Origin of the sequence: Streptomyces coacervatus, from assembly GCF_029223485.1 — a bacterium.
Classification (GTDB): Bacteria; Actinomycetota; Actinomycetes; order Streptomycetales; family Streptomycetaceae; genus Streptomyces; species Streptomyces coacervatus.
On record NZ_JARHTP010000016.1, the window covers coordinates 170,737 to 278,724 of the forward strand.

Genomic DNA, 107,988 nt, shown 5'->3' on the forward strand with positions numbered 1-107,988 from the left:
CCGCACGACGAGCAGGTGCTCGGTTTCACCCGGCTGGGCAAGGACATCACGCTCACCGAGGCCCGTACGCAGTCGGACTCGGCGTGTGCCAAGGACGTGCCGCCGCGGGACTACGGCTTCGACCCGTCGGTGTACACGGCCGGTTCCTGGACCAGCGCGGGCCCGTGGAAGTCGGGCACGCATTTCGTCGTCTGCACCGTCCGGGAGCAGAACGGGGGCACCATGGAGGGGGACGAATCCTGAGGAGGGTGTTGCGATGCCCGGTTCCACGGACGGTTCTACCAAGGCAATGGGGGCGATCACGGTCGGCGGACTCGTCGTGGTGACCGCCTACACGGTGGCCCTCGGCTCCAACGGCTGGCTGTGGTTCGGCTGGGTCGTGCTGGGTCTGCTCACCCTGGGGATGGTCGCCTCACGCAGCACATGACACTTCCGGGGAAAGTGACACATCGACGGCTCCTGCCGCTCATTCCTCGGTCAGCCGCCCGGCCGAGTGCACCCCAGGCTGGTACTTCGGCAACCGGGCGGTGATCTTCATGCCCGCTCCTACGGCGGTCTCGATGACGAGCCCGTAGTCGTCGCCGTAGACCTGGCGCAGCCGGTCGTCGACGTTGGACAGCCCGATGCCGCCCGAGGGGCTGACCTCGCCGGCGAGGATGCGGCGCAGCAGGTCGGGGTCCATTCCGGCGCCGTCGTCCTCGATGACGACCAGGGCCTCGGCGCCGGCGTCCTGTGCGGTGATGCTGATGTGGCTCTTGCCGGCTGGTGCGGTCTTCCCTTCCAGGCCGTGCTTGACCGCGTTCTCGACGAGCGGCTGCAGGCACAGGAAGGGCAGAGCAACCGGGAGCACCTCGGGGGCGATCTGCAGGGTGACGGACAGACGGTCGCCGAACCGTGCCCGCACCAGCGCCAAGTAGTGGTCGATGGCGTGGAGTTCGTCGGCGAGGGTGGTGAAGTCGCCGTGTCTGCGGAACGAGTAGCGGGTGAAGTCGGCGAATTCGAGGAGCAGTTCGCGGGCGCGTTCGGGGTCGGTGCGGACGAAACTCGCTATCACCGCGAGTGAGTTGAAGATGAAGTGCGGCGAGATCTGGGCCCTGAGGGCCTTGATCTCCGCCTCGATCAGGCGGGTGCGGGACTGGTCGAGATCGGCCAGCTCCAACTGGACGCTCACCCAGCGGGCGACCTCCCCGGCGGCCCGGACGAGGACGGCGGACTCGCGGGGCGCGCAGGCGACCAGCGCGCCGTGCACGCGGTCGTCGACGGTGAGCGGGGCGACGACGGCCCAGCGCACCTGGCAGTCCGGGTCGGGGCACTTGAGGCGGAAGGCCTCGCCACGGCCGGTCTCCAGCGGTCCGGCGAGGCGCTCCATGATCTCGCCGCGGTGATGGCCGCCCACGCCGTCCCAGACCAGCACCTCTTTCTGGTCCGTCAGGCACAGTGCGTCCGTGCCGAGGAGGGTGCGCAGCCTGCGGGCGGACTTACGGGCGGTCTCCTCCGTCAGCCCGGCCCGCAGCGGGGGCGCGGCGAGGGAGGCAGTGTGCAGCGTCTGGAAGGTGGCGTGCTCGACGGGCGTACCGAGGCCGCCGAGACTCTCCGGGCGCGCCGTACGCCGCCCGAGCCAGAACCCGGCGGCCAGCAGCGGGAGTACGGCCACGCACAGGCCGGCGAGAAATCCACTCATGCCTTCACCTCCGCCCGTAGGGCCTGTGTCGGAACTCCGGTGCAATGGCGCCCCATAAGGGGCGCGGGGCTGTATCGATATGCGGCTCCGCCGCGTGGGCGCGACCAGCCCCCAGAAGCCCGCAGGTTCATCACAGCGCCCGCAACGGAGTGCTCAGTTCCTCCGGCAGATGGAATCTGGCCAAGATCGCCTCGGTCCCGCCCGGCACCCGCCCCGGGGTGGCCAACGACACCAGCACCATGGTGAGGAAACCGAGCGGCACCGACCAGAGCGCCGGCCAGGCCAGTAAAGCGTGCAGTGGGCCCGTGCCCGGGAAGCCCGCCATCGTCGCGGCCACCGACACGAACGCCGAACCACCGCCGATCAGCATCCCGGCGGCCGCACCCGGCGGGGTCAGCCGCCGCCACCAGATGCCCAGGACCAGCAGCGGGCAGAAGGACGAGGCGGACACGGCGAAAGCCAGCCCGACGGCGTCGGCGACCGGCAGCCCGCCGACGATGACGCTGGCGGCGAGCGGTACGGCCATGGAGAGCACCGTGCCGAGCCTGAAGTGCCTTACGCCGCGCGTCGGGAGGACGTCCTGGGTGAGCACCCCGGCGACGGCCATGGTCAGCCCGGAGGCCGTGGACAGGAACGCGGCGAAGGCGCCGCCCGCCACCAGCGCGCCCAGCAGGTCGCCGCCGACGCCGCCGATCATGCGGTCGGGCAGCAGCAGGACGGCGGCGTCCGCGTTGCCGGTGAGGGTGAGTTCGGGGGTGTAGAGCCTGCCGAGGGCGCCGTAGAGGGGCGGCAGGAGGTAGAAGGCGCCGATCAGGCCGAGCACGGCCACCGTGGTGCGGCGGGCGGCGACACCGTGCGGGCTGGTGTAGAAGCGGACGACGACGTGCGGCAGCCCCATGGTGCCGAGGAAGGTGGCGAGGATCAGCCCGTATGTGGCGTACAGCGGGCGTTCCTCGCGGCTCGCGGCCAGCGAGGTCGACATGCCGCCGTTGGTGCCTCGGTCGGCGGCCGGGACGGTGCTGCCCTTGGCGAAGGTCAGCCGGGCGCCCTGCTCGATGTGGTGGGTGCCGGTGGGGAGCCGGATCCGCCGGCCGTCGTGGGTGCGGCCGTCGACCGTGCCGGTGACGGTGACCGTGAGCGGCCGGTCCAGTTTCAGGTCGAGGCTGTCGTCGATGCGTACGACGCGCTGTTCGCGGAAGGTCGCCGGTTCCGCGAAGGCGTGGCGGGGCGCGCCGTCGCCCTGCCAGGCGAGGACCAGGAACAGGGCGGGGACGAGCAGCGCGGTCAGCTTGAGCCAGTACTGGAAGGCCTGCACGAAGGTGATGCTGCGCATCCCGCCGGCGGCGACGGTGGCGACCACGACGACGGCGACGATCAGCCCGCCGAGTGAGCTGGGCGCGCCGGTCAGCACCGTCAACGTCAGCCCTGCGCCCTGGAGTTGGGGCAGCAGATACAGCCAGCCGACGCCGACCACGAAGGCCCCCGCCAGCCGCCGTACCGCATGCGAGGCGAGCCGGGCCTCGGCGAAGTCGGGCAGTGTGTAGGCGCCGGAGCGGCGCAGCGGGGCGGCGACGAACAGGAGCAGGACCAGATAGCCGGCGGTGTAGCCGACGGGGTACCAGAGCATGTCGGGGCCCTGCACCAGGACCAGGCCCGCGATGCCCAGGAAGGAGGCGGCGGAGAGGTATTCACCGCTGATGGCGGCCGCGTTGAGGCGGGGGCCGACGGTGCGGGAGGCGACGTAGAAGTCGGAGGTGGTGCGGGATATGCGCAGGCCGAACGCGCCGACCAGGACGGTCGCCACGACCACCAGAGCGACCGCCGGCACTGCGTAACTGGAGTTCATCGGTCTTCCACGAGCCGTACGAAGTCCCGTTCGTTGCGCTCGGCGCGGCGTACGTACCACAGGGCGAGCAGGACCATCGGGGCGTACAGGCAGAAGCCGAGGATCACCCATTCCAGGTGGCGGGCGGCAGGCATGGCGGCGAAGACCAGGGGCAGCGGGCCGATCAGCAGGCCGAGGAACGCGAACACTGCGAGGGCGGCGCGGAGTTGGGTGCGCATGAGGGAGCGGACGTAGGTGTGGCCGAGGGTGGTCTGCTCGTCGATCTCGGTGCGCGGGCGGTAGTAGCCGGAGGCGCGCCGGGTGCGGCGGGTGCGGCGGGGCGGGCCGGTGACGACGACGCGGCGCTCGGCGGGGTCCTGGCCCGGCACGGCTATGGCCTCCTCATCAGCAGGTCCCGCAGTTCGCGTGCGTGGCGGCGGCTGACCTGGAGTTCCTCGGCGCCGACCAGGACGCTCACCGTGCCTGCGTCCAGGCGCAGTTCGCCGACGTGGCGCAGGGCGACCAGGTGGCGGCGGTGGATGCGGACGAAGCCGCGGGAGCGCCAGCGCTCCTCCAGGTTGGACAGCGGGATCCGCACGAGGTGGCTGCCCTTGTCGGTGTGCAGGCGGGCGTAGTCGCCCTGGGCCTCGACGTGGGTGATGTCGTCGACGGCGACGAAGCGGGTCACGCCGCCGAGTTCGACCGGCAGGTGGTCGGGGTCGGGTTCGTGCACGGGGATGCGCGGGGCGGTGCCGGTGAGTTCGGCTGCCCGCCGGACCGCCTCCGCCAGGCGTTCCTTGCGGACCGGCTTGAGCACGTAGTCGACGGCCTTGAGGTCGAAGGCCTGTACCGCGAAGTCCTCGTGGGCGGTGACGAACACGACCAGCGGCGGCTGGGCGAACCCGGTCAGCAGTCGGGCCAGGTCGAGGCCGTCGAGGCCGGGCATGTGGATGTCGAGGAAGACGACGTCGATCGCTTCGGGGCCGCCCGGACCGGACTGCAGCGCGCGGTTGATGCGGCGCAGCGCCTCGGTCGCGTCGCCGGCGCCCTCCGCGCTGCCGATGCGGGGATCCGCGTTCAGCAGATAGAGCAGTTCCTCCAGTGAGGGGCGTTCGTCGTCGACGGCGAGGGCGCGCAGCATGAACCCGGAGTGTAGGTGGAATCCGCACGTGTGGACATGTGCCGGGGTGTCGACGTTCCTGCTGGATACAGTGCCCGCATGAACAGCAGGCCGGCCCCCTTCGACGAGCTCGACCGGAAGATCATCACCTCGTTGATGGCGAACGCCAGGACGAGCTTCGCCGAGATCGGCGCGGCCGTCGGGCTGTCGTCCACGGCGGTCAAGCGGCGCGTGGACCGGCTGCGCGAGACGGGGGTGATCACCGGGTTCACGGCCACGGTGCAGCCGGCGGCGCTGGGCTGGCGCACGGAGGCGTACGTCGAGGTGTACTGCGAGGGCGCGGCCCCGCCGCGGCGGCTCGCGGAGGTGGTCCGCAACCATCCGGAGATCACGGCGGCGATGACGGTGACCGGCGGCGCGGACGCGCTGCTGCACGTACGGGCGCGGGATGTGGACCACTTCGAGGAGGTGCTGGAGCGGATCCGCATCGAACCCTTCATCCGCAAGACGATCAGTGTGATGGTGCTGTCCCATCTGCTCCCGGAGAGCCCGGAGGCGGGCGCCACCCAAGTGGCCCCCGAATAAACATCCGAACGCGCAGCAAGGCTGCGCAGATCCCGGTGAAGACGCAGCATTCCTGCGCGGACACGCAATTCTTGTTCCTTGTCGCGCGCCTCCGTCACTTCCTACCTTGGTGTCAACCCACCCTCGACACCGCAGGAAAGCGGAGGAACCCCTCTGTGTCCGATTCCCGTGTGCCGCGCCGGCGGCGCTTCCTCGTCTGCGAACCCAGACACTTCGCCGTGCAGTACGCGATCAACCCCTGGATGCAACCCGATGCCCGCGTCGACGTGGACCTGGCCCAGGAGCAGTGGCAGGCGCTGATCGGCGCCTACCGGGCCCACGGTCACACCGTCGACACCCTGGAGCCGGCCCCCGGTCTCCCCGACATGGTCTTCGCCGCGAACTCGGCGGTCGTCGTGGACGGCCGTGTCTTCGGCGCCCTCTTCCACGCGCCCCAGCGGCGCCCGGAGTCCACGCACTACGACACGTGGTTCAAGGCGGCCGGCTTCGCCGTCCACCGCCCCGAGTCCGTCTGCGAGGGCGAGGGCGACCTGGTCTGGACGGGACGCTATGTCCTGGCCGGCACCGGATTCCGTACGACCCGCGAGGCGCACCGCGAGGTGCAGGAGTTCTTCGGCCACCCGGTGATCAGCCTGACCCTGGTGGACCCGCGCTTCTATCACCTGGACACGGCGCTGTTCGTCCTGGACGACGACAACGTCTCCTACTACCCGGAGGCGTTCTCGCCGGGCAGCCGGGAGGTGCTTGCGCGGCTGTACCCGGACGCCGTACTGGCCACCCTGGACGACGCGCTGGCCTTCGGCCTGAATTCTGTGTCCGACGGCCGGAATGTGTTCATCGCGCCCCAGGCCGAGGCCCTCGCCACCGCCCTCGCCGACCGCGGCTATGTCCCCGTCCCCGTCGACCTGTCCGAGTTCCGCAAGGCAGGCGGCGGCATCAAGTGCTGCACTCAGGAGATCCGTTCATGACCGCTCCCGTGACCACGCGTTCGTCCGCCGACCTGATCCGCGCCGAGGAACCGGTCCTGGCGCACAACTACCACCCGCTGCCCGTGGTCGTCGCCCGCGCCGAGGGCACCTGGGTGCAGGACGTCGAGGGCCGCCGCTACCTGGACATGCTGGCCGGCTACTCGGCCCTCAACTTCGGCCACCGCCACCCCGCGCTGATCGAGGCGGCCCACCGGCAGCTCGACCGCCTCACCCTCACCTCCCGCGCCTTCCACAACGACAAGCTCGCCGAATTCGCCGAGCGGCTGGCCGAGCTGACCGGCCTGGACATGGTGCTGCCGATGAACACGGGCGCCGAGGCGGTCGAGTCCGGCATCAAGGTCGCCCGCAAGTGGGCCTACGAGGTCAAGGGCGTCCCCGCCGACCAGGCGACGATCGTGGTCGCCGCGGAGAACTTCCACGGCCGTACGACGACGATCGTCAGCTTCTCCACCGACGAGACGGCACGGGCGGGCTTCGGCCCCTTCACGCCGGGCTTCCGGATCGTGCCGTACAACGACCTGGCGGCGCTGGAGGCGGCCGTCGACGAGACGACGGCGGCCGTGCTCATCGAGCCCATCCAGGGCGAGGCGGGCGTCGTCATCCCGGACGAGGGCTATCTGGCCGGGGTGCGCGAGCTGACCCGCCGTAAGGGCTGCCTGTTCATCGCGGACGAGATCCAGTCGGGCCTCGGCCGCACGGGCCGTACCCTCGCCGTCGAGCACGAGTCGGTCGTCCCCGACGTCCTGCTGCTGGGCAAGGCGCTGGGCGGCGGCATCGTCCCGGTCTCCGCGGTGGTCGCCCGCCGGGACGTGCTCGGCGTGCTGCGCCCGGGCGAGCACGGCTCGACGTTCGGCGGCAACCCGCTGGCAGCCGCGGTCGGCACGGCCGTCGTCGAGCTGCTGGAGACGGGCGAGTACCAGCGCCGGGCCGCCGAGCTCGGTGTGGTGCTGCGGGGCGGCCTGGCCTCGCTGGTCGGCAAGGGCGTCGTCGGCTTCCGCGCCCGCGGACTGTGGGCGGGCGTCGACATCGACCCGGCCATCGGCACCGGCCGCGAGGTCAGCCAACAGCTGATGCGGGAGGGCGTCCTGGTCAAGGACACCCACGGCTCGACCATTCGGCTGGCGCCGCCGCTGACGATCACCGGGGAAGAGCTGGAGTCGGCGCTCGCAGCGCTGGAGAAGGTCCTGGGTTCATGACCGAAGTGGGGGGTGGTCGAACCCCGCCCCCCACTTTTCTCTCCGTCCCCGCACGTTGCCCGAAGGGTGAAGATGGGGACAAGAGGTGGTAGACCACTCTCAGCGACAGAGAGGTCGGCCGTGGGCACTGAAGAGGAGCAGGACGTTGCCCGGCAGCGTTTCGACGTGGCCGATGCCGCGCCCCTGCTGCTCGACGCGCAGGGCGTGGTGCGGAGCTGGACCAGGGATGCCGAGCGGCTGCTGGCGTACACGGCCGCCGAGGTGGTGGGCACCAAGGTGTCCGGACTGCTGGCCGCCGAGGACGCTGCGCGGGTGCCCGAGCTGGTCGAGCGCTGCCGCCGGGACGGCGGCTGGGCGGGGCTGCTGACCGCACGGCGCAAGGGCGGGCGGCCGGTCCGGCTGATGGTGCGGATCACTCCGGCGGTGGAACCCGGCGTCCCGGCACGCTGGCTGGTGCTGCTCTCCGACATGGCGGCCGGGGCCCGCGGCTGGGACATGAGCCGTACGGTGCTGGAGCAGATGGTGACCGGCTCCCCCGTCGGCATAGCGATCGTGGACGCCGATCTGCGGTGCGTCTGGTCGAACGCGGCCCTGGAGCAGTTCGGCGGCGGGTCCGCCCGGGAGCGGCTGGGGCGGCGGCTGGCGGAGATCCAGCCGGGCATCGACTCCGAGAGCATCGAGACCCAGATGCGGCGGGTGCTGGAGACCGGCCGACCGGTGGTCGGGTACGAGCATGTCGGCCAGGTGCGGTCGGCGCCGCACCGGGAGACGGCGCACATGATGTCGTTCACCCGGCTCGACGACGAGCACGGTCATCCGATGGGCGTGTACTACACCGTCGTCGACGTCACCGAGCGGCACCGTGCCCGGCAGCGCCTCGCCCTGCTCGACCGGGCCGGCGAGCACATCGGCCGCACCCTGGACATCGCGGCGACCGCGCAGGAGCTGGCCGACGTGGCCGTGCCGGGGTTCGCCGACTTCGTCTGCGTGGACCTGCTGGAGTCGGTGCTGCGGGGCGCGGAGCCGGCGGCCGGGGCACCGGCCGACACGGACCGGGTGCCGCTGCGCAGGGCCGGCCAGCAGTCGGTGAACGCCGGCATCCCGGAGGCCGTCGTCGAGATCGGCGAAGTGGCCGCCTATGTCGCCGGCTCGCCACCGGTCCGGAGCCTGGCCACGGGCCGGTCCTGGCGCGAGGAGCAGCTCGACCCGCTCGCCAGGGAGTGGGCCGCGGACGTGGCGGGCGGCCGGACGGCCACCACCTTCCTGGAGCTGGGACTGCACAGCGTGATGATCGTGCCGATCCGCGCGCGGGGCGTCACGCTGGGCGTCACCACGTTCTTCCGGCGCAGGCGTCAGGAGCCGTTCGACGAGGACGACCTCAGCCTGGCCGAGGACCTGGTGTCGCGGGCGGCGGTGTGCGTCGACAACGCCCGCCGCTACACCCGCGAACGCAATGCGGCGCTGGTGCTGCAGCGCAGCCTGCTCCCGCACCGGCTGCCCGTGCAGAACGCGGTAGACGTGGCCGCCTACTACCGCCCGGCCGACGAACTGACCGGCCTCGGCGGCGACTGGTACGACCTCATCCCGCTGTCCGGCGCGCGCGTCGCGCTCGTCGTGGGCGAGGTGCCGGGCCACGGCATCGACGCCGCCGCGGCCATGGGGCGCCTGCGGACCGCCGTACGCACGCTCGCGGCGCTGGACCTGCCGCCGGAGGAGGTGCTCGCCCACCTCGACGACCTGGTCGCGCGGACCGGCCGCGGGGAGGAAGGCGAACCGGACGGTGCGGAGGGTGCCGACGTCCAGGTCGCGGGGGCCGGCTGTGTGTACGTCGTCTACGACCCCGTGGACGGGCAGTGCACGATGGCCGCCGCGGGCCACCCCGCGCCCGCCGTCGTCCTGCCCGACGGCAGCGTCAGTTTCGTCGACCTTCCGCAGGGGCCGCCGCTCGGCGCCGGCGGACGGCCCTTCGAGGCGGTGGAGCTGGCCCTCGCCGAGGGCAGCACGCTCGCGCTGCACACCGACGGGCTGCTGGCCCGCGAGGGCGACGACCGGGCCGTCGACGCGGACCGCGCTCGGCTGCGCCGGGCCCTGGAGCGGCTCGCGCCCTCGCTCGACCTGCGCTGCCGGGCCGTGGTCGACGCGCTGGTCCCGGACCGCCCGGACGACGACGTGGCCCTGCTGATGGCCCACACCAGGCTCCTGGGCGCGGACCAGGTCGCCGACTGGGACCTGCCCGCCGACCCGGCCGTCGTCGCCGACGCCCGCAAGGAGGCCGCCCGGCAGTTGGCCGAGTGGGGTCTGGAGGAGCTGGCCTTCACCACGGAACTCGTGGTCAGCGAGCTGGTCACCAACGCGATCCGGCACGCCGAAGGCCCCATCCGGCTCCGTCTGATCAGGGAACGCGCCCTGATCTGCGAGGTCTCCGACGGCGGCGCCACCGCACCCCATCTGCGCCATCCGCGCACCACGGACGAGGGGGGCCGCGGGCTGCTGCTGGTCTCCCAGTTCACCCAGCAGTGGGGCACCCGCTTCGTCCCCGAGGGGAAGGTCATCTGGGCCGAGCAGTCCCTGACCGAGCCCCCCGCCTGACACAACCACTTAAATCAAGCAAAATCATGCAAAACTGATGTGATCCCGGTGGTGAGGCGGGAGCCATGAAACAGACGGCGATCGACTACGGCGCAGTGTTCCAGGCCCTGCCCGGCATGGTGGCGGTACTGACGCCCGAGCTGGTGTACGCGGACGTCAACGAGGAGTTCTGCTCGATGTCCGGCCGCAAGCGCCAGGACCTCGTCGGGCGCTATCTCTTCGACGTCTTCCCCGACAACCCCAACGACTCCGGTGCGTCGGGCATGCGCAATCTGGCGGCCTCGCTGCAGCGCGTGATCACCACGGGTGAACGCGACGCCATGGCTCTGCAACGCTACGACGTCGAGGTCGCCGCACAGCCCGGCGAGTGGGAGGAGCGCTACTGGAGCCCGGTCAACGCGCCGGTGTTCGGCCCCGACGGCAAGGTGGCACTGCTGGTGCACCGGGTCGAGGAGGTCACCGAACTCATCAAGGCCCGCGGCGGCCCCAGCGGCAGCCGCGCCCGCGTCCTGGAGGCCGAGCTGTACACGCGCGCCCGCGAACTGCAGGAGGTCAACGAGCGGCTGCGGCAGGCGCACGCCCGCGAGCGCGAGGTGGCCATCGCCCTGCAGGAGGCCATGCTGCCCGCCCGCCGCCAGGTCGGCCACTACGACGCCGCCGTGCGTTACCGGCCCGCGGTCGGCGCGCTCAACGTGTGCGGGGACTGGTACGACCTGGTCGACCTGGTGGGCGGCCACCGCATCGGCGTGGCGGTGGGCGACGTGGTCGGTCACGGCCTCGCGGCCGCCGGGGTGATGGGCCAGCTGCGCAGCGCGCTGAGCGCCGCCTCCCGGGTCGCCGAGGGCCCCGGCGAGGCACTGAACGTCCTGGGCCGGTATGCGAACGTGGTCGACGGCGCCGAATCCGCCACCGCCGTCACGACGTTCATCGACTTCGACGAGCACACCATCACCTACAGCAGCGCCGGACACCTCCCGCCCGTCCTCGTGCACGCCGACGGCCGCATCGAGTTCCTCGACCAGGCCACGGACCCGCCACTCGACGCCCGCCCCGACCCGATCCCCAGACCCCAGGCCTGTACGCGGTACGCCGAGGGCGCCACCCTCGTCCTCTACACCGACGGCCTGATCGAGCGCAGACGCGAGGACATCGACACCGGCCTGGCCCGCCTCGCCGACTCCCTCGGCCGTCACCGCAAGGAGGACCCCGAACGGCTGGCGGACGCGGTCCTGCTGGAGCTGCTGCCGCCGGGGGGCGCCACCGACGACACCGCCCTGGTCATCGTGCGGCTGTGAACGAGCAGACGGGGCGGTACGCCGCAAGGGCCGGGCGCCCGCCAGCAGTTGAGCGTGATCGCGCCATGATGTGCCATCAGGTTGCTGTCTACCGGTCGGTAACTGGAGGCTGGTGCGGCAGTTGTCCCCACGCGCGCGACGCGGCGTCCGCCGTGTTCCGGCGAACTGCCCCTGCACATAGACTGGCGGCCCCACAACACGCCGGTTGACCTGCTGGAACGCGGCGGCACAGGCGATCCGCCGGAGTGAGGAGCGACCCTTTGTTCTACTACGTGCTCAAATACGTGTTGTTGGGACCTCTGCTGAGACTGGTCTTCCGGCCTCGCATCGAAGGCCTCGAACACGTACCGGCCGAAGGTCCGGCGATCGTCGCCGGCAACCACCTCTCGTTCTCGGACCACTTCCTGATGCCGGCGATCATCAAGCGCCGTATCACCTTCCTCGCGAAGAAGGAGTACTTCACGGGTCCGGGCATCAAGGGCCGCCTCACCGCGGCCTTCTTCCGCAGCGCCGGGCAGATCCCGGTCGACCGCAAGGGCAAGGAGGCGGGGCAGGCCGCGATCCGCGAGGGCCTCGGCGTGCTGCGCAAGCAGGAACTGCTCGGCATCTACCCGGAGGGCACCCGCTCGCACGACGGCCGCCTCTACAAGGGCAAGGTCGGGGTGGCGGTGATGGCTCTGAAGGCCCAGGTGCCCGTCATCCCCTGCGCGATGATCGGCACCTTCGAGGCGCAGCCGCCCGGCAAGGTCATCCCGAACATCCACCCCGTCGTCATCCGCTTCGGCAAGCCCCTCGACTTCTCCCGCTACGCGGGCATGGAGGACGAGAGGGCGATCCTGCGCGCCGTGACCGACGAGATCATGTACGCGATCCTGTCGCTGTCCGAGCAGGAGTACGTCGACGAGTACGCGGCCGTGGCGAAGGCGGCGCAGGCCGAGACGGCAGCCGCGGAGAAGGGGCGCCGCTTCCCGCGAATGCCGCTGGGATAGGGCGAGTTGAGCAGTGGTGAGGGGCGGCCGGAGTGTTCCGGCCGCCCCTCACGTCGTACGACTGCTGGTTACGGCTTGGGCGTGGCGTGCGGGGTGCAGGTCACGTCCGCGGCGTCCAGCTTGCCGCTGAGCAGGTAGTCGTCCACCCGCTGGTTGATGCACGGGTTGACCAGGCCGGTCACACCGTGCGAGCCCGCGTCCTTCTCGGTGATCAGGCGGGAGCCCTTGAAGCGGTTGTGCAGTTCGACGGCGCCGTCGTACGGGGTGGCGGCGTCACGCGTGGACTGCACGATCAGGACCTGCGGCAGACCCTTGTGCGTCTTGACGTTCACGGGCTTCTGCTGCTTGACCGGCCAGGTGGCGCACGGCAGGTTCATCCAGGCGTTGGCCCAGGTCATGAACGGGTAGTTCTTGTTGAGCTCGGTGTTGTCGGTGTCCCACTTCTTCCAGCTGGTGGGCCACTTGGCGTCGGTGCACTCGACGGCCGTGTAGACGGCGTTGCCGTTCTCCGAGGAGATGTTGCCCGCGGTGTTCGACAGGTCCGGGCCCGCCGCGGCGACCAGCGCCTGGGTGTCGCCGGCGAAGTACTTGCCGAAGACCGTCGCGACCGGCACCCACGAGGAGTCGTAGTACGGGGCGCTCTGGAAGAAGGAGATCAGCTCGGCCGGGCCGACGACCCCGCCGATGGGGCTCTTCTTGGCGGTGGCGCGCAGTTCGAGCCACTTCGCCTGGACCGCGTCACGCGTGGTGCCGAGGTGGAAGGCGGCGTCGTTGGCGGCGACCCAGTCCTCCCAGTCCTTCCAGCGGCCCTCGAAGGCGACGTCCTGGTCCAGGTTGGCCTGGTACCAGATCTTCTCCCGCGACGGGTTGACGACGCTGTCCACGATCATGCGGCGCAGGTGGCCCGGGAACATCGTGCCGTAGACGGCGCCGATGTACGTGCCGTAGGAGACGCCCAGGTAGTTGAGCTGCTTCTCGCCGAGCGCGGCACGGATGACGTCCAGGTCGCGCACCGTGTTGGGCGTGGTCATCTGCGAGAGCATCGCCTTGCCGGAGCGCTCGGCGCACCCGTCCGCGTACTCGCGGGCCAGCTTGCGCTGGGCGAGCTTGTCGGCCTCGGAGTCGGGCACCGGGTCGGCCTTGGGCGCCTTCACGAACTCCTGCGGGTCAATACAGGAGATGGGCGCGGAGTGGCCGACACCACGCGGGTCGAAGCCCACGAAGTCGTACGCCTTGGCCACGTTGGCCCACACCGCGTTCTTGGTCGTGACGCGGCGCGGGAAGCGCATACCGGAGGCGCCGGGGCCGCCCGGGTTGTAGACGAGGGCGCCCTGGCGCTCCTCCTTGGTCCCCGTGTTGCCGATGTGGTCGACGGCGAGCTTGATCTGCTTGCCGTACGGCTTGGCGTAGTCGAGCGGGACGCTGACGTACCCGCACTGGATGGGCTTCTCAAACCCCCAGTCGGCCGGGCAGTCCTGCCAGTCGATCCCGGCCTTCGCGGCCCGCTCGGCCGCGATGGCGGCACCGCGGGCCTCCCGGTCCTGCCCGTGCCGTGCGGTCGCGCTGGCACTCGGCGCCGCGACGGCGCCGGCTATGAGCGTCGCCGCGGCGAGCACTCCGGCCGAGCCGAGCGCGGCGGCCCGCTTATTTCGTCTGATATCCCTCAAGTGGGACCTCCCCCAACGTCATTGCGATTGTCAGGGGGATCCTTTCGGCTGTGTACATGCCGAGAACAGGGGTCGTTGACCTTCTTTACCAATCCGATAAACGGTGAACGCTGTCCCGCTCAGCGGAGACTCACCCGACGGAGGCGAGCGCCTCGTCCAGCACGCGCCGAAGCCGCAGCGCATCGGCCGCCACGGCGCTGACGAGCACGGCGGGCCCGGCGAGCGGCACCAGAACGGCCCCCTCCCCCAGCACCCGGGCCGGCACCGGTTCCATCCCGAACTCGGGCCGTACGACGACCAGTTGACCCACGGCCCGATGCCCGCCCAGCACAGCAGGACCGTCCCACCCGCCCGGCGCTCCGGGCCCGCAGGTCAGCTCCTGGTCGAGGAGGACCCGCCCCTCGACACACACCGTAAGACGACTGGTGAGCCGCCCAGGTTGCTCCCCGACCCGCCCGAGCACCTGCTCCTCGCGCAGCACCAGCCGGGCGGCACCGCCGAGCTCGACCCGTGTCCTGACGTACAGATCACTCCCGTGGGCGGAGATCAACTGCTCGGGCAGCCAAGCCAGTTCACCCCCGTCGGCGACATCGAGCCGCACGTCGTAGCGTGCCTCGCCCTTGGCCTGCCCGGGCAGCGCGATGGTGGCGGCAGCCGACCCGACCCGCAGCCGTGCCCCGCTCCCCACCTCCGCCTCCACGGCGAACTCATCCCCGCCGAGCGGCCCGCTCATCGCCCCGACGAGCATGACCCGCGCCTCGGCACCACTCCCCCGCGTCCGCCGCAGCGCGAGCGGCCCGTCCCCCTCCAGCACGGGCAGGGCCGTACCGCCTCTCCCGTCGTCCCGGGCGACGATCCGAGCCGTGGCCCGCACCCCGCCCACGGTCACGCCGTCCACGCGGCGAGCTGCGCCCGCACCCAGCCGGCGACGTCCTGCACCCCGCCCCCGCTCCTGAGCGACTGGAAGACGACGGGCAGTTCGGCCCGCTGCGCCTTGGCGTCGGCCGCCATCCGCCCGAGGTCGGACCCGACGTAAGGCGCGAGGTCGGTCTTGTTGACGACGAGCAGATCGGCCGTGGTCACCCCGGGCCCACCCTTCCGGGGAATGTCGTCACCACCCGCGACGTCGATGACGAAGATCTGGGCGTCGACGAGCCCCTTGGAGAAGGTCGCGGTGAGATTGTCCCCACCGGACTCGACCAGGATCAGATCCAGCGGCCCGACCTCGTCCTCCAGATCCTCGACCGCCTCCAGATTGGCGGAGATGTCGTCCCGGATCGCGGTGTGCGGACAGGCCCCCGTCTCCACGGCAGTGATCCGCTCGGGCGGCAGCACGGCTTCCCGAAGCAGGAATTCGGCGTCCTCGCGGGTGTAGATGTCGTTGGTGACGACGGCCAGGGAGAGCTCGTCACGCAGCGCCCGGCACAACGCGGCCACGGTGGCGGTCTTACCCGACCCGACGGGACCGCCGAGCCCGATGCGCAGGGCGCGGCGAGAGCCGTCGGGCCGGTGGGCGTCGGCGCTGACGGCGGCGGGGCCGTCGTGGGTGTGGTCCAGATGCATGGCTACGGCTCCAATATTTCAGCCCGTCCGGCGTTTGAGGACGAGGCCCTTCGGGCCGAACGGGGGTCTGGGGGCGGAGCCCCCAGGGTCGGGAACGGGAAGGGGCGGCGGGGGCGCGGCATCCATCAGCGGCTCCGCCGCGGGTCTAGGACGCGAACAGCCGTACAGGCCAAGCAGCATGCAATTCGGCGGCGATTTCCAGCAGAGGCGCGGAAGCCGCCGGCAGCGCGTCGACCCCGTCGTCGCACACCCCCCGAGCTGCTTCCACCGCCCGATCCGCCACGCGATCCACCTCAGGCGCCAGCCGAGCCAGCACCCCCGTCGCATCGAACGGATCAAGACTCAGCAACCGCACCGTCGCACTCGCCGCCCCACTGACACTCTCGTACGCCGCGCAGTAGGCCGCATCCACGGCCTCCAGCCCCGCCGCCCGAGCGGCAAGCCCCAACACGACGGGCTGATGCGCCCCCTTGGGGAACTCCCGTGCCAGGGCGTCGAGTTCACCGGAGGGCCAGGTCGCCCGAGCGGCCCGCATCAACTGCCGCCCCAGCTTCCGCCCGGCGACCCGCAGGGCCGGCGAGGGCGTACGGGCATCCGCGGCCGCGTCCAACGCCATGGGATCCACGCCGAGTACGGCGGAGGCGGCCAGCGACGCCGCCACCAGCCCCGCTGTGTGCAGCCGCCCCCGGCAGAACGACTCCAGACTCGCCGCCCCGGTGATCCGCCCGGCCTTCACGGCCGCCTCGGCCCCGCCGGAGTGCGCATGCCCTCCGGCGGGAAAGCGGCCGTCGGCCAGAACCAGTAGTGCAGCCCTGGACATCAGAAGAGGAAGTACCGCTGGGCCATGGGCAGTTCGGCGGCGGGCGTCGCCTCGACCAGCTCACCGTCGATGTGCACGGCGAAACTGTCGGGATCGACCTGCACCCGCGGCCGCGCGTCGTTCTCCCGCATATCGGCCTTGGTGACGCCACGCGTCGACTCGATCGCGACGAACCGCTTCCCGAGCGAGAGCCGCTCCGGCAGCCCGTCCTCGATGGCGAGAGGCGCCACGAAGTTGAAGGAGTTGGAGGCGGGCGCCCGCCCGATCGCCCCGTACATCGGGCGCGGCAGGATCGGCTGCGGCGTGGGAATCGAGGCGTTGGCGTCGCCCATCTGCGCGTAGGCGATCTGCCCGCCCTTGACGACCAGATGGGGCTTGACCCCGAAGAACGCGGGCTCCCACAGCACCAGGTCGGCGAGCTTGCCGGTCTCCACCGACCCGATCTCGCGCGCAAGACCCTGCGCGAGCGCCGGATTGATCGTGTACTTGGCCACGTACCGCCGCACCCGCCGGTTGTCGGCGCGCCCGTCCCCCGGCAGCGCACCCCGTCGCCGCTTCATCACATGTGCCGTCTGCCAGGTCCGCATGATGACCTCGCCGACGCGCCCCATGGCCTGGGAGTCCGAGGAGATGATCGAGATGGCGCCGAGGTCGTGCAGAATGTCCTCCGCCCCTATGGTGGACGGCCGGATCCGCGACTCGGCGAACGCCAGGTCCTCCGGCACCGCCGGGTTGAGGTGGTGGCACACCATCAGCATGTCGAGGTGTTCCTCGGCGGTGTTGACGGTGTACGGCCGCGTCGGGTTGGTCGAGCTGGGCAGCACATGCGACTCGGAGACCACGGTCATGATGTCCGGCGCGTGTCCGCCGCCCGCGCCCTCGGTGTGGTACGCGTGGATGCCGCGCCCGGCGATCGCGGCGAGCGTGTCACCGACGAAGCCGGCCTCGTTCAAGGTGTCCGTGTGAATGGCGACCTGGATACCCGTCTGATCCGCCACGGTCAGCGAGGCGTCGATGACGGCGGGCGTCGTTCCCCAGTCCTCGTGCAGCTTGAGCCCCAGCGCCCCGCCGCGGATCTGCGACAGCATCGCCTCGTGCGAGACGGTGTTGCCCTTGCCGAGGAAGCCGATGTTGAGCGGGTACTGCTCCATCGCCTCCAGCATCCGCGCGAGGTGCCACGGACCGGGCGTGACCGTGGTCGCCTTGGAGCCCTCGGCCGGCCCGGTGCCACCCCCCACCAGCGTGGTGATACCGGCGGACAGCGCTTCGTCGGCGATCTGCGGACAGATGAAGTGGACGTGCGCGTCTACGGCGCCCGCGGTCAGGATCCGCCCGTTGCCCGCGATGATCTCGGTCTCGGGGCCGATCACCAGATCCGGATGAACCCCGTCCATCGTGTCCGGATTGCCCGCCTTGCCGATCCCGGTGATCCGGCCGTCGCGCATACCGACATCCGCCTTGACGATCCCCCAGTGATCGATGATCACCGCACCCGTGATGACGGTGTCCGGAGTGCCGTCTGCGCGCGTAGCGCGCGACTGCCCCATGGACTCGCGGATGACCTTGCCACCGCCGAACACGGCCTCGTCACCGGCGAGTGAAGGCCCGCCGGAACGATCCTCCTCGATCTCCACGATCAGGTCGGTGTCGGCGAGCCGGATGCGGTCACCGGTGGTCGGGCCGAACAGGTCGGCGTACGCGGCACGCGAGATCTCAGGCATCGAGGGCACCTCCGGTCTCCCCGCGCAGCCCGGGCACCACACGGGCGCCGGCGAGCGGGACGAGTTCTACGTCGACGGGGATCCCGGGCTCGAAGCGCACCGCCGTACCGGCAGCGATGTTCAGCCGCTTGCCGCGTGCGGCGGCGCGGTCGAAGTCCAGACCGGGGTTGGCCTCGGCGAAGTGGTAGTGGGAGCCGACCTGGACGGGCCGGTCGGCGGCGTTGAGGACGGTCAGCGGGGTGACCTCGCGGCCCTCGTTGTAGGCAACGGGCTCGTCCGCGAACAGGATCTCGCCGGGAATCATCGAGGCCCCCTCAGACGATCGGGTCGTGGACGGTGACGAGCTTGGTGCCGTCGGGGAAGGTCGCCTCGACCTGGACGTCGTGGATCATCTCGGGGATGCCCTCCATGACGTCGTCGCGGGCGAGCAGCTTGCGCCCGGAGGACATCAGCTCGGCGACCGTACGGCCGTCACGGGCGCCTTCGAGGATGTGCGACGTGATGAGGGCGACCGCCTCGGGGTGGTTGAGCTTGAGTCCGCGAGCGCGGCGCTTCTCGGCGACGTCGGCTGCCACGTGGATGAGCAGCCTCTCTTGCTCGTGCGGGGTCAGTTGCACGTCCCACCTCACAGTCCTCGCTCCGGACCGTGCGGGGTCCGGTTGCCTCAGCCCCGGGCAGAGTCCCTGGTGGCGTGGCCGGAAGGCTAGTTGGACCGAGTTTCAAGCAAGTTAACCGACCTGTGACCGGATCACACCCCGGCATATGGGTCGCGCAGGCTCGTCAACGCCCGTAGACCGTCCCGCAGCGTCTCAGGAGGCCGTTCGCCGATCACGGCCGGCCGGGCGGCCGCCCGGGACGACACAGGAGGACCGGACCGTATACGGCGTAATACGGCGTGGCCGAAGGCCACCGAGCGCGCCGCCCGACGGGCACTCGGGCCGGCCGCGGTCAGGAGGCTCCGGTCCCCCGATGGTGCGCGGTGATGCCGAAGCGCTGTTGTTCGCGGGGAGCGGACGCCACCTCGCGGACCGCGGAGACCGAGGTGATCACCTGCTCCTCGGCCGGCTCCGGGAGCTCCTCCAGTCGTTCCAGGTCAGCGGCGGAGACCAGGGCGACGAGGGGCTTTCCGTGCCGCGTCACGACGACGCGCTCACCGCCGTACACCACCCGGTTGATCAGGTCGGCGAGCTCAGCCCTGGCTTGCGTCACCGGAATCTCGTAGGCCATGCCCCCACATTACGTCATGTACGTCCTGTACATTTTCTACAGACGCAGAAGGAGGGGTACCGATGACCCGACCGTCCGCCCGTTACGTCCTGCCCGAGTTCACCGAGCGCACCAGCTCCGGCACCAAGACGATGGATCCGTACTCGAAGCTGCTGGAGGAGCGGATCGTCTTTCTCGGGACGCAGATCGACGACACCTCGGCGAACGATGTGATGGCCCAGTTCATGCACCTCGAGTACCAGGACCCGGACCGGGACATCTCGCTCTACATCAACTCCCCCGGCGGCTCGTTCACCGCCATGTCGGCGATCTACGACACGATGCAGTTCGTCGGCTGCGACGTGGAGACGATCTGCCTGGGGCAGGCCGGCTCGTCCGCCGCGGTGCTGCTGGGGGCGGGCACGCCGGGCAAGCGGTTCGCGCTGCCGGGGGCGCGCGTGGTGATCCATCAGCCGCTGCTGACCGAGCCGATCGAGGGGCAGACCAGCGATCTGGCCATCCAGGCCGCGGAGTTGGGCCGGATGCGGGCCCGGCTGGAGGAGATGCTCGTCCGGCACACGGGCCGCAGCCCGGAGCAGGTGAGCGCCGACATCGAGCGGGACAAGATCCTGGACGCCCAAGAAGCCGTGGAGTACGGGCTGGTGGACCGGATCGTCCCCAGCCGCAAGGCCGCCCTCGCCCCGCCCACCGGGCGGTGAACGGCCGGTGCTCCCGCCCGAACTTCCGCCGCTGCCCGCCCTCACGTGCGCCGAGGGCGAGTTGATCGACCGTTACCTCGACGTGGTCGACCTGCTCGGCCGCATCAATCCGGCGCAGCACGGGGACACATACCGCGGACTGCGCGCCGCGCAGGCGCTGGTGAGCAAGGCGGCCCAGCTGCGCGACGCGCTGGCGCTGATGCACCAGCGGGGCGAGACCGAGCTGCACGCCGCGACGCTGGGGCGGGCCCTGCGGGTGCTGGACGGGGAGCGGCGCACCGCCCGGGTCACCGTGCCGCCGCAATCCGACAGTTGACGCAGGCGCCATCGGTCCGGGCCTCCCGCCCCGGTGGCGAGGCGTCCGGACCAGAGCTCAAACGGACCAAATGGGGTACCCCCGTTTGGCGTAGGCGCGGCTCCTTTTTCGCGACCGTCAGGGTTGCGCAATGCGCCTGCCCCGAGGGCGGAATGATGTGCTCCGGTGCTGGTCCGAGGCTCCTCGGGGGCCTCAACACCCGTTCGAACACAGAGGTGTCCACCCGAACGGGTGAGTGGTGAGTAACGACACAAACCCCCGGTTCCATTGGGATTTTCGGACCGGCATGCGTGAAGATCCCTGTCTGACGACAAGACCCCGCCGCAGCGGCGGGGCGATCCGGGTGGACGCCGAGTCCTGCCGCCGCCCGGATGACCGGTCGACAGGAGTGGATCGGCAGGAGTGGAGGACCCGAGCAAGACGGGTCGCCGGAACGGTCACGCCATGACCGGGCCGAGCAGCCCTTGGGGTGAAGCCGCGTCAGCGGCCGGGCAACTTCGCCAGCCCGAATCCGACAGGTCATCCTTCACAGGCGGCTGACGAAGGGTTGCGCATGACTGCGCTCAATCGTGTCCCGTCGCTGATGGTCCGGGCCGGTACGGCCTCGGCTCTCACCATTGCCGCAGTGGGCGGCTCCATTGTGGTCCCGGGTGTTGCCACCAATGCCTCGGCAGCCCCCTTGGCGACGAAGGCACTTGAAATCGCGGCTTCCAAAAAAGGTTCCCCCTACAAGTGGGGCGCCACGGGACCGCGCCGGTTCGACTGCTCAGGGCTCACGCTGTACTCGTTCAAGAAGGCGGGCAAGAAGCTGCCCCGTACGGCGGCCCAGCAGTACAACAAGACCCAGCACATCTCCGCGAAGAGCCGGAAGGCCGGAGACCTTGTGTTCTTCCACTCGGGCTCCAACGTCTACCACGTGGGCATCTACGCCGGGAAGGGGAAGATCTGGCACGCCCCGAAGACCGGGGACGTCGTAAAGCTGCAGAAGATCTGGACCTCGAGCGTCTGGTACGGCCGGGTCAGCTGACTCTCCCGCGGGGGCGAAGGAGTCCTGACAGACCGTCGCCCCCGCGGGGCCTGACGCAGCGTCAGAGCGTCAGCGGTACTTCGAGTACGACCAGCAGCTGGAGTGCGCGCAACAGCGCGGGAACGGCGGCGAGAACCGCAGCCACGCCGGCCACCGCCAGTGCCGTGTACAGCAGCAGGCCGCCCGCGTTGCCGGGCGCGCAGGCGACGCCTGCCCGACGGGAGACGAGGGCGTTGCGTACGACGACGGCGAAGTCGGCGCCCGCCCCGAAGGGGCGCGGGGAACTACGCAACCAGCCACGATGGCGCTGCAGACGATCGACGGCACATCGCGGCCCAATCGGCACTGCGCTGCTGATGCGGCACCACCGTGGGGCCCGGGTGACGGGTGTGGACGAGTTGCTGCTGGCGCGGGCGCGCCGAGTGCTGGGCGAGTTGGAGCGGGCGCGGCACGAGCCCGCGCGGCTGACCGGTCTGTCGGGCGGCACGCTTCGGCTCGGCTCCTTCCAGAGCGCGGGCATCCACCTGCTGCCGGTGCTCAGCGCGTTCCGTCGGGCGCATCCCGACGTGGAGCTGACCGTTGCCGACGACGACCCCCCGGCCGGGGTCGCCGCGGTGGCCGCCGGCGAGATCGACCTGGCGCTGACGCACACCTACGAACCGGCGCCCCCGGTCCCGCTCCCGGCGTCCGTCGCCCCGGAGCCGGTCCTGGTCGAGGAGTTGGTCCTGGTGACCCCTCCGGGGCATGTACCGGCCGGCGGCACCTCTCGGCTCCCTCTCGCGGAACTCGCCGGTCAGCCCCTGGCCGCCATGGCGCCCCGACGCCCCTACCGACAGGGCGTGGACGCGGCGCCGGCCCGCGCGGAGGCGACGTCGTCCGTGCTGGTCGCGACTCCGGGGTACGCGGTGGTGTGCGCTCTGGTCAGTGCGGGCCCGGGCGTCGGCGTGGTGCCGGAGATGGTGGCGTGTACAGCGGTCACCCCGGTGGGGCTGCGACTGCTGGAAGGGGGCGAGCTGCGCCGTACGATCTCGGTCGCGCATCGCCCCACCTAGACAGCACCCGCCGCGGAGGCCTTCCGGGCCCTGTTGCGCGGCACGTTCGGCCGGACGCGGCACGGCGAGGGGCTACGGCTCCTGCTGCCCCCCTGCCGTCACGGGCTGGGCCGGTACGGTCCACGGGAGTTCGATGGAGACCGTCTTGCCGCCCTCGCGGGTGGGGCGGACATGCAGTCGGCCGCCGCACTCTGCGGCCAGCCAGCGGATGATCACCATGCCGCGGCCGTTGTCCTGCTGGACGGCGGCGGGCAGCCGCTTCGGGAAGCGGGGGTGACTGTCGGTGACGCCGATGCGGAGCTGTTCGTCACGCTGGAGCTCGATGTCCACCGTGAAGGTGGGTGACTGGCCGAACGTGTGCTGTACGGCGTTGGTGGCGAGTTCGGAGACGATGAGCCGGACGGTCTCGGAGGCTTCCGTGTCCGCCGGCAGCCCCCACTCGGCCAGCGTGGTGACGACGAAGCCTCGGGCCGTGGAGACCGAGGCGGGTTCGCTCGGCAGAGTGACGGATGCTTCCAAATGGTCTGCCATGGCGCGGTCGTCCCTTTCCCACGGGACCGGAGTCCGACACGGAGCGGATGGTTCGAGTACGGTCCCGGACTGGTGGTCCGTCGCCAGACTGCCATTACCGCGCCCGTCACGGGTGGCGATCGACCAAGATATGCATATATCTGTCGCTCAAAACGGTGAACTCTGCGACGGGAGACCGTATTTGGGTGGCCCGGAAGGAGTAAGGAGAAGCGCATGCAACACGGTCCCGCGGTGCGCCGTCGGAAACTGGGCGCCGAACTGCGTGCGTTGCGCACGAGCGCGGGGCTCACGAGTGGTGAGGCGGCCCGGCTCGTGGGCTGGCACCAGTCGAAGGTGAGCCGGATCGAAACGGGCGCCAGCGGGGTGAAACCGGCCGATGTGCGGTTACTCCTGGACGTCTACGCCGTGGCAGACGCCCAACTCCGGGAGTTGCTGCTGGTGTTGGCGGGCTCCGACGAGGGAGGCGGCCGGCACCACTGGTGGCACGCTTATCGCGGGGTGCTGCCGCCGACCTACCGCGATTTCATCAGTCTGGAGTCCCAGGCGAGCGCGATGAGCACGCTGGAGACGTCTGTCGTACCCGGCCTTCTGCAGACGCCCGCATACGCACGAGCGGTGACCCGGGCAGCAGTCGGCGGGCTGGACGACGAGCGGCTGGACGCCCTGGTGGAGGTGCGGCTGGCCAGGCAGGACGTGCTGCGTTCGGATCCGCCGCTGGAGCTGAGCGCGGTACTGGACGAGGCGGTGCTGCGCCGGGAGATCGGCGGCCCCGGCATCATGGCGCAGCAGCTCGACCGGCTGCTGGAGGCGGCGCGCCTGCCTCAAGTGCGGCTTCAGGTACTGCCGTTCGCTGCCGGGGCGCATGTCGGCGTCACCGGGCCTTTCGTAATCTTCTCATTTTCGAGCACTTCTGATCTGGATGTGGTTGTTCTCGACCACTTGACGAGTAGCCTCTACCTCGAGCGGAAAGAAGACCTCCGGGCCTATACCGAGGCCTTCAACACCCTTCAGATCCACGCCCTTTCGCCCGAGGACTCGTTGGATTACATCGCCGGGATAAGTGACGGCGCGTAAGGAGGCACCATGTCTGCACTGCCTCGGAACGTACCTTCAAGTACCGATCTGCATGGCGTGCGGTGGCTGCGCAGCAGCTACAGCACGGGTGCGAACAATTGCGTCGAGACAGCACTGCCGCGCTCCGGTCCGTGGACCGGGCTGCTCGCCGTGCGCGATTCCAAGGACCCGGCCGGGCCCGCCCTGCTCCTCTCCCCCGGGAGCTGGACGGACTTCACGGCCGCGTTCCAGTCCTGATCAGTCCGATCGGCCCTGATCAGTCCTGATCAGTTCCGCATCGTGCGGCACACGGCCGTGTCACGCCGACTCATGGTCGCGTCTCGCCGATCACCCGTACAGCGCGTTCGATCTGTGCCTCGGAGAGGTCCGCGCGGGCGGTCAGCCGGAGCCTGGAGATGCCGTCGGGCACGGAAGGAGGACGGAAACAGCCCACGGCGAGGCCTGCCGTACGGCAGTCGGCCGCCCATTGCACGGCCCCCTCCGGGGACGGCGCACGCACGGAGACGACTGCGGCGTCCGGGCGTACCGCCTCGTGACCCGCGGCGGTCAGGCGTGCGTGCAGCTCGGCGGCCACCGCACGCGCGCGTGCCGCACGCTCCGGCTCGCGGCGCAGCAGTCGTAGTGCCGCCAGGGCCGCGCCTGCCGCGGCGGGGGCGAGCCCCGTGTCGAAGATGAAGGTGCGGGCCGCGTTGACAAGGTGGTCGATGACCCGGGCGGGGCCGAGCACCGCGCCGCCCTGGCTGCCGAGCGACTTGGACAGTGTGGCCGTCACGACCACGTCTGCGGCGCCCGCGAGGCCCGCCGCGTACGGGGCACCGCGGCCGCCGTCGCCGAGGACGCCGAGGCCGTGGGCGTCGTCGACCAGCAGCCCCGCGCCGCGCTCCCGGCAGGCGGCGGCGTACTCGGCCAGCGGGGCGGCGTCGCCGTCGACGGAGAAGACCGTGTCGGAGACGACGAGCGCCGTTCCCTCGTGCGTCTGGAGCGCCTTGCGCACCGCCTCCGGGTCGGAGTGCGGCACGACCTGAGTGCCGCCCCGGGCCAGCCGGCAGCCGTCGATCAGCGAGGCGTGGTTGCCCGCGTCGGAGACGATCAGCGAGCCGTGCGGGGCCAGCGCGGTGACCGCAGCGAGGTTGGCCGCGTAGCCGGAGGAGAAGACGAGTGCCGCCTCGAAGCCGCAGAAGTCGGCCAGCTCGCGCTCCAGCTCGGTGTGGAGTTCCGTCGTACCGGTGACGAGCCGGGAACCGGTCGAGCCGCCGCCCCAGGTCCGGGCGGCCACCGCCGCGCCCTCGGCAACGGCGGGATGGTGGGCCAGGCCCAGGTAGTCGTTGCTCGCGAGATCCAGGAGCGGGGAGTCGGCCGGGCGCGGGCGCAGGGTCCGTACCAGTCCGGCGCGGCGGCGCTGCTCCGCCTGTTCGTCGATCCAGCCGAACGCCATGGCTCCTCCGGGGCTTTTGTAGGCAGTGGACAGACACTAGCCGGACGGGCCGCACCCCATGGTGTGGCAATACACACACGACGAAGTGCTCCTGTTGTTCATTCTCTCCTTGGCCGGGAGCGCTTCCGTAGGACAGGATCGGCTCTCATGGACCTGCTGAACACGCTGGTGGACAAGGGGCTTCGGCGCGAGCTGCCGACCCGTGAAGAAGCTCTGGCCGTCCTCGCCACTTCCGACGACGACGTGCTCGATGTGGTGGCCGCGGCCGGAAAGGTGCGCCGGCACTGGTTCGGCCGACGGGTGAAACTCAACTACCTCGTCAACTTGAAGTCCGGACTGTGTCCCGAGGACTGCTCCTACTGCTCCCAGCGGCTCGGCTCCAAGGCCGAGATCCTGAAGTACACCTGGATCAAGCCGGACGAGGCCTCGCAGGCCGCGGCGGCCGGTCTGGCCGGTGGCGCCAAGCGGGTGTGCCTGGTGGCTTCCGGGCGCGGGCCGACCGACCGTGACGTGGACCGGGTCGCCGGCACCATCAAGGCGATCAAGGAGCAGAACGAGGGCGTCGAGGTGTGCGCCTGTCTCGGGCTGCTCTCCGACGGCCAGGCGGAGCGGCTGCGCGAGGCCGGCGCGGACGCCTACAACCACAACCTGAACACGTCCGAGGCGACGTACGGGGACATCACGACCACGCACACGTACGCCGACCGGGTGGACACGGTGAACAAGGCGCACGCGGCCGGTCTGTCCGCCTGCTCCGGTCTGATCGCCGGCATGGGCGAGAGCGACGAGGACCTGGTGGACGTGGTCTTCTCGCTGCGCGAGCTGGACCCGGACTCGGTGCCGGTGAACTTCCTGATCCCGATGGAGGGCACCCCGCTCGCCAAGGAGTGGCACCTCACCCCGCAGCGCTGCCTGCGGATCCTCGCGATGGTGCGGTTCGTGTGCCCGGACGTCGAGGTGCGCATCGCCGGCGGCCGCGAGGTCCATCTGCGCACGATGCAGCCCCTCGCCCTGAACCTGGCCAACTCGATCTTCCTCGGCGACTACCTCACCAGCGAGGGGCAGGCCGGCCGGGCCGACCTGGAGATGATCGCGGACGCGGGATTCGAGGTGGAGGGCGCCGGCGAGGTGACGCTGCCGGAGCACCGGGCCTCGGCGGCCGGGGGCTGCGGTGCGCACGCCGGGGCCGGCTGCGGGTCCCACGAGGACGCCGGCTGCGGCTCCCACGAGAACGGCAGTGTCTGCGGTACGGCGGCCCCGGCACCTGCCGCCGAACCCCGGACCGACCTGGTCGCCCTGCGCCACCGCGGGGTCGGAACGGACCTCGCACCCAATGCCTGACCTGCCCGTCTCCGAGCTGCTGGAGCTCGACCGGCGGCATGTGTGGCATCCGTACGGCCCGATGCCCGGCCGCGTCGAACCGCTCGTCGTCGAGTCGGCGAGCGGGGTGCGGCTGCAGCTGGCTGAGGGCTCGGGCGAACTGGTCGACGGCATGTCGTCCTGGTGGTCGGCCATCCACGGCTACAACCACCCGGTGCTCAACGAGGCCGCCCGCGAGCAGCTCGGCCGGATGAGCCATGTGATGTTCGGCGGGCTCACCCACGAGCCCGCCGTCCGGCTCGCAAAGCTCCTTGTCGACATGTCACCCGACGGCCTTGAGCATGTCTTCCTCGCCGACTCCGGTTCGGTGTCGGTCGAGGTCGCGGTCAAGATGTGCCTGCAGTACTGGCGTTCGCTCGGCCGGAGCGGCAAGCAGCGGCTTCTGACCTGGCGCGGCGGCTACCACGGCGACACCTGGCAGCCCATGTCGGTGTGCGACCCCGAGGGCGGGATGCACGAACTGTGGAGCGGGGTACTTCCGCGCCAGGTGTTCGTGGACGCGCCCCCGGCCGAGTACGAGGAGTCGTACGCCGAGCAGCTGCGCTCGGCGATCGAGCGGCACGCCGACGAACTGGCCGCGGTGATCGTCGAGCCGGTGGTGCAGGGTGCGGGCGGGATGCGGTTCCACTCGCCCGCCTATCTACGGGTGCTGCGCGAGGCGTGCGACGCGCATGACGTGCTGCTGGTGTTCGACGAGATCGCGACCGGGTTCGGGCGTACGGGCGCCCTGTTCGCGGCGGAGCACGCGGCCGTGACTCCGGACGTAATGTGCGTGGGCAAGGCCCTGACCGGCGGCTATATGACGATGGCGGCGACGCTGTGCACGTCGAGGGTGGCCGACGGCATCTCGCAGGGCGAGGTCCCGGTCCTCGCCCACGGCCCGACCTTCATGGGCAACCCCCTTGCAGCGTCTGTCGCCTGCGCCTCGATCGAGCTGCTGCTCGGCCAGGACTGGCTCGGCGAGGTCAAGCGGATCGAGGCGGGTCTGCGGGACGGCCTTGCACCGGCACTTGAGATCCCGGGTGTGAAGGACGTACGCGTCCTGGGCGCCATCGGGGTCGTCCAGCTGGACCACGCCGTGGACATGAAGGCCGCGACGGACGCGGCGGTGCGCGAGGGCGTGTGGCTGCGGCCGTTCCGCGACCTGATCTACACGATGCCGCCTTACGTCACCGGGGACGCCGACGTGGCACGGATCGCGCGCGCGGTGTGCGCGGCGGCGCGGGAGGGATGAGCAGCATGTCGATCCTGGTGATCACGGGCACCGGCACGGAGGTCGGCAAGACGGTCACGACCGCCGCGGTCGCCGCCTGCGCCCTCGCGGCCGGCCGGTCGGTGGCCGTGTTGAAGGCCGCGCAGACGGGCGTACGGCCGGACGAGCCGGGGGACGCCGCCGAAGTCGCCCGGCTCGCAGGTGCCGTGACGGCGACCGAACTCGCCCGCTATCCCGAGCCGTTGGCGCCGGGGACGGCGGCCCGGCGGGCCGGGATGGCCCCGGTGCGACCGCAGGACGTCGCCGAGGCCGCCGCCAAGCTGGCAACCGAACACGACCTGGTGCTGGTGGAGGGAGCGGGCGGGCTGCTCGTCCGGTTCGACCCGGCGGGCGGGACGCTGGCGGACGCGGCGGAGCTGCTGAAGGCGCCCGTGCTGGTGGTTGCGTCGGCGGGGCTGGGCACGCTCAACACGACGGAGCTGACGGCACGCGAACTCCGTTCCCGGCGGCTCGACCTGGCGGGGATCGTGATCGGCGGCTGGCCCGACTCCCCCGATCTCGCGATGCGTTGCAACGTCACGGACCTGCCGGACGTCGCCGGAACCCCGCTGCTGGGCGCGCTGCCCATGGGCGCCGGATCGCTCGCTCCCGCCGACTTCCGTGCCACGGCGCCGAGTTGGCTGGCACCGCGGCTGGACGGGACGTGGGACGCGGAGGCGTTCCGGGTGCACGAGGCGCCGTAGAGGTCATCTCGTTCGGCGGGCCGGCAAGGTTGCCCAAACCTGCCGCACAAGCTGGGCCCATGCCGGTTGCGTACCCCGCGGATTGTCGCGCCGGTCTCCAGGAGAGTGCTGCACGGCCTCAGCCGAACCAGCGGGCGAAGGCCGTGTCGAGCGGGGTGCCGTCGGTGTCGGTCCAGGCGAGGTAGCCGTCGGGTCGGATCAGGAGGGCTCCGGCGCCGTCGAGGTCCTCGTCGGTCTTCGCCATGACGTGCTCGACCCGGTCGGACCGCTCTCCGACCGACCGTCGCCTGCCGTCGAGGGAGAGCAGCAGGCCCCGGCCGGAGCGCATCAGTCGGCTCGCCGGGGTCGGACCGTCGTCGGTGGTCAGGTCCACGTCGATGAGTCGGGGGCCGACGCCGGGGTACTGGAGGTCCAGACCGGACATCATGCCCGAGATGTACTGGTTGGTGTCGGGCAGGCGCAGCAGCTCGATCACGAGCTCGCGGACCGCGTCGATCTCGTTGTCCCCGCCGAGATTCATGATCACGCGTTGGGCGCGGGTGTGGCGCAGCACGCGTGCGGCGACCGGGTGCCGCTCCTCGTGGTAGCTGTCGAGCAGTCCGGCGGGCGCCCAGCCATGGATCGTGCCGGCGAGCTTCCAGCCCAGGTTGACCGCGTCCTGAACCCCCAGGTTGATGCCCTGGCCGCCGATCGGCATATGGATGTGCGCCGCGTCCCCGGCGAAGAACACCCGGCCCTCGCGGTAGCGCTCGACCTGGCGCACGGCGTCGCCGAAACGGGAGGCGGCATGCAGTTCGCCCAGTTCCGTCTCCTGGCCGTACGCGGCGTGCAGCGCCTCGCGGACCTCCTCGGCGGACACCGGCTCCTCGCCGTCGGGGCCATCCCCGGAGAGCCTGCCGAACAACAGCCGGTACAGGTCCGGCCCGAGGGGGTGCAGGACGGTGAAGAAGCCGCCGGCCGACCGGGGGTACTGGCTGAAGTGCCCGTGCTCCGTGGGGACCGCCTCGGAGCGGGAGGCGAGGGTGAGGTCCGCCGCGACGGCGGACATTCGGCGCGCCTGCCCGGGGAAGGAGACGCGCAGCAGCCGGCGGACCGTGCTGTGCCCGCCGTCGCACGCGACGAGGTAGCGGGCCCTGATCTCACCGCCGGCGCCGTCCGCGTGCCACTCGGCGGTGACCCCCCGCTCGTCCTGCGCGACCGCCGTCACTTCGCGGCCGCGATGCACGGGCACGCCCCGCTCGCCGAGGAGCCGTTCGAGGTGGGTCTCCAGCCGGACCTGCGGAACCCTGACCGGATGGGGGTGCCGGGTACGCCAGGGCCGGCAGTCCAGCTCGATGGGCAGGGCGGCGAAGTGCCCGCCGGTGGTGTTCTCGGACGGTTCCTGTGCGAGCAGCGGTTCCAGCAGCCCGCGCAGGTCGAGCACTTCGGCGGTGCGCGGCTGGAATCCGCCCGCCCGGGACTGGGTGCCGCGGGTGCGCTGTTTCTCCACGACGACGACCGGTATCCCGGCCAGCGTCAGCTCGTACGCCAGCATCAGCCCGGTCGGGCCTGCCCCCACCACGATGACCTCGGTCCCCACGACAACCTCCTGAAGGGAAGAAACTGAGTGCAATTCTGCACTCAGTATACCCAGGGTAGACTGAGTGCATGAATGAGCGGATGGGCCTGCGGGAACGCAAGAAGGAACGCACCCGGGAGACGATCTCGGCGACGGCGGTCCGCCTCTTCCTCGACAAGGGCTTCGACCAGGTCTCGATCACCGAGGTCGCGGAGGCGGCGGAGGTCTCCCGGCGGACCCTCTTCGCGTACTTCCCGACAAAAGAAGACCTGGTGCTGCACCGGTTCGCCGACCACGAGAGCGAGGCGGCGCGGATCGTGCGCGCCCGGCCGGCCGGACAGCCGCCGCTGGAGGCGCTGCGGGCTGCCCTGCTCGACGCCCTGGCGCACCGCGATCCGAACACCGGACTGTGCGACGACCCCGAGGTCATGGCATTCCTCCGCATGGTCTTCGACACCGAGAGCCTGGCGGCGCGGCTGAGCCGGTACACGGCGCGCGGAACCGATGCGCTGGCCGAGGCGCTGCGGGAAGCGGGCGCCGATCCGCTCGACGCGCGTCTGGTGGCCGCCCAGGTGATCGTGGTGCAGCGGGAACTGGCGGTCATGAACCATGAGTGCCTGGCGGCCGGCACGTCCGCCGACGACCGCCACCCGGAGGCCGTCCGCGCGGCCGAGCGGGCGTTCGACCTGCTGCGCGACGGGCTGGGGCGGCATGGCCAGGCCTGCGGCACTCAAGCCGCGATCTGACCGATACGGGTCATCGGCAGCCGCCCTTCCAGCAGTTGGGGCGATTGCCGGGGCCCCGAACTCAGCGGCGGCGCACCTCAGCAGTGAGCGTGGTCGTCATCGCACCCCGCAGGTCAACATAACGCCCGGTGAGGGCTCACCCCTCGGGCAGCGCCCGCATCGCGGCCACGGCGAGGCGGCTGGCCGCCTTGCAGTTCTTCGCGTCGTCGAAACTGTCCGCCGGGCCCAGGAACCAGACCCGCAGGGCGGGGTCGGCCTTCCCGGACTCACCGGCCGGATCGGTCGCTCCTGTCGTGTCGATGGAGATCTCGCAGCCCGTGGACTGTATGAGGCGGCGGGCACGAAGCCCACCGATCGTCGTCTGCTGCCCGACCTCCATCACGTAGAAGCTGTTCATCTGGAGCTTGCCGTCGGCGGCTCCGTCGACCGGCGCCGTCCACCCGCAGTCGTCGCTCGCGCCCGCCGTCGGATCTCTCTCCAGCTTCTTCACGCCCAGGAGCTTGGCCATGGTGTCCGTGGACAGGAGCGTGCACAGGTTCGTTCCGTCCAACTGTCTTGCGCCTATGGGGCCGGAGTCGTCGTCGGATGAGCCGGAGTCGCTGCACGACACGGCTGCCGCGAGGCACAGCAGCGTCGGCAGGACGAGAACGATCGGACGAAGGCGCACGGCAACTCCCCTGAACAGACCTGTTTTCTCAGGTCGGTTGATCTCTCAATCGCAGCCTGCCGATCATAGGAGCGAGATGACGGGAAAGTCTCGAATCTTCGACTGCCCGACAGGGCAGGCCGGTTCAGCCGTCCGTCGCACCGCTGCCGCCGCGCGTGCTCACATCACAGTGACGACGGCTTTTCCGCGGGCGTGGCCCTGTTCCACGTGGCGCACGCCCTCGGCCGTGTCGGCCAGCGGGTAGACCCGGTCGACCACCGGGGTGAGCCGGCCGGCCTCGATGAGCGCGGTGACGGCGAGCAGGTCCTTATGGGTCGGCCCGGCCGGGGCCGCCGGGAGGATCGCGCGCAGCCGCTGCCGGACGAACGCGTTGACCGCGGCCACTTGCAGCAGCGAGCCCACCGCGCCGAAGAAGTGGCCGGGCGAGCCGCCACCGTTGGCCACCAGGATCCCTGCGGGGGTGAGCGCCCGGCGCAGTCGGCTCAGCGGGCGGTTGCCCACGTTGTCGAGAATCACGTCGTAACGCATGCGCCCGTCGGTGAAATCCTCCCGGGCGTAGTCGACGATGTGTGTGGCGCCCAGCGAGCGCACCAGGTCGGCGTTGCAGGCGCTGCACACCCCGGTGACCTCCGCGTCCAGGGCCGCTGCGATCTGTACCGCGAACGTGCCCACGCCACCGGCGGCCCCGTTGACCAGCACACGCTGCCCGGCCTGCACACGTCCCACGGTCCGGATGCCGCGCAGGGCGGTCACCGCCGCCATCGGCACCGCCGCGGCCTCCTCGAAGGTCAGCCCGGCGGGCTTGGGCACCAGCAGGTCCGCGGTGGTACTCGCGTACTCGGCGAAGGAGCCCGGGCAGAAGCCCAGTACCTCGTCGCCGGGCCGAAGCGCGCTCACGGCGGAGCCGACCGCCTCCACCTGCCCGGCCGCGTCGATCCCGGCCACCCGGGACTTCGGGCGCATCAGCCCTACGCCTCCCATGAGCCGCGCCACGTACGGGTCGCCGCGCAGCAGGTGCCAGTCGTAGGGGTTGAGCGCGGCGGCGTGCACCCGTACCAGTACCTGGTCCGCCCCGACCTCCGGCCGGTCGGCGTCCGCAAGTCGCAGCGTGTCCGGCGGGCCGAACCGCTCCTGAACGATCGCTTTCACCGTGCCTCCCCCATCAGCGCGCCCGGATGGTGTACGGCGTACACCCCTGAAGGCACGGTAGGTGTACGCCGTACACTCGTCAAGGGGTGAAGAGTGCCGCGGCACGGAAGCTGCCAGGGGTCCCTCGCCGATGGGTCGGGCGGTTCAGATCGCGCCGCGGAGCCGTTCGAGGCCGTCCAGCGTCAGGTCCAGTGCGAACTCGAACTCGGACTGGTCGTCACAGCCAGAGCCGACGACGGACTCCTGGTCGTGAGCGACCGCCATGGCGAGTTCGGTGAGGTGGGGGTAGCGCGCGGCCATCTCCTCGGGCGCAATGGTGTCCGCATCCGGCTCGCGGTCGGAGGAGTCCTCGAACAGCTCCTGGGAGAAACCCAGCAGACGGCTGCCCATGACGTGCATCGCGTGATGGACCAGCTCGATGGAGAATCCCCCGGCCCGGAAGATCCCGATCATCGAGTCCAGATACTCCAGGACCACAGGGGTCGGCGTGGTGCGCGCCTTCATCCGCGACTCGATGACCTCGGGTGCCCACGGGTGGCGCAGCAGCATGCGGCGGGCCGACAGCACGCGGCGGCGAATGGTGGTCTTCCAGTCGGTGTCGTCGGCCGGTGGATCGATTTCGCCGACGAGGACGTCGATCATGCCGTCCAGCAGCTCGTTCTTGTTGGCCACGTGCTTGTACAGCGCCATGGGCACGACACCGAGCGCCTGCGCGATCCTGCGCATGCTGAGCGCTTCGGCTCCGCCTGCGTCGGCCAGGGTGACGGCGGTTGTCAGAACCCGCTGCCTGCTCAAGGGTGCGCGGGGCTGCGCGGCGGCGCCGACCTGCGTGGTGATCTCCACCATCCCCTCTCGCACGGGCAAGGCCCCGAGCCGGGCCTCGATCCCCTGATCCCCTCGACATCCCCTCGACATCCCCTCGATGAATCTACAGCGTCCGCTCGGGCCGGCCCGGCACCCGCCGTCGGATCGCTCCCGTCCCGTCCGTGTGATCGTCGGTCAGCGCCCGGATCAGCCCGTGGTCGGGGGAGAGCCGGCATGCGGGGTCCGTGCGGGCGGCGTCGCCCGTGAGGGCGTACGCCTGGCAGCGGCAGCCGCCGAAGTCCTCTTCGCGGCGGGAACAGCTGCGGCAGGGGTCGGCCATCCAGTCGGTGCCCCGGTAGCGTCCGAACGCCGGGGAGCGGTCCCAGATCCAGGCGAGCGGATGGTCGCGGATGTTCGGCGGATCCAGATCCGGCAGCGAGGCCGCCGCCGGGCAGGGCAGGACCGTACCGTCCGGAGTGACGGTGAGCGAGATCGCTCCCCAGCCGCCCATGCACGGCTTGGCCATACCGTCGAAGTAGTCGGGGACGACCCAGACCAGGTCGGGGCCGTCCGGCGTGAGCCGCTCCCGCCACCGCTCGACGGCGTCCCGGGCCCGGGCGAGCTGGTCGCGCGTGGCGAGCAGCGCGGCGCGGTTGAGCAGGCCCCAGCCGTAGAACTGCGCGTTGGCCAGTTCGATGCGGTCCACGCCCCAGGACAGGCCCAGTTCGACGACGGCGTCGACGGCGTCCAGGTTCTCGCGGTGCAGGACGACGTTGAGGCCCAGGGGCAGACCGGCGGCCCGGACGAGCGCGGCGGCCCGTTCCTTCTCGGCGAAGGACCGGCGTCCGGCGATGCGGTCGGAGGCGTGCGGGTCGGCGTGCTGGACGGAGAGCTGGACGCTGCGCAGCCCGGCGGCGGCGAGCGCGGACAGCCGCTCCCGGTCCAGGCCCACGCCGCTGGTGACCAGCTGGGTGTAGATCCCGGCGGCCTCGGCCGCGGCGACGATCTGCTCCAGGTCCCGGCGCAGCAGCGGCTCGCCGCCGGAGAGATGGGTGTGGACCACTCCGAACTCGCCCGCCTGACGCATCACGTCCGTCCACTGCCCGGTGGTCAGCTCGCGCGAACGCCGCGTCAGCTCCAGCGGGTTGGAGCAGTAGCCGCAGTGCAGCGGGCAGGCGTGGGTGAGTTCGGCCAGCAGGGCCCAGGGGCGGGCGGGCGACGGCGTACTACCTGCGAGGGTCGCCGGATCGGTGACGGTCATCGCAGCCAGCCCTCCGTGCGCAGACGTTCGAGGAAGGGCGGAACGTCGGTGGCCACAGGCGCTCCGGGGAAGCGTTCGGCCAGCTCGTCGACGATGTCGCACACGCTGCGGGTGCCGTCGCACAGGCCGACGAGCGTTCCGGCCCCGCCTTTCAGGACGACGACGCGTTCGGGAAGGAGCAGCAGGTCCGTGTCGCGGGCTTGGTCGTGCCGCAGGACGACGGCGGGCGCCGGCACCGGCCGCCAGTCGGTCGCCGACGCCGCCTTCACCTCTGCTCCTGGCGGCCCGCCTGGTCCACGGCGTCGAGCATCGACCACAGCACATCGCACTTGAAGCGCAGCGCGGCCACGGCCCGTTCCTGCTCGTCCCGGCTGCGGGCCCAGCCGAGCACCAGGTCGAGAGCTTCCCGGCTGTCACGCCGGCCCTGGGAGACCCGGGTGCGGAAGTAGGCGAGACCCTGCGGTTCGATCCACCGGTAGTGGCGTTGGAAGGCCTCGATGCGGGTGCGCATCAGATCCGGGGCGGCCAGTTCGGTCAGTGAAGCGGCGACGGCTTCGAGCGGCGGACGCAGCCTGCAGAAGTTGACGTATCCGTCGACCGCCAGCCGCACACCCGGCAGCACGCCGTCGGCGCCGAGCAGCGTCTCCCGGTCCAGGCCGGCCGCCTCACCGAGCCGCAGCCACCGCTCGATGCCGCCCTCGCGGTCCGTCTGCCCGTCGTGGTCCTGGATGCGGCGCAGCCACATCCGGCGCAGCACCGGGGTGTCCAGCTTGGCCGTGATCAGGGCGTCCTTGACGGGGATATGGCGCTGGTAGTGGAAGCGGTTGAGGATCCAGCGGCGCAGCTCGTCCTGGCTCAGATCGCCGCTGTGCATACGGAGGTTGAAGGGGTGGGAGTCGTGGTAGCGCTCCGTCCCCGCCGCGCGCAGTCGTGTCTCGAACTCCGCGGGGCTCCAGGGCTCCGCGCGCGAGGCAAGTGCCCTATTCGTCGCTGTCGTGCTCACAGGTCGATCACCATCCCGTCGTACGCCACCTCGAGGCCCAGCCGTGCGAGCCGCTTGTGCTGGGGCGCCGCCGGGTCGACGAGGGGGTTGGTGTTGTTGAGGTGGGTGTAGAGGCACCTGGCGGAGAGGCCGGTGAGGCGTTCGGCGGTTCCTCCCGGTCCCTCGATGGGCAGGTGGCCCATGCCGGTGGCGGTGCGCTCGGAGATGCCGGTGCGGCGGGGCTCCTCGTCGTCCCAGAAGGTGCCGTCCACGATGACGCAGTCGGCCTCGGCGGCGGCCTGCTGGAAGCGGTCCGGCCAGGCGGCCAGGGCGGGAGCGTAGAGCGCGGTCGCGCCGGAGGCCGGGTCGTACAGGCGCAGCGCCACGACCCATGCGTCGTCGTCCGGGGCGTCGGCGGCGTACCGCGGGCGCTTGCCCGATACCGGGATGCCGCTGATCTGCAGGTCCGAGGCGCCGGGGTCCAGCGGTTCGGCGCCGCGCGGCGGCAGCTCCCGCCAGGTGATGGAGGTGTACGGCGTCAGTACCTCGCCGAGGTGCAGACGGTCGAGGAGCGCCTGTCGGACCGGGGCCGTGGCGATCACCTGGAGGCGGTCGGCCTCGCGCAGCCGTGCCAGGCCCAGGGTGTGGTCGAGTTCGGCGTCGGTGAGGACCAGTCCGGCGACCGGTGTCTGCCGGGGCCCCGGCCCCGGGTGGAGTTCGGGCCGTGCTTCGATCTGGTCGCCGATGTCGGGTGTCGCGTTGACGATGTACCAGCGGCCGTCGTCGGTGCGTACGGCGAGCGAGGCGTGACGGCGGCGTCGGCCCGGGTGGGCGCGCGCCCCGGAGCAGCTGGGGCACGCGCAGTTCCACTGGGGGATACCGCCGCCGGCGGCGGTGCCGAGTACCAGCAGCAGCATGGCGTCGGCTAGCGGGAGCTGAGGGAGTAGGCGGTGACCTCGAGCGCGGTGTCGACGACCTCGTAGGCGGGCGGCTGCCAGGTGACCCGGTCCGTCTCCTGCGAGGCGGTCGGTTCGACCGGCTTGAGCTGTTCCGTGGCTTCGTTCATGGGTGGTACGTCCTCTCTGGCTCTCAGGGCGGGGATTTGTGCGTGTACGGGAGGGTCACTTGAGGGACACGCGGAGGATCTTGTCCTTGCCGTATCCCAGATCACTCGTACCCACCCACAGTTCGTCCGCGCCGGGCACCTTGGCGATGGCGCGCAGGCGGCCGAACCGGCCGGGGTAGAAATCGACCGGTGTGCCGGTGAACTCGCTGTCCCCGTCGATCGGGATGCGCCACAGCCGCATGCCGCGCAGCGACGTCACGTAGATGACGTTGTCCACGATGGCGAGTTGGGCGGGCACGCCGAACTCGGGGTGGAAGACGACCCTCGGGGTGGTCATGCCCTTGACGTCGCAGCCGCCCTCACAGGCGGGGAAGCCATAATTGGCGCCCGGTTTGATCAGGTTGAGCTCGTCCCAGGTCTGATTGCCGACCTCCGCCTCCCACAGGCGGCCGTTGCGATCCCAGGCCAGCCCCTCCGGGTTGCGGTGGCCGTAGCTGTAGACGCGGGTGCCGAACGGGTTGCCGGGGGCCGCGGCGCCGGTCCTGGTGATCCGGAGGATCTTTCCGTTGAGCGACTTCTTGTCCTGCGCGAGCTTCGGCTCATAGGCGTCACCGGTGGCGACGTAGAGGTATCCGTCGGGGCCGAAGGCGATCTGGCCGCCGTTGTGATTCCCGACCCGCTTGATTCCGGAGAGCACCACCTTGTAGTTCGTCAGAGACCTGCCGTCGTAGTCCATCCTGACGACCTGGGTCCGGGTCCTCGTGGTGTGCACGAAGAACACCTGCTGGTCCGTGGTGCCGTTCCAGGTCGGTGACGGAGCGACGCCCAACAGGCCGCCGGGGCCGTCGTCATAGGGCTCGGGGACCGTGTTGGGCACCTCGCCGACCAGTGTCTTCCTGCCGTCTCGGTCAAGGCGGTAGACCTGGTAGGTGAGCCGCTCGGTCACCAGCGCCGAGAGTCCGTCCGGCAGGAACTTGATCTCCCAGGGCGTCTGCCATCCCGTGGAGAGCGTGGTGACGTCCTGGGCCGGAGCACCGCCGTCGGCGGGGGCGGCCACGACCGCGGCAGCGCCGCCCACCGCCGCGGCCGCGGGCGCCGACTGCGGCAGACCGGCCGCCAGCAGCGCGGCCGCGGCGGCGAGCGAGCCCAGCACGAGCCGGGATGGACGCCGTACTGGGCGGCCTGGGTCTGTCATCTCGACGCCCTTCGTTCTTCCTCGAGTGAACCGTCGTGGCGCAGCGTGTCCACACGCTCGCGAAGAGCAGCGTATTTCGCGAAGATCGCTCCGCCCTGTATTGAAGACATGACGATTAGCGGCCTATCTGCCATTCGGATGAGTTGCGCGTGGGGTGGGGTCCCGGCAGCCGGCCTGGTCCGCCGGACAGGCCTTGGCGGTGTTCATCGAGCCGGGCCGCCGTCGCCGAGCAGGCGCACCAGATCGATGCGTGAGCGGATGCCCAACCGGCTGAACACGCCCCGCAGATGGTGGTCGATCGTGCGGGGGCTGAGGGCGAGGCGGGCGGCGATCTCGCGGTTGGTGGCGCCGTCCGCGGCCATGCGGGCGATCAGGAGTTGTTGGGCCGTCAGACGGGTGGTGGGGTCGTCGGCGCGGCCGTGTGCGGGGGTGGCGGGTGCGCCCAGCGCGCGGAGTTCGGCACGGGCCTGCGTCGCGCAGTGCGGGGCACCGAAGTACTCGAACGCCTCCAGGGCGCTGTACAGCCGGTCGCGGGCCTCGGTGCGGCGGCGCAGCCGGCGCAGCGCGCTGCCGAACAGCAGCTCCGTGCGGGCGCGTTCGAAGTCGCGGTCGCCCTGCGCGTGCAGGTCGAGTGCCGTGCGGTAGTGGTCGACGGCCTCGGCGCCGGGCGCGAGCAGGGCGCGGCAGCGGGCGCTGAGGGCCAGGTCGTCGGTGCTGCGCACGGCACTCGCCCAGCGGTGGTAGTCGGCGTGTGCGGCCCGGGCGACGCGGGTGTCTCCGGTGCGGACGGCGGCCTCGACGTAGTGCGGGGTGGCCAGGTGGCGGATGGCGCGGTGGCCGTGGCCCGGGCCGAAGGCGGCGAGGGCACGCAGCCGGGCCGCGGCGCCGGCGTAGCGGCCGTCCGCGAGATCGAGGAAGGCGAGCGCCCACTGGGCAAGCGCGGCGGGCAGGCCGAGTCCGCGGGCGAGGGCGTACGACCGTGCGGTGGCGGCGCGTTCGCGGCAGGTGTCCGGGTCGCCGGTGACCGCCGCGAACATGGCCAGGGCGGCCTGCAGATGGCAGGCGCCGTTGTCCTGCCCGGTGGCATACGCCTGCCGCAGGGCGTCCGTGGCGGTGGCCGCGCCGGCCTGCGGGCGCCCGGTCCAGAAGTCGGCGTAGGCACGGAACTCCAGCGCCTGTGCCACGGTGGCGGTCGCACCCCGCGCCCGTGCCGAGGCGGCCGCCCGGACGGTGGCGGTGGCGGCGCGGGTGTGGTCGCCCAGCATCAGCGCGGCGATACCGGCGTGCACGAGGAGGGTGGGGTCCCCTCCCGGACCGCACCGCCCGGCCGCCGCCTCCAACAGCCCCCGCGCATCTTCGTACCGCCCCTCAAAGGCAGCGACAAGCCCACCCAACGTGCCGGGCACTCCGATCCCCAGCCGCCCGGCAACCCCAGCGGCCTCCCGGCAACGACGCAGGTCACCGGTGTAGACGGCGGCTTCGGTGGCGCGGGCGAGGAGGTGGAGGGTGGGGGCGGAGGTGGCAGATATGGCGGGGGCCGAGGTGGCTCGGGCAGGGGCGGCGTGCGTTGTGCGACGGCGAGCTGCTCCCGGGCTGCCCGGCGCCTCACCGTTCCCTCTCCCCTGGCCGCCCTCCCCGTCACCCCCCTGAACAGCCGCCGTCAGCAGCGCATCGAATGCCTCCGTCGCGTTCCCCGCCCGCAGCGCGAACAGGCCCGTCAGTGCGTCGTCGGGCGTTGCGGTGGCCGCCAGTCGGCGGGCTCGGTCGGCGTCGCCCGACTCCCAGGCGTGCAGGGCGGCGCAGGCGCGGAGGCGGGACTGTTCGGAGGGGGTGGGGCAGAGCGTGGCGGCGCGTTCCAACAGGGCCCGGGAAAGGGTGAGTTGGCCCGCCGAGCGGGCCTGCTCCGCTGCGGTGCGCAGTTCCGCCGCCAGGCGGCCGCTCGGGCCCAGTGCGCCCGCGCCGCGGTGCCAGGAGCGGCGGGGCGTTTCGCCGGCGCCGTGCAGGACGCGCGCCAGCAGCCGGTGGACGTCGCGGCGGTCCGCCGGGGAGCCGGTTTCGTACGCGGCGATCCTCGTCCAGGCGTCCCGGAAGACGACGCCGCCCGCACCCGCGTGCGCGATCCCGGCCGCCTCGGCGGCCTCCAGCGGGCGGGTGTCCAGGCGGACGGCCGCGACGGCGCGCAGAAAGGCGTGGGTGGCGACCGGGTACTGGTCCGCGGCGGCGAGCAGGAGGAGCAGGCGGGTTTCGTCCGGGAGGGACCTGATCTCCGTACGGTGCGAACGCAGCAGGTCGGGGGCGAGTTCGGACGGCTGGGTCGGGAGCGGGTCGAGGCCGGCCGACTGGCGGTCGGTCAGGAGCGGTACGAGTTCGGCGGCGGCGCGCGGATCACCGTAGACGGCATGCAGGACCCGTACGCGGACGCCCTCGGGAAGCTCGGACACCGTGCGCCGCGGTGGCGAAGTGCGGTCAAGAGGAGGGGGGTTCACCGGAGTCACCACTCAACTGACGTTACTGGCGAGTTAATTGAACCGTAAAGACCGGCGATTTCGCCGATGCGTCGCGCGTAGACCCGAGTTGACACTCCTGGCGACCCCACCCGTGTCAGGAGGCACCATGCAGCGCCACAAGCGTCGTATCGCCACGGCATTCTCGGCCCTGGTCGCATCGCTCCTTCTGTCCCTCTCCCTCTCCGCCGCCCCCGCTCAGGCGGCCACCCACAACCCGGTCGTCTTCGTGCACGGCCTGAGCAGTGACTCGAGCAGCTGGAACGACTGGATCGCGGACTTCGAGGCGGACGGCTACTCGTCCTCCGAGCTGTACGCGTGGTCGTACGACTGGTCGCAGTCGAACGCCACGACGGCCTCGCAGCTGGCCACCGAGATCAAGAACGTGCTGGCGAAGACCGGTGCGTCCAAGGTCGACATCGTCGCTCACTCGATGGGTGTGCTCAGCTCCCGTTACTACCTGAAGAACCTCGGCGGAACGTCGTACGTCGACGACTTCGTCTCGGTCGCCGGCGTGAACCACGGCACCTCCGTCGCCTCGTGGTGCGCGTGGCTGTACACGTCCTGCAAGGAGATGCAGATCGGCAGTTCGTACCTCACCGCCCTCAACTCCGGCGACGAGACGCCGGGCGCCGTGTCGTACGCGAGCTACTGGTCGGACTGTGACTCCGCGGTCGTCCCGAACAGCTCGGCGCTCCTGGACGGCGCGACGAACGTCGACGCCGGGTGCATCTCGCATACCGACATGAACAACGACCACGGCGTGTACGAGCAGGTGCGGGACTTCATCGCGTGAGCCCGGTCTGAGCCGCCGGAGGGTGCGCGGGGCCCGTACGGGGGACAATCGCGGTAGGCCCGTCCTGTCGAGGAGGTCCGCATGCCGCTACGGTCCCCCGGCGCCGCCAAGGTGGCGCGGGATCCCGTGCACCATCCGCTGTTCGCCCGCTACTACGCCCGGATCAGCGTGGCCGCCGAGACCCGGATGGGAATGGGCGCCGTCCGCGACCGGCTCCTGTCCGGGCTGTCCGGCCGGGTGATCGAGATCGGCGCGGGCAACGGACTGAACTTCGCGCACTATCCGAGCACCGTCTCGGAGGTCGTGGCGATCGAACCGGAGCGCCGACTGCGGAAGTTGGCCCTCGACGCCGCCCGCCGCTGCGAGGTGCCGGTCGACGTCGCACCGGGTGCCGCGGAGGCGCTGCCCGTCAAGAGCGAGGCCTTCGACGCGGTGGTGATCTCCCTTGTGCTGTGCAGCGTGCGGGACGTGCCGCGCGCGCTCGCGGAGGTACGGCGGGTGCTGCGGCCCGGCGGCGTCGTGCGGTTCTTCGAGCACGGCCGGGGCGGCGGGCCCGCGATGACCTTCACCCAGCGCGCCCTGGACCGCACGCTGTGGCCGCCGCTCAACGGCGGCTGCCATCTGGCCCGCGACCCGGTCGCCGCGCTGCGCGACGCCGGCTTCGAACTCGGCCCCTACCGGCGGATGCTGATGCCTCAGAAGGGGCCGACGCTGCCCACCTCGTACTGCGTGCTGGGCACGGCGTGGCGGCCGGAGGTCAAGGAACCGGCCGCCTGATCACATGGTCCAGCTGCGCAGCTCCGCCGCGATGTCGTACACCGTGGCGTTGCCCCTCTTGACCAGGCGGGCCAGATCGCGGACCTGCACCGGCGAGGTGGTGACCCTGAGGCCGCTGGCGACGAGGTAGGCGTATGCGACGGCCGAGGCGAAGAGGGCGTTCGAGCGCTCCAACGCGGGGACGTGGATGAGGAGTTGGAGGAGAGCCGCCGCGCGTGCGTGCGGGTCGTCGTAGACGGGGACGTCGAATATCTCGGCCTCGTGGCGCGCGACGGCCGCGACGAGGGCGCCCCAGTCGGTGACCTGGGGGTCCCCTGGCGTCTTCTGTTCGGCGAGCATGAGGAGCCAGGCGAGGTCGATGCTGAGGTTGCTCAAGGGATCAGTGGCGACCTTCGCCTCGCCCGGCCTCACGGCCCTCGCCGTCGGCGCCGAACTCCTCGGCGAAGACGGACTCGTACTGCTTCATGAAGTCGGCGGCGGCCTCGACGAACGTCTGGCCGACCTCTCCGGTGTCCTGTTTCACGAGTTCCTCGATGTAGCGGTTGACGCTCATGCCCCGGGCCAGGGCACGCTCGCGGGCTGCGCGGGCGGTGCCCTCGTCCACTCTCACGTTCAGCTGGGTCTTCGCCATACTTCGAAGCTAGCGCCGGAGCGCTAGCACGGCAAGAGGCAGTCCAGGAGGCGGAGGTCGTCCAGTGGGTGGAGAGTGTCCCTTACACCGATATCAGGGGCACGACCTGCGGTGGAGACCACCTCGGCCCCACGGGGGATATCGGCTGTGCGGTCGGTCACACTAGCTTTGCACCCACGAGTGGCCGGCCACCGAGGAGGCAGCGTTGTCCACACCTGCTGCGCAGCAAGCCGCCCGCGCCCGCGGTCTGACCAAGGCATACGGCTCGGGCGAGACGACCGTGCTCGCCCTGGACTCCGTGGACGTGGACATCGCGCGCGGCCGCTTCACCGCGGTCATGGGGCCGTCGGGCTCCGGGAAGTCCACGCTGATGCACTGTCTGGCGGGGCTCGATTCGGTGTCGGCCGGCCAGGTGTGGCTCGGGGACACCGAGATCACCGGACTGAAGGACCGCGAGCTGACCCGGCTGCGCCGGGACCGGATCGGGTTCATGTTCCAGTCGTTCAACCTCATCCCGACGCTGAATGCGGCCGAGAACATCACCCTGCCCATGGACATCGCGGGCAAGAAGCCCGACGAGAAGTGGCTGGACCAGGTCATCGACACACTGGGGCTGCGGGACCGGCTCAAGCACCGGCCCGCCGAGCTGTCCGGCGGCCAGCAGCAGCGCGTGGCGTGCGCACGGGCGCTGGCCTCCAGGCCCGAGCTGATCTTCGCGGACGAGCCGACCGGCAACCTCGACTCGCGGGCCGGGCTCGAGGTGCTCGCCTTCCTGCGCGAGGCCGTCGACAGCCTCGACCAGACCGTCGTCATGGTCACCCACGACCCAGGCGCCGCCGCCCACTCCGACCTGGTGCTCTTCCTCGGGGACGGACGGATCGTCGACGAGATGGAGCACCCGACGGCGGAGGCCGTGCTGGAACGAATGCGCCTCTTTACCGGGGGAAACCCCCAGACCCCCGGGTTCGATGAGATCCGCAGCCAGTTCGAGAACGACGGCCCCGTCGGCGACGTAACCCTCGACAAGGACTGAACCCGTGCTGAAGGCGACGCTCCGCAGCTTCCTCGCCCACAAGGGGCGGCTGCTGCTCTCCGCTCTGGCGATCATCCTGTCCGTGGCGTTCGTCGCGGGCAGTCTGATCTTCTCCGACACGGTCACCCGCACCTTCGACCGGCTGTTCGCCTCCACCTCCGCCGATGTGACGGTGGAGCCGAAGCAGGACCTCAAGTCGCAGGTGCCGACGGGCGAGGCCGAGACCGTGCCGGCCTCGCTCGCGGGTCGGGTGGCGAAGGTCGACGGCGTCGCGCTGGCGCACGCCGACGTGAGCGTCCAGAACATCACGGTCGTCGACAGCAGGAACAAGTCGGTCGGGCCGACCACCGGCGCGCCCACCATCGCCTCCGACTGGTTTCTCACCCACCGCAGCCCGGTGAAGCTGACCTCCGGCCACGCCCCGCAGGGCGGCGGCCAGGCGCTGCTGGACGCGGACACCGCCGACAAGAAGCATGTGAAGATCGGGGACACCCTGACCGTGCTCGCCCAGCCGGGCACCTTCAAGGTCGAGATCGTCGGCATCGCCACCTTCACCACCACCAACCCGGGTGCGGCCCTGGTCTTCCTCGACCCGAAGACCGCCGCGACCCAGCTGCTCGGCTCGGCGGACAAGGCGACGAGCATCTCGGTGGACGCGGCGAAGGGCGTGAGCGACGCCGTGCTCAAGCAGCGCGTCTCCGCCGCGGTCGGCACCGGTACCTACGACATCAAGACCGCCGACGAACAGGCCAAGTCGGCCGCGCAGGACCTCGGCGGATTCCTCGACGTCATCAAGTACGTGATGCTCGGCTTCGCCGGAATCGCCGTCCTGGTCGGTGTCTTCCTGATCGTCAACACGTTCTCCATGCTGATCGCCCAGCGCACCCGGGAGCTGGGCCTGCTGAGGGCCCTCGGCGCCGACCGGCGCCAGGTGCGGCGGTCCGTGCTCACCGAGGCGGTCCTGCTCGGCCTGGTCGGCTCGACGCTGGGCCTGGCGGCGGGCATCGGGCTCGCGGTGGGGCTGATCAAACTCATGAGCGTGTTCGGGATGAACCTCAAGACGACGGAGATGGTCGTCGGCTGGGGAACTCCGGTGGCGGCATACGTCGTCGGGATCGGTGTCACCTTCGTCGCGGCGTATCTCCCGGCGCGGCGCGCGGCGGGCGTCTCGCCGATGGCGGCGCTCGCGGACGCCGAGATCGCCGGTGTGGGACGGCCGCTCAGGATGCGGGCGATGGTGGGCTCGGTGGTCGGAGTGCTCGGCGCGGCCGCGCTGGTGGGCTGTGCCACGGCGACGAGGACGGCCTCGTCGGCCTCCCTGCTGGGGCTGGGCGTCGTCCTGACCCTGATCGCAACGGTGATCGCGGGCCCGCTTCTGGTCCGCCCCGTCATCCGGGTCCTCGGTGGGGCCTTCCCCGCCCTCTTCGGCTCGATCGGCCGCATGAGCCAGCGCAACGCCCTGCGCAACCCGCGCCGTACGGGCGCCACCGCGGCCGCCCTCATGGTGGGGCTCGCCCTGGTCGGCGGCATGTCCGTGGCCAGCGCCTCCATGTCGAAGTCCTTCGACCAGCAGATCGACAAGACGCTGGGCGCCGACTTCATCGTCCAGAACACCAACTTCGTGCCCTTCAACCAGCAGGTCACCGACACGGTGCGCGGCACGCAGGGCGTCAGCGTCGTCGTACGACAGCGGTTCGCACCGGTGGCCGTACACCTCCCGGACGGCAAGCGCATCGAGACGACCGCCGCGGGCTACGACAGGGGGGTCGACGACGTCGCACACGTGACGTACGCGGCCGGGGACACGGCGAAGGCGCTGGCGGGCGGCAGCATCGCCATGGACGTCAAGTTCGCGAAGAAGCACGACGTCAGGATCGGCAGCACCATCCCCGTCGAGTTCCCGGCCGGCCGGAAGACCGAGCTCAAGGTCGGCGCCCTCACCGACCAGGACCAGGCCGAGGGCTTCGGCATGCAGGGCGGGCTGTTCTTCGGGATCGCGACGGTCGAGAAGTACGTGCCCGGCGGGCAGGACTCCGCGCTGTACGTCAACAAGGCCTCCGGCACGAGCGCCGACCAGCTGCGCAAGAACCTGGAGCAGTCGCTCAAGCCGTACCCGCAGGTCCAGGCCCGCGACCAGGCCGACTACAAGAAACTGGTGCACGACCAGATCGCCGTACTGCTCTACCTCGTGTACGCACTGCTGGGGCTGGCGATCATCATCGCGGTGCTCGGCGTCGTCAACACCCTCGCCCTGTCGGTGGTGGAGCGGACCCGGGAGATCGGGCTGCTGCGGGCCATCGGACTCGCCCGGCGGCAGCTGCGCCGGATGATCCGGCTGGAGTCGGTGGTGATCGCGGTGTTCGGCGCGGTGCTGGGGCTCGCGCTCGGTCTGGTGTGGGGTGTGTGCACCCAGCAGGTGCTGGCCCTGCAGGGCATGAAGGCGCTCGCGATCCCGTGGACCACGATCGTCGCGGTGGTGATCGGCTCCGCGGTGGTGGGCATCGTGGCGGCGCTGCTGCCCGCGTTGCGTGCATCCCGCATGAATGTGCTGGCGGCCATCGCGCACGAGTGATGGAATCGCGGCTGAGACTCAAGTCGCTTACGGCTGAGGAGAGTTCATGCCGCATCCGTTCCGTTTCGGCGTCAACCTGATGACTCCCGCGCCCGCCGAGGAGTGGCACGCCAAGTGCCGCCGGGCCGAGGAGCTCGGCTACGACGTGATCCAAGTCCCCGACCACCTCGGCATGGTCGCACCGTTCCCGGCACTGGTCGCCGCGGCCGCGGTCACCGAACGGCCCCGGCTGGGCACGTTCGTGCTCAACGCGGGCTTCTGGAACCCCACGCTGCTCGCCCGCGAGGTGGCCACGACGGACGCCCTGACCGGCGGCCGCCTCGAACTCGGGCTGGGCACCGGCTACGTGGGGGCGGAGCACGAGACGGCCGGACTGCCGTTCGGCTCTCCACGGGAGCGCGTGGACCATCTGCGGCGCACGGTCGAGGAGTTGGCCCACACATCACAAGTGCCGCTGCTGATCGGAGGCAACGGCGACCGCGTACTGCGCCTGACCGCCGAGCACGCCGACATCGCGGCGTTCGGAGGCGCCTACGCCGACCCGCAGAGCACAACGGGCCGGCTCATCCCGGTCACCGCGGAACAGCTCGACGAACGGGTCGCCCGGTACCGGAAGTTCGCCACGAACCGCGAGGAACCCGCGGAGCTGAACCTGCTCCTGCAGATGGTCGTCGTCACCGAGGACCGCGCAGGCGTCGTCCAGCCCCTCCTCGACAGAGTGCCGGAAGTGACCCTGGAACAGGCCCTGGCACTGCCCGTCCTCCTGATCGGAACACTCGACCGGATCGTCGCCCAGGTGCTGGCCCAGCGCGAGCGGTACGGCTTCTCGTACGTGACGGTCCTGGAGCCCTACATGGAGGCGTTCGCGCCGGTCGTCGCGGAGCTGGGCGGCCACTGACCGTCCCTGCGACCATCCATCCGGATGCTGGAATTCGGCCTTCGGGACCGAGCGCCTGGTCCTCCGCGACCCCGAGGCACTGATCCTGGCCGAGCAGGGCGGTGAACTCGCCGGCACGGTGATCGCGGGCTTCGACGGCCGGCGCAGTGGGAACCCGGTAACGGCCGCGTGGGCGCTCGTCGTGATCGTCGTCGTACTGTACGCCGTACGTCTACTCAACAGGATCGCCCAAGATCCGGGACGCGTTGCCCCGAAGACCGACCGCCAGCGTCAGTTCAAGGACCCGGTGTGGCGATGCGAGATCCGGAAACAGCTCCCGCAGCTGCGACATCCGGTACCGGACCGTCTGGGGATGGACGAACAACGCCGCCGCCACCTCGTCCCGCCTGCCCTGGTGCAGCAGCCACGCCCGCAACGTCTCCTCCAGCCGCCGTGCGGTCGCGACAGGCAAGGTCCGCAACGGTGCGAGGGCTCGGGCACGCAGGTCTGCGAACGCATCCACGTCGGCGCTCAGCACCAGCTCGGGCAGGTGGTCCTCGGTGTCGCGGATATCAGAGGACAGGGAGCGCGCGCGTACAGCTCGTGCGTACGAGGCGGACGCACGAGCCCATGGCCGGGCCGGGCCGACCACGGCGGTGCGGTCGGTCAGCTGCCGCAGGAGATGTGATCGGTCGGCATCGGGGACGAGCAGCACACCGGTGGCGTCCGGCAGATCGTCGAGGACGAGGGTGCTCGCATCGAGCGCGCGGTAGGCAGGCCGGGCCTGGGCGGCGGGCAGCAGGACCGCGGTCAGCGAAACCGGAGGCTGCCACCCGGCCCGTTGAGCAGAGGCCAGCAGCACGTCCGGGCTCGCGCCGGCGAGAAGGTCGCGGGCCAGGTGTTCCAGGTGGCGCTCGTGGTCCCTGCCCCGGGCGGCCAGTTCGTCGGCGTGGCCCGCGGCACTCGCGGCGGAGAGCTCGTCGATGTAGGCGAAGGTCAGCTCGGCGAACTTGGCGACCTCGGCGGCCGGCAGACCTGCGGGTACGGCACCCGCCGCCAGGCATCGCCAGGCCACGCGGGCGCCGACGCGGTAGGCGCTGAGCAGGGCGTCCATCGAGCGGCCGTCGCGCACCTCGCCACGCCCCAGCTCATACGCTGCGTCACCGGCGTCGCCGCCTGTGGCGTTCCCGCTCGCGAGGTCCAGGTAGTGGCCCAGGGCGGTGCGGACGGCCCGGCGGATGGTGGCGCCCATGTGGCCCGACAGGGCATTGGCGTAGGAAGGGACCTCGTCGATGATCGCCTGGACGACCTCGTCGGCGGTGGTCTTCAGCGCGGCCCGAAGTGCGATGACCGTCGTCTCATCCAGGGCCAGTTCGCTGACCCTCCGCATTGCATGGCTCACGTTTTTGTTCCCTGCGAACAATTCAGCCGACCAGATTTACGTCCCACGGTCAGGACTTTACGCCCTGAGGCGCAGCAAGCTGAAGTCATGACGAGTACAGCCCTCCGCAGCAGGGCGTGGAAACTGCTGGAGATGGTCACGACGCCGCTGCTGCCGTCGGACTACCTCGACCTGGTCAGCCCGCTGCGTGCGGGCGCCGACCTGCGCGGGCGCATCGAGGCCGTGCACCCCGAGACGGGTGACGCCGCGACCATCGTGATCAGGCCGGGACGGGGCTGGCGCGGCCACACGGCCGGTCAGTACGTGCGGATCGGGGTCGACGTCGACGGGGTGCGCCTGTGGCGTGCCTACTCCCTCACCTCGCCGACAGACCGCCAGGACGGCCGGGTCACGATCACCGTGAAGGCGATCCCGGACGGCAAGGTCAGCAACCACCTGGTCCGCAGGGCGAAACCGGGCACGCTGATCCAGCTCGACCAGCCGACCGGTGACTTCGTGCTGCCGCGGGCCAGGCCCGCCAAGGTGCTCTACCTGACGGCCGGCAGCGGCATCACGCCCGTGATGGGCATGCTGCGCGACACCGAGTTCGACGACGTCGTCATGGTCCACAGCGCGCCACAGCCGCAAGACGTGATCTTCCGCAACGAACTGCACGACCTGGTCGCGGACAAGAAGCTGCGGCTGACCGAGGTGCACACCGACGCAGACGGCATGCTCGACATCGCCCGTCTCGACGAACTCGTGCCCGACTGGGCCGAGCGCGAGACCTGGGCCTGCGGGCCAGCGGGCCTGCTCGACGCCGCCGAAGAGCACTGGAGAGAGCACGGCGTACAGGAGCGCCTGCACACCGAACGCTTCCGCCCCAGCGTCGTCGTCACCGGCGACGGCGGCGAGGTCACGTTCAGCGCCACCGGCAAGACCGTCGACGCGGACGGCGCCACGCCGTTGCTGGACATCGGCGAGGAGGCCGGCGTGCTCATGCCTTCCGGGTGCCGCATGGGCATCTGCTTCGGTTGCATCACGCCGCTCAAGGCGGGCGCCGTCCGCGACCTGCGCACCGGCGAGATCACCGAGGCCGAGCCGGGCGTCCTCATCCAGACCTGCGTGTCCGCCGCGGCGGGCCCCTGCGACATCGAACGGTAGGAGCACCTTGACCGCCATCGACCCCACCGCCCACCTGACCGCGGAGCAGATCGAGGAGCTCGGCCGCGAGCTGGACGCGATCCGCGACGAGGTGATCGCCGGCCGCGGCGAGAAAGACGCCGCCTACATCCGTAAGGTCATCTCGGCGCAGCGCAAGCTCGAGCTGGTCAGCAGGGGCGTGCTGCTGTTCTCGATCTTCCCGCCCGCGTGGCTGCTCGGCACCGCCGGTCTGTCCGTGGCGAAGATCATGGACAACATGGAGATCGGCCACAACGTCCTGCACGGCCAGTGGGACTGGATGCGGGACCCGAAGATCCACTCCACCACCTGGGAGTGGGATCACGTCTCGCCGTCCGACCAGTGGAAGCACTCGCACAACGAGCTGCACCACACCTACACCAACGTGATCGGCAAGGACAACGACCTCGGCTACGGCATCATGCGCGTCGACGAGGACCAGAAGTGGTACCCGTTCCACCTCGGCCAGCCGCTGTGGAACTTCATCAACGCCTGCTTCTTCGAGTACGGCATCGCAGCGTACGACCTGGAGCTCGGCAAGAACCTGCACAAGCGCCGCCGCAACAACCCGGAGTTCCGCGCGCGGGCCAAGGCCGTGGGCCGCAAGATCCGCAAGCAGGTACTCAAGGACTACGTGATCCACCCGCTCCTGTCGGGCCCGTCGTTCCTGCCCACGCTCGCCGCCACGTTCACCGCGAACCTGGTCCGCAACATCTGGTCCCACTCGGTGATCATGTGCGGGCACTTCCCCGAGGGCGTGCAGGTCTTCGAGCGCCGGTCGATCAAGGGCGAGACGCGCGGCCAGTGGTACCTGCGCCAGATGATGGGCTCGGCGAACATCAGCGGCAGCAAGGCCATGCACTTCATGACCGGCAACCTCTCCCACCAGATCGAGCACCACCTCTTCCCCGACCTGCCGAGCAACCGGTACGCCGAGGTCGCGGTGAAGGTACGCGCGCTGTTCGAAAAGTACGAGCTGGAGTACGTCACCGGACCGCTGCCCAAGCAGGTGTTCTCCGCGTGGCACAAGGTCGTCCGGCTCTCGCTGCCGAACAAGAAGCCCGAGGTCAACACGCCGGACCGCGAGCAGGAGCTCGTCGCGGCCTGATTCCCGGTATTGGTTCAGATCTTTCGGCCCTCGCCCGCGCCGCCGGGTTCGGTCAGATCCGTCGCGGACGGTGGGCGGCCGCGACATCAGACCGTACGACACGGGATTCGGGCAGCCCGGTGTCCGGCTGGGCTGCCTGGACGTGCGCCAGGAGCTCAGCACACAGCCCCCGGCGAGGTGTTGTTCCGGAGCAGTGGAGAAGGACGCGCGGGGAGGGATGTCGGCCCAGGTGCGGTAGAGAGGCTCTCGCCGGGCTGCCGGGGGCGTCGGGCCGTGCGGCGGCTGCGGCTTGGCACCGACGTCCTGGAACGGGCAATGCGTCCGGCTACGGCGGCAGACCGAGCAAGCTTGTCCCCCGCTCGGTTCCGGGGCAGGGAAAACGCGTTCGCCAGACCGGCGAGCGCTCTGCTTGGCTCGCCCCATGAGTGATCTCCACATCCGCTGCGCCAGCCACTCGGACGTCGATACCGTGTTGCAGTTCTGGCGCGACGCCGCAGAAGGCACGAGCATCAGCGACGACCACGACGGAGTGACCCGACTCATCACAAGAGACCCCGACGCCCTGCTCCTCGCCGAGCGCGACGGCATCCTCACCGGAACCGTCATAGCCGGCTTCGACGGATGGCGATGCTCCGCCTACCGGCTCGCCGTACACCCCGACCACCGTCGACAAGGCATCGCCACCGCCCTGCTGGAAGCCGCAGAACAACGATTCACCGCCCTCGGCGGGCGACGCGTCGACGCCATGGTCCTGGAAGCCAACGAACAGGCCCACCACACGTGGGCCGCCAGTGGCTACCATCGCGAAGACCACTGGCGACGCTGGGTGAAGCACCTCACACACTGACCATCTTTGCCGATCCTTTACCATTGGAGGACCGCATCCGGATCCGATCCGGTCCTCCAATGAAAGGTGTGAGCGTCCGCCCATGGGCGAGCCTCCCAGTAGTACGCGCCGTACCCGACATCGCGCGTTCCTCCCGCCTCTGTCCGACGATGGGACGGAGGTGACCCGATGACCGAAGTGCTCCTCCTGCTGGTGGCGATCCTGCTGTCGCTCGCCTGCGGCGCCTTCGTCGCGGCCGAGTTCTCGCTGACCACGGTCGACCGGGGCGAACTCGAGCGGGCCGTGGAGCGCGGCGAGCGGGGCGCGGCGGGCGCCCTCAAAGCCGTACGGAGCCTGACGTTCCAGCTCTCCGGCGCGCAGCTCGGCATCACCGTCACCAACCTGGTCGTCGGCATGCTCTCCGAGCCGTCGATCGCCAAGCTGATCGCGGGCCCCCTCGAAGCACTCGGCATCTCGTCCTCCGCGGCGAGCTCGCTCGCCCTGGTGCTCGGTACGGCCCTGTCGACCGTCTTCCTGATGGTCGTCGGCGAGCTGGTCCCCAAGAACTGGGCGATCTCCTCGCCGCTGGCCGTGGCCAAGCGGGTGGGCAACGCGCAGCGCCTGTTCAGTGCGGCCTTCCGCCCGTTCATCAGCCACCTCAACAACACGGCGAACCGCATGGTGCGCCTCTTCGGCCTGGAGCCCACCGAGGAGCTGGCCTCGGCGCGCGGCCCCAAGGAGCTGGCGGCGCTGGCCCGGCACTCCGCCAAGGAGGGCGCCCTGGAGGCGGACACCGCGGAGCTGTTCGTACGCACCCTCAACCTCGCCGACCTGACCGCGGAGAACGTGATGACGCCCCGCGTCCAGGTCATCGCCCTGGAGGTCCAGGCGACCTGCGAGGACGTGGCGAACGCGACCCGGGCGACCGGACTGTCCCGGTTCCCGGTCTACCGCGGCAGCCTCGACTCGGTCGTGGGCACCGCGCACATCAAGGACGTCCTGGCGATACCTGCCGAGCGCCGCATCCACACCCGCGTCTGGGAACTGATGCGAGAACCGCTCCTCGTCCCGGAGACCCTCACCGTCGACCGGCTGCTCGACCGGCTGTCCGGCAAGCGCACCATGGCAGTGGTCATCGACGAGTACGGCGGCACCGCGGGCGTGGCCACGCTGGAGGACATCGTGGAAGAGGTCGTCGGCGAGGTGCGGGACGAGCACGACCCGCACGAGACGCCTGACCTGGCCCCGGCGGGCAGCGACGACCAGGGCCGCGCACTGTACTCGGCCGACGGCTCGGCGCGTGTGGACCAGCTTGCACGCGTCGGACTCAGGGCACCCGAGGGCCCGTACGAGACGCTGGCCGGCCTCGTCGCGTCGGAGCTGGGCCGCATCCCGGCCGTGGGCGACTGTGTCGAGGTCGCCGGATGGCGGCTCGACGTGGTGGACGCCTCGGGCCGCAGGGCCGCACGCGTGCTGATGCACGCGCCTTTCGAGGACGAGGCGGACGACACGACGGACATGGAGGGCACCAAGTGACCGCCGTACAGCTCCTGATCGGCCTTGCGACCCTCGTCGTCAACGCCTTCTTCGTCGGCGCCGAGTTCGCGCTGATCTCCGTACGGCGTTCGCAGATCGAGCAGCACGTAGAGAGAGGGGCGGGAGGGGCGGACGGCGACCGGCGGGCCAAGAGCGTGCTGTGGGGTCTGGAGCACGTGTCCGCGCTGATGGCGGCCGCGCAGCTCGGCATCACCCTGTGCACGCTGGTCCTGGGTGTGGTCGCGGAACCGGCCATCGCGCATCTGCTGGAGCCGGTGTTCCACGCCCTGGGCGTGCCGAAGGGCGCGGGACACGCGGTGTCCTTCGTGATCGCGCTGACCCTGGCCACGTATCTGCACATGCTGCTCGGCGAGATGGTGCCGAAGAACATCGCACTCGCGGAGCCGGTGCGCAGCGCACTGCTGCTCGGACCGCCGCTGGTCACTTTGGCGCGGGCGCTGCGTCCGGTGATCTTCTCGATCAACGCCTTCGCGAACGCCCTCCTGAAGCTGTTGCGGGTGGAGACCAAGGACGAGGTCGCGGCCACCTTCTCGGACGCCGAGCTGGCCCGGATCGTGCGGGACTCGGGCGAGGCGGGACTGATCGACGACCGCGCGCTGGAGCGGCTGCACGACGCGCTGGAGCTGGGCCGCCGTCCGGTGCGCGACGTGGTGCTCCCGCTGGAAGGCGTCGTCTACGCGCGCGTGGGCGTCACACCGGAGGAGCTGGAGCGGCTGTCGGCCCAGTCGGGCTTCTCCCGTTTCCCGGTGGTGGACGAGGGCCGTCGCATCGTCGGCTACCTGCACGTCAAGGACGCCCTGGACGCCCCTGGGAGGGACGTGCCGTTCCGGGTGCAGGACATGCGACCCATCGCGCGCGTACGGGAGGGCACACCGCTGGACGACGTGCTCACGGCGATGCGCGGCAGCCGTACCCACCTGGCGGCCGCGCTCGGCGGCGACGGTCGGCTGGCCGGGCTGGTGACCATGGAGGACGTGCTGCAGGAGCTGTTCGGACAGCGGGCATGAGCCGTCCGGCGGGAGAGCCGGGCCGACCGACCGACGGGTATGGAACCGGGATACCATCGCTTCCGCCATGCAGAAGAACCCCATACACACCAGCCTGGTCGCGGTCGGCGACTCCTTCACCGAGGGCATGTCGGACCTGCTGCCGGACGGCTCCTACCGGGGCTGGGCCGATCTCCTCGCCGGGCGGATGGCCGCGGTCAATCCCGGGTTCCGGTACGCCAACCTCGCGGTCCGCGGCAAGCTGATCGGGCAGATCGTCGACGAGCAGGTCGACGTGGCGGCGGCCATGCGGCCCGACGTGATCACGCTGGTGGGCGGCTTGAACGACACCCTGCGTCCCAAGTGCGACATGGGGCGCGTACGAGAGCTGCTCACCGAAGCCGTGGAACGGCTGGCCCCGGCCTGCAAGCAGCTGGTGCTGATGCGCAGCCCGGGCCGCCAGGGTCCGGTTCTGGAACGCTTCCGGCCACGCATGGAGGAGCTGTTCACCGTCGTGGACGAACTCGCCGCGCAGCACGGCGCGGCGGTCGTCGACCTCTACGGCGCCCCGTCGCTCGCCGACCCGCGCCTGTGGGACGTGGACCGGCTGCACCTGACGGCCGAGGGCCACCGCAGGGTCGCCGAGGCGGTCTGGCAGACACTCGGCTACGCCGCCGAGGACACCGAGTGGCAAACACCGCCGGCGCTGACACCGCCGCCGGGCTGGGCCGCACGGCGGGTGGCGGACGCCCGCTTCGCCCGGCAGCACCTGCTGCCGTGGATCGGCCGCCGCCTGACGGGCCGGTCGTCCGGCGACGGATTGCCGCCGAAGCGGCCTGAGCTGCTGCCGTTCGAGGGGCCTGCGGCGTAAGGGTGCCGCCCCGTCCCAGGGGGCTCTGCCTCCTGGACCCCCGCTCCTCAAACGCCGGAGGGGCTGGATTTGGCTCAGCCCATCTCAGCCCGTCCGGCGTTTGAGGACGAGGCCGTTCAGGCCGAAGCGGGGGTCTGGGGGCGGCAGCCCCCAGGCACGGGACGGGTAGGGGCGGCGGGGGCGAGACCCTTCCGGCCCCCGCCGTGACGCAGCTCTCGTACGTTCCACCGAACGCACCCACGGCGCTGGCCTGCACGAATCGCCAGTACAATCCGTACACGTGACTTCCGCTCCCGCCAAGCCCCGCATCCCGAACGTCCTCGCCGGACGCTACGCCTCCGCCGAGCTCGCCACGCTCTGGTCCCCCGAGCAGAAGGTGAAGCTGGAGCGTCAGCTCTGGCTCGCCGTGCTGCGGGCCCAGAAGGACCTCGGCATCGAGGTGCCGGACGCGGCGATCGCCGACTACGAGCGTGTCCTCGACACCGTCGACCTGGCCTCCATCGCCGAGCGCGAGAAGGTCACGCGGCACGACGTGAAGGCGCGCATCGAGGAGTTCAACGACCTCGCCGGGCACGAGCACGTGCACAAGGGCATGACCTCCCGCGACCTCACCGAGAACGTGGAGCAGCTGCAGATCCGGCTCTCGCTGGAGCTGATGCGCGACCGCACGGTGGCCGTCCTGGCGCGCCTGGGCAAGCTGGCGGGCGAGTACGGCGAGCTGGTCATGGCCGGCCGCTCCCACAACGTGGCCGCGCAGGCCACGACGCTGGGCAAGCGCTTCGCGACCGCCGCCGACGAGCTGCTCGTCGCGTACGGGCGGGTGGAGGAGCTCCTCGCCCGCTACCCGCTGCGCGGCATCAAGGGCCCGGTCGGCACGGCGCAGGACATGCTCGACCTGCTCGGCGGCGACGCGGCCAAGCTGGCGGACCTGGAAGACCGGATCGCCCGGCACCTCGGCTTCTCCCAGGCCTTCACCTCCGTCGGCCAGGTCTACCCGCGCTCCCTCGACTACGAGGTCGTCACCGCGCTGGTGCAGCTGGCGGCGGCCCCTTCGTCGATGGCCAAGACGATCCGGCTGATGGCCGGGCACGAGCTGGTGACCGAGGGCTTCAAGCCGGGCCAGGTCGGCTCCTCGGCAATGCCGCACAAGATGAACACCCGCTCCTGCGAGCGCGTCAACGGCCTGATGGTCATCCTGCGCGGCTACGCCTCGATGACGGGCGAGCTGGCGGGCGACCAGTGGAACGAGGGCGACGTGTCCTGCTCCGTGGTGCGCCGAGTGGCCCTCCCGGACGCGTTCTTCGCGCTGGACGGTCTGCTGGAGACGTTCCTGACGGTGCTGGACGAGTTCGGCGCGTTCCCGGCGGTCGTGGCCCGCGAACTGGACCGCTACCTCCCCTTCCTCGCCACCACCAAGGTGCTCATGGGCGCGGTGCGCGCGGGCGTCGGCCGTGAGGTCGCGCACGAGGCCATCAAGGAGAACGCCGTCGCCTCCGCCCTCGCAATGCGCGAGCAGGGCGCCGAGCGCAACGAACTGCTCGACAAGCTGGCCGCCGACGAGCGCATCCCGCTCGACCGCGCCCAGCTGGACGTGCTGATGGCCGACAAGCTGTCCTTCACGGGCGCAGCCGCCGACCAGGTGACCGCGGTCGTCGGCCGCATCGAGGAGATCGTCAAGCAGCACCCGGAGGCCGCGGGCTACACGCCGGGGGCGATCCTCTGACCCGCTTCACCCAGGCGGAACTTGAGGCCGCCCGCGACCGCCTCGTCCCGGACGTGGTCGCGGACGGCCTATCTGTTCTCTTTTGCGGCATTAATCCTGGCCTTATGACGGCGGCTACGGGTCATCACTTCGCCCGCCCCGGCAACCGCTTCTGGCCGGTGCTGCACCGGTCGGGCTTCACGCCAAGGCTCATGCAGCCCTCGGAACAGGCCGAGTTGCTGTCGTACGGGCTAGGCATCACGAATGTCGTGGCCAGAGCGACCGCGCGGGCCGACGAACTCACTGCGGAGGAGTACCGCGAAGGTGGGCGGCTGCTGGCGCTGAAGGTGGCACGGCTGCGGCCGCGTTGGCTGGCGGTGGTGGGGGTTACCGCGTACCGGGCGGCGTTCGACGACCTCAAGGCCCAAGTGGGGCCGCAGGAGCGGACGTTCGGGCAGACCCGGGTGTGGGTGCTGCCGAATCCGAGCGGGCTGAATGCGCACTGGACGCTGGAGACGATGGCGGAGGAGTTCGGGCGGTTGCGGGCGGCGGAGGACTCCTGAAGGTCAGACGGGGTCTATGTCCGAGGCCACGGCGAGCAGGTGGGCCTCATCGGTTTCGTCCCGGTCCGCGATGCCGAGGGCGATCCAGCGTTCGGTGCCGGGCGGCTGCCACAGGTTCAGCTGCTCCATGTGGATGCTCGCCGCCAGCCAGGGTTCCGGTATGTCCTCGCCGCGGTCGGAGCGCACGCGGAGCGTGGGCATCCCCCATGGGTCGTGCTGCTCGCCCCAACGGGCGTTCAGTACCTGGGAGATCCACTCTCTGAGCACATGCAGGTCGTCCATGTCCACTAACCGCACGATGCGGTAACCGGGTCCCGCCAGGAACAGGTCCGACCCGCTGTACTCCGCGGAGAGATCCGCGGTGCACAGCGCATCGATCGTGGCGAGGTGCTTGTCGCTGTCCATGTGATCCAGTATTGCGGCCGCCACTGACAATTGGCGGCGCATCAACCCCCTTCAGCCGTCAGGCATCCCGCCGCCGCACCCTCCAGGCCCCCAGAAGCAGCGCAGCCCCCGCCCAGAGCCCCGTCACCGCAAGCCCCGACCACGGCCCCAGCACTCCGTCCCACGTCTCGTGGAACACCACTTGTCCCGCCCGGTCCGGCAGGACGTCCGCCACGGAGCCCGACATGTCTCCGATGACGAAAGACACGATGAGCAGGAACGGGATGACCATGCTCAGCGTGGCGACGCCACTGCGCAGCACGGCCGTCAGTCCCGCCGCGAGCAGCGCCATCAGCGTCAGATAGACCCCGCAGCCGACGACTGCACGCAGTTCCTCGCCCCAGGTCAGCCCGTCCGCCTTCGCGCCCAGGACGGCCTCGCCGACGGCCAGGCTCACACCTCCCGTCACCAGCCCCACCACCAGCACGGGTACGGCGATCGCCACCGCCTTGGCCGCGAACCACCGCCCACGCCGCGGCACAGCCGTCAGCGCGATGCGCAGGGCGCCGCCCCGGAACTCGGACGACATGGCGGTCGTACCGAACGCGATAGCCGCGATCTGCCCGAAACTGACGCCGAAGAACACCGAGAACAGCGGGTCGAAGTCCGCTCCTTCGCTGTCGGCTCCGGCGAGCGCCGAGAACATGGCGGTGGCGAGCAGGACGGCGGCGAGGCCTCCGACGAGCGACCGCAGCGTACGGATCTTGAGCCATTCCGAGTGGAGTGCGGGTGTGAATTCCATGGTCAGGCCTCCTGGGTCTGTGTGGTGAACTCGGTTTCTGTGCCGGTGAGATCCAGATAGGCCTGCTCCAACGTGCCTTCCTCCTGGGCGAGTTCGAGGAGGGGCACGCCGGCGGCGGAGGCGAGGCGTCCGATGTCGTCCACGCGTGCGTGGTCCACGGTCCAGTGCCCGTTCTCGTGCTCGACGACGTCGTGACCGTGCCGGGCGAGCGCGCTCTTGAGCGCCGTGGCGTCCGTCGTGCGGATCCGCACTCGCGGCTGCACGCGCGCGTCGATGAACTCCCGCATCGGGGTGTCGGCCAGCAGACGTCCTCGTCCCAGGACCACGAGGTGGTCGGCGAAGGACGCGGTCTCGTTCATGAGGTGGCTGGAGACCAGGACCGTACGGCCCTCGCCCGCGAGCCGGCGCAGGAGTGCGCGGATCCAGATGATCCCTTCGGGGTCGAGGCCGTTGGAGGGTTCGTCGAGCATGACCACCTCGGGCTCGCCCAACAGGGCGGCGGCGATGCCCAGTCGCTGGCGCATGCCGAGGGAGTACGTCTTCACGCGGCGCCGCGCCACCGACGCGAGCCCGGTCTCCGCCAGCACCTCGTCCACCCGGCGCTGCGGGATGCGGTTGCTCGCCGCCAGCACGCACAGGTGGTCCCGGCCGGTACGGGAGCCGTGCGCGGCCTGCGCGTCGAGCAGGGCGCCGACGTGGCGCAGTGGTTCGCGCAGCGCGGGGTAGGGGCGGCCGCCGACCGTGGCGGAGCCGGAGGTGGGCCGGTCCAGGCCGAGGACGAGCCGCATGGTGGTGGACTTTCCGGCGCCGTTGGGGCCGAGGAAGCCGGTGACAAGGCCGGGTCGGACGGTGAAGGTCAGGTGGTCCACGGCCTTCCGGCTGCCGTACTCCTTGGTGAGGCTCTGGACGTCGATACTGGTCATGGCAGCAGCGTCGCCGCTGGGGCGCGGTGATCTCCTCCCCCGCCGGTGGAGACCGCCTCCCCCACGCGGGGGAGGTCCGTTGTCAGTGGCGGCTGGCACGATGGCGAAATGGCCCGCTTTCTGCGCCCGTTGCTCCGGGGGACGACGTACACACGCCTGCTGCACCTGTGGGTGCCGATGCTCATCGTCAGCGTGTGGCTGTTCATCGACATGTCGACGCCCTGGGTGCCCGCGGCCGCTCTCGTCCTGGTCGGGCTCATCCCTGCCGTGCGGATGGGCGAGGGCGTGCAGGCGCGGTTGCTGCTGACACCGGGCGAGCCGGACTCCGGGATCTCCGTGAACCCGTCGGTCGCATGGCGGGACCGGCTGCGCACGGTGCTGTGGCTCGAGGTGCGGATGGGGCTGGGCGCGGTGGCGACGGCGAGCTGCGTCTGGCTGCCGGGCCTGGTCTACGAGCTGGTCCGGATCGCGCTCGGACATCCGCCGGACGCCGGCATCCCGCTGCTGAGCGAGGCCCAACCGCACTGGGCGTACGCCCTGTTGGTGCCGTTTCCGATCATCGCTCTCTACGGGGTCGTGGTCGGCCTGGGCGAGCTGATCACCGCCGTCGCCCGCCGGCTTCTCGGCCCGTCCGCGGCCGAGCGCCTCGCGGCCTTGGAGGAGCGCACGGATCAGCTCCTGGAGCGTAACCGCATCGCCCGCGAGCTGCACGACTCCATCGGCCATGCGCTCACGGTGGCGGTCGTGCAGGCGGGGGCCGCCCGTGCCGCGGGCGACCCGGAGTTCACGGACCGGGCACTTGCTGCCATCGAGGACACCGGGCGGGCTGCGCTGGAGGACCTGGAGCGGGTGCTCGGTGTGCTGCGCGAGGCGGAGCAGCCGGTCAGCAGCCGTCCGACGCTGGCCGAGGCGGACCGACTCCTGGAGTCCGCGCGCGCATCCGGAACAAAGGTCGACATGGACATATCGGGTCCGCTGGAGTCGGTCCCCGGCCCGGTCTCTCGCGAGGGCTATCGCATCCTCCAGGAGGCCCTGACCAATGTGCTGCGGCACGCGGGGTCCGTCCCCGTGCGCGTGCGTGTCGACGTCGCGGACGGCACCCTCGCCCTGGAGATACGCAATCCGCTGACCGCCGACATACCGGGGCCCGGACGGGGCAGCGGTCTGCGCGGCATACGCGAGCGCGCGGCCCTGCTGGGCGGCCGCGCGCGAACCGGACCGGACGAGGGTGACTGGCAGGTACATGTGGAGCTGCCGTTGAGTTGATCTACGCTGGCCGGATGCCGGTGACCGTTCTCCTCGTCGACGACGAACCCCTCGTACGCGCCGGTCTGCGGGCCCTGCTGGAGGCACAGCCCGACATCGAGGTCGTCGGGGAGGCGGCCGACGGGGCGGCGGTGATCCCACTGGTGCGGCAGCTGCGGCCCGACGTGGTCGCCATGGACGTACGGATGCCGCTGCTGGACGGCATCGAGGCCACGCGCGCGGTGCTGCGGACGGTCGCCGAGCCGCCGAAGATCCTCGTGGTGACGACGTTCGAGAACGACGAGTACGTGTACGAGGCGCTGCGCGCCGGAGCCGACGGGTTTCTGCTGAAGCGGGCCCGCCCCGCCGAGATCGTGCACGCGGTGCGGCTGGTCGCCGAGGGCGAGTCACTGCTGTTTCCGGCCTCCGTACGGCAGTTGGCCGCTCAGTACGGCAAGGACGGCGGGAACCGCGCCGCCCGGGCCGCGATGGAGCGGGCCCGGTTGACCGAACGGGAGGCCGAGGTACTGCGGCTGATGGCCCGGGGCCTGTCGAACGCAGAGATCGCCGCCCGGCTCGTCGTAGGCACGGAGACGGTGAAGTCGCACGTCAGCGCCGTACTGGCGAAGCTGGGTGCACGGGATCGCACCCAGGCGGTGATCGCGGCGTACGAGTCGGGTTTCGTGGCGCCGGGGTGAGTGGCAGCGCGCCCCAAAGAGGCGCGGGGAACTGCGCCACCAGCCACGACGGCGCGACAGACAAAAGACGGCACAGCCAGGCACGGCCAAGCGGCACAACCCAGCGGAGCGACCCGGTACGATCCGGCCAACACGCGCACGAGCTGGGAGGACGGTACGTTGGGGCGGCTGACCGGCGGGGATCCCTCGCTGCTGCGAAGGATCAACTCCGCGGTGGTGCTGCACGCGCTGCGTGCCACGGACGCGGCGACACTGACGGAGATCACCCGGGTGACCGGGCTGTCCCGGCCGACCGTCGAGGGCGTCGTCGAGGGGCTCATCGAGGCGGGCTACGTCGTCGAGAAGGCGGCCGACGAGAGCGTGGTGCGACGCCAGGGGCGGCCCGCGCGGCGTTTCCGGTTCCGGGCCGAGGCCGGGCATCTGCTGGGCCTGGACATCGGCTCCCACCGGGTCGCCGCGCTCCTGGCCGACCTGGACGGCCGGGTGCTCGGCGCGGTCGCCAAGGACGTCGACGAGACGGCTCCCGCCGACGAGCGCCTGGAGCGGCTGCGCACCGCGGTGGCCGAACTGCTGCGCCGCGCCGGGGTCGCACGTGGCTCGCTGCGGGCCGTGGGCGTCGCCTCCCCCGGGATCGTCGAGGCCGACGGCACCGTGCGGCTGTGCGCGGCGCTGCCCGAGTGGACGGGGCTGCGCCTCGGCGAACGGCTGAGCCGGTCCTTCAAGTGCCCGGTGCTGGTCGAGAACGACGCCAACGCCGCGGCCGTCGCCGAGCACTGGAAGGGCGCGGCCACCGAGTCCGACGACGTCGTGTTCGTGCTGGCCGGGCTGAGCCCGGGGGCCGGTTCGCTGATCGGCGGGCAGCTGCACCGGGGGTACGGCGGGGCGGCCGGCGAGATCGGCGCGCTGCATCTGCTGGGCCGCGAGGTGACCCCGGAGACCCTGCTGTCCACCACGGACGAGCCGCTGCACCCGCTCGACGAACAGGCCGTGGCCAAGGTCTTCGCGCAGGCCCGCGAGGGCGACCAGCGGGCCCGCGCGGCCGTCGACCGCTTCATCCAGCGGCTCGTCCACGACGTGGCCGCCCTGGTCCTGGCGCTCGACCCGGAACTCGTTGTCGTCGGCGGCTGGGCGGCCGGTCTGGACGGCGTGCTGGAGCCCCTGCGCCGCGAGTTGGCACGCTACTGTCTGCGGCCGCCGAAGGTGGCCCTGTCGCTCCTCGGTGAGGCGGCGGTCGCGACGGGCGCGCTCCGGCTCGCCCTGGACCACGTGGAGGAGCAGCTGTTCGCGGTGGAGGGCACGGTGACGGCGCGGCGCTGAGGCGGCGGCGAGGCGTGCTGTTGCCCGAAAACGTGCTGTGCCCCGGAGGAGTTCCGGGGCACGGCACGTCTGACGAGGTCAGGGCTCAGGACGCCTGGCGCTCGGGCCCCTGGTGGATCTCCACTCCCCCCGAGTCGCCGAAGGTCAGGCGGCAGGTGTCGGCGCGGTACGTGGCGACGGAGAGTGCCGCGGTGCGGCCGTCGGCCAGGAAGCGGGTGGTGACGACGAGGACGGGCGCCCCCGGGAGTCGGTCCAGTTCCTTGGCGTCGTCCGCGCGCGCGGAACCGAGCTCCACGGCGCTGTCCCTCCCCTCCAGCTGCAGCCGCTCCAGCTCGCGCAGCACCGCACGCGCGCGTGCCGGTCCGGACGGCGCGTCTATGGCGGAGAGGTCGGGCACCGACGACTCCGGGACGTAGAGCAGCTCCGCGGCGACGGGCTGGCCGTGGGAGACACGGGACCGGCGCACCGTGTACACGGCCTCGTCCGGGCGCGTCTCCAGTGCTGCGGCGACGGCCGCGGGCGGTGCCGCGAGCGTGCAGTCCACGGCCTGCCAGACGTCCCCTGTGGCCTCCGGCCAGGCGTGCTGCTGGGTGCCGACTGCGACGCCCACGCGCGGCGGGGCGACGGTCGTCCCGACACCGCGGCGGCGCTGCAGCCTGCCCTCCAGTTCGAGCTGCTCCAGGGCCTGGCGGAGCGTGGCGCGCGCGACGCCGAAGCGCGCGGCGAGATCGCGTTCGTTGGGCAGGATCTCGCCCACGGAGAACTCGGAGTCCAATGCCTCACTGAGCACGGTCTTGAGATGCCAGTACTTCGGTTCCGGCACCGATTCCAGCTGCGTGGTCCCCACCCTGTCCTCCGCAATTGCCGTGGTCCGGCGGCGTTTTAGCGCCCTTGTTTATTAAAGGTTGTTGCACTTATCTGCGACCATAGGGCGGCCCAAACCCTTGGTCAAGACCAATCCTGGATCCCATGGGCACTACACAGGGGCGCTTGCCGTCCAGGGTTCACAAGGTGTTCGTAAGGGGTCGCCCCTCCCGCCTACGCGGAGGCCAGCGAGAGCAGCTTGTCCGGGTTGCGGATGATGTAGACCGACTGGATGCGTCCCTCGAAGACGTCCACCTGGAAGACACTGTCGGGCTTGCCTGCGGACAGGACCACGACCGCCAGGCCACCGTTGAGCTCCGTGAAACGGAAGGACAGCTCCGGCACGCCCTTCTTTGCGGCCCCGACGAGGAAGCGGCCCACCTTGTCGGCACTCTCCAGGACCCGCAGCGGCGCCCTGGACTTGCCGCCGCTGTCGCCCACCAGCCGCACGTCCGGCGCCAGCAGCGCCATGAGGCCTTCGAGATCGCCCTCCGCCGCGGCGGCGAGGAACCGCTCGGTCAGCTCACGGCGCCGGCCGGGATCGACCTCGTACCGCGGCCGCCGCTCCTCGACATGCTTACGGGCCCGCCCGGCGAGCTGACGCACCGCCGCCTCACCGCGGTCGAGCATGGCCGCGATGTCCGCGTACGGGTAGCCGAACGCCTCCCGCAGCACGAACACCGCCCGCTCCAGCGGCGACAGCGACTCCAGGACGACGAGGACGGCCAGCGAGACGGAGTCGGCGAGCACGGCCCGCTCGGCGGTGTCCGGGACGGAGTCCCCGAAGTCGGTCGCATAGGGCTCGGGCAGCCACGGGCCGACGTACGCCTCATTGCGAGCCTTGACCTGGCGCAGCCGGTCGATGGCGAGGCGGGTGGTGATGCGCACCAGGTAGCCACGCGGTTCGCGCACCACGCTGCGGTCGGCGCCGGACCAGCGCAGCCAGGCCTCCTGGACCACGTCCTCCGCGTCGGCCACCCGCCCGAGCATGCGGTAGGCGACCCCCAGCAGGACGGGGCGGTGCTCTTCGAAGACGTCGGTCTCGGTGTCGGTGGTCACCGCCCCATCCCATGCGACGCCTCCGGACATGTCTAGGAGAAATCCGCGTGTCCCGGAGCAGAATGACCAGCGGGCCCGCCGGTGGTCGGCGGCCGGACTTTGGGAGGTGGCCATGCGGTACGCGGTTCTGGGCACGGGCGACGTCGGCCGCACACTCGGCGGCAGGCTGGCGGAGCTGGGCCACGAGGTGACTCTGGGCTCGCGCACGAAGGACAATCCCGCCGCCCTGGAGTGGGCGCGAACCGTCGGCGCGGGAGCGCGGGCCGGCACGTTCGCGGAGGCGGCCTCGTCCGCCGAGGCGGTGGTGGTCGCCGTGGGCGGGCGGGTGGCGCTCGCCGCGCTGGAGGCGGCCGGGGCGGCGAATCTCGACGGGAAGGTCGTCATCGACGTCTCCAACCCGATGGCGTTCGAGGACGGGGAGGTGCGGCTGTCCCCCGTCGGGTCGGACAGCGTGGGCGAGCAGATCCAGCGCGCCTTCCCGCACGCGCGCGTGGTGAAGACTCTCAACACCGTCAACTGCCAGGTGATGGTGGATCCCGCACTGGTGCCGGGCGAGCACCAGGTCTTCGTGTCCGGCGAGGATGCGGACGCCAAGGAGCAGGTCAGAGGGCTGCTCGGGGAGTTCGGGTGGCCGCCGCACCGGGTGCTCGACCTGGGCGGCATCCGGTCGGCACGCAGCGTGGAGATGCTGCTGCCGCTGTGGCTCGACCTCTTCCGGCATGTCGGGCACGCCGAGTTCAACCTGGAGGTGCGCAGGGGCCATTGAATGCCGTACGGCCGCGAGGTGGACGACCCACAGGGGCTACCCGCGGGTAGCAATTGCTGACAAGCTGTCTACATGGCGTCCGTCAGCGAGCCCCAGACGAGGAGCACCTCCATGTCCGCCACCGTCTCCTTCAAGGTCCCCTCTCCACGCGGCCCGCAGCCCGTGACCGTCTCCTACGCGCGCGTGGGCAGCGGCGAGCCGCTGCTCCTGCTGCACGGCATCGGTCACCACCGGCAGGCCTGGGACCCGGTGGTGGACATCCTCGCGACCGAGCGCGACGTGATCGCCGTGGATCTGCCCGGCTTCGGCGACTCCCCGGCCCTGCCGGACGGGCTCTCCTACGACCTGCCCACGACCACGGCCGTGTTCGGCGCGTTCTGCGAGGCGATGGAGCTGGAGCGTCCGCATGTGGCGGGCAACTCGCTGGGCGGTCTGCTCGCCCTGGAACTCGGCCGCGAGCAGCTCGCGCGGTCCGTGACCGCCCTGTCCCCGGCCGGGTTCTGGTCCGAGGCCGAGCGGCGCTACGCCTTCGGCGTCCTGCTCGCCATGCGGCACATCTCCCGGCGGCTGCCGCTGCCCCTGGTGGAGCGGCTGTCCCGGTCGGCGGCCGGCCGCACCATGCTGACCAGCACGATCTACGCCCGCCCGGGCCGCCGTTCACCCGAGGCCGTGGTCGCCGAGACGCTGGCCCTGGCGCAGGCGACCGGGTTCGACGCGACCCTCCGGGCCGGCAGCGCCGTCCGGTTCACCGATGACATCCCCGCCATCCCGGTCACCGTGGGCTGGGGCAGCCGGGACATGCTGCTCGTACGGCGACAGGGGGTGCGCGCCAAGCACATCATCCCCCGGGCCCGGCTGGTGCGGCTGCCCGGCTGCGGGCACTGCCCGATGAACGACGACCCGGCACTGGTCGCCCGCGTCATCCTCGACGGCAGCCGCTGACGCACCGCGCCTGAAGGTCAACGCGCCGGAGCCGAGGGCGACTCCGGCGCCGACCAGGGCGCTGCCGACGGCCTGGGCGGCTCCGTACGAGCCCGTTTGGACGAGCGGGGCCGTGCAGGCGGCGGCGACCGGGATGAGGCCGGAGAACAGCGTGGCGCGCTCGGCGCCGATCCGCTGCATGCCCATGTACCAGCACACGAAGCCGACGACGGTGACGACCGCCGCCTGCCACAGCAGTGCGGCGCTCTCGGTGGTGTCGGGGCGCCGCAGCCACGCCGTGCCGTCCACGAGCAGCCCGGCGGCCGCGGACTCGGCTGCCGCGATGCCGCACACCGTGGCGGACAGCAGCCGGGGCCCCAGCGGGCGCAGAACGGGCACGGCGAGCACGGCGAAACCGACCTCGCCGGCCAGTGCGCAGGCCGAGAAGGCGATGCCCGTGCCGTCCGTACGCCCCCACCCCTGCACCGTGAAAGCACCGAAGGCGACCAGCAACGCCCCGTACAGGACCGCGCGTTGCGGCCGGCGGCCCTCCAGGACGGGGACGACGACGGCCACCACCACGGGCGCGCATCCCACGAAGACTCCGGGCACCGCCGGTTCCGCGGAGCGCTCGGCCGCGATCACCGCCAGGTTGAAGCCGACCATGCCGACGGCGGCGAGCAGCGCGAGACGGGTCCACTGGCGGGGCGCGAGCAGCCGCAGCCGCGCCGTCGCTCCCGGGCCCGCGAGTGGGATGAGCAGCAGACAGGCGAGGCCGTAGCGCAGGAACTGGCCGCCCGCGTACGGGTAGTGGCCCAGGACGCTGTTCGCGGTGAAGGACCCGCCGACCAGGACACAGGCGAGTGCGGCGAGGAGGGCTCCGCGGGTGGTGGTGGCGTTCATGGCAGCGACGCTAGGCAGCGCGGCGGTCCGGTTTAAGGTCCATTTCCATGACGTCATCGGAGACCAATCGGGACGGGACTGCTGATCCGCGCCGGAGTGCGCAGCCGGGCCGCGCGGGCTCGCCCGCCTGGGAGCTGCTCCTGCCGGCCGCCTCCGCGCCGGCACGCACGCGTGGACGTTCGCTGCAGGCGGCGCTGCGTGAGGCGGTGCGCACAGGGAGGCTGGCGCCGGGCACCCGGCTGCCGTCGAGCCGGGATCTCGCCGCCGACCTGGGGGTGTCGCGGGGGCTGATCACCGAGGCGTACGAGCAGTTGACGGCGGAGGGCTATCTGCGCAGCGGGCGAGGTGCGGGCACCTGGGTGGGAGGCGCCGTGCGGGCCGCGCCCCCACGCGCGCGTGATCTCGCGCCGCGCTCCCCCGGTGCGCGCGCCGACTTCGTGCCGGGCACGCCGGATCTGTCGCTGTTCCCTCGCGCCGCCTGGGCCGCGGCGCAGCGCGCGGTCCTGGCCGAACTGCCCCACCAGGACCTCGGCTATCCCGACCCGCGGGGGCTGCCGCAGCTGCGCACCGCGCTGGCGGAGCTGCTGGCGCGCCGCCGGGGTGTGGTCGCGGACCCGGAGCGGATCGTGGTCGTCTCCGGGGTGGCGCAGGCGTCGACGCTGCTCGGATTCGCGCTCCACGCGCGCGGGTTGCGCACCGTGGGTGTCGAGGATCCCGGCAGCCCCCAGCACGACGCGCTCTACGCCTCGGCGGGCGTCACCACCGTGCCCCTGCCCCTGGACGGCGAGGGAATCGTCGTCGGACCACTGCGGGACTCGGGCGTGCGGGCCGTCGTGACGACGCCCTCCCACCAGTTCCCCACCGGGATCGCGTACTCCGCGCGCCGCCGCACCGAACTGCTCGACTGGGCGCGGTCCGTGGACGGGCTCGTCCTGGAGGACGACTACGACGGCGACTTCCGCTACGACCGCGCCCCCGTGGGCGCGCTGCAAGGGCTGGACCCGGAACACGTGGCCTACACGGGCTCGGTCAGCAAGTCGCTCGCTCCGGGCCTGCGGCTTGGCTGGCTGCTCGTGCCTCAGGCGCTGGCCGACGAGGTCGTCGAGCGCAAGCGCACCATGGACCTCGGCCATCCCACGCTCGACCAGGCGCTGTTCGCCCGGTTCGTGGAGCACGGCGACTACGACCGCCAGCTGCGCCGCTGCCAGCGCGCGTACCGGGAACGGCGCGACGCGCTCGTGGCCGCGCTGCGGGAGCACTTCCCGGGCGCCGAGGTCGCCGGGATCGCGGCGGGACTGCACGTCATCGCCGCACTCCCGCACCGCTACGGACCCCAGCAGAGCTTCCTCGCGCGCGTGGCCGCGGCCGGTGTCGCCGTACGCCCGCTGACGGACTACACGCACGCGCGTGCAGAGCACGAGGGCGGCGGGGACGTTCGGCTGGTCCTGGGGTACGCGCACTTGTCGCCCGCCCGGATCCGTGCGGGTGTACGGCTGATGGCGCAGGCAGCCGGCGTATGACCGTGGGGTGACCGGCGCGGAAAGCGACGGATGGCTCATCCCTGGCGCCTCCGGGACCGCCCGCGTCGCACACCGGTTCCCTTGTCCCTGCGGCCAGTTGTTCACTTGTGGTTTCCGTGTGCGCTGCGGCGCACCAGTAGTTGTGGCATCGCACACTGGCCGGATCCCGTCCCTGGAGGCGCATCCATGTCACACCGTCCGTTCCCGGGCCGCCGCAGCGTGCTGCGCGGCTCCCTCGCCGCGTCGGCGGCTCTGACCCTGCCCACCGCCCTCGGCGCGGCACCGGCGTTCGCCCTCTCGGGGCGCCCCCAGGCGGGCTGGGGCGTGCAGGCGGGAGACGTGACCTGCAACTCTGGGCTGGTGTGGGTGCGCTCCGACCGTCCGGCCCGGATGATCGTCGAGACGTCCGCGACCGAAACGTTCCGCAACCCGCACAGATGGCACGGCCCGCTGCTCGGCGCTGACTCGGACTTCACCGGCACGACCCGGCTGCGCGGGCTGCCGTCCGGCGAGCAGATCCACTACCGCGTCCTGCTCGCAGACCCGGACGACCCGCGCCGCACCGGCGAGCCGGTGACCGGCACCTTCCGCACGGCGCCCGTGAAGCGCCGCCAGGGCGTGAAGTTCGTGTGGTCCGGCGACCTGGCGGGACAGGGCTGGGGCATCAACGAGTCGATCGGCGGCTACCGCATCTTCGACGCCATGGCCAAGGTCGACCCGGACTTCTTCCTGTGCAGCGGCGACAACATCTACGCCGACGGCCCGATCTCCGCCACCGCCACGCTGCCCGACGGCAGCATCTACCGGAACGTCACCACCGAGGAGAAGTCGCACGTCGCGACCACCCTGAACGACTACCGGGGCAACTTCCGCTACAACCTGCTGGATGCGGCGCTGCGCCGGTTCAACGCCCAGGTGCCCAACATCATCCAGTGGGACGACCACGAGGTCCGCAACAACTGGTACCCGGGCGAGGTCATCGGCACCGGCACGCCCTACCCGGCCGGCACCAAGCTCGACGACCTGGCGCTGCGCTCCCGGCAGGCCTTCTCCGAGTACTTCCCGATCTCCACCATCAGCGGGCGCCCGGACGGCCGGATCTACCGCAAGGTCAGCCACGGCCCGCTGCTGGACGTGTTCGTGCTCGACATGCGCACCTACCGCAACGCCAACTCGCCGGACAACCAGACCACGGACCCGGTGGGCATCCTCGGCCGCGAGCAGCTGGAGTGGCTCAAGCGGGAACTCGCGAAGTCCCGCGCCGTGTGGAAGGTGATCGCCAACGACATGCCGCTCGGACTGGTCGTGCCCGACCCGGTCGAGGGCAAGCCGAACTTCGAGGCCGTCGCCCAGGGCGACCCGGGCGCGCCCCTGGGCCGCGAGCTGCAGATCGCCGAACTGCTGCGGTTCATCAAGCACCGGCGGATCACCGGCACCGTGTGGCTGACGGCCGACGTGCACCACACCTCGGCGCAGCACTACGACCCGTCGCGGGCCGCGTTCAAGGACTTCGAGCCGTTCTGGGAGTTCGTCTCCGGCCCGCTCAACGCCGGCGCCTTCCCGGCCAACGCACTCGACGGCACCTTCGGCCCGGACCGGGTGTTCGTGAAGGCACCGACGACCGCGAACGTCTCGCCGGCCCAGGGCTACCAGTTCTTCGGCGAGGTCGACATCGACGGGGACAGCGGCGAGCTGACGGTGCGGCTGCGCGAATACGACGGCACCGTGCTGTTCACGCAGGTGCTCCAGCCGGGCCGGGTCGGCCAGTAACTCCCGTACCCTTTCCGGTGGGCCGCGCACCGGCGTCATCCCCCGGTGCGCGGCACCGCTCCGCAGCCCCGAACTCGCCCTTCGCAAAGGCGTCTTCGCAGGTCAGAACCGATTGTCAGTGGTCGCCTCTACGGTTTTTCCATGACGCGATCTTTGCAGGCCGTGGCCTATCGCCGACCCTCCGTGCTGGAGTCCTCGGCCGATGAACAACGCCTGGGACTCGAGACCTCGCGGGGCGCGACGCCCTCCGGCGCCGAGGACCATCCCCGCTTCTTCGCCGGCTTCCTGACGTCTCCTCAGGTGGCCTCGGCCGGGCTGCTGGCGGTGGCGGACGTGGCCGCCGCGCGCTACTACCAGCGGCAGCTGCGCGCCTCGCTGGACCCGGTGGTGACGGGCAACGGCGACCGGCTGCGCTTCGAGTCCTTCTCGGGCTGCGGCGGGGTCTACGCCCGTCTGGACGTCCTGGAGCCGGGCCTCGACGGCGGCGAGGTGGGGCACGGCACGACCAACGTCGACGTCAACAACCCCTTGCGCGAGGCCCTCTCCCGCATCGGCTCGGACGATCCGCTCCATCTGCGCGTCGGGCCCGAGGAGTTGGCGGTGACGACGCTGGACGGCCCGGTCGTGGAGAAGAAGGTGCCGCTGCCCGACCGGTGGCTGCGGGGGTTCGCGGAGGCCCAGGTGATCGCGGCGGGCTTCGATCTGCGGGCCGAGCTGCCCGCGGCCGAGGCCGTGCGGTTCCTGCGCGCGCTGCCGCGCGGCACGGGGCGGGGCTCCGCGGCGGACCCGCGGTGGGTGGTGCCCGCAGGTCGCACCCTGCGGCCCACCACACGGCCGGTTCCCGGCGCGGTGTGCCTGCCTGGCCCGGAGCGGCTGATCGCCCTCCAGCGTGTGCTGCGGCACGCGACGGCCCTGCGGGTCTACGGTCCCGCCGCCACCGGCGCCGCCTCCGCGGCCGGCGCCTGGGAGGCCGTCCTGCCCGGGATGCGGCTCACGCTCACGCTGTCGCCGGATGCCTCGCGCGGGTTCTCCGGCGAGGGCGGCGTCCTGGACTCGCTCGCCACCGACGAGGCGGCCGAGGACGCGGAGCTGATCTCGGTGCTCCTCGCGTGGGAGCCCCGCATCGACATCGCGGACCTCGCCGCCTCTTCCGGCCTTACGGCCGAGCGGGTCCGGGCGGCCCTGGTGCGGCTGGGCACCTCGGGGCGCGTCGGCTACGACACCGCGGAGGCCGCCTACTTCCACCGCGAACTGCCCTACGACGCCGAGCGCGTGGAGCGCCACAACCCCAGGCTGCGCTCGGCCCGGGCACTGGTGGCTGCGGGCGCGGTCGCTCTGGACGGCCCCCTCGGGACGGTGACGGCACAGGACGGGCATGTGCACCGGGTGCGGGACGAGGCGGGGACGCTCAGCTGCAGCTGTCTGTGGTGGGCGAAGTACCGGGGCGGACGCGGGCCGTGCAAGCACGCCCTGGCGGTGCGGATGGTGCGTCGGGGCGGCGCCGCGGCGGAGCAGGACAGGGCACGAGTCGACGGGGGTGTGCGATGAGCTCGCTGATGGATGCGGTACGGGCGGGGCGGACGGCCGAGGTTGTTGGCCTGCTCGACGAGCTGACGGATGCCGAACGGCGGCCGCTGTTCGCGGAGTTGAAGGCGCTGCGAAAGGAGCTGCGAGCGGCTCCCTGGGATGCCGACTCCCGGCGCGCCTATCCGCCGCTGTATGTGGCCGGGGTCGCGTGCCAGACGGGCGCGGCGGCCGTCGCGGCCTGGATCGCCGCCGCCGACATGCGCTGGTCGCGGACGTCGCCGGCCCTGCTGCTGCGCATCCTGGGCGACCGCGACCCGAAGTGGCTCGCAGACGTGACCCAGCGGCTCGCTCAACGGCCGGTCGGCTCCGGCGTGCCGTACGAGCTGATGGCCGGGCTGGTGCGGCTGTCGGGCTGCCCGGTGCCGACGACGGATGCGTATGTGCGGGGCTGGCTGGGCCACATCGGCGCCACCTGGCGGCGCGAGGACACGGTGCTCGGCCGGCTCCGGCAGGACCCGTATCTGCCGCAGCTGGTGGCCGCGCTCTTCGAGACCGACGACATCGGCGGCCTGTTGGGGTGGTTGGCCGGTGACGGCCCGAACAGTTGGTTCGGTGCGCTGACGCAGCTCGCCGCCGAGGGCGCCCTGGACCGTGGGGCGATGGTCGACGCCTGTGTGTCCCGCCTGCTGCGCGGCGGCTCCGCCGCCGATCACCGGGCGTTCCTGCATCTGTTGAAGGACCTGTCCCTCACGGCCGACGAACAGCGGGAGCGGACCGCCGACTGGCTGGCCCTCGCCTCCGACGGCGTCTCCTCGGTGGCCTCGCACGCCCAGTCGGTGCTCGGTGCCCTCGCCCTGGAGGGCGAGTTGACGACATGCAAGCTGGCGGAGATGTCCGATGCGGTGCTCTTCCGTCCCGAGAAGAAGCTGGTACGCGCCCAGCTGGTGCTGCTCGGAAAGGTCCTGGCCCGGGACGCGTTCGCGGCGCAGGAGCTGTTGCCCGTCGTCGCGCAGGCCTTCAGGCACGAGGACTCGGATGTGCAGGAGCGGGCGCTCAAGCTGGTGGAGCGGCACCTCAAGAAGGTCAAGGGCACCGAGGTGCCCGCCGAACTGGCCCTGGCCGCCGAAGAGTTGATCCCGGGACTCCAGGCCCGCGCGGCGCACACCCTGGGCAACGTCCCCAGGACGGAACCCCCGGTGACATACGAGGAGATACTCCCGCCCGCACCGCAGCCGGCGCGCCTCACCCCCGCGCCGGTCTCCGCGACCGAGGTCGCCGAGGAAGTGGGGGCCGCCATGGAATCCGAGCCCGGTGTGGCCGGGTTCGAGCGCGCACTGGACGGCCTGGTGCGCCACGCGTACCAGGACCGGGACGCCCTGCTGGAAGCCCTGGCGCCGGTACTCGCGCGCCGCTGGTGGAACGAGCCGGAGAACGGGTACCGCACCGAAACCCGGTTCGGCAGAACCGACTTCGCCGTGTCGGACGCGGACGACGGCCTGGACCTTCTCCTTGCCACGCTGCGCGGACGAGTGCACCTGGGGACGCTGCACGCGTTCGTCCAGCACGGGTCCACGGCCCGTGAGTGCGTGCACAGCCCGCTCGCCCGCGCCTTCGAGGCCCGCCTGTGGGAGGTGGCACACCGGATGCAGACCGATCCGCTGCCGTTCTTGCTGTCGACCCCCACGTGGAGCACGGGCCTGCTGGAGCCGGACGAGCTGGTGGACCGCCTCGACGAATACCGGCGCCTGGGCGCGCGTGTTGCGGCGGCGGATTTCGCGCAGGCGCTGCTGCGGGTGCGGCGCGAGGACCGGGCGGCAGCCGCACAGGCCGCCCGGCGCGCGGCGGCCCTCGGCACCCGGGAGGGCAGCCGGCTCGCCCGGTGGCTGACCCATCAGGGGCCCGGCCTGCCGGCGGACCGTCGGCGGACCGCGGGCGAGCGCATCCTGCTCGAGTGCGGTGAACTCCCGGAACTGCAGGAGGACTTCCCGGTGGAGTTCCGCCCGCTGGGCCGACCGGTCAGCGTCTACCGGGAGCGCTGGCACTGCTACCACTGGAGCGACGACATACGACAGCACTGGCTGGCCCTGCTGCCCGAGAGACGCGAGCTGGTAGCCCTGCGGATGCTGCGGGACCTGTCGTCCGTGGCCGTGGACGACGACCGGGGAGCCGCCGGCTGCCTGCCCCAGCTGGCCGAGTCCGGCGGCGCGGCGGGCGAGGCCGTGCACCTGTGTCTGGCGTACGGGCTCGGTGCGCGGCATCCGGAGGACCGGCTCGCCGCCGTGGACGCGCTGCTGACGCTGGCCGCGCGTGGACAGCTCGACGCGGCCCGACTGGGCGCGGATCTCGGCCAGTTGGTGCGGCGCGGGGCGGTGAAGCCGCTGCGGCTCGCGGAGTCGGCGCGGACGGCGGCGGCCACGGGGGCGAACGCCACGATCTGGGGAATGCTGCGGCACACCCTGCCCGTCCTGCTCGCCGAGCTCGCCACCAACGACTCGGGGGCGTCGGCGCGCGGGCTCGGCGATCTGCTGGCGGTGGCGGCGGAGTGCGCCGAGCGTTCCGGGGCGCGGGGCGAGCTGCCGCACCTGGCGCAGACGGCACAGCGCCGCGGCTCGTCCCGGCTGGTGTCGCAGGCCCGTCGGCTGCGCAGCGCGCTCGCCCTGGACGTGGCCGCCTGACCCGTCACGAGGGCTCTGACCAGGCGCGTCGCCCGTCTCCCGATCCCCGCAGCGCAATCAGTTGAAAGATCTACAAAAGGAGCATAACCACGCTTTACCGATCAGTCACAGAGCGTTCGTGATCACGCAACACCTCTCCTTCACAGTGGCTGCATGAGTCGAGAAATGTCTGATGTGACACGTACGAAGCATGGTCGTCCCGTGCACCACTGGCGGCGGGACGTCGTCGAACTCGCCGCCCTGTTCACGGCCGTCGCCGTGGCCGACGGCGTGGCCAACCTGATCGGGCACGGGCCCGACGGTCCCGCACTGCTGGTGATCTCGGCGGTCACCCTGGCCGCCACGGCGGGGTTCCACACCTGGTGGACACGCCGCCACGGTCATGCACCTCCGGCCGGCGATACCGACGCCCGGTCGCTGTCGCAGGAGCAGCAGGCCGGGCCGTCCGACGAGTCGTCGGCGACGCCGGAGACCGTGCCCGGTCAGAGCACGCTGTGGCGGATGCGGACGACGGTGAAGGACGAACCGGGATCACTGGCCGCGCTGTGCACGGCGCTGGCGGGGCGGCAGGTCGACATCCTGAGCCTGCAGACGCATCCGCTGGCCGAGGGCACGGTGGACGAGTTCCTGCTGCGGGCTCCCGCTGGGCTCATGGCGGCCGAGCTCACCCGGGCGGTCTCGCAGGCCGGGGGCAGCGACACCTGGATCGAGCGGGCCGACGCCCACGATCTGGTGGACGTGCCGACCCGGGTGCTGGGCCTGGCGGCCCGCACCGCGCTGGATGCGGCCGAACTGCCGCTCGCACTGCGGCAGTTGCTGGGCCGGTGCACCATCCGTCAGCTGCCCGCCACACCGGTCGGCGGCGGCCGGGGTCCAGGGGGTCTGCCCGTCGAGGGAGCGCTCGAGGACACCGTGATGCGGCTGCGGGCACCGGAAGGCGGAGTGATCACCGTGGAGCGGCCGTATCTGCCGTTCACCCCGACCGAGTTCGCCCGGGCGCGGGCGCTGGTGGAGCTGGACGCCCGGCTCGGGCCGCGCGTGCCGCACAGCCAGGACGTGCTGACGCTGCCCGAGGGCAACGAGATCACCGTACGCCGGGCCGACGCACGCGACCTGGAGGCGGCGAAGGCGATGCACGAGCGGTGCTCGGCACGGACGCTCTCCCTGCGCTATCACGGGCCCGTCGGCGACGCGGACCGTTATCTGAACCACCTGCTCAGCCCGCGCTTCGGCCGCACCCTCGCGATGCAGACCGCGTCGGGGCGCATCGTCGGCCTCGGCCACCTGCTGTGGGACGGGGACGAGACGGAGGTCGCGCTGCTGATCGAGGACAAGTGGCAGCGCCGCGGCATCGGCACGGAACTGCTGGAACGGCTGGTGGCGCTGGCGGCCGAGGCGGACTGCGAGTCCGTGTACGCCGTGACGCAGGCGTCCAACACCGGCATGGTCGCGGCCATGCGCGGCCTGGGGCTCCCCCTCGACTACCAGATCGAGGAGGGCACCCTGGTCATCACGGCCCGCCTGAAGACGAGCCAGGCCGGCTCCCGGCTGCCGTACGAGGCGACGGAGGAGCAGGTCGGCGAGCGGATCGCACGGGACTAGGGGCTGTCCGGCACGGCGCACCTGCGGACGGCCCGGCGGGAGCGCCGGGCCGTCCGGCGTGACGGGACGCGGACCGGCCGGGCCCGGTCCGCGCCCGCGCCTACGCCCTCGGCTCAATCCGGGTGACGCGCGGCGGCGACTCGTATGAGGATGGACCGCATGTCACAGACCACGAACCCGCTGCCCCGCGAAGTCGCCGACGCATACGTCGACGAGCTCATCGCCCTCGACCCGGTGACCGGAACGTACCTCGGTGTGAAGGAGAGTTCGAGCAGGCTGCCCGACCTGTCGCCCGCGGGCCAGGAGGCACTCGCGGAGCTGGCGCGGCGGACGCTGGCGCGGCTCGACGAGGCCGAGCGGCAGCCCGGCGCGGACAGTGACATCGAGCGCCGCTGCGGCCGGCTGCTGCGCGAGAGGCTGACCGCCGAACTGGCCGTGCACGAGTCCGAGGAGGGCCTGCGCCGCGTCGGCAACATGGCCACGTCCGCGCACTCGGTGCGCGAGGTGTTCACGGTGACGCCGAACCAGTCCGAGGAGGACTGGGCGGCGATCGCCAAGCGGCTGCGTGCCGTACCGGCCGCGTTCGCCGGTTACCGCGAGTCCCTCGAACTCGGCCTGGAGCGCAAGCTGTACGCGGCTCCGCGTCCGACGGCCACGTTCGTCGAACAGCTCACCGAGTGGTCGGACACGGACGGCGAGGGCCGCGGCTGGTTCGAGGACTTCGCCTCGGCGGGCCCCGAGGCGCTGCGCGCGGAGCTGGACGAGGCGGCCCGCGCGGCGACCGCGGCCGTGGTGGAACTGCGCGACTGGATGCGCGACGTGTACGCGCCGGCGATCGAGGGCGCCTCGAACACGGCGGGCCGCGAGCGCTACGCCCGCTGGGCGCGCTACTTCAACGGCACGGACCTCGACCTGGACGAGGCGTACGCATACGGCTGGTCCGAGTTCCACCGGCTGCTCGGCGAGATGAAGCAGGAGGCCGAGAAAATCCTGCCCGGCGCCGAGACGCCCTGGGTGGCGCTCGCCCACCTCGACGAGCACGGCAAGCACATCGACGGCGTCGACGAGGTCCGCGACTGGCTGCAGGGTCTGATGGACCAGGCGATCGACGAGCTGGACGGCACGCACTTCGAACTCGCCGAGCGGGTGCGGCAGGTGGAGTCGTGCATCGCCCCGCCCGGCGGCGCGGCAGCCCCGTACTACACGCCTCCTTCGGAGGACTTCTCGCGCCCGGGCCGCACCTGGCTGCCGACGATGGGGCAGACCCGTTTCCCGGTCTACGACCTCGTCTCGACCTGGTACCACGAGGGCGTACCCGGCCATCACCTCCAGCTCGCGCAGTGGGCGCATGTCGCCGAGAACCTCTCCCGCTACCAGGCCACCATCGGCGGGGTCAGCGCCAACGCCGAGGGCTGGGCGCTGTATGCGGAGCGGCTGATGGACGAGCTCGGCTATCTCAAGGACGCGGAGCAGCGGCTCGGCTACCTCGACGCGCAGATGATGCGGGCCGCCCGGGTCATCGTCGACATCGGCATGCACCTGGAGCTGGAGATCCCGGCGGACTCCCCCTTCCACCCCGGCGAGCACTGGACTCCCGAGCTGGCCCAGGAGTTCTTCGGCGCGCACAGCAGCCGCTCGGCGGACTTCGTGGAGAGCGAGCTGACCCGCTATCTGACCATCCCGGGGCAGGCGATCGGCTACAAGCTCGGCGAGCGGGCCTGGCTGCAGGGCCGCGAGAAGGCGCGCGAGCGGCACGGCGACGCGTTCGACCTCAAGGCCTGGCACATGGCGGCGCTCTCGCAGGGCTCGCTCGGCCTGGACGACCTGGTGGACGAGCTCGCCCAGCTCTGACGATCCGTCACGTCAGTGGCGGAAGCCGCCTTCCGAGTCGATCACCTGGCCCGTGATCCAGTCCGCCTCGTCCGTGGCGAGCCATGCGATGAGGCGGGCCGGGTCGTCGGGCATGCCCCAGCGGCCGGAAGGGAATCGCGCGGCAACCGCCTCGTATGTCTCCCCGGTCGCGTAATCCGTGTCCACGGGACCGGGGTTGACGGTGTTCACCGTGATCGCCTGCTGGGCGAGCGTGGTCGACAGGGAGCGTGTGATCGAGGCGAGTGCGCCCTTCTGGAGGGCGTAGGCGATCTCGCCGGGCATACCGCCGGCGATGTCCTGGCCGGAGGTCATCATCACGACGCGTCCGCCGGTGGTGCGCGAGGGCAGTGCGGCGCGGTGCCGGGCGTAGGCCTGGACGAGCAGCAGCACCGAACGCGTGTCGACCGCCCAGTGCGCGTCGAGCATTGCGGCGTCGATGGTGTCGAGGGTGCCGTCGCTGCCGCTGAGGGCGTGGTTGGCGACCAGGATGTCGAGCCGTCCGCCGAGTGCCGAGCCGGCCGTGGCGATCAGTCGGTCGGGCGCGGCCGGGTCGCTGAGGTCGCCGGGTCCCCCGACGATCCGGGCCGCCGGGTCACCGAGCGCCGCACGTACGGAGGCGATCACGTCCTCGGTGCGGTCGGCGCCCCAGGGCATGGCGGTGTCGTGCGGCACGTGGTGGTGCACATAGACGCTCGCTCCGTACGCGGCGAGCCGCCGGGCCACGGCATGTCCGATGCCGGCACGTCTGCTGGCCCCGGTCACCAGGGCGGTGCGGCCGCGCAGGGGCAGCGGGTCACGGCGCAGGTCTTCGGGGGCGGGGTGCGGAAGCCGGGGCATGGACGACCATGATGGGCAACGCTCCGACCCGGCGCACGCGATTATCCGTGCTCGACTGTCCGTTCTCGGCGCTCGACCATCGGCGCTCGGCTATCCGTGCTCGATGCGCCGCAGTTGTACGAGGCCCAGCCAGGTCTCCGGCCCCGGCTGGACGTTGGCCGCGCGCACCGCGTACCTGCCCGGTTCCAGCACGACCCGGAGGCAGTCCGTCCGCTCCGTCTGGCTGCCGGGCCAGGCCGAGTCGAACAGCACGACCGTGCCCGGCACTTCCCAGCGCACCTCGTGCTCCCAGTCCGCGGCGGCGAGGGCCGCGGGAACGCCTGCCAGGAGTTCGTCCTCGGAGTTCGCCGCCCACCACCGTACGAAGGTGGCATGCTCCGGCAGGAAGGCGGTGGAGGCGGGTTCGTCGCCCAGGACCAGGGCGGCCGAGTCGCCGACCGGAAGCAGCCCCACGAACCCGTCGACCTCGCAGGCCCGGTCGTAGTCGGAGGCGGCATCCTCACCGTCGGCACCCGCCCAGAACGGCAGCACCGTCTCCGGCACCGCTATCAGCGGTCCGCCGCCCGACTCGACCCACTCCAGCGCACCGGGTTCCGCGTATCGCACCATGGCGCAGAACGGTACACGCACAGGAATCCACGAATCCGCCGTCCCCCGTTCCTCCCCGCGGCTCCTGTCCGAGGTCCTACGGGAGTGAGCCGGTCGGCGACGGTTCAGCAGCCGCAGTCCTCCGTGGCCACCGGCGCCGTCAGCAGGTCGGCGGGGCGACGCTCGCGGCCCTTCCAGGTCTCGTATGCGAGGCCCTCGCGTGCCCAGTACTCGAAGCCGCCGAGCATCTCCTTGACCTGATAGCCGAGTTCGGCGAGGGCGAGCGCGGCCCGGGTCGCGCCGTTGCAGCCGGGGCCCCAGCAGTAGGTGACCACCGGCACGGACTTGTCGAGGAGTTGTCCGGCCTGCTCGGGGATGAGTGCGGTCGGCAGATGGACGGCGCCGGGGAGGTGTCCCTGGTCCCAGGACTCGGTGGAGCGGGAGTCCAGGACGACGAACCCGGGGTCGCCGCCGGCCGCGAGTGCGGCGGCGACGTCCGAGACGTCGGCGTGGAAGACCAGGCTCGCGCGGAAGTAGGCGGCGGCCACGGCCGGGGCGGCCGGAGCGACGCGCAGGACGGGGTTGACGGCGGTCGTGGTGCTGCTCATGATCTGACCTGCTTTCTCCGACGTTGTCGCTACGGCCAGAAATCTACGGTTGCCGTCGCTCTCCCAGAAGTGGCGTTCCCCGGCCCGAACCTTGCCCGGCCGGGGATTCCCCTGCTATTCCTCCCCCATGACCGTGTTTTCCCCGGACGCCACCGACTGGCGCATCCTCGACGTCCTCCAGCGCGAGGGCCGCGCCAGCTTCGCCGAGCTGGCACGTGCCGTCTCCATGTCGCCGAGCGCGGTCACCGAACGGGTGCGCCGCCTGGAGGAGGCGGGCGTCATCCAGGGGTACGCCGCCGTCGTGGACCCCGAGCGGCTGGGGCTGCCGATCCTCGCGTTCGTACGGCTGCGGTATCCGAACGGCAACTACAAACCCTTCCACGACCTGGTCGCCGTGACGCCCGAGATCCTCGAGGCCCACCATGTGACGGGCGACGACTGCTTCGTCATCAAGGTCACCGCCCGCTCGATGCGCCATCTGGAAGAGGTGTCGGGCAAGATCGGCGCACTCGGCTCGGTGACCACGAGCGTCGTCTACTCCTCCCCGCTGCCCCGGCGGCCCCTCGGTCACTGACCTCGCTGCCGGACGAACGACCCCGATCTTCCCTTCACGACCTCGAGTTGCGCATGGATGCGGCGTCTCAGATCGGCGACATGGCTGACGATGCCGACGCTGCGGTCGCGCTCACGCAGGGAGTCGAGCACGTCGAGGACCTCGTCGAGGGTCTGGTCGTCGAGGCTGCCGAAGCCCTCGTCGATGAAGAGTGTGTCCAGGCGGACCCCGCCGGCCTCGTCGGTGACGACGTCCGCGAGGCCGAGGGCGAGGGCCAGCGAGGCGAAGAACGTCTCGCCGCCCGACAGGGTCGCCGTGTCCCGCTCACGTCCCGTCCACGCGTCGACGACGTGCAGCCCGAGCCCGCTGCGGCCGCGTCCGGTCCGGTCGTCGGAGTGGACGAGGGTGTAACGACCGGACGACATGCGCTGCAGCCGCACGGTCGCCGCGGCGGCCACCTGCTCCAGGCGGGCGGCCAGCACATACGACTCCAGGCGCATCTTCCGCTCGTTGTCCGCCGAGGTGCCCGCGGCGAGGGCGGACAGGCGGGCCACCCGGTCGTACTCCTCGCGCAGCGGGGCCAGCCGTCGTACGCCCGCGGCGGAGCGGGCGGAGAGCCGGTCGAGTTCGCCGCAGCGGCGGGCGGCCGCGTCGCGTGCGGAGGCGGCGTCGCGCAGCCGCTGGGCCGCGACGGCGGCGGCCCGCTCCGCCGAGGCGAGGTCGGCGGCCGGCTGCTGGGCGGCGGCCGCGGTGTCGGCCTCCGCCAGCACGGCCCGTACGGCTGCCTCCTCGGACTGCCAGGCGTCCAGGCGGCGTTGGAGCTCGCGGTGGGCGACGTCGTCGAGGAGTGCGGCGGCCGCGGCCTGCGGGGTGTCGAAGCCCGCGCGGAAGGCGGCGTCGGCGAGCCGGGCGTCGGCGTCCTTGAGCCGCTGGGCGGTGTCCTCGGCGGCACGAGCGGTTTCGGCGCCCTCGGTGAGCAGCGCGACCCTGCGCTCCAGCTGCGCGGCCCGCGCGGCCACACTGTCCGCCGTGCCACGCGCCTGCGCCAACTCCTCTTCCAGGCCGGTCCGTTCGCTCTCAAGGCGCTCGCGGTGACCCACCCGTGAGGCGGCTCTGACCGCCGCCTCCTGCCGCACCGCGATTCGCCGCTCGTGCTCCTGCTCCGCCCGCCGCAGCTGCTCGCTCGCCGGGTGCAGCTCGGAGGCGGCAGCGCGCGCCCGCGCGTACAGCAGCTCCAACTCCTCGACCTCTTCGGCGAGTCGGGCCGTGGGCGTGTCGCCCGCCTCGGCCGTGGCGGCGGCGAGTGCCTCTCGTACGACGCCGAGGCGCCGCTCGCCCTCGGCGCGCTGTTCGTCTGCGCGCTGGTAGGCGGCCAGGGCGCGCTCCTCCGCCTCGCGGTCGACATGCCCGGCGACCTTGCGCGCGAGGGCGGGGTGCTCGGTGGCTCCGCAGACGGCGCACGGCTCGCCGTCGGTGAGGCTCGCTGCCAGCTCGGCCGCGATGCCGTTCAGCCGCTGTTCCTTGAGGTCGAGCCAGTGGGCGCGGGCCTCGGTGGCACGTTCGCGGGCGGCGAGCACGCGCGCGTGGGCCTCATCGGTGTCGCGGGCGAACTGGTCGCGCTGGCGGGCCGCGCCGAGCCTGCGCTGTGCGGGCCCGCGCTGCACGCCGAGCTGCTCGGCCCTTGTCGCGGCCTCCTGCGCGGATTCGATACGGGCGTGCACTCCGGTACGGGTCGTCTCCCAGTCCGCGAGCCAGGCCTCGGCCTCCTGCAGGATCTCCTCGTCGGCGCGCTCCCGGCGGTCGAGGTCGACGCGCTCCGCGACGAGGTCGGCAAGACGCTGCTCGGCGCGACGGGCCGACTCCAGGCCGCCGAGCTCCTCGGTCGTCCGCCGCGCGGCGACGGCGAGCCCGGCCGCACCGGCGTCGGCGAAGTTCTCGGGCAGCAGGGCACGCGCATGCACCTCGGCGGCGGCCGCCCGTCGGTGCTCGGCATCGGCGGCTTCCCGCAGCTCCAGTGCGGGCGCCACCGTCTCGGCCTTGCGGGCCCGCTCCATGCGGGCCTGCGCCTCCTGGTACGCGCCTGCGCCCTCCGCCAGCCGGGCGGCGCGCTCCCGGGCCTCTGCGAACCGCCCCTGCAGCCGGGCCACTTCGCGTACGTCGCCCAGCGTGCGCTCGGCGGCCGCCTGCGCCGACTCCACGGCCGTGAGCCGGCAGTGGGCGATCGTCAGCTGCTCCCGGGCGGTGCTGCGGGCGACGGCTGCGGCGGTGATGACGGCCTCGGCCAGGCCGGGCTCACCCGGTGCCAGCTCCGGCAGTTCCATGACGCCGCCCGCGGCCTGCTGCATGCGGTGCGCGTCGGCCAGCAGCGCGGTGTCCCCCTCGCGGACCTGCGCCTCGGCGGCGCGGCGGCGCTCGGCCAGGCGCTTCTCGACCTCGGCGAAGCGATGGGTGTCGAAGAGGCGGCCCAGCAGCTTGCCGCGCGCCTCGGCGTCGGCGCGCAGGAAACGCGCGAAGTCGCCCTGGGGAAGCAGCACGACCTGGCAGAACTGCTCGCGGCTCATGCCGAGCAGCTGTGTGATCTCCTCGCCGATCTCCTGGTGCGAGCGGCTGAGGTCCTTCCAGGCGCCGGCCGTCGCGTCGTACTCGCGCAGCCAGCTCTGGGCCTTCTCCAGCGTCGTGCCCGAGCCGCGCTTCTTGGGGCGCTCCCAGGGCGGCTGCCGGGTGACCTCCAACCGGCGTCCGGCGACGGTCAGTTCGAGGGTCACTCCCGTGCGCGTGCCGGTCGCCGCATGGTCGCTGCGCAGGGCCAGGCCCTGGCCGCTCTGGCGGGCGCCGGGGACGGAGCCGTAGAGCGCGTAGCACACGGCGTCGAGCACGGACGTCTTGCCCGCTCCGGTCGGTCCGTGCAGCAGGAAGAGCCCGGCTGCCGACAGCTCGCCGAAGTCGACGGTCTGGGATCCGCCGAACGGCCCGAATGCCGTGATGTCCAGCCGGTGCAGCCTCATCGGGCCACCTCCCGCACGGCCTCGTCCGCGCGCACCGCGTCGAACGCGTCCCGCAGCACGGCCTGTTCGCGCCCGTCGGGGCCGGCGCCGCGCACATGGGCGACGAAGTCCTCGGCGATCTGCTGGTCGCTGCGGCCCGCGAGCCGCCTGGCGTACGACACGTCCGGGTCGTCCGGCGCCCGCTCGGGGTCGAAAACGAGGCTGAGGATGTGCGGGAAGCGCTCGGTGAGCCGAGCCATGGGGTCGGCCGGGCGGACCGGGTCGGTGAGGGTGGCCTCGACCCACGCCTCCTCGTGCCGTGCCAGCCCGGGCTCGGCCAGCAGTTCCTCCAGGGTGCCCCGGATTCTGGCCAGCTCGCGCGGCACCGGGCAGTCGACGCGCTCGGCGGTGACGGAGCCGTCGGCGCCGAGGTCGACGAGCCACATGGTCTTGCGCTGGTCGGCCTCCGAGAAGGAGTACGGCAGCGGGGAGCCGGAGTAGCGTACGCGCTCGGTGATCGTCTGGCAGCCGTGCAGGTGCCCCAGCGCCACGTAGTCGACCCCGTCGAAGACCCCGGCGGGCACGGCGGCGACCCCGCCCACGGTGATGTCCCGCTCGCTGTCACTGGCCTCGCCGCCGGTGACGAAGGCGTGCGCGAGGACGACGGAACGGGTGCCCCGCGCGCGCGTGGCGAGGTCGGCGCGGACACGGTCCATGGCGGCGGCGAGCACCGCCTCGTGCCCCGCCTTCTCCACGCCGAACTCGTCCTTCACCAGGGCCGGTTCCAGATACGGCAGCCCATAGAACGCCACATCACCGTGTGCGTCGGACAGCACCACCGGCGTTCCGCACGCCGACGGCTCGGTCCGCAGGTGGATGCCGGCCCGCCCGATGAGGCCGGCGCCGACACCGAGCCGACGGGCCGAGTCGTGGTTCCCGGAGATCATCACCGTGGGCACACCCAGGTCGGCGAGACGGTGCAGGGCGTCGTCGTACAACTCGACCGCGGCCAGCGGCGGCACCGCCCGGTCGTACACATCCCCCGACACGACCACCGCGTCGACGCCGCGCTCACGCACGGTGGTGACAAGGTGGCCGATGAACTCGGCCTGGGCCCCGAGCATGTTCACCCGGTGGAACGCCCGGCCGAGATGCCAGTCGGAAGTGTGCAGCAGTCGCATGATCCCCGAGACTAACGGCCGGGTCTGACATCACGGTCGGTTACTCCCGTATCGGCCCGTCATGAACCGTCCCACACCGTACTGAGATGCGTACGCGACCGTCGCCGTTCCGCTGTGCCTACGCGGATTGTCCGTTGCCGAGCACCCAGCACCGGGTCGGCGCCCCGGCGGTGAGTGCCCGGAGAGACGCGGCCGGCGTCTCGCCCTGGTCGCCGACCAGAACGACGCCGGGCATCGTCGCCCGCCACGCCCCCGTCCTCGCCTGTCCCACCGGCCGTTTCCCGCCCGCTGATCAGCCGGGTCGCCGGCGGAGCCGGGGCGCGAGCACTGTGCGTACGACCTTGGCCACGTTGCTCGCGGCGGATCCGCCCTCTTCTTCGGTTTCCGGTTCCAGCGTGCGCTGGATCTGCAGCAGCAGCTGGTTGGTCGACCGCCAGAGAGGGACGAACATGCCGGCGACCGGCCCGATGCCCTCGACCGGGCCGCCGGACAGCTCGGTGACCTTCTTGGCGACCGTGACCGTTGCCGGGTCGCGCAGGATCAGGTGCACCTCATCGTCGACCAGCCGGATTTCCATCTTGCGGGCGGCGGCCTCGTCCGGGTTCGCGTCCGTGGTCGTCTCCGGATCCAGCTCGTCGATCTTGGCGGCGACCGCGTCCGGATCGACCCCGAGTTCGCGCAGCGCCCTGGCCGCCATGCTGTTCTCCGCCCGCAGCATCGCCTCCAGCAGGTGATGGCTGCCGACCGGTGCGCCACCGGCGAGCGCGCCGGCGGCGGCCACAGTGTCCTGGGTGGCGGGTGTGCCGGCCGGCCAAGGGGCCGCCGCGACGTCCTGTGCTCCCTCCGATGAGGCCAGCACCGCGGCACGGATCCTGCTGATCGGATTGATCCGCCGGGCAAGCACCTTCGCGCCGACGCCCTCGCCTTCCCCGGCGACCAGGGCGAGCAGGATGTGTTCCGTACCGATGTAGGTGTGGTGCAGCTGCTGCGCCTCGCGCAGAGCGAGGTCCAGCGTCTTCTTGGCGCTCGGCGCGAACGGGATATGGCCCCTCGGCTCCGCCGTGCCGGGCTTGGCCACCGCGGCGATATCGGCCTGCGCCGCCTCCTTGTCGTACCCGAGCTGGTGCAGGACTTTCGCCGCCGTGCTGTCCGGCGCATCGAGCAGCCCCAACAGGATGTGCTCCGTGCCGATGTGGTTGTGCTTGAGCAGCCTCGCCTCCTCCTGAGCCGTGACGACCACCTTGCGGGCTTCCACCGTGAACCGTTCAAATGGCATGGGTCCATGGTCTCAACCGTGTCAATACACTGTTATTGATAGGGTCACCGTGCTGAAGGGAAGGTGTGATGGAGACTCCGTCGGACTGGGAGGACCGGCTCGCGCGCTGGCAGAACGAGCTGGAGCTCTTCGAGCAGCTGGACGAGACACCCTGGGTCACGCTGGCCAAGGCGGAAACCGAGACCGGCGTTTCCCGCTCGGCCCTGCGGTCCTGGTACCGCAACGGCGAGATCCAGTCCCGGCTGGTGGACGGCCCGAACGGCCCGCAGCGCCTGGTCCAGCTGGACGCGGTGATCGAGCGCGCCGCAGCATCCCCGCGCATTCAGCGCAGGGCGGAACGGGAAGTCAGCCTGGAGGCCCAAGTCACCCTGCTACGACACCGGGTTGACCAGCTCGAGCTGCGGCTGGCCGCCCTGGAGCGGAAATGACCGGCGCGAGCAGCACCGTGCCGGCGGCCCGAACGGGTGCTCGGGTGCACCGGCCGACACCCATCGCGCCAGAGGCCTTCAGCAGGGGCCGCCCTCCCGACAACATGCGGATCCCTACCGGGAGATGAGCACGAGAGACCGCCTGTTATGGTGCGCCGATGTCATCGATCAAGCAGTTCCAGGTCACCTTCGACTGCGCAGAACCTGCGCGCCTCGCCGGTTTCTGGTGCGAGGTGTTGGGGTACGTCGTGCCTCCGGTCCCGGAGGGGTTTGCCACTTGGGAGGACTATCACCGTTCGCTGCCGCCTGAGGATCAGGTCATCTACTTCGCTTGCAGTGATCCCTCAGGTGTGGGCCCCCGCCTGCTCTTCCAGCGCGTTCCCGAAGGCAAGATCGTCAAGAATCGGGTGCATCTCGACGTGCGGGCCGGCACGGGACTCGTGGGTGAGGAGCGCCTTGCCACACTGGAGGCCGAATGCGCACGACTGGTCGCGCTCGGTGCGGTACACCTGCGAACGCTGCTTGCCGATGACGACAACGAGTCGTGCATCCTGATGCAGGACATCGAGGGCAACGAGTTCTGTCTCGACTGAGCAGCCTCCGAGACGGCGAGGTGGGGAGCCGCCTCCCTCGGGCCTTTCTTGAAGCTGATCCCGTACGGCGCGGGAGTTGTCCCGTGAGGGCAAGGTTGTACAGCCCGGCGATGCCGGGCATGGTGTGGTGATCTCGACGGTCCGCGCAGCTTCCGGGCCGGGTCGGGCTGCACCGCAGGCCTGCTTGTTGCGCCGGACGCCGGACCCGGAACTCGGTGCCGTCGAAGATGCCGGTCCTCCCGGTCGCGCCAAGATGTTCGACGACTTCGCTCGGGGTCCGCAGCCGCACATCGGGGGCGATGGTGCACCCTTGCTCCGCGAGCAGGGGCACGAACTGCTGCTCACGCCCGACGAGTTGGCGGCTGTCAGCGGCGGACGCACGGTCCGGCATGATGTCGGCGCCCCGCTGCCGATCACGTCGGACACGCTGCGCGTCCAGGCGGCGCGGGTCACCGCCGTCGGGCAGGTGCGCATCGTCGTCGCGGCGGTCAGGCGCGGTCGCCGCGACTAGGCATTGCGCGAGCTTCTCGCCCAACTGGCCTTCGCCTCGGACCTCACCCTCATCGCCGCGTCGTACGTCGGCCACCGCACGGCCCGCGCCGCTCTGCGCGACAACGCCCTGCGGCACGGCGCCGAAGCGATCGGCCTGCCCGCGCAGGTCACCGGCGGGTGCCTGCATCTGTCGGTGATCGACGAGGGCCCTGGCTTCCGACGGCACCGCGCACGCCGAGAACACGCCTTCAGGGCCCACCGTCACGCTCGACATCGCCTGCTGAGACCCGCGTAGCGTGAAGGGAGAAGGAGATGAGGGTCATGACCGGACAGGTATTGACCGAGGTCAGCGCAGCCGTCGCACCCGAACGGGAGGCCGACCTTGTCGCCGCCTACCGTGAACTTGTCGCAGGTACCCTGCCCGATGGGCTGGTGCGTACTGAGCTGCTGGGCGGACAGGACGGACACTGGCGCATTCAGACGCTGTGGCGGGACCGCGCCGCACTGGACGCGATGCGCGCGGCCCCGGAGGGGCCGGCAGCGCCCCGGCTCTTCCGTGAAGTCGGCGCCGAACCTGCTCTCGCGCTGTTCGACGTCAAGGCACACCGCACCGCGCAGACTCCCATGTAGGTGGCCCCATGCCGGTCCGATCCCGAGCACGACGGCGAGTGCGGCGAAACCGAGCGGGGTGATCAGGCCGGTGCCGGCACCAACACGGGACCGGTTTTACCGACCGTGGCGTACCGACTGTTCGTGCTGACGGAGACGTCGCCGGGCCGTTGCCCGCGCCTTCCACTGCCCTGGCACTGACACTGCCGTACCGGAGTGCCGATCAAGAACGCCGCAGACACCCTTCGGGCAGGGCCGTCCCGGTGCTGTGAAGGTGTTCGATGGCTGCGGCAAAGGAATAGCAGTCGAAGAGCGCCGAATGCTCGTTGCCGGCGGCCGGTTTGGGGAGTCCGAGAACCTGCCACAGACGGCCCACATTGGAGGACGCGGTTTCCGGTGCGAGGGAGTTCAGCCAGGGCCGGATATTCAGGAAATGCGCGGCCAGGAACCCGTTCTTGACCTCTTCTCCGCGAGCTCGCGCCCAGCCGACGTTCTCGCCGAGAACGACCATGTCGTTGCCGTAGGAGAGCACCGCCTCGCCCCGGCAGAAACCCAGGAAGTCACCCAGGGCCTCGGCCGCGGGAATCCCGTCCCGGTCCACCCGCTCCTGCTCGATGCCGGTGAGCTCGGTGAAGTACGCGGACAGGCGGGGGTTGACCACAGGGCGGACCAGCGCTTCGTACTCCTCGACCACGGAACAGTCCTCACGCAGGCGCAGCGCCCCGATCTGCACGATCTCACGGAGCTGCCCCGGTGCTCCCCAGTCCTGTTCGAGTGCCCCCGGCCATGACGTGAATTCGAGGTCGAACACAACGAATGTGGACACTACAGAACTCCCTCTGGTGCAGATTGCCGCCACATTATCCCGGACCCTTGCAACACGAGGCGTTTTCCCGTGAGATCCACTTCCAGTCGTCATTACATGACCCGCGCCGTTTATCAACGAGTTGTGCAACCGGCAGCCGGCATAGGTCATCACGTCGACTATGGCACTAATGTGCGGCGTGATCGCCTCATTCCCCGGTACAGGACTCCTCGATGCAGCGGAGCAGGAACGGAACCATGCCCCGTTCCAGCAAGGCCAGTTCCCAGGCCCTCCGCGCCTTCGTCACGTGCGACTCGGCGTCGCCGGCGCAGACGGAACGCCGACGCGCCGCGATCACCGACAGCCAGATCAGGTCACCGACCACCGCACCGACGGCCACCGCGCAGAGGAGCAGTCCCGCGGTGATCAGACCGTCGCCGACGTAGGGCCGCCCGCCGAAGACACGCAACCCGCAACCGGGCACAAGGAAGAGGAGCCCCAGCACGGCCAACAGCCCCGGGTACAGCACCGCCGGCGCGCGCAGCGACCACCTGCCGGTGCTCCGAACCGCCGATGCTTCGCCGTCCGGAGACGGACTGGAGCCCATGGCCACCGCTTCGAGGTAGGCGCGGTACTCGGCGTCCGCCGATGCCGAGATCGCCGTACGCGCCTGAAGCACTCTCACGCGCAGACACCCGCGGCTGACGGTGCTTCCGCAACGCTCGACCGCCTCCTCGATCTCGGCGCGGCCCATGGCCTCGTCCAGCACCCGCTCGAACACGGCACTGGACTCCGGCCTTGACGGTTCGTCATCCGTCATACGTCCCCCGATGTTGACAGCCTGGTCATTGTCGGCGCCTTCAGGACGGAGCCGTGAGTCCAATGCGGCGGCCGTCGGTCCGCGGTCCCGACTCGGCGCGAGGCGCCCCTTCCCCAGAGACCCGGTCAGGCATTGAGCGCCCCGGTGGCCAGGAGCCCGAGCAGCCCCAACCCGACGACGATCCGGTAGATCACGAAAGCGTTGAAGGAGTGCTTGGCGACGAACTTCAGCAGCCACGCGATGGAGGCGTACGCGACCACGAACGAGACGGCGGTTCCGACGGCCAGCGGCACCGCACCGACCCCGGCGCCCACGGCATCCTTCAGTTCGTACAGGCCGGCGCCCGTCAGGGCCGGAATGCCGAGGAAGAAGGAGAGTCGGGTCGCCGCCACCCGGTCCAGGTCCAGGATCAGGGCCGTGGACATGGTGGCGCCGGAGCGGGAGAAGCCGGGAAAGAGCAGGGCGAGAATCTGTGAGCAGCCGACCAGCATCGCGTCCTTGAAGGTGGTGTCGTCCTCACCCCGCTTGTGCCGGCCCATCTGGTCGGCCGCCCACATCACACCGGAGCCGACGATGAGCGAGCCGGCCACCACCCACAGCGAGCCGAGCGGCCCCTCGACGAGCTTCTTGGCGGCCAACCCCACGACCACGATCGGGATGGTGGCGTAGATGACCCACCAGGCGAACTTGTAGTCGTGGTGGTGGCGCTCCTCGCGATTGCGGAGGCCGCGGCCCCAGGCGGAGACGATGCGCGTGATGTCCTTGAAGAAGTACACGAGTACGGCGGCGATCGCGCCGACCTGGATGACTGCGGTGAAGCCGACCACCGAGGTGTCGTCGACCGGGATGTCCATCAGCCCCTCGGTGATCTTCAGATGTCCGGTGGAGGAGACGGGCAGGAACTCGGTCACCCCCTCGACGACTCCGAGGACGGCGGCCTGGCCGATGCTGATGGCGCTCATGGGGGACCCATCTGTGTGGCACACTCGGGACACGGAAGCTTTTACACGGGAGTAAAACTCCTACACGGGTGTAGAAGATAGAGGGCGATGCGGGAGAACGACAAACCCATGGACGCCGATACGCACGGGCGGGGTCCGAAACGGGCGAACGGCGCCCGCGAGGCCGAGTTCCTCGCCCTGCTCCAGCAGGCCGGCACCGCGCTGACCCCGGGCGAGGTGACCGAACGCCTCCGCGACGGACTGACGTACAACAGCGTGGTGACGATCCTGACCCGCATGCACACCAAGGGCCTGCTCACCCGCAACCCGCGCGGACGGGCCTACGCCTACGCCCCCGTCACCGACGACGCCGGGTTCGCCGCCCGCCGCATGAAAACCGTCCTGGAGGAGCGCCCCGACCGCGAGGCCGTCCTCGCCCGCTTCGCCGACGGCCTGTCCGACACGGACGCCGACCTGCTGCGCCAACTGCTCGGCCCCGAGCAGGACTCCGACCGGTAGGAGGCGACGGACCCTTGCGCATCGCCGTCTATCTGCCGCTGCTGCTCTCCCTGATCGCCCCGCTCGCCGCCCGGCCGCTGTCCGAGCGGTGTGAACCCCGCCTGGCCACCTGGCTGCTCACCGGCTCTGCGCTCGTCCTGGGCGCGGCGAGCACCGTCTCCCTGGGCCTGCTGGCCGCCACCGGCCTGATCCGCATCCCGCAACTCGCCGCCCTCGGCCACTGGTCGGCCACCTCGGCACAGCGCGACGACCCCGCCGAGCTCTCCGTGGCCCTGATCGCGGGACTGCTCGTGGGTGGCGCTGTTCTCGCCGCGGCCCGCATGCTCTGGCGTCGGGCCCGCACCCTGGCGGCGGCGGCACTGGATGCCGCCTGCATGCCCACCCGCGACGGCACGGTCATCGTCGACGACGAGGCACCGGACGCCTACGCACTGCCCGGCCTGCCCGGCCTGCCCGGCCGCATCGTCGTCTCCACCGGCATGCTGCACACCCTGGACGAGACCGAGCACGGCATCCTGCTCGCCCACGAGCGCGCCCACCTGACCGGCCACCACTACGCCTTCGTCGCCCTCGCCCAGCTCGGCGCCTCGGCCAACCCCCTGCTGCGCCCCTTCGCGACCGCCGTCGCCTACACCATCGAACGCTGGGCCGACGAGAACGCCGCCAGGGCCACCGGCGACCGCAGCCGCGTCGCCCGTACCGTCGGCAAGGCCGCCCTCGCCGCCCACCGCGCGCCGGCCCTCACCCGCGCGGCCGGGGCAGCCCTCGGCATCCTCGGCCGCCATGGCCCGCTCGCCTCCGCGGGCCCGGTGCCCCGCCGTGTCGCCGCGCTTCTCGCCCCACCCCTCGACCGCCGTCCCGTCCTCGCCGCGGCCACCACGGCCGTCCTCACGGCCACGCTCCTCGCCACCGCCGAAGCCGCCCACGACCTCCACCGCCTGTTGGAGACCGTAGGCGCCAGGTAGCCACTCGCCGAAACACCACTGCAATGGCAGGTCGGGCCGCGGGTCGGCGACGACGTCGACCTCTCTGGGCAGAAGGTCCCGGGCATCGAGACCGTGTTGGGCTGACGCAAACCAAGCGGCTACAGGGCGACAACGAGCACGCAACGGGCGTGCGGCGACGCTGCGGCTCGCCGCCGCTCGCCGCCTACCATCCCCGGACAGGGGCCCACGAGCGCCCGCAGGCAGGGGGGTCCCATGTGGTCGACCGCTTCACGGCCGGTGTTCCGGCGCCTCGTCGGCGCTGTCGCGGTGGGCCTGGGCCTGGCCGCAACCTCAGGGTGCACGGTTCCCGTCGATGCCGTCGCCGGCATCTCCGTGACCACCGACGGCCGTCTGCTCGGCGTCATGATGGTCTGCAGGCATCACATCGATGGCGCAACCCTCTACAGGGCCTGCCAGAGCAGGTAACGCCACCCGTAATCCCAAACCACAGAAGAGCAGTTGCCTCAACGGCTCTCCAACTCCCCGATCCGAGCGATCGTCGCTCCACTCTTGGGGCACACCCACACCGCTGTGTCCGCCGCGACCGTCGGCGTCAGCGGATGCGTGTCGGGGTGGGTCGGGCAGTTCGGCCACACCGCCGGTGCGCCCTCGGACCACAGCGCCTCCACCGCCCACTCCTGGACCTGATCCGCGAGGTTCGCCAGCCGCTCCGCGACGGTGCCGCCCAGCGGCGAGGTCAGGCCCTGGCCCGAACCGTCCGGGGCATGGAGCATGATCCCGTACGTGTCGTCCACACGTATGCGCGGCCGCACCACGCACTGCGCCCGGAGGTCCCGCAGGACCGTCTCCAGGGCTTCGGAGAATTCCACGTCGTCCACAGGGGCTCCGATCGCATCGCGAAGGACTGGCACGGCTTCCACTATGCCGCCGACCGCAGGAGCGAGGGGCGCGGCGCCGCTGGATCCGGAGCAGCGCTGGATCGGCGCTCGCCGCGTGTCGGCCGGGGCCGAGTGTCCTGGGTGAGTCGATCGGCCACTCCCGGATACAGGCCCGGGCGGGTCGGTCGGCGTGGGTGAGGAAGGACCGACCCGCCCGGGAGTTCGCGCCGCTCGGGGCAACCTGAGCAACAAGCCCGCGCGGGTTACACGCCCACGTCGCGGGTGCGGATGTCGTCCAGGGACTCGCGGCGTACGAGGAGACGGGCGCAGCCGTCACGTACGGCGGCCACCGGTGGGCGGCCGACCAGGTTGTAGCCGGACGCCATGGACAGGTGGTAGGCGCCCGCCACGGGCACTCCGAGAAGGTCTCCCGGGCGTACGTCGCCGGGGAGTTCGACGTCCGCGGCAAGGATGTCTCCGGCCTCGCAGTGCCGGCCCACCACAGTCACCCGGGCCGGGTCGGCGATGCTGTGCCGACCGATGAGTCGTGGCGCGTACCGCACGCCGTAGAGCGCGGGCCGCGGGTTGTCGCTCATGCCGCCGTCCACCGCCACGAACACCCTCTCGCCCGTGTGCTTCACGGCCAGCACGTGGTAGAGCGCGATACCGGCCGGGCCGACGATCGCACGCCCCGGTTCGATGATCACGTGCGGCACCGGGAGTTGGGCCGCGGCACACGCCTCAGCGAGTTCGATACGCACCCGGTGGGCCAGCGCGGTCGGATCGAGGCCCTCCTCGCCGGGGCGGTAGGCGATCCCGTGACCGCCGCCCAGGTCGAGTTCGGACAGGACCAGGCCGTGCTGTTCGTGCAGCCTGGCCATGAGGCCGACCGTGCGGCGTACGGCGGCGACGTACGGCTTGACGCTCGTGATCTGCGACCCCAAGTGACAGTGCAGGCCGGTCAGTTCGAGTTGCGGCTGGTCGAGTATCCGGGCGATGGCGTGCTGGGCGTAACCGTCGGAGATCGACAGGCCGAACTTCTGATCGTCCGTGCCGGTGCGGATCTTCTCGTGGCCGCCCGCACTGATCCCGGGCACCACACGGACCATCACCTTCTGGTGACCGCCGGGGCCGACCGCCGCAGCCAGCCGCGCGATCTCCGAAGGGCTGTCGATGACGATACGGCCGACGCCGAGCCGGAGGGCCGTCTCCAGGTCCTGCGGGGACTTGGCGTTGCCGTGCAGGACCATCCGCTCCGGCGGGAAGCCGGTGGTCACCGCGAGTTCCAGCTCGCCGGCGGAGCAGACGTCGAGGCCGAGGCCCTCCTCGGCCATCCAGTGGACCATGGCCCGGCACAGGAACGCCTTTGCCGCGTACAGGACTTCGGCGTCGGGGAAGGCGTGCCGGTAGGTGCGGCAGCGGTCGCGGACCTCGTTCTCGTCGAGGACATAGACAGGGGTGCCGAAGCGGTCGGCGATCTCCGCGAGCGGCACGCCGCCCACGGTCAGGTCGCCCGGACGGGGCTCGGCGGTCGAGGCCGGCCACACCGACAGTTCGGCGGAGGTGGAAGGGACGGCGGGTTCGTGAAGGGTGGTCATCGCCTGCTCTCCTCTCAACCGATCCGCAGGGCCGGGGCGGTCGGGGCCAACTCGGGGGCGGCGGACGCGACCGGTACGGGCGCCGGCGCGGTGAACTGGGGGTCGATGGTGACGGTGGTGACGCCGAGCGGGGCGGTCAGTGCGCGCAGCGCGGGCTCGGCGAGGCGGATCCACGCCTGCCCGGGACCGAACGTCGCGGTCAGCCTCCGCAGCGAGGTGAAGCCGACGGCGGTGCGGCCGCCGAGAGGTGTGCGGAAGAGCCGGGCCACGCACCGTGAAGGACCCGGCCGGACCGGGACGAACAGGGGTCCGGCCGGGAACCGATCGGAGGGCTCGGGGTCTTCGCCGTACTGGAGTTGTTCCATGGGATACCTCCGGAGGATCCGAAGTGGCTGAAGGGATGGGCCGAAGCGCCCGGACGCGGGGAGGCGGACCGGGGCGCACCAACGACGCTAAGCCCGCCCACCGCGGCTCGCGGACCCCTCCTGACGGGATGCTGACGGTGATCGGGACGACGTTGACGGGATGCTGGCGTTCCTGGTGATCAGCCCGGAAGGCAGCAAGCAGGGCCCCGAGCTCCTCGAGCGCCGTCTCGCCCTGTACGGCGAGGCGCCGCGGATGGTCTTCGGGGCCGACACGTATCGGGCGTTCGCGCGGGCGCTGATGGCCGCGGGTCTGGCGGCCGACTTCGGCCTTGAGCTGATCGAGAGCCGGACGCTCGACGTTCGTTTGGGCCGGTAGGCCCGCCGGGACTGCTGTTGTGAGCGGGCCGAGTACGACGGTGGCTCCGGTGGCGGACGCCGTAACGGCCGGGCCGGCACGACTCGTCCGACGACGGCCGAGGACAGCTCGTGCCGGACCTCACGCGTCCCCGTAGGCCTCCCCGCCCAGTTCGAACCCGGCCGTCCCGGCGGTCACGTCGGCGAGCCAGGCCCGGAAGGCGTCCACGTCGGCGTCCGGCAGGCCGACCTCGATGGTGACCGCCTCCCCGTAGCGCACGTCGCGCACCTCGCGGCCGGTCGAGTGCAGGTCGTTCTGGACCTTCCCGGCGCGCTGGTGGTCGACGGTCACCGTGGCCAGCCGGAACCTGCGGCGGGTGAGGGTGCCGAGGGTGTCCAGGGCCTCGCCGACCGCGCCGCCGTACGCCCTGATGAGCCCGCCCGCGCCGAGCTTGACGCCGCCGTAGTAGCGGGTGACGACGGCGACGACGTACCGCATGTCGCGACGCAGCAGCATCTGGAGCATGGGGACGCCGGCGGTGCCACCCGGTTCGCCGTCGTCGCTGGCCTTCTGGACGGAGGCGTCGGCGCCGATGACGTAGGCCCAGCAGTTGTGGGTGGCGTCCGCATGCTCCTTGCGCACCCCGGCGATGAAGTCCTGGGCCTCCTGCTCGGTGGCCGCGGGCGCCAGGGCGCACAGGAAGCGGGAGCGGTTGACCTCGGTCTCGTGCACTCCCGGGCGGGCGACGGTGCGGTACTCGTCCTGCATCCGGCCAGCCTATGCGGCGCACGTCCTACTTCTTCCCGTCGCCCTTCCTGCCCCGCGGCACGATCATGCTCGTCAGCAGTGCCGTGCCCGGGGCGAGCGCGTCCCAGGTGGTTCCGTGCCAGGCCAGTACTGCGATCGCCGCGGTGGGGAACTTCGCCCGCACCTCGTCGAGGTTGTCGTCGAGGCTGTCCCCGGCGAGTTCCAGGACGAGTTCCTCGAGGCCGGGGTTGTGTCCGACCAGAAGCAGTGTCTCGACCTCGGCGGACACCTCGTGCACGGCGGTCAGCAGGTCGGACACTTCGGCGGCATACAGCCGCGGGTCGTGGTGCACCGGCGGCGGTGTCCCCCACTGGGCCGAGGCCAGGTCCCAGGTCTGGCGTGCTCGTACGGCGGTGGAGCACAGGGCGAGGTCCGGCAGGCAGTCGGCCTCGGCGAGGGCTCGGCCGGCGGCCGGTGCGTCCCGGCGGCCGCGCGGCGCAAGCGGACGCTTGCGGTCGGGGACGCCCGCCGGCCAGGCCGACTTGGCGTGCCGCAGCACCACGAGGCGACGCAGCGGGCCCGCTCCCGCGCGCGCGATCATGCCGGGCTTCCGAGGTCGCGGGCGAGATCGAGGCCGAGCAGCCGGTCCGCGTAGGCGTACGTCTCGAAGCGCGCGCCCTCCGGCAGTTCGGACCCGGACTCCACCCAGGCCAGCACGTCGAGCACGGCGGGGACGTCCAAGTCGTCCTCCCAGGCGGTACGGAGGCGTGCGCGCGCCTCGTCGGGAATCGGCCGCGACGGCTGCTGCGCCCAGGCGGCGACCGCGCGCCGCCAGCGTACGAGGGTTTCGCCGGCCTCGCTCAGCGCGGCCGCGTCGAGCTGCACGGGTGTGCTCCGGCGCCGGGAGAGGAGGGCCAGGCGCAGTGCGGCCGGGTCGGCGCCCTGCGCGATGCCGGGCGCCTCCGGGCCGACGGGGGCGACGGCGACCCGGACGCCGTCGGGGGTCGCTCCGCCCTCCTCCACGACGTGCAGAACCTGTGCCTCGCCCAGTCCGGGTCCGACGTCCCGCCTGTCCTCGAAGGGCCGGATGCCGAGCGCAGCCGCCCCGGCCCGCAGCTCCGCCTGCCCCCGTTCAGCGGTCAGCACCCCCCACACCGGAGTGCCGCCGAGTTCCAGGGCACGCACAAGAAGGTCGGCGACCAGCAGCACCCGCAGGGCTCCGGTGTGGAATTCCGGCACATGGGCGTCGACCCGGGTCAGCCCCCGGCGGACCGGGGCGGCGTCGACGGACTCGCCGGTTCGGGCGTCGGTGATGTGCAGCACGGGCTGAGCGTAGGCGGGCGGACGGCCGCGCGCAGGCATCCGGCGCGAATTCCGGACAAGGCGGCGGGATTCAACCAGGTGCACGGCGATGCGTGGACGTACACACGCGCGTGCCGCCGCCCTCGCACACATGCGACGCACGCGCGCGTGCGGAGGCGGTCCCGTCCCGCGCATTCCTCGCACCTCTCACGCACTCACGCACGAGCCCACTCACGCGCGCGGCGTATGAATTCGCACCCGGTCGAGCACCGCCACCGCCGACGTCTCCCCCAGGACGTCCGCCACGTGCGGCAGGAAGTCCCGCAGGCGTGGCTCCTCGTCGACGATGACCACGGCGCACGGCGCCTTCGGTGCGAGGGGGGACTGCTTGCGGTCGCCGGCGCCGAAGCCGGTGATCCCGTGGAAGACGCTCGCCCCGATGAGGCCCTCGCGGTGCGCGCGGTGGACGAGTTCGGCGTAGGCGGGCCTGTGGTGCCAGACCACGGCTGCGTCGAGGTGGATGGTCAGGCGTGCGGCGAGCATGTCGTGGCCGGGCATGGGCCACCCCCTGCCGTGCGGACTGCCCGGACCGTACCGCGCCGACGGTCTGCCGAACAGGCGCTCAAGGTGCGGCAGTAAGCGGGGAATCATCGCGGACTCCCGGCCGTTGTCGGACTGGACAGCAGGTTCACGAGGCGCAGGGAGGCCGCGGTGTACGGCGACGAGGCAACCGTCCGCAAGATCCTCACCGAGTCCGGCGACACCTGGGCCGTGGTGGGCCTGTCGTCGAACCGCGGGCGTGCCGCATACGGCGTCGCCCAGGTGCTGCAGCGCTACGGCAAGCGCATCGTGCCCGTGCACCCCAAGGCGGAGACGGTCCACGGCGAGCAGGGATACGCCTCCCTCGCCGACATCCCCTTCGACGTGGACGTCGTCGATGTCTTCGTCAACAGCGACCTCGCCGGCCCGATCTCCGACGAGGCGGTCGCCAAGGGCGTCAAGGCGGTCTGGTTCCAGCTCGGTGTGATCGACGAGGCGGCGTACGAGCGTACGCGCGCGGCGGGCGTCGACATGGTGATGGACCGCTGCCCGGCCATTGAGATACCGCTCCTCGACTGAGCAGCGCTCGCCCACCCCGCTCGGCCGGCGCGGAAGGCCCACAGGGACGTGCCGTACATATGAGGCCGCCCCCTCTTCGGCTCCCTGTCGTCCGCACCCGAGGAAGACCCGATGCACGAGCCCGGTTCGCCCGCCCCTTGTTGCATGCCGCCGGGCGGCGGTCCTGCCGAACCCGTGCGGGTCCCACCGCCCGCAGCCCGGAGCGGCTCTGCCGATCCCGAGGGGATGGTCCTGCTGTCCGGCGGCGAGTTCCTGATGGGTGCGGAGGACTCCGAGGGGTTCCCCGCCGACGGTGAGGGACCGGTTCGGACCGTCCGGCTCGACCCGTTCCGCATCGACGCCTGCGCGGTGACCAACAAGCAGTTCGCCGCCTTCGTCGCCGACACCGGTCATGTCACCGACGCCGAGCGGCTCGGCTGGTCGTACGTCTTCGCCGGCTTCCTGCCCGGCAGCCTGCGGCGCGGCGCCCCGCGTCCCGAGGCCGCCCCCTGGTGGTGCGGCGTCGCGGGTGCCGTGTGGAACCGTCCGGAGGGCCCGGGCAGCACGGTCGACGACCGGGGCGACCACCCGGTGGTGCATGTGTCCTGGAACGACGCGGCGGCCTACGCCGCCTGGGCCGGCAAGCGGCTGCCCACCGAGGCGGAGTGGGAGTACGCCGCGCGCGGCGGTCTGGAGCAGAAGCGCTTTCCATGGGGCGACGAGCTCGACCCCGGCGGCGAGTACCGCTGCAACATCTGGCGGGGCACCTTCCCCGGCACCGCGCGCCCGCTCCACAACCCGACCGGTCCGGCCTCCGGCACCGCGAAGGTCATCCGCGGCGGCTCCCACATGTGTCACCGTTCGTATTGCAACCGCTACCGCGTGGCCGCGCGCAGCGCCAATACGGTGGACAGTTCCACTGGTCACACGGGTTTCCGCTGTCTGCAGAGCGTCTGAAGGGCTGTTCAGGAACAGCCCGGGTGTTGGTCAAAACTTCACCATCTGTCTTCTGCTCAACCGCCCCTGTTTCCTACTCTGCGACGTCGCACGCACTGAAAAGTTGTATTCACTTGGTGAGAGGTCGCTGAAAATATGGTGAGCGTCGAACAGGCCTCCCTGGAGGACACCGGAGGCTCAACAGGCCTCCGGCGGGACGTCGGACTGATCGGTCTGATGTGGGCGTCCGTGGGTTCAATCATCGGCTCCGGCTGGCTGTTCGGCGCCAAGAACGCCGTCACGATGGCCGGTCCGGCGGCGATCATCTCGTGGGGTATCGGCGCCGTCGCGATCGTCCTGCTCGCGCTCGTGCATGCCGAGCTCGGCGGCATGTTCCCGGTGGCGGGCGGCACGGCGCGTTATCCGCACTACGCCTTCGGCGGCCTGGCCGGTATGTCGTTCGGCTGGTTCGCCTGGCTGCAGGCGGCCACCGTGGCCCCGATCGAGGTCGAGGCCATGATCGGCTATGCCGGACACTGGGACTTCGCAAAGGGCTATCTGCACAAGGGCAACGGCACGCTGACGACCAGCGGTCTGATCGTCGCGGTCGTCCTGATGGCCGTCTTCGTCGCGGTCAACTTCCTCGGCGTGAAGGTCCTCGCACACACCAACAGTGCGGCCACCTGGTGGAAGATCGCCGTCCCGCTGGCCACGATCTTCATCGTTGCGGTGGGCCACTTCCACCCGGGCAACTTCACTTCGGAGGGCTTCGCCCCGTTCGGCGCGAAGGGCGTGCTGAGCGCGATCAGCACCAGCGGCATCATCTTCGCCCTGCTGGGCTTCGAACAGGCGATCCAGCTGGCGGGCGAGAGCCGCAACCCCAAGCGCGACCTGCCGCGCGCGACCCTGGGCTCGGTCGCGATCGGAGCGACCATCTACGTCCTGCTCCAGATCGTGTTCATCGCCGCGCTGCCGCACAGCACGTTCGCGCACGGCTGGGCCAAGCTCGACTTCCCGGGCATCGACGGCCCCTGGGCGGGCCTGACCACCCTGGTGGGCCTGGGCTGGCTGAGCGTCGTGCTGTACCTCGACGCCGTGGTCTCCCCCGCGGGCACCGGTCTGATCTACACGACCGCCACCTCCCGCGTCTCCTTCGGCCTCTCCAAGAACGGCTACGCACCGAAGCTGTTCGAGAAGGTCGACGCCCGCGGTGTGCCGTGGTTCGGTCTGATCCTGTCCTTCGTGACCGGCATCATCTGCTTCCTGCCCTTCCCGAGCTGGCAGAAGCTGGTCGGCTTCATCACCTCGGCGAGCGTCCTGATGTACGCGGGCGCACCGCTGGCGTACGGCGTCTTCGCCGACAAGCTGCCGAGCCACGAGCGCCCCTACCGCCTCCCCGGCGGCAAGGTGATCTCCCCGCTGGCCTTCGTCGTCGCCAACCTCATCATCTACTGGGCCACTTGGGACATCCTGTGGCGGCTCGGCGTGGCGATCATCCTCGGCTACGCGCTGCTCGGCGGTTACGCCGTCTACGCCAGGAACAAGGGCCTGCCGGACGCTCCCCGGCTGGACTTCAAGGCCGCCCAGTGGCTGCCGGTCTACCTGGTCGGCATGGGCGTGATCTCCTGGCAGGGCGGTTTCGGCGGCCAGGGCAACATCCCGCTGTGGTGGGACATCCTGATCGTGTCCGCGTTCTCCCTGGGCATCTACTACTGGGCCCGGGCCGTCGCCCTGCACCCCGAGGCGATCCAGCGCAGCATCGACGAGGTCGTGGTCGTGGACACGCCCACGCACTGACCCCCCTCGAATTCCTCCTGGAATGCACGAGACGGCGGTGGGGCCCCCGGGGGGGGGGCCCCCCGCCGTCTCTTCACACGACAAAGTGACCATCCGTCACAATGCTCGGGTGACTTCCCCGACTCCCCACCCCAACTTCCCTTCCCCGCAGCACTTTCCCGTCGTGATCGTGGGCGCAGGGCCCGCCGGTCTCACCGTCGGGAACATCCTGCGGGCCGCGTCGGTCGACTGCCTGGTGCTGGAGGTGGAGACGCGCGAGTTCATCGAGCATCGGCCCCGGGCCGGCGTGATCGAGGAGTGGGCCGTCCGGGGGCTCGAACAGCGGGGCCTGGCAGGCAACTTGCTGGAGCGGGCCGAGTTGCACACCCAGTGCGAGTTCCGTGTCGGCCGGCAGCGGCACCGGTTTTCCTACACCGAGTTGACGGGGCATCACCACTTCGTCTATCCACAGCCGTTGCTCGTCACCGATCTCGTGCGGGAGTACACGGACGTACGCGGCGGCGAGATCAGGTTCGGCGTGCGGGACGTCCGGCTGCACGGCCTGGACACGGACCGGCCGTCGGTGTCGTACGTCGACCCCGAGACCGGTCAACGCGAGTGGGTGCACTGCGACTTCGTCGCCGGGTGCGACGGAGCGCGCGGGGTGACCCGGACCGTGCTGCCACCGGAGCGGGCCCGGATCGCCCGGCACGACTACGGCATCGGCTGGCTGGCGCTCCTTGCCGAGGCGCCGCCGTCCAGCGACTGCGTGGCGTTCGGCATCCATCCGAACGGCTTCGCCGGGCACATGCCCCGCAGCCCCGAGGTCACCCGCTACTACCTGGAGTGCCCGCCCGGCGACGACCCGGAGAACTGGTCGCACGAACGCGTCTGGGCCGAGCTGCAGGAGCGGCTCGGCGCCGCCGACCGGCCGCCGCTCACTGAGGGACGGCTGATCGAGAAGCGCGTCCTCGACATGCACAACTACGTGGTCGAACCCATGGTGTTCGGCCGCCTCTTCCTGGCCGGGGACGCGGCCCATCTCACCGCGCCCATCGCGGCCAAGGGCATGAACCTCGCCCTCCACGACGCCTTCCTGCTCGGCGACGGGCTCGTCGCGCACCTCACCAAGGGCGACGCCCGCGGCCTCGAGGGCTACTCGGCGGCCTGCCTCGGACGCGTGTGGGACTACCAGGAGTTCTCGCAGTGGCTGTCGGACGTGTACCACGGCGCGTCGTCGGGCGACGCCTACCGCGCGGGCACGACGCTGGCCCGGCTGCGCCGCCTCTTCGAATCCCCCGCTGCCGCGGCGGCGTTCGCGGAGCAGTACCTCGGCAACAGCACGACGGTGCAGCCGGAAACACCGTGATCCTCAGTCGTGCAGCGGCCGATCGCTGAGTCGATGGTCCGCCACCTTCAGCGCCTCGTCCACGAGCCGTCGCAGATGCCCGTCCCGCAGTGAATAGATGACCCTGCGGCCCTCCTTGCGCGTGTTCACCAAGCCCGCCAGCCGCAGCCGCGCCAGGTGCTGACTGACCGCGGGCCGGGCCGCCCCGCCCGCCTCCGTAAGCGTCGTGACATCGGCCTCGCCGCTGGTCAGGGCATGCAGCAGCGCGAGGCGGGTGCGGTCGCCCAGCAGGGCGAGGAGTTCCGCGGCGAGTGCGAACTGTTCCTCGCCCGGGGTGCGCGGGTGCGCATCGTGCGCAGTTGATAGGTGCATGCGTGCGCTCATACGCACATAATGGTCCCGTGGGCGTCCCGCGTCCACCACCGCGCACCGGAAGGGGCCCAAGTGAGCGACCGGCACCACCATCACGACGAGCACCACGACCATCACGGGCACCACGACCACCATGGGCACCACGACCCCCACCATGGGCACCCGCATCGCCACAACCCCACCGGCCTCCGGCACCGTCTCGGCCACCTCCTCACCCCCCACTCCCACGAGACCGCCGACAAGCTCGACTCCGCGCTGGAGTCCTCGGCCCGCGGAATGCGAGCACTCTGGGTCTCGCTGGCCGTCCTCGGGGCAACGGCCGTGGCGCAGGCGGTGGTCGTGGTCATGTCCGGTTCGGTGGCGCTGCTGGGCGACACGGTGCACAACGCCGCGGACGCGCTGACCGCCGTACCGCTGGGCATCGCTTTTGTGCTGGGCCGGCGGGCGGCCACGCGCCGCTTCACCTACGGCTACGGCCGGGCCGAGGACCTTGCGGGGATCGCGATCGTCCTGACGATCGCCGCGTCGGCCGCGTTCGCGGCCTGGGCGGCGGTGGATCGGCTGCTCGATCCGCGCCCGGTCGCGCACCTACCGGCCGTGGCGGCGGCCGCGCTGGTCGGGTTCGCCGGGAACGAGTGGGTTGCCCGCCACCGGATCCGGGTGGGCCGGGAGATCGGCTCGGCCGCGCTGGTCGCCGACGGCCTGCACGCGCGTACCGACGGATTCACCTCGCTGGCCGTGCTGCTGGGAGCGGGCGGCTCCGCACTGGGGTGGCAACTCGCCGACCCGCTGGTGGGGTTGGCGATCACCGCGGCTATCGCGCTGGTGCTGCGGGACGCGGCGCGCGAGGTGTTCCGGCGGGTGATGGACGCCGTCGACCCGGAGCTGGTGGACCGGGCCGAGCGGGCGCTTCGAGAGGTGCCGGGCGTGCGCGAGGTCGGTCAGCTGCGGCTGCGCTGGATCGGGCACCGGCTGCGGGCCGAGGTCGCGGTGGTGGTGGACGGCGAGGCGACCGTACGCACGGCACACGCGATAGCCGTCGAGGCCGAACACGCACTGCTGCACGCCGTACCAAGACTGACGGCGGCCCTGGTACACGCCGACCCGGCACCGGCCCCGGACGAGGAGGACCCCCACCTGGCCTTGGCGCATCACGCGAAGCACTAGGCGGTTTCGTCTGGATCATCTGCTGCGTGTCACTGCGAGCCTGTGGCCACCAGGGGCGCCGTGATGGGTTCGAGCTCGGTGATCAGTTCGTCGAGTTCGGCGGGGGACAGGGCGTCGTAGGGCGGGGTGGCGAGTTCGTCGGTGAGGGTTTCGATGCGTTGTTTGGTCGCGCGGCCTGCGTCGGTGAAGTGGCCGTCGGTGTCGATGAGTCCGCGTTCGCGCATGCCGTCCATGACCGCGGCCAGGCGCTCTTTCGGCAGGTGATGAATGCGTCCGAACGACTCTGGGGGGTGGATGCCCTGTTCCAGAGCGGAGAGCACGTGGGCCTCCGTGCCGCCGATGCGCGCGCCGACGAGAGCTGCGATGTGCCCGTCGCCGCGGTGCTCGCGCAGCATGGTCGCGGAATGCCACAGCCGGGCGACGGGGTCGCTGGGTACCTCAAGGGTGCGCATGCCGGCGTACATCACCCGGCCTTCGGTGGGGGCGCTCGTCGCGGCCTTGGTGGTCAGGTCTGCGGCACGCACCAGGCCCGGGGAGCCGGCCAGCTCGTCGCCGAGGATGCGCCGTAGGGAGGCCGCGCTGCCCCGCTCCCGCGCGGCGACGGAGGCCTCGGGCGGGATCGTCTCCCAGGCGCTGGGGATGTGCCGTGCGGCTTCCCCGTCGGCGAAGTTGTAGAAGGCTGCGTGCACGACCTGGGCCGGCACCCGTCCCAGTGGTGCGGCGCGGCTGCCGAAGTAGCCGTCCCAGTAGGTGCGGTGGCCGAGTGCGGCCAGTTCCTCGTTGCACTCGTCGGCCAGGAAGGTGACCACGCAGATCGGCTCCAGGAGCTCGAACATGCGACGGGCGATGTGAGTCATCGGATGCGAGCGCGTCTTGCCCATCGGGTTCTCCCTTTGTCAGGTGTGCCGACTTGGACCGTCCGGCACACCGAAACTCATCGGCGACCGAAGGGCAGCGCCGGAAGGGGCGCGGGGAACTGCGCGACCAGCCACGACGACGCCGCAGACGAAGGTCGGCAGGCCCCTGCGTGGGGCGCGGCGCGGTCAGACGCCGAGCCCCTCCAACACCACCGCACCCGGCAGCTCCGCGAACGCCTTCCCCGGCACCAGCAGCTTGCCGCGTCGCCGCCCGCTGCCGACCAGGACGTACGGAAGGTCGACTACGGCCGCGTCCACCAACACCGGCCAGCCGTCCGGGAGTCCGATCGGGGTGATGCCGCCGTACTCCATGCCGGTCTCCTGCGTCGCGGTGTCCATGGGTGCGAACGAGGCCTTGCGGGCGCCGAGTTGGCGGCGGACGACGCCGTTGACGTCGACCCGGGTGGTGGAGAGCACGATGCACGCGGCGAGCGTCGTCTCGCCACCCCGCTTGCCGGCCACCACCACACAGTTCGCCGACTGCTCCAGCAGCTCCTTCCCGTAGTGCTCCACGAAGACGGCGGTGTCGGCCCACTGCGGGTCGGTGTCGACGTAGACGATCCGGTCGGCGGGGACACTGCCGCTCCAGTGGCGTACGGCGTCGGCGACCGGGCCGGTCAGTTCGTGGAGGGCGTCCGGGGCGGGAGTGGCGCTGTCGAAGTGTCCAATGGGTGCACGCATGACCGCACGCTAACAGGGCGTCCTGTGCCGCCTCAGTGGACCGGTGGGACGGAGACCGCCATGACCATTTCCATCGGTTCGCCGCCCTCGTTGCCGTAGGTGTGCGGGGTGTTGGCCTCGAAGGAGACGCTCGCACCGGCCGGGACGCGGTACTTCTCGCCGTCGACCGTGAGGGTCAGCTCCCCCGTCGTGACGTGCACGAGCTCGACCGTGCCGGTGGGGTGCGGGTCGGACGGGCTGCGGTCGCCGGGCATGAGCCGCCAGTCCCACATCTCCAGTGGGCCGGGCGCCTCGGTGCCCGCGAGGAGGCGGTTGTAGCTGCCCGCGTCGGTGGACCACAGCCGGACGGCCTGCTCGGCGGGGACGATACGGACCTTGGGCCCCTGCTCGTAGTCGAGCAGCGTCGTGATGCTGATGCCGAGGGCGTCGCCGATCTTGACGACCGTGCCGATGCTCGGGTTGGTGCGGGCCTGCTCGATCTGGATGAGCATGCCGCGGCTGACCCCGGCGCGGGCGGCGAGCGCGTCCAGGGTGAAGCCCCGCTCGTTGCGCCAGCGCTTGACGTTGCGGGCCAGGGACTGGGTCAGCAGGTCGAGGTCCGACACTTTCCGTCCAATATTCATGTACTGCGAGGGCAATATTGTGAATGACAGGGTTCACTTCACTGAACTACGGTGGAGTGCACCCGATCGTTCACCGAACTGTACTGCGAGGCGAGCCGTGACAGCATTCTTCGCCATGGCCTCCAGCCTGCTGTGGGGCCTCGCCGACTTCGGCGGCGGACTGCTCACCCGGCGCACCCCGGCGCTCACGGTGGTCGTCGTCTCGCAGGGCATCGCCGCGGCCGTGCTCGGGGTGATCGTGACGGCCACGGGCAGCTGGAGCGAGGCCGGCCCCCGGCTGTGGTTCGCCTTCGCCGCGGGTCTGGTGGGACCGGTGGCGATGATCGCCTTCTACAAGGCCCTGGCGCTGGGGCCGATGGGCGTCGTCTCCCCGCTGGCGACGCTGGGAGTGGCCGTCCCGGTCGGCGTGGGCCTGTTCCTCGGCGAGCGTCCCGGTCTGCTGCAGGTCGCGGGTATCGCGGTCGCCGTCACGGGTGTGGTGCTCGCGGGCGGTCCACAGTTCGGGGGCGCCTCGGTCCAGCGGCGGACGGTTCTGCTGACACTCGTCGCGGCGCTCGGTTTCGGCACGGTGTTCGCCCTGATCGCGGAGGCGTCGACGACCGTCGCCGGCCTCTTCCTCGCGCTCTTCGTACAGCGCCTGACGAACGTGGCAGCAGGCGGCATCGCGCTCTACTCCTCCGGCAGACGGGGCGGCGAGGCCCTCCCGAGCGGCGGCTTCCCCTGGACGTCCCTCCCGGCGCTCGCCTTCGTCGGCCTCGCGGACGTCGCGGCGAACGGCACCTACTCGGTCGCCGCCCAGCACGGCCCCATCACCGTCGCCGCCGTCCTCGCCTCGCTCTACCCGGTGGTGACCGCACTCGCCGCCCGCGGCTTCCTCAGCGAGCGCCTCCGCGGCATCCAGGCGGCGGGCGCGGGCCTCGCCCTGGTGGGCACGCTGCTGCTGGCGACGGGCTGAGCGCGGCCTAGGGCCTGTCGTCAAATTCCCGTCGTCCGCCCGAAGGGCGGGCCGCGCGGCGTCAGGTGCGTGCTATCGGCGTGCCGGGCACGGACCCGCGTACTGGTTGTACGTGGGTCTGTGCCCGGTGCGACGAGAGTGCGTGCATGGCGTCGCGCGGCAGGCGGGAATTTGACGACAGGCCCTAGTAGTGCTTGGTCAGGTTGATATCGGTTCCGGCATGTTGCGGTGACAGGTGGGGCAGGCGCCGGTCCAGACCGCGAGGAGTAACTGCAGTTCGCGGGCGACTCGGTAGAGGCTCAGGCCGGCGC

Annotated in this window: 109 protein-coding genes, 4 pseudogenes and 1 riboswitch (1 of these 114 only partly in view); of the genes and pseudogenes, 58 read left to right on the forward strand and 55 right to left on the reverse strand. The window is 71.3% G+C overall.

The genetic code is table 11. The features are described from left to right. Both P2Q00_RS34085 and P2Q00_RS34090 read left to right on the forward strand, forming a co-directional pair. A protein-coding gene (locus P2Q00_RS34085) for a serine/threonine-protein kinase (RefSeq protein WP_275777488.1) crosses the window boundary here: on the forward strand, positions 1-243 show its end. Its footprint begins 1,602 nt before the window's first position; the window shows 243 of its 1,845 coding nt (coding positions 1,603-1,845); the start codon falls outside the window, past its left edge; it ends in the stop codon at positions 241-243. Positions 244-256: 13 nt separating this feature from the next. Next, positions 257-427 (forward strand): hypothetical protein, encoded by a 171-nt coding sequence (locus P2Q00_RS34090; RefSeq protein ID WP_030928253.1) that lies wholly within the window; start codon positions 257-259, stop codon positions 425-427. A gap of 39 nt (positions 428-466) precedes the next feature. Here P2Q00_RS34090 and P2Q00_RS34095 read toward each other — a convergent pair whose 3' ends face one another. The 4 genes from P2Q00_RS34095 to P2Q00_RS34110 form a co-directional block, all read right to left on the reverse strand. Next, on the reverse strand, positions 467-1,681 hold the full coding sequence (locus P2Q00_RS34095) for a sensor histidine kinase (RefSeq protein ID WP_275777491.1): 1,215 nt from the start codon (positions 1,679-1,681) through the stop codon (positions 467-469). 130 nt (positions 1,682-1,811) lie between these two features. Continuing rightward, positions 1,812-3,527, reverse strand: a complete 1,716-nt coding sequence (locus tag P2Q00_RS34100; RefSeq protein WP_275777493.1) for a sodium/solute symporter — start codon at positions 3,525-3,527, stop codon at positions 1,812-1,814. Beyond that, on the reverse strand, positions 3,524-3,895 hold the full coding sequence (locus P2Q00_RS34105; protein ID WP_275777494.1) for a hypothetical protein: 372 nt from the start codon (positions 3,893-3,895) through the stop codon (positions 3,524-3,526). Before P2Q00_RS34105 ends, P2Q00_RS34100 begins: the two co-directional genes overlap by 4 nt. A gap of 2 nt (positions 3,896-3,897) precedes the next feature. After that, positions 3,898-4,647 carry a LytR/AlgR family response regulator transcription factor gene (locus tag P2Q00_RS34110; protein WP_275777496.1) on the reverse strand — a complete coding sequence of 250 codons (750 nt, stop codon included), beginning with the start codon at positions 4,645-4,647 and terminating at the stop codon, positions 3,898-3,900. 78 nt (positions 4,648-4,725) lie between these two features. Here P2Q00_RS34110 and P2Q00_RS34115 point away from each other — a divergent pair, with 78 nt between their 5' ends. From P2Q00_RS34115 to P2Q00_RS34140, 6 genes are all read left to right on the forward strand, one after another. Further along, entirely contained in the window at positions 4,726-5,211 is a 486-nt protein-coding gene (locus tag P2Q00_RS34115) for an Lrp/AsnC family transcriptional regulator (protein ID WP_275777497.1), read from the forward strand. Positions 5,212-5,366: 155 nt separating this feature from the next. After that, a complete protein-coding gene (gene ddaH / locus P2Q00_RS34120; RefSeq protein ID WP_275777498.1) occupies positions 5,367-6,179 on the forward strand; it encodes a dimethylargininase in 813 nt (270 codons plus the stop codon). Then, a complete protein-coding gene (gene rocD, locus P2Q00_RS34125) occupies positions 6,176-7,396 on the forward strand; it encodes an ornithine--oxo-acid transaminase (protein WP_275777500.1) in 1,221 nt (406 codons plus the stop codon). The genes ddaH and rocD overlap by 4 nt, the downstream gene beginning before the upstream one ends. A 120-nt stretch (positions 7,397-7,516) precedes the next feature. Further along, entirely contained in the window at positions 7,517-9,985 is a 2,469-nt protein-coding gene (locus P2Q00_RS34130) for a SpoIIE family protein phosphatase (protein WP_275777503.1), read from the forward strand. A 65-nt stretch (positions 9,986-10,050) separates the two neighbouring features. Further along, positions 10,051-11,280 carry a SpoIIE family protein phosphatase gene (locus P2Q00_RS34135; protein ID WP_275777505.1) on the forward strand — a complete coding sequence of 410 codons (1,230 nt, stop codon included), beginning with the start codon at positions 10,051-10,053 and terminating at the stop codon, positions 11,278-11,280. 260 nt (positions 11,281-11,540) lie between these two features. Continuing rightward, a complete protein-coding gene (locus P2Q00_RS34140) occupies positions 11,541-12,269 on the forward strand; it encodes a lysophospholipid acyltransferase family protein (protein ID WP_275777507.1) in 729 nt (242 codons plus the stop codon). Positions 12,270-12,337: 68 nt separating this feature from the next. Here P2Q00_RS34140 and P2Q00_RS34145 read toward each other — a convergent pair whose 3' ends face one another. From P2Q00_RS34145 to P2Q00_RS34180, 8 genes are all read right to left on the reverse strand, one after another. Beyond that, complete coding sequence (locus P2Q00_RS34145) at positions 12,338-13,936, reverse strand: alpha/beta hydrolase (protein ID WP_275777508.1); 1,599 nt, start codon at positions 13,934-13,936, stop codon at positions 12,338-12,340. Between the two features lie 130 nt (positions 13,937-14,066). Then, on the reverse strand, positions 14,067-14,834 hold the full coding sequence (locus P2Q00_RS34150) for an urease accessory protein UreD (RefSeq protein WP_275777509.1): 768 nt from the start codon (positions 14,832-14,834) through the stop codon (positions 14,067-14,069). Next, positions 14,822-15,499: an urease accessory protein UreG gene (gene ureG / locus P2Q00_RS34155; protein WP_275777511.1), complete on the reverse strand. Its 678-nt coding sequence runs from the start codon at positions 15,497-15,499 to the stop codon at positions 14,822-14,824. Before ureG ends, P2Q00_RS34150 begins: the two co-directional genes overlap by 13 nt. Positions 15,500-15,644: 145 nt before the next feature. Continuing rightward, positions 15,645-16,319, reverse strand: coding sequence for an urease accessory protein UreF (locus P2Q00_RS34160; RefSeq protein ID WP_275777513.1), 675 nt, complete (start codon positions 16,317-16,319; stop codon positions 15,645-15,647). Next, positions 16,319-18,040, reverse strand: coding sequence for an urease subunit alpha (locus tag P2Q00_RS34165; RefSeq protein WP_275777515.1), 1,722 nt, complete (start codon positions 18,038-18,040; stop codon positions 16,319-16,321). Before P2Q00_RS34165 ends, P2Q00_RS34160 begins: the two co-directional genes overlap by 1 nt. Continuing rightward, positions 18,033-18,344, reverse strand: a complete 312-nt coding sequence (locus tag P2Q00_RS34170) for an urease subunit beta (protein WP_275777517.1) — start codon at positions 18,342-18,344, stop codon at positions 18,033-18,035. Before P2Q00_RS34170 ends, P2Q00_RS34165 begins: the two co-directional genes overlap by 8 nt. Before the next feature lie 10 nt (positions 18,345-18,354). After that, positions 18,355-18,657: an urease subunit gamma gene (locus tag P2Q00_RS34175; RefSeq protein ID WP_275777519.1), complete on the reverse strand. Its 303-nt coding sequence runs from the start codon at positions 18,655-18,657 to the stop codon at positions 18,355-18,357. Between the two features lie 331 nt (positions 18,658-18,988). Further along, the gene (locus tag P2Q00_RS34180) at positions 18,989-19,267 is read right to left on the reverse strand and encodes a type II toxin-antitoxin system Phd/YefM family antitoxin (protein WP_275777520.1); all 279 of its coding nucleotides are present in this window, start codon (positions 19,265-19,267) and stop codon (positions 18,989-18,991) included. Positions 19,268-19,329: 62 nt separating this feature from the next. On the opposite strand from P2Q00_RS34180, the gene P2Q00_RS34185 reads away from it, so the two are divergent. The 3 genes from P2Q00_RS34185 to P2Q00_RS34195 all read left to right on the forward strand — a co-directional run bounded on the left by P2Q00_RS34185 (position 19,330) and on the right by P2Q00_RS34195 (position 21,308). Then, positions 19,330-19,965 carry an ATP-dependent Clp protease proteolytic subunit gene (locus P2Q00_RS34185; RefSeq protein ID WP_275777522.1) on the forward strand — a complete coding sequence of 212 codons (636 nt, stop codon included), beginning with the start codon at positions 19,330-19,332 and terminating at the stop codon, positions 19,963-19,965. A gap of 7 nt (positions 19,966-19,972) precedes the next feature. Beyond that, a complete protein-coding gene (locus P2Q00_RS34190; protein ID WP_275777524.1) occupies positions 19,973-20,281 on the forward strand; it encodes a hypothetical protein in 309 nt (102 codons plus the stop codon). A 416-nt stretch (positions 20,282-20,697) separates the two neighbouring features. Further along, positions 20,698-20,831, forward strand: a riboswitch (cyclic di-AMP (ydaO/yuaA leader). Between the two features lie 3 nt (positions 20,832-20,834). Beyond that, a complete protein-coding gene (locus P2Q00_RS34195) occupies positions 20,835-21,308 on the forward strand; it encodes a C40 family peptidase (protein WP_275777526.1) in 474 nt (157 codons plus the stop codon). A gap of 91 nt (positions 21,309-21,399) precedes the next feature. Here P2Q00_RS34195 and P2Q00_RS34200 read toward each other — a convergent pair. Next, a pseudogene (locus P2Q00_RS34200) lies at positions 21,400-21,621 on the reverse strand (hypothetical protein); the annotation flags it as partial. 43 nt (positions 21,622-21,664) lie between these two features. On the opposite strand from P2Q00_RS34200, the gene P2Q00_RS34205 reads away from it, so the two are divergent. Then, positions 21,665-22,360: a LysR substrate-binding domain-containing protein gene (locus P2Q00_RS34205; RefSeq protein ID WP_425579651.1), complete on the forward strand. Its 696-nt coding sequence runs from the start codon at positions 21,665-21,667 to the stop codon at positions 22,358-22,360. Positions 22,361-22,432: 72 nt separating this feature from the next. Here the strand turns inward: P2Q00_RS34205 and P2Q00_RS34210 are convergent, their stop codons facing one another. After that, entirely contained in the window at positions 22,433-22,891 is a 459-nt protein-coding gene (locus P2Q00_RS34210; protein ID WP_275777528.1) for an ATP-binding protein, read from the reverse strand. 213 nt (positions 22,892-23,104) lie between these two features. On the opposite strand from P2Q00_RS34210, the gene P2Q00_RS34215 reads away from it, so the two are divergent. Next, the gene (locus P2Q00_RS34215; RefSeq protein WP_275777530.1) at positions 23,105-23,965 is read left to right on the forward strand and encodes a helix-turn-helix domain-containing protein; all 861 of its coding nucleotides are present in this window, start codon (positions 23,105-23,107) and stop codon (positions 23,963-23,965) included. A gap of 9 nt (positions 23,966-23,974) precedes the next feature. Continuing rightward, positions 23,975-24,202 (forward strand): DUF397 domain-containing protein, encoded by a 228-nt coding sequence (locus P2Q00_RS34220; protein ID WP_275777531.1) that lies wholly within the window; start codon positions 23,975-23,977, stop codon positions 24,200-24,202. Between the two features lie 70 nt (positions 24,203-24,272). Here P2Q00_RS34220 and P2Q00_RS34225 read toward each other — a convergent pair whose 3' ends face one another. Next, positions 24,273-25,400 carry an 8-amino-7-oxononanoate synthase gene (locus tag P2Q00_RS34225; RefSeq protein WP_275777533.1) on the reverse strand — a complete coding sequence of 376 codons (1,128 nt, stop codon included), beginning with the start codon at positions 25,398-25,400 and terminating at the stop codon, positions 24,273-24,275. A 147-nt stretch (positions 25,401-25,547) separates the two neighbouring features. Here P2Q00_RS34225 and bioB point away from each other — a divergent pair, with 147 nt between their 5' ends. From bioB to bioD, 3 genes are read left to right on the forward strand one after another with little or no spacing between them, the layout of a single operon-like run. After that, positions 25,548-26,741, forward strand: a complete 1,194-nt coding sequence (gene bioB, locus P2Q00_RS34230; RefSeq protein ID WP_275777535.1) for a biotin synthase BioB — start codon at positions 25,548-25,550, stop codon at positions 26,739-26,741. Continuing rightward, positions 26,734-28,014, forward strand: coding sequence for an adenosylmethionine--8-amino-7-oxononanoate transaminase (locus P2Q00_RS34235; RefSeq protein ID WP_275777537.1), 1,281 nt, complete (start codon positions 26,734-26,736; stop codon positions 28,012-28,014). Before bioB ends, P2Q00_RS34235 begins: the two co-directional genes overlap by 8 nt. 5 nt (positions 28,015-28,019) lie before the next feature. Beyond that, positions 28,020-28,736 (forward strand): dethiobiotin synthase, encoded by a 717-nt coding sequence (gene bioD, locus P2Q00_RS34240; protein ID WP_275777679.1) that lies wholly within the window; start codon positions 28,020-28,022, stop codon positions 28,734-28,736. 118 nt (positions 28,737-28,854) lie between these two features. Here bioD and P2Q00_RS34245 read toward each other — a convergent pair whose 3' ends face one another. After that, positions 28,855-30,315: an FAD-dependent oxidoreductase gene (locus P2Q00_RS34245; protein ID WP_275777539.1), complete on the reverse strand. Its 1,461-nt coding sequence runs from the start codon at positions 30,313-30,315 to the stop codon at positions 28,855-28,857. Between the two features lie 68 nt (positions 30,316-30,383). On the opposite strand from P2Q00_RS34245, the gene P2Q00_RS34250 reads away from it, so the two are divergent. Further along, positions 30,384-31,040 carry a TetR/AcrR family transcriptional regulator gene (locus P2Q00_RS34250; RefSeq protein ID WP_275777541.1) on the forward strand — a complete coding sequence of 219 codons (657 nt, stop codon included), beginning with the start codon at positions 30,384-30,386 and terminating at the stop codon, positions 31,038-31,040. 136 nt (positions 31,041-31,176) lie between these two features. Here the strand turns inward: P2Q00_RS34250 and P2Q00_RS34255 are convergent, their stop codons facing one another. The 10 genes from P2Q00_RS34255 to P2Q00_RS34300 form a co-directional block, all read right to left on the reverse strand. Next, positions 31,177-31,707 (reverse strand): hypothetical protein, encoded by a 531-nt coding sequence (locus tag P2Q00_RS34255; RefSeq protein ID WP_275777543.1) that lies wholly within the window; start codon positions 31,705-31,707, stop codon positions 31,177-31,179. Between the two features lie 159 nt (positions 31,708-31,866). After that, positions 31,867-32,856 (reverse strand): NAD(P)-dependent alcohol dehydrogenase, encoded by a 990-nt coding sequence (locus P2Q00_RS34260; protein ID WP_275777545.1) that lies wholly within the window; start codon positions 32,854-32,856, stop codon positions 31,867-31,869. A gap of 144 nt (positions 32,857-33,000) precedes the next feature. After that, complete coding sequence (locus tag P2Q00_RS34265) at positions 33,001-33,702, reverse strand: TetR/AcrR family transcriptional regulator C-terminal domain-containing protein (protein ID WP_275777547.1); 702 nt, start codon at positions 33,700-33,702, stop codon at positions 33,001-33,003. A gap of 82 nt (positions 33,703-33,784) precedes the next feature. After that, a complete protein-coding gene (gene pqqE, locus P2Q00_RS34270; RefSeq protein WP_275777549.1) occupies positions 33,785-34,921 on the reverse strand; it encodes a pyrroloquinoline quinone biosynthesis protein PqqE in 1,137 nt (378 codons plus the stop codon). Beyond that, positions 34,918-35,190 (reverse strand): pyrroloquinoline quinone biosynthesis peptide chaperone PqqD, encoded by a 273-nt coding sequence (gene pqqD, locus P2Q00_RS34275; protein WP_275777551.1) that lies wholly within the window; start codon positions 35,188-35,190, stop codon positions 34,918-34,920. Before pqqD ends, pqqE begins: the two co-directional genes overlap by 4 nt. Then, entirely contained in the window at positions 35,187-35,924 is a 738-nt protein-coding gene (pqqC, locus tag P2Q00_RS34280) for a pyrroloquinoline-quinone synthase PqqC (protein WP_275777552.1), read from the reverse strand. Before pqqC ends, pqqD begins: the two co-directional genes overlap by 4 nt. Beyond that, entirely contained in the window at positions 35,921-36,820 is a 900-nt protein-coding gene (pqqB, locus tag P2Q00_RS34285; RefSeq protein WP_275777553.1) for a pyrroloquinoline quinone biosynthesis protein PqqB, read from the reverse strand. The genes pqqC and pqqB overlap by 4 nt, the downstream gene beginning before the upstream one ends. An 8-nt stretch (positions 36,821-36,828) precedes the next feature. After that, positions 36,829-36,969, reverse strand: coding sequence for a pyrroloquinoline quinone precursor peptide PqqA (gene pqqA, locus P2Q00_RS34290; protein WP_275777555.1), 141 nt, complete (start codon positions 36,967-36,969; stop codon positions 36,829-36,831). A gap of 55 nt (positions 36,970-37,024) precedes the next feature. Beyond that, a complete protein-coding gene (locus P2Q00_RS34295; RefSeq protein ID WP_275777557.1) occupies positions 37,025-38,164 on the reverse strand; it encodes a PQQ-dependent sugar dehydrogenase in 1,140 nt (379 codons plus the stop codon). A 203-nt stretch (positions 38,165-38,367) separates the two neighbouring features. After that, the gene (locus P2Q00_RS34300; RefSeq protein ID WP_275777559.1) at positions 38,368-40,605 is read right to left on the reverse strand and encodes a helix-turn-helix transcriptional regulator; all 2,238 of its coding nucleotides are present in this window, start codon (positions 40,603-40,605) and stop codon (positions 38,368-38,370) included. 172 nt (positions 40,606-40,777) lie between these two features. On the opposite strand from P2Q00_RS34300, the gene P2Q00_RS34305 reads away from it, so the two are divergent. Both P2Q00_RS34305 and P2Q00_RS34310 read left to right on the forward strand, forming a co-directional pair. Continuing rightward, on the forward strand, positions 40,778-41,464 hold the full coding sequence (locus P2Q00_RS34305; protein WP_275777560.1) for an esterase/lipase family protein: 687 nt from the start codon (positions 40,778-40,780) through the stop codon (positions 41,462-41,464). Between the two features lie 81 nt (positions 41,465-41,545). Next, positions 41,546-42,241 (forward strand): class I SAM-dependent methyltransferase, encoded by a 696-nt coding sequence (locus P2Q00_RS34310; RefSeq protein ID WP_275777562.1) that lies wholly within the window; start codon positions 41,546-41,548, stop codon positions 42,239-42,241. Here P2Q00_RS34310 and P2Q00_RS34315 read toward each other — a convergent pair whose 3' ends face one another. Together P2Q00_RS34315 and P2Q00_RS34320 are read right to left on the reverse strand one after the other, a co-directional pair. Next, positions 42,242-42,616 (reverse strand): fic family toxin-antitoxin system, toxin component, encoded by a 375-nt coding sequence (locus P2Q00_RS34315; protein WP_275777564.1) that lies wholly within the window; start codon positions 42,614-42,616, stop codon positions 42,242-42,244. A gap of 4 nt (positions 42,617-42,620) precedes the next feature. Then, complete coding sequence (locus tag P2Q00_RS34320; RefSeq protein WP_275777565.1) at positions 42,621-42,872, reverse strand: antitoxin; 252 nt, start codon at positions 42,870-42,872, stop codon at positions 42,621-42,623. Between the two features lie 205 nt (positions 42,873-43,077). Between P2Q00_RS34320 and P2Q00_RS34325 the strand changes: the two genes are divergently transcribed. The 4 genes and pseudogenes from P2Q00_RS34325 to P2Q00_RS34340 all read left to right on the forward strand — a co-directional run. Beyond that, positions 43,078-43,905: an ABC transporter ATP-binding protein gene (locus tag P2Q00_RS34325; protein ID WP_275777567.1), complete on the forward strand. Its 828-nt coding sequence runs from the start codon at positions 43,078-43,080 to the stop codon at positions 43,903-43,905. Between the two features lie 4 nt (positions 43,906-43,909). Further along, positions 43,910-46,477, forward strand: coding sequence for an ABC transporter permease (locus tag P2Q00_RS34330; protein WP_275777569.1), 2,568 nt, complete (start codon positions 43,910-43,912; stop codon positions 46,475-46,477). A 46-nt stretch (positions 46,478-46,523) separates the two neighbouring features. After that, positions 46,524-47,375 carry an LLM class F420-dependent oxidoreductase gene (locus tag P2Q00_RS34335; protein WP_275777570.1) on the forward strand — a complete coding sequence of 284 codons (852 nt, stop codon included), beginning with the start codon at positions 46,524-46,526 and terminating at the stop codon, positions 47,373-47,375. A 43-nt stretch (positions 47,376-47,418) separates the two neighbouring features. Beyond that, positions 47,419-47,520, forward strand: a pseudogene (locus P2Q00_RS34340) (GNAT family N-acetyltransferase); the annotation flags it as partial. A gap of 66 nt (positions 47,521-47,586) precedes the next feature. On the opposite strand, the gene P2Q00_RS34345 reads toward P2Q00_RS34340, so the two are convergent. Next, entirely contained in the window at positions 47,587-48,756 is a 1,170-nt protein-coding gene (locus tag P2Q00_RS34345; protein ID WP_275777571.1) for a PucR family transcriptional regulator, read from the reverse strand. Positions 48,757-48,843: 87 nt separating this feature from the next. Here P2Q00_RS34345 and P2Q00_RS34350 point away from each other — a divergent pair, with 87 nt between their 5' ends. The 8 genes from P2Q00_RS34350 to mug all read left to right on the forward strand — a co-directional run bounded on the left by P2Q00_RS34350 (position 48,844) and on the right by mug (position 57,530). Further along, positions 48,844-49,899, forward strand: a complete 1,056-nt coding sequence (locus P2Q00_RS34350; protein ID WP_275777573.1) for a ferredoxin reductase — start codon at positions 48,844-48,846, stop codon at positions 49,897-49,899. A 7-nt stretch (positions 49,900-49,906) separates the two neighbouring features. Then, positions 49,907-51,025 (forward strand): fatty acid desaturase family protein, encoded by a 1,119-nt coding sequence (locus tag P2Q00_RS34355; RefSeq protein WP_275777574.1) that lies wholly within the window; start codon positions 49,907-49,909, stop codon positions 51,023-51,025. Between the two features lie 421 nt (positions 51,026-51,446). Continuing rightward, positions 51,447-51,872, forward strand: coding sequence for a GNAT family N-acetyltransferase (locus P2Q00_RS34360; RefSeq protein WP_275777575.1), 426 nt, complete (start codon positions 51,447-51,449; stop codon positions 51,870-51,872). 168 nt (positions 51,873-52,040) lie between these two features. After that, positions 52,041-53,387 (forward strand): hemolysin family protein, encoded by a 1,347-nt coding sequence (locus tag P2Q00_RS34365; protein ID WP_275777576.1) that lies wholly within the window; start codon positions 52,041-52,043, stop codon positions 53,385-53,387. After that, the gene (locus P2Q00_RS34370; RefSeq protein WP_275777578.1) at positions 53,384-54,415 is read left to right on the forward strand and encodes a hemolysin family protein; all 1,032 of its coding nucleotides are present in this window, start codon (positions 53,384-53,386) and stop codon (positions 54,413-54,415) included. Before P2Q00_RS34365 ends, P2Q00_RS34370 begins: the two co-directional genes overlap by 4 nt. Positions 54,416-54,482: 67 nt before the next feature. Next, complete coding sequence (locus tag P2Q00_RS34375; RefSeq protein WP_275777580.1) at positions 54,483-55,265, forward strand: SGNH/GDSL hydrolase family protein; 783 nt, start codon at positions 54,483-54,485, stop codon at positions 55,263-55,265. 280 nt (positions 55,266-55,545) lie between these two features. After that, positions 55,546-56,988, forward strand: a complete 1,443-nt coding sequence (gene purB / locus P2Q00_RS34380; protein ID WP_275777581.1) for an adenylosuccinate lyase — start codon at positions 55,546-55,548, stop codon at positions 56,986-56,988. Beyond that, positions 56,985-57,530 carry a G/U mismatch-specific DNA glycosylase gene (gene mug, locus P2Q00_RS34385; RefSeq protein ID WP_275777681.1) on the forward strand — a complete coding sequence of 182 codons (546 nt, stop codon included), beginning with the start codon at positions 56,985-56,987 and terminating at the stop codon, positions 57,528-57,530. The genes purB and mug overlap by 4 nt, the downstream gene beginning before the upstream one ends. 3 nt (positions 57,531-57,533) lie before the next feature. Here the strand turns inward: mug and P2Q00_RS34390 are convergent, their stop codons facing one another. From P2Q00_RS34390 to P2Q00_RS34400, 3 genes are read right to left on the reverse strand one after another with little or no spacing between them, the layout of a single operon-like run. Beyond that, positions 57,534-57,935, reverse strand: a complete 402-nt coding sequence (locus P2Q00_RS34390) for a hypothetical protein (protein ID WP_275777582.1) — start codon at positions 57,933-57,935, stop codon at positions 57,534-57,536. Positions 57,936-57,993: 58 nt separating this feature from the next. After that, a complete protein-coding gene (locus P2Q00_RS34395; RefSeq protein ID WP_275777583.1) occupies positions 57,994-58,716 on the reverse strand; it encodes an ABC-2 transporter permease family protein in 723 nt (240 codons plus the stop codon). Between the two features lie 2 nt (positions 58,717-58,718). Beyond that, positions 58,719-59,639 carry an ABC transporter ATP-binding protein gene (locus P2Q00_RS34400; protein WP_275777585.1) on the reverse strand — a complete coding sequence of 307 codons (921 nt, stop codon included), beginning with the start codon at positions 59,637-59,639 and terminating at the stop codon, positions 58,719-58,721. Between the two features lie 108 nt (positions 59,640-59,747). On the opposite strand from P2Q00_RS34400, the gene P2Q00_RS34405 reads away from it, so the two are divergent. From P2Q00_RS34405 to P2Q00_RS34415, 3 genes are all read left to right on the forward strand, one after another. Continuing rightward, complete coding sequence (locus P2Q00_RS34405; protein ID WP_275777587.1) at positions 59,748-60,905, forward strand: sensor histidine kinase; 1,158 nt, start codon at positions 59,748-59,750, stop codon at positions 60,903-60,905. A 14-nt stretch (positions 60,906-60,919) separates the two neighbouring features. Beyond that, complete coding sequence (locus tag P2Q00_RS34410) at positions 60,920-61,582, forward strand: response regulator transcription factor (RefSeq protein ID WP_275777589.1); 663 nt, start codon at positions 60,920-60,922, stop codon at positions 61,580-61,582. 159 nt (positions 61,583-61,741) lie between these two features. After that, positions 61,742-62,899 (forward strand): ROK family transcriptional regulator, encoded by a 1,158-nt coding sequence (locus tag P2Q00_RS34415; RefSeq protein WP_275777591.1) that lies wholly within the window; start codon positions 61,742-61,744, stop codon positions 62,897-62,899. A gap of 85 nt (positions 62,900-62,984) precedes the next feature. Here P2Q00_RS34415 and P2Q00_RS34420 read toward each other — a convergent pair whose 3' ends face one another. Then, positions 62,985-63,746, reverse strand: a complete 762-nt coding sequence (locus P2Q00_RS34420; protein ID WP_275777593.1) for a GntR family transcriptional regulator — start codon at positions 63,744-63,746, stop codon at positions 62,985-62,987. Between the two features lie 191 nt (positions 63,747-63,937). After that, positions 63,938-64,822, reverse strand: coding sequence for an RNA polymerase sigma-70 factor (locus tag P2Q00_RS34425; protein WP_275777595.1), 885 nt, complete (start codon positions 64,820-64,822; stop codon positions 63,938-63,940). Positions 64,823-64,934: 112 nt separating this feature from the next. Here P2Q00_RS34425 and P2Q00_RS34430 point away from each other — a divergent pair, with 112 nt between their 5' ends. Both P2Q00_RS34430 and P2Q00_RS34435 read left to right on the forward strand, forming a co-directional pair. Next, positions 64,935-65,588, forward strand: a complete 654-nt coding sequence (locus tag P2Q00_RS34430; protein ID WP_275777596.1) for an NADPH-dependent F420 reductase — start codon at positions 64,935-64,937, stop codon at positions 65,586-65,588. 111 nt (positions 65,589-65,699) lie between these two features. Then, positions 65,700-66,530, forward strand: a complete 831-nt coding sequence (locus P2Q00_RS34435; protein ID WP_275777597.1) for an alpha/beta fold hydrolase — start codon at positions 65,700-65,702, stop codon at positions 66,528-66,530. 93 nt (positions 66,531-66,623) lie between these two features. Here P2Q00_RS34435 and P2Q00_RS34440 read toward each other — a convergent pair. Further along, positions 66,624-67,469 (reverse strand): annotated as a pseudogene (locus P2Q00_RS34440) (DMT family transporter); the annotation flags it as partial. Here P2Q00_RS34440 and pdxR point away from each other — a divergent pair. From pdxR to P2Q00_RS34470, 6 genes are all read left to right on the forward strand, one after another. Continuing rightward, complete coding sequence (pdxR, locus tag P2Q00_RS34445; RefSeq protein WP_275777598.1) at positions 67,460-68,932, forward strand: MocR-like pyridoxine biosynthesis transcription factor PdxR; 1,473 nt, start codon at positions 67,460-67,462, stop codon at positions 68,930-68,932. The pseudogene P2Q00_RS34440 and the gene pdxR sit on opposite strands and share 10 nt — an antisense overlap. A gap of 186 nt (positions 68,933-69,118) precedes the next feature. Continuing rightward, positions 69,119-70,702, forward strand: a complete 1,584-nt coding sequence (locus P2Q00_RS34450) for an alkaline phosphatase D family protein (protein WP_275777600.1) — start codon at positions 69,119-69,121, stop codon at positions 70,700-70,702. A gap of 141 nt (positions 70,703-70,843) precedes the next feature. Next, positions 70,844-72,250 (forward strand): SWIM zinc finger family protein, encoded by a 1,407-nt coding sequence (locus tag P2Q00_RS34455; protein ID WP_275777602.1) that lies wholly within the window; start codon positions 70,844-70,846, stop codon positions 72,248-72,250. Further along, entirely contained in the window at positions 72,247-74,904 is a 2,658-nt protein-coding gene (locus tag P2Q00_RS34460; protein WP_275777604.1) for a DUF7824 domain-containing protein, read from the forward strand. Before P2Q00_RS34455 ends, P2Q00_RS34460 begins: the two co-directional genes overlap by 4 nt. Positions 74,905-75,069: 165 nt before the next feature. Then, positions 75,070-76,506: a GNAT family N-acetyltransferase gene (locus P2Q00_RS34465; RefSeq protein ID WP_275777606.1), complete on the forward strand. Its 1,437-nt coding sequence runs from the start codon at positions 75,070-75,072 to the stop codon at positions 76,504-76,506. Positions 76,507-76,665: 159 nt separating this feature from the next. Beyond that, positions 76,666-78,357 carry a DUF885 domain-containing protein gene (locus P2Q00_RS34470; protein WP_275777608.1) on the forward strand — a complete coding sequence of 564 codons (1,692 nt, stop codon included), beginning with the start codon at positions 76,666-76,668 and terminating at the stop codon, positions 78,355-78,357. 12 nt (positions 78,358-78,369) lie between these two features. Here P2Q00_RS34470 and P2Q00_RS34475 read toward each other — a convergent pair whose 3' ends face one another. The 3 genes from P2Q00_RS34475 to P2Q00_RS34485 all read right to left on the reverse strand — a co-directional run bounded on the left by P2Q00_RS34475 (position 78,370) and on the right by P2Q00_RS34485 (position 80,411). Then, complete coding sequence (locus tag P2Q00_RS34475; protein WP_275777610.1) at positions 78,370-79,215, reverse strand: SDR family oxidoreductase; 846 nt, start codon at positions 79,213-79,215, stop codon at positions 78,370-78,372. A gap of 90 nt (positions 79,216-79,305) precedes the next feature. Beyond that, positions 79,306-79,824, reverse strand: a complete 519-nt coding sequence (locus P2Q00_RS34480; RefSeq protein WP_275777612.1) for an immunity 21 family protein — start codon at positions 79,822-79,824, stop codon at positions 79,306-79,308. Between the two features lie 104 nt (positions 79,825-79,928). Next, positions 79,929-80,411, reverse strand: a complete 483-nt coding sequence (locus P2Q00_RS34485) for a rhodanese-like domain-containing protein (RefSeq protein ID WP_275777613.1) — start codon at positions 80,409-80,411, stop codon at positions 79,929-79,931. Positions 80,412-80,538: 127 nt separating this feature from the next. On the opposite strand from P2Q00_RS34485, the gene P2Q00_RS34490 reads away from it, so the two are divergent. Further along, positions 80,539-80,985, forward strand: a complete 447-nt coding sequence (locus tag P2Q00_RS34490; RefSeq protein ID WP_275777614.1) for an Lrp/AsnC family transcriptional regulator — start codon at positions 80,539-80,541, stop codon at positions 80,983-80,985. On the opposite strand, the gene P2Q00_RS34495 is transcribed toward P2Q00_RS34490, so the two are convergent. The 3 genes from P2Q00_RS34495 to P2Q00_RS34505 all read right to left on the reverse strand — a co-directional run bounded on the left by P2Q00_RS34495 (position 80,979) and on the right by P2Q00_RS34505 (position 86,405). Beyond that, on the reverse strand, positions 80,979-83,969 hold the full coding sequence (locus P2Q00_RS34495) for an AAA family ATPase (RefSeq protein ID WP_275777615.1): 2,991 nt from the start codon (positions 83,967-83,969) through the stop codon (positions 80,979-80,981). The two genes, P2Q00_RS34490 and P2Q00_RS34495, sit on opposite strands and share 7 nt — an antisense overlap. Next, positions 83,966-85,129 carry an exonuclease SbcCD subunit D gene (locus P2Q00_RS34500; RefSeq protein ID WP_275777616.1) on the reverse strand — a complete coding sequence of 388 codons (1,164 nt, stop codon included), beginning with the start codon at positions 85,127-85,129 and terminating at the stop codon, positions 83,966-83,968. Before P2Q00_RS34500 ends, P2Q00_RS34495 begins: the two co-directional genes overlap by 4 nt. A 292-nt stretch (positions 85,130-85,421) precedes the next feature. Next, positions 85,422-86,405: a Clp protease N-terminal domain-containing protein gene (locus P2Q00_RS34505; RefSeq protein WP_275777618.1), complete on the reverse strand. Its 984-nt coding sequence runs from the start codon at positions 86,403-86,405 to the stop codon at positions 85,422-85,424. Positions 86,406-86,473: 68 nt separating this feature from the next. On the opposite strand from P2Q00_RS34505, the gene P2Q00_RS34510 reads away from it, so the two are divergent. The 5 genes from P2Q00_RS34510 to P2Q00_RS34530 all read left to right on the forward strand — a co-directional run bounded on the left by P2Q00_RS34510 (position 86,474) and on the right by P2Q00_RS34530 (position 88,548). Then, entirely contained in the window at positions 86,474-86,833 is a 360-nt protein-coding gene (locus P2Q00_RS34510) for an excisionase (RefSeq protein ID WP_275777620.1), read from the forward strand. Positions 86,834-86,991: 158 nt separating this feature from the next. Next, positions 86,992-87,426, forward strand: coding sequence for a VOC family protein (locus tag P2Q00_RS34515; RefSeq protein WP_275777622.1), 435 nt, complete (start codon positions 86,992-86,994; stop codon positions 87,424-87,426). Between the two features lie 310 nt (positions 87,427-87,736). Beyond that, complete coding sequence (locus tag P2Q00_RS34520; protein ID WP_275777624.1) at positions 87,737-87,937, forward strand: hypothetical protein; 201 nt, start codon at positions 87,737-87,739, stop codon at positions 87,935-87,937. Between the two features lie 3 nt (positions 87,938-87,940). Further along, entirely contained in the window at positions 87,941-88,213 is a 273-nt protein-coding gene (locus tag P2Q00_RS34525) for a hypothetical protein (RefSeq protein ID WP_275777626.1), read from the forward strand. Between the two features lie 26 nt (positions 88,214-88,239). After that, positions 88,240-88,548: an antibiotic biosynthesis monooxygenase gene (locus P2Q00_RS34530; RefSeq protein WP_275777628.1), complete on the forward strand. Its 309-nt coding sequence runs from the start codon at positions 88,240-88,242 to the stop codon at positions 88,546-88,548. Between the two features lie 202 nt (positions 88,549-88,750). Here P2Q00_RS34530 and P2Q00_RS34535 read toward each other — a convergent pair whose 3' ends face one another. The 3 genes from P2Q00_RS34535 to P2Q00_RS34545 all read right to left on the reverse strand — a co-directional run bounded on the left by P2Q00_RS34535 (position 88,751) and on the right by P2Q00_RS34545 (position 91,114). Beyond that, the gene (locus tag P2Q00_RS34535) at positions 88,751-89,353 is read right to left on the reverse strand and encodes a 3'-5' exonuclease (protein ID WP_275777630.1); all 603 of its coding nucleotides are present in this window, start codon (positions 89,351-89,353) and stop codon (positions 88,751-88,753) included. A gap of 187 nt (positions 89,354-89,540) precedes the next feature. Continuing rightward, entirely contained in the window at positions 89,541-90,152 is a 612-nt protein-coding gene (locus P2Q00_RS34540; RefSeq protein ID WP_275777632.1) for a hypothetical protein, read from the reverse strand. Between the two features lie 125 nt (positions 90,153-90,277). After that, positions 90,278-91,114: an undecaprenyl-diphosphate phosphatase gene (locus P2Q00_RS34545; RefSeq protein WP_275777634.1), complete on the reverse strand. Its 837-nt coding sequence runs from the start codon at positions 91,112-91,114 to the stop codon at positions 90,278-90,280. Between the two features lie 87 nt (positions 91,115-91,201). Here P2Q00_RS34545 and P2Q00_RS34550 point away from each other — a divergent pair, with 87 nt between their 5' ends. Both P2Q00_RS34550 and P2Q00_RS34555 read left to right on the forward strand, forming a co-directional pair. After that, a complete protein-coding gene (locus tag P2Q00_RS34550; RefSeq protein ID WP_275777635.1) occupies positions 91,202-91,612 on the forward strand; it encodes a BlaI/MecI/CopY family transcriptional regulator in 411 nt (136 codons plus the stop codon). Positions 91,613-91,626: 14 nt separating this feature from the next. After that, the gene (locus P2Q00_RS34555; protein WP_275777636.1) at positions 91,627-92,577 is read left to right on the forward strand and encodes a M56 family metallopeptidase; all 951 of its coding nucleotides are present in this window, start codon (positions 91,627-91,629) and stop codon (positions 92,575-92,577) included. Positions 92,578-93,062: 485 nt separating this feature from the next. Here the strand turns inward: P2Q00_RS34555 and P2Q00_RS34560 are convergent, their stop codons facing one another. The 3 genes from P2Q00_RS34560 to P2Q00_RS34570 form a co-directional block, all read right to left on the reverse strand. Next, entirely contained in the window at positions 93,063-93,437 is a 375-nt protein-coding gene (locus P2Q00_RS34560) for a hypothetical protein (RefSeq protein WP_275777637.1), read from the reverse strand. 263 nt (positions 93,438-93,700) lie between these two features. Beyond that, the gene (gene lysA, locus P2Q00_RS34565; RefSeq protein ID WP_275777639.1) at positions 93,701-95,035 is read right to left on the reverse strand and encodes a diaminopimelate decarboxylase; all 1,335 of its coding nucleotides are present in this window, start codon (positions 95,033-95,035) and stop codon (positions 93,701-93,703) included. A 14-nt stretch (positions 95,036-95,049) separates the two neighbouring features. Then, positions 95,050-95,400: an SAV_915 family protein gene (locus P2Q00_RS34570; RefSeq protein ID WP_275777640.1), complete on the reverse strand. Its 351-nt coding sequence runs from the start codon at positions 95,398-95,400 to the stop codon at positions 95,050-95,052. 196 nt (positions 95,401-95,596) lie between these two features. Here P2Q00_RS34570 and P2Q00_RS34575 point away from each other — a divergent pair. Continuing rightward, a pseudogene (locus P2Q00_RS34575) lies at positions 95,597-95,704 on the forward strand (dihydrofolate reductase family protein); the annotation flags it as partial. A 192-nt stretch (positions 95,705-95,896) separates the two neighbouring features. Here the strand turns inward: P2Q00_RS34575 and P2Q00_RS34580 are convergent. From P2Q00_RS34580 to P2Q00_RS34595, 4 genes are all read right to left on the reverse strand, one after another. Beyond that, on the reverse strand, positions 95,897-96,523 hold the full coding sequence (locus tag P2Q00_RS34580; protein ID WP_275777641.1) for a YigZ family protein: 627 nt from the start codon (positions 96,521-96,523) through the stop codon (positions 95,897-95,899). Positions 96,524-96,548: 25 nt separating this feature from the next. Further along, entirely contained in the window at positions 96,549-97,103 is a 555-nt protein-coding gene (locus P2Q00_RS34585; RefSeq protein ID WP_275777643.1) for a SixA phosphatase family protein, read from the reverse strand. Then, positions 97,100-97,864, reverse strand: coding sequence for a hypothetical protein (locus P2Q00_RS34590; RefSeq protein ID WP_275777645.1), 765 nt, complete (start codon positions 97,862-97,864; stop codon positions 97,100-97,102). Before P2Q00_RS34590 ends, P2Q00_RS34585 begins: the two co-directional genes overlap by 4 nt. A gap of 171 nt (positions 97,865-98,035) precedes the next feature. Further along, on the reverse strand, positions 98,036-98,362 hold the full coding sequence (locus P2Q00_RS34595) for a DUF190 domain-containing protein (protein ID WP_275777647.1): 327 nt from the start codon (positions 98,360-98,362) through the stop codon (positions 98,036-98,038). A gap of 153 nt (positions 98,363-98,515) precedes the next feature. On the opposite strand from P2Q00_RS34595, the gene P2Q00_RS34600 reads away from it, so the two are divergent. The 4 genes from P2Q00_RS34600 to P2Q00_RS34615 all read left to right on the forward strand — a co-directional run bounded on the left by P2Q00_RS34600 (position 98,516) and on the right by P2Q00_RS34615 (position 102,983). Beyond that, the gene (locus P2Q00_RS34600; RefSeq protein ID WP_275777648.1) at positions 98,516-98,923 is read left to right on the forward strand and encodes a CoA-binding protein; all 408 of its coding nucleotides are present in this window, start codon (positions 98,516-98,518) and stop codon (positions 98,921-98,923) included. Positions 98,924-99,034: 111 nt separating this feature from the next. After that, positions 99,035-99,859 (forward strand): SUMF1/EgtB/PvdO family nonheme iron enzyme, encoded by an 825-nt coding sequence (locus P2Q00_RS34605; protein WP_425579650.1) that lies wholly within the window; start codon positions 99,035-99,037, stop codon positions 99,857-99,859. A 135-nt stretch (positions 99,860-99,994) separates the two neighbouring features. Further along, positions 99,995-101,635 carry an APC family permease gene (locus P2Q00_RS34610; RefSeq protein ID WP_275777652.1) on the forward strand — a complete coding sequence of 547 codons (1,641 nt, stop codon included), beginning with the start codon at positions 99,995-99,997 and terminating at the stop codon, positions 101,633-101,635. A 109-nt stretch (positions 101,636-101,744) separates the two neighbouring features. Continuing rightward, positions 101,745-102,983 (forward strand): 4-hydroxybenzoate 3-monooxygenase, encoded by a 1,239-nt coding sequence (locus tag P2Q00_RS34615; protein WP_275777654.1) that lies wholly within the window; start codon positions 101,745-101,747, stop codon positions 102,981-102,983. Between the two features lie 3 nt (positions 102,984-102,986). On the opposite strand, the gene P2Q00_RS34620 is transcribed toward P2Q00_RS34615, so the two are convergent. After that, a complete protein-coding gene (locus P2Q00_RS34620; protein WP_275777656.1) occupies positions 102,987-103,346 on the reverse strand; it encodes an ArsR/SmtB family transcription factor in 360 nt (119 codons plus the stop codon). A 60-nt stretch (positions 103,347-103,406) separates the two neighbouring features. On the opposite strand from P2Q00_RS34620, the gene P2Q00_RS34625 reads away from it, so the two are divergent. Then, positions 103,407-104,501 carry a cation diffusion facilitator family transporter gene (locus P2Q00_RS34625; protein ID WP_275777658.1) on the forward strand — a complete coding sequence of 365 codons (1,095 nt, stop codon included), beginning with the start codon at positions 103,407-103,409 and terminating at the stop codon, positions 104,499-104,501. A 29-nt stretch (positions 104,502-104,530) separates the two neighbouring features. Here P2Q00_RS34625 and P2Q00_RS34630 read toward each other — a convergent pair whose 3' ends face one another. The 3 genes from P2Q00_RS34630 to P2Q00_RS34640 all read right to left on the reverse strand — a co-directional run bounded on the left by P2Q00_RS34630 (position 104,531) and on the right by P2Q00_RS34640 (position 106,704). After that, positions 104,531-105,382 carry an SCO6745 family protein gene (locus P2Q00_RS34630; RefSeq protein WP_275777660.1) on the reverse strand — a complete coding sequence of 284 codons (852 nt, stop codon included), beginning with the start codon at positions 105,380-105,382 and terminating at the stop codon, positions 104,531-104,533. Positions 105,383-105,544: 162 nt separating this feature from the next. Further along, complete coding sequence (locus P2Q00_RS34635; protein ID WP_275777662.1) at positions 105,545-106,099, reverse strand: YbaK/EbsC family protein; 555 nt, start codon at positions 106,097-106,099, stop codon at positions 105,545-105,547. 32 nt (positions 106,100-106,131) lie between these two features. Further along, positions 106,132-106,704 carry a helix-turn-helix domain-containing protein gene (locus P2Q00_RS34640; protein WP_275777664.1) on the reverse strand — a complete coding sequence of 191 codons (573 nt, stop codon included), beginning with the start codon at positions 106,702-106,704 and terminating at the stop codon, positions 106,132-106,134. A 115-nt stretch (positions 106,705-106,819) separates the two neighbouring features. Between P2Q00_RS34640 and P2Q00_RS34645 the strand changes: the two genes are divergently transcribed. Next, positions 106,820-107,677: a DMT family transporter gene (locus tag P2Q00_RS34645; RefSeq protein WP_275777665.1), complete on the forward strand. Its 858-nt coding sequence runs from the start codon at positions 106,820-106,822 to the stop codon at positions 107,675-107,677. Positions 107,678-107,988: the final 311 nt, after the last annotated feature.

What these genes read in the sequence shown, in the direction of transcription:
- P2Q00_RS34090 (WP_030928253.1), top strand. Translation starts at nt 257, where the DNA reads ATGCCCGGTTCCACGGACGGTTCTACCAAGGCAATGGGGGCGATCACG.
- P2Q00_RS34095 (WP_275777491.1), bottom strand. Translation starts at nt 1,681, where the DNA reads ATGAGTGGATTTCTCGCCGGCCTGTGCGTGGCCGTACTCCCGCTGCTG.
- P2Q00_RS34100 (WP_275777493.1), bottom strand. Translation starts at nt 3,527, where the DNA reads ATGAACTCCAGTTACGCAGTGCCGGCGGTCGCTCTGGTGGTCGTGGCG.
- P2Q00_RS34110 (WP_275777496.1), bottom strand. Translation starts at nt 4,647, where the DNA reads ATGCTGCGCGCCCTCGCCGTCGACGACGAACGCCCCTCACTGGAGGAA.
- P2Q00_RS34115 (WP_275777497.1), top strand. Translation starts at nt 4,726, where the DNA reads ATGAACAGCAGGCCGGCCCCCTTCGACGAGCTCGACCGGAAGATCATC.
- rocD (WP_275777500.1), top strand. Translation starts at nt 6,176, where the DNA reads ATGACCGCTCCCGTGACCACGCGTTCGTCCGCCGACCTGATCCGCGCC.
- P2Q00_RS34135 (WP_275777505.1), top strand. Translation starts at nt 10,051, where the DNA reads ATGAAACAGACGGCGATCGACTACGGCGCAGTGTTCCAGGCCCTGCCC.
- ureG (WP_275777511.1), bottom strand. Translation starts at nt 15,499, where the DNA reads ATGCATCTGGACCACACCCACGACGGCCCCGCCGCCGTCAGCGCCGAC.
- P2Q00_RS34160 (WP_275777513.1), bottom strand. Translation starts at nt 16,319, where the DNA reads ATGTCCAGGGCTGCACTACTGGTTCTGGCCGACGGCCGCTTTCCCGCC.
- P2Q00_RS34165 (WP_275777515.1), bottom strand. Translation starts at nt 18,040, where the DNA reads ATGCCTGAGATCTCGCGTGCCGCGTACGCCGACCTGTTCGGCCCGACC.
- P2Q00_RS34170 (WP_275777517.1), bottom strand. Translation starts at nt 18,344, where the DNA reads ATGATTCCCGGCGAGATCCTGTTCGCGGACGAGCCCGTTGCCTACAAC.
- P2Q00_RS34180 (WP_275777520.1), bottom strand. Translation starts at nt 19,267, where the DNA reads ATGGCCTACGAGATTCCGGTGACGCAAGCCAGGGCTGAGCTCGCCGAC.
- P2Q00_RS34185 (WP_275777522.1), top strand. Translation starts at nt 19,330, where the DNA reads ATGACCCGACCGTCCGCCCGTTACGTCCTGCCCGAGTTCACCGAGCGC.
- P2Q00_RS34195 (WP_275777526.1), top strand. Translation starts at nt 20,835, where the DNA reads ATGACTGCGCTCAATCGTGTCCCGTCGCTGATGGTCCGGGCCGGTACG.
- P2Q00_RS34205 (WP_425579651.1), top strand. Translation starts at nt 21,665, where the DNA reads ATGCGGCACCACCGTGGGGCCCGGGTGACGGGTGTGGACGAGTTGCTG.
- P2Q00_RS34210 (WP_275777528.1), bottom strand. Translation starts at nt 22,891, where the DNA reads ATGGCAGACCATTTGGAAGCATCCGTCACTCTGCCGAGCGAACCCGCC.
- P2Q00_RS34215 (WP_275777530.1), top strand. Translation starts at nt 23,105, where the DNA reads ATGCAACACGGTCCCGCGGTGCGCCGTCGGAAACTGGGCGCCGAACTG.
- P2Q00_RS34220 (WP_275777531.1), top strand. Translation starts at nt 23,975, where the DNA reads ATGTCTGCACTGCCTCGGAACGTACCTTCAAGTACCGATCTGCATGGC.
- P2Q00_RS34225 (WP_275777533.1), bottom strand. Translation starts at nt 25,400, where the DNA reads ATGGCGTTCGGCTGGATCGACGAACAGGCGGAGCAGCGCCGCCGCGCC.
- bioB (WP_275777535.1), top strand. Translation starts at nt 25,548, where the DNA reads ATGGACCTGCTGAACACGCTGGTGGACAAGGGGCTTCGGCGCGAGCTG.
- P2Q00_RS34235 (WP_275777537.1), top strand. Translation starts at nt 26,734, where the DNA reads ATGCCTGACCTGCCCGTCTCCGAGCTGCTGGAGCTCGACCGGCGGCAT.
- bioD (WP_275777679.1), top strand. Translation starts at nt 28,020, where the DNA reads ATGTCGATCCTGGTGATCACGGGCACCGGCACGGAGGTCGGCAAGACG.
- P2Q00_RS34250 (WP_275777541.1), top strand. Translation starts at nt 30,384, where the DNA reads ATGAATGAGCGGATGGGCCTGCGGGAACGCAAGAAGGAACGCACCCGG.
- P2Q00_RS34265 (WP_275777547.1), bottom strand. Translation starts at nt 33,702, where the DNA reads ATGGTGGAGATCACCACGCAGGTCGGCGCCGCCGCGCAGCCCCGCGCA.
- pqqE (WP_275777549.1), bottom strand. Translation starts at nt 34,921, where the DNA reads ATGACCGTCACCGATCCGGCGACCCTCGCAGGTAGTACGCCGTCGCCC.
- pqqB (WP_275777553.1), bottom strand. Translation starts at nt 36,820, where the DNA reads ATGCTGCTGCTGGTACTCGGCACCGCCGCCGGCGGCGGTATCCCCCAG.
- pqqA (WP_275777555.1), bottom strand. Translation starts at nt 36,969, where the DNA reads ATGAACGAAGCCACGGAACAGCTCAAGCCGGTCGAACCGACCGCCTCG.
- P2Q00_RS34295 (WP_275777557.1), bottom strand. Translation starts at nt 38,164, where the DNA reads ATGACAGACCCAGGCCGCCCAGTACGGCGTCCATCCCGGCTCGTGCTG.
- P2Q00_RS34305 (WP_275777560.1), top strand. Translation starts at nt 40,778, where the DNA reads ATGCAGCGCCACAAGCGTCGTATCGCCACGGCATTCTCGGCCCTGGTC.
- P2Q00_RS34310 (WP_275777562.1), top strand. Translation starts at nt 41,546, where the DNA reads ATGCCGCTACGGTCCCCCGGCGCCGCCAAGGTGGCGCGGGATCCCGTG.
- P2Q00_RS34320 (WP_275777565.1), bottom strand. Translation starts at nt 42,872, where the DNA reads ATGGCGAAGACCCAGCTGAACGTGAGAGTGGACGAGGGCACCGCCCGC.
- P2Q00_RS34335 (WP_275777570.1), top strand. Translation starts at nt 46,524, where the DNA reads ATGCCGCATCCGTTCCGTTTCGGCGTCAACCTGATGACTCCCGCGCCC.
- P2Q00_RS34350 (WP_275777573.1), top strand. Translation starts at nt 48,844, where the DNA reads ATGACGAGTACAGCCCTCCGCAGCAGGGCGTGGAAACTGCTGGAGATG.
- P2Q00_RS34360 (WP_275777575.1), top strand. Translation starts at nt 51,447, where the DNA reads ATGAGTGATCTCCACATCCGCTGCGCCAGCCACTCGGACGTCGATACC.
- P2Q00_RS34365 (WP_275777576.1), top strand. Translation starts at nt 52,041, where the DNA reads ATGACCGAAGTGCTCCTCCTGCTGGTGGCGATCCTGCTGTCGCTCGCC.
- P2Q00_RS34375 (WP_275777580.1), top strand. Translation starts at nt 54,483, where the DNA reads ATGCAGAAGAACCCCATACACACCAGCCTGGTCGCGGTCGGCGACTCC.
- P2Q00_RS34390 (WP_275777582.1), bottom strand. Translation starts at nt 57,935, where the DNA reads ATGGACAGCGACAAGCACCTCGCCACGATCGATGCGCTGTGCACCGCG.
- P2Q00_RS34395 (WP_275777583.1), bottom strand. Translation starts at nt 58,716, where the DNA reads ATGGAATTCACACCCGCACTCCACTCGGAATGGCTCAAGATCCGTACG.
- P2Q00_RS34400 (WP_275777585.1), bottom strand. Translation starts at nt 59,639, where the DNA reads ATGACCAGTATCGACGTCCAGAGCCTCACCAAGGAGTACGGCAGCCGG.
- P2Q00_RS34405 (WP_275777587.1), top strand. Translation starts at nt 59,748, where the DNA reads ATGGCCCGCTTTCTGCGCCCGTTGCTCCGGGGGACGACGTACACACGC.
- P2Q00_RS34410 (WP_275777589.1), top strand. Translation starts at nt 60,920, where the DNA reads ATGCCGGTGACCGTTCTCCTCGTCGACGACGAACCCCTCGTACGCGCC.
- P2Q00_RS34430 (WP_275777596.1), top strand. Translation starts at nt 64,935, where the DNA reads ATGCGGTACGCGGTTCTGGGCACGGGCGACGTCGGCCGCACACTCGGC.
- P2Q00_RS34435 (WP_275777597.1), top strand. Translation starts at nt 65,700, where the DNA reads ATGTCCGCCACCGTCTCCTTCAAGGTCCCCTCTCCACGCGGCCCGCAG.
- pdxR (WP_275777598.1), top strand. Translation starts at nt 67,460, where the DNA reads ATGACGTCATCGGAGACCAATCGGGACGGGACTGCTGATCCGCGCCGG.
- P2Q00_RS34450 (WP_275777600.1), top strand. Translation starts at nt 69,119, where the DNA reads ATGTCACACCGTCCGTTCCCGGGCCGCCGCAGCGTGCTGCGCGGCTCC.
- P2Q00_RS34455 (WP_275777602.1), top strand. Translation starts at nt 70,844, where the DNA reads ATGACGCGATCTTTGCAGGCCGTGGCCTATCGCCGACCCTCCGTGCTG.
- P2Q00_RS34460 (WP_275777604.1), top strand. Translation starts at nt 72,247, where the DNA reads ATGAGCTCGCTGATGGATGCGGTACGGGCGGGGCGGACGGCCGAGGTT.
- P2Q00_RS34465 (WP_275777606.1), top strand. Translation starts at nt 75,070, where the DNA reads ATGTCTGATGTGACACGTACGAAGCATGGTCGTCCCGTGCACCACTGG.
- P2Q00_RS34470 (WP_275777608.1), top strand. Translation starts at nt 76,666, where the DNA reads ATGTCACAGACCACGAACCCGCTGCCCCGCGAAGTCGCCGACGCATAC.
- P2Q00_RS34475 (WP_275777610.1), bottom strand. Translation starts at nt 79,215, where the DNA reads ATGCCCCGGCTTCCGCACCCCGCCCCCGAAGACCTGCGCCGTGACCCG.
- P2Q00_RS34480 (WP_275777612.1), bottom strand. Translation starts at nt 79,824, where the DNA reads ATGGTGCGATACGCGGAACCCGGTGCGCTGGAGTGGGTCGAGTCGGGC.
- P2Q00_RS34485 (WP_275777613.1), bottom strand. Translation starts at nt 80,411, where the DNA reads ATGAGCAGCACCACGACCGCCGTCAACCCCGTCCTGCGCGTCGCTCCG.
- P2Q00_RS34490 (WP_275777614.1), top strand. Translation starts at nt 80,539, where the DNA reads ATGACCGTGTTTTCCCCGGACGCCACCGACTGGCGCATCCTCGACGTC.
- P2Q00_RS34495 (WP_275777615.1), bottom strand. Translation starts at nt 83,969, where the DNA reads ATGAGGCTGCACCGGCTGGACATCACGGCATTCGGGCCGTTCGGCGGA.
- P2Q00_RS34500 (WP_275777616.1), bottom strand. Translation starts at nt 85,129, where the DNA reads ATGCGACTGCTGCACACTTCCGACTGGCATCTCGGCCGGGCGTTCCAC.
- P2Q00_RS34505 (WP_275777618.1), bottom strand. Translation starts at nt 86,405, where the DNA reads ATGCCATTTGAACGGTTCACGGTGGAAGCCCGCAAGGTGGTCGTCACG.
- P2Q00_RS34510 (WP_275777620.1), top strand. Translation starts at nt 86,474, where the DNA reads ATGGAGACTCCGTCGGACTGGGAGGACCGGCTCGCGCGCTGGCAGAAC.
- P2Q00_RS34515 (WP_275777622.1), top strand. Translation starts at nt 86,992, where the DNA reads ATGTCATCGATCAAGCAGTTCCAGGTCACCTTCGACTGCGCAGAACCT.
- P2Q00_RS34530 (WP_275777628.1), top strand. Translation starts at nt 88,240, where the DNA reads ATGACCGGACAGGTATTGACCGAGGTCAGCGCAGCCGTCGCACCCGAA.
- P2Q00_RS34540 (WP_275777632.1), bottom strand. Translation starts at nt 90,152, where the DNA reads ATGACGGATGACGAACCGTCAAGGCCGGAGTCCAGTGCCGTGTTCGAG.
- P2Q00_RS34545 (WP_275777634.1), bottom strand. Translation starts at nt 91,114, where the DNA reads ATGAGCGCCATCAGCATCGGCCAGGCCGCCGTCCTCGGAGTCGTCGAG.
- P2Q00_RS34550 (WP_275777635.1), top strand. Translation starts at nt 91,202, where the DNA reads ATGCGGGAGAACGACAAACCCATGGACGCCGATACGCACGGGCGGGGT.
- lysA (WP_275777639.1), bottom strand. Translation starts at nt 95,035, where the DNA reads ATGACCACCCTTCACGAACCCGCCGTCCCTTCCACCTCCGCCGAACTG.
- P2Q00_RS34570 (WP_275777640.1), bottom strand. Translation starts at nt 95,400, where the DNA reads ATGGAACAACTCCAGTACGGCGAAGACCCCGAGCCCTCCGATCGGTTC.
- P2Q00_RS34580 (WP_275777641.1), bottom strand. Translation starts at nt 96,523, where the DNA reads ATGCAGGACGAGTACCGCACCGTCGCCCGCCCGGGAGTGCACGAGACC.
- P2Q00_RS34585 (WP_275777643.1), bottom strand. Translation starts at nt 97,103, where the DNA reads ATGATCGCGCGCGCGGGAGCGGGCCCGCTGCGTCGCCTCGTGGTGCTG.
- P2Q00_RS34590 (WP_275777645.1), bottom strand. Translation starts at nt 97,864, where the DNA reads ATGCCTGCGCGCGGCCGTCCGCCCGCCTACGCTCAGCCCGTGCTGCAC.
- P2Q00_RS34595 (WP_275777647.1), bottom strand. Translation starts at nt 98,362, where the DNA reads ATGCCCGGCCACGACATGCTCGCCGCACGCCTGACCATCCACCTCGAC.
- P2Q00_RS34605 (WP_425579650.1), top strand. Translation starts at nt 99,035, where the DNA reads ATGCACGAGCCCGGTTCGCCCGCCCCTTGTTGCATGCCGCCGGGCGGC.
- P2Q00_RS34610 (WP_275777652.1), top strand. Translation starts at nt 99,995, where the DNA reads ATGGTGAGCGTCGAACAGGCCTCCCTGGAGGACACCGGAGGCTCAACA.
- P2Q00_RS34620 (WP_275777656.1), bottom strand. Translation starts at nt 103,346, where the DNA reads ATGAGCGCACGCATGCACCTATCAACTGCGCACGATGCGCACCCGCGC.
- P2Q00_RS34630 (WP_275777660.1), bottom strand. Translation starts at nt 105,382, where the DNA reads ATGGGCAAGACGCGCTCGCATCCGATGACTCACATCGCCCGTCGCATG.
- P2Q00_RS34635 (WP_275777662.1), bottom strand. Translation starts at nt 106,099, where the DNA reads ATGCGTGCACCCATTGGACACTTCGACAGCGCCACTCCCGCCCCGGAC.